The sequence below is a fragment of the Corynebacterium lipophilum genome, assembly GCF_024102595.1.
In the GTDB taxonomy this organism is placed as follows: domain Bacteria; phylum Actinomycetota; class Actinomycetes; order Mycobacteriales; family Mycobacteriaceae; genus Corynebacterium; species Corynebacterium pseudogenitalium.
The window spans coordinates 288358-380246 of sequence record NZ_JAEUWV010000001.1 but is presented as its reverse complement, the minus strand read 5'-3'; the positions used below and the strand labels follow the sequence as shown (position 1 = coordinate 380246).

The following is a 91889-nucleotide window of genomic DNA, read 5'->3' as shown; positions in this document are numbered from 1 at the left end:
TTTCTACGTTTATGCAATGGAATAGCCATCCGGCTATTCCACCGCCGTAACCGTCCAAAAAGCCACTAGACATCCCGTCCAAAAACATCCTGGACTCCGTGTCCAAAAAGTCCCTAGACATCACAGCACTAGTTCCCGATTGCTACTACACCGCGTCGAATAGCTTCTATCGCGCGGTTCGCATTGTTGCGAATCTCATCGCTGTAGCCGACCTTCTTCACCTGTTCTAGCAGGTCGATCACCTGCCGGCACCATCGGACAAAGTCGCCCGCGGTCAGTTCCGCGCCAGATTCTGCCGCGGCTGCAAGCGCGTACCCAAGCGGTGCGCCGGCGGTCCATTGGTGCAACGCGAGTGAGAAATGTGGGTCTGGCATTCTGGTGAGTGGAAGATTGTGGCGCTGTTCATCGGAAACGAGTTCGCCGTACACACGCATCGTTTCATTCATTGCGTGGGCCATTGGCTCTGTAGCGGCCTCCGGGGAGCCTCCCGTGGTACGGCGGTTCTCAAACACGACCATCGAGGCGACACCGGCGAGCTCGGCGGGGTCCAACTCGTCCCAGATCCCGCGTTTTAGGCACTGCGCAACGAGGAGGTCCGAAACATTGTGCAGCTTTGCTAAACGCTCGCCCTCATCAGTGACTTGGAATTCGCCTTCCACGAGCTCCACGTAGTCGAGTTCTTGCAGGAGCCCGATCAAGCGCTCGAATGTTCTGCCAAGTGTGTCGGTGGCGTTGTCTACTTGTCTGCTCATCCGGTCAAGTGCGCGCTGCTCCCGGGCAAGCTTCTCGCCTACTCGGGCCAGCATTTCGCGGTCCGTGGCCGGCCATGAGTGGACGGGGTGCGCATGAAGTTGCTCGCGAAGTTTGGTGACGGATTTTGGAGTGCGATACCGGGCTTTCTCACGCAGTCGCTTTGGTGCATGCACCGGGGCGTGGCGAAGCTGGCTTGCGATCTTTTTCGCAAATTTGCGTGGTTGGTCCCGCGTATGCCGCGGAACTTTCATTCGTCCTACGACGAGCGGAGTGTTCTTGAAAAAATCAGCGTTGATGCGGCTCGACCAGCCGCGCTCGGTGGTGACCCAGGGGCGCGGATCGTCGTGTCTGCCGGCGGGCTGAACCACGACCGCGAGCTCCGGTTGACGTTTACCAGGAAGCGCGATGATCTCGCCGACTTCCAGTCGGGCCAGCACGCGAGCGACCTCGGTGTGCCGGTTGTCGAGCGCGTCTCTCCGTGCTTTCTTCTCCTCCACGCTGAGAGCATGTCGGATGTCCAAGTACTCCAACAGGTCCTCAATCGCGTGATCTGATGGTGGCGCGTACGAAGAGATATCGCGGGATAATTGGGCGCGAAGTCGAGCAACTTTGCCTTCCAACCGCTCTAGGTCCCTCACCTCGCCAACCACGGATCGGTCGGTTTGGAACTGAGCAAATGACTGCTCGATAAGTCGAATGGAGTCGTCGAAACCATTCATGGCAAGCATGTTGATAGCCATGTTGTAGCCGGGAGCAAACGGTGAAATGAGTGGATACGTTCTTGTCGACGCCAATCCAGCTACATACTGCGGGTCCATCGCTGGCGCCCACTGCACAACAGCGTTGCCGAGCACATCGATCCCTCGCCGACCGGCGCGCCCCGTGAGCTGGGTGTACTGCCCTGGTGTGAGGTCTACGTGGCCCTCGCCGTTGAACTTGACCAACTTCTCCAGCACGACGGTTCGGGCCGGCATGTTGATGCCCAGGGCCAGCGTTTCCGTCGCAAACACCACCCGGACGAGCCCTTCCACAAATAACTGCTCGACGATGTGCTTGAACGCGGGCAATAGCCCTGCGTGGTGCGAAGCGAACCCCCTCAGCCACGCGCTGCGAAGCTGCCGGTAGTTCAGTACTTTGAGATCCTCTTCCGGGATGCCTTCAACACCCGCGTCGATGATCTCGGCGGCACGTGCACGTTCCTCTTCTGTCGTGAGTTCCTTCCGCGAACGGAGGCATTGGTAGAGAGCGCCATCGCATCCCGCTCGAGAGAAGATGAACACAATTGCCGGAAGCATCTCTAGCCCATCGAGCACCTCGACAATTTCCGGCCGCCCAACCGGGCGGTAGCGGTCTTGTTGGCGCGTCCTCCCATGGCGACGTCCACTCGAGCGGGCACGGAACCCGCGACCTTCATGAAAGTCATCCGCGCCTTCTTCCGTCGTTCGAGACTCGATACGGGCGATCTGATGCGCCAAAGCCCTGTTAAGTTCGGGCTCGGAGGATGGGTTGGCAGGCTCGAACAATGGAAGGACCTTCTTGCCAACCATCATGTACTGACTCAACGGAACCGGACGTTCTTCGGAAACAATCACGGTCGTATCGCCACGAACAGTGTTGAGCCATTCACCGAACTCTTCCGAGTTCGACACAGTCGCCGAAAGCCCAACGATCTGGACGGAGTCGTCCAAGTTGAGGATGATCTCCTCCCAAACAGGTCCACGTTCCGGGTCTGCGAGGAAGTGGATTTCATCCATTACCACGTGGGTTAGTCGGTCCAGGCGAGGAGCTTCCGCGTACACCATGTTTCGGAGTACCTCTGTCGTCATCACGACGATGTCCGCCGAACCGTTGATGCTCACGTCGCCTGTCAGCAGTCCAACGGATTCTTCGCCGTATGCAGCGACGAAGTCGTGGTACTTCTGATTGCTCAGCGCCTTAATTGGTGTGGTGTAAAAGCACTTTGTGCCTCGCGAGAGCGCCAGCGCAACGGCGAACTCACCGACTACGGTTTTCCCGGATCCCGTCGGGGCGCAGACGAGCACGCCCCGATCGTCTTCGAGTGCCTGGCAAGCTTCAATTTGGAATGGGTCGAGCGGAAAATCCTTCGAGGCTTGAAACTGTGCGAGAAACGAGTCAGAGGAAGCGGACATGCCCCTACAGTACGTCGTTGAATGGATCCTCGGTAAACGTGTGCACGGGCTTTGGCTTCTCGACGGCCGCTACGTCACCAATCGGTGCTGCCTTTTCGATTGGCGAAGCTGCGTCGATAGGTCCTGAGGACTCGTCGTCGTCGAGGTCGAGCCAGTCCGGTCTGTTCCTGGCGTGGCGCTTGTCATTGATCCTGCAGAACTGGAATGCGCACTCGACGAGGAGTGTGATGGAGAGTGCCAGCGCGACCATCGAGAACGGGTCCTGGCCGGGTGTCATAAACGCCGCAAAGATAAAGATCCCAACGATGATGATCCGGCGCTTATCTTTTACCTGTTCATAACGAATGATGCCCGCGACGTTGAGCATCACGATGATGAGGGGGACTTCGAAGCTCACACCAAAGACGACGATGAGCCCGAGCAAAAAGTTATAGTAGCTTCCACCAGACAGCGCGCCAATCTGCACCTCGCTGCCCATCGTCATCAGGAAGTACAGGCCTTTGTCCAAAACAAAGTACGCAAGCATCGCCCCGGCCACGAAGAGCAGTACCGCAAGCGTCACAAACGTGAATGTGTACTGTTTTTCGTTCTTGTGGAGCCCCGGCGTGATGAATCGCCAAATTTGGGTCAGCCACACTGGTGATGCCATGACGAGCCCAGCGAGCGCGCCTACCTTCAGCCGCAGCATGAACATTTCGAAGGGGCCCGTCGCTAAGAGACGACAATTGCCATCACCTGTGAAGTCTGCTCGAAGCTCAGTCGGGAGGTTGCAGTACGGACCTCGAATGATTTCGCCGAGTGGGTACCAGTGAAAAGGCGCAGACTGATACCAAATGAATCCCACAACGGTGCCGACGCACACTGCGACGAGCGAGACGATGACGCGGCGTCGTAGCTCTTTCAGGTGTTCAACGAGCGTCATCTCGCCGGTAGCATTCTTTGGCTTCCGACGAAATCGACGACCTGCCTTTTGTGCAGGCGGAACTTGCTGTTGCCCCACTGAACTACGACCTCCAAGAATTCCTTAACAACAAACGCTACTGGCGGTGCTGGTTCTCAGGCGCGTCCCAAAAGCTTTGCTGAGCGTTAGGGCCTGTTTGCTGCTGTGGATTCGATGGAGGAGCGATTTCTTTAGGTTCCTGGCTCTGCGCAGGCTGCTGCGGAGTAGCTTGCGTCTCGTCGTCGTTGCGCAGCTCCTTGACTTCAGACTTGAAGATACGGGCGGAGCGACCCATCGAACGTGCCAAGTCGGGAAGCTTGTTTGCCCCGAACAATAACAGCACGATGGCCAAAATAATGAGGATTTCCATCCAACCTAAATTCGGCATTGGATTCCTTTCACACTGCTTGGGTAGAGTCCTCCGCTATTCTAATGCCTCTAAGCCGGAAAACGCACGACGGCGTGCCTCATCAGCCAGCTCTGGCGGACCGATGAGTTCGATGCGGTCTCCTTGGCTAAGGCAGAAACGGATAAGCCAGTCCGCGGACCCGTAGACCATGGTTGCCTCAATCCGTCCGTCATCATAGGCATCACCGATTTCGATTTCCCAGTAGTCCGCAAGCCATGTCGCATCGGAAGATACGAGTAGGTTAGCGATGTTTTCGGAGTCGAAGCCAAACGGGTCGGAGCCGTCAAACGTCTTGCCCACCGCAGAACGGTCGGCTGGAACTTCGGTCAACCGAGCTTCACGAATTCGGTCAGTTCGGAAGCTCTTCTCCTCTCCTCTATCCAGCGCCGTGAAATAGGTGTGACCACCTTGGTGAAAGAACCGAATACCGGTCAACTGGCGCTCACGAAGCGTATCGGAGGAAGGCGAAAAGTATGTCACCTGCACTTGAACGCCTTGCTGCAAACCACTTTGAAGTATCCCCAGGATGGATTCTTGATCGCTTTGCTCCCCATCCGCGTCAAGCACGGAGGTACTGCCAACTACAGCTCGCAACTTCTCTGCTGCAGAACTCAGCGCCGCTTGGTCGAGCAGGCCTGGCATGGTCTCGAATGAGTCGAGCAGTAGTAACAATGTGTTTGCCTCGGTTGGTGTGAGACGCAAGGGCCGACTCAAACCTTGGTCGTCAATGACGGTCACCTCGGTCCACGAATGTTTGAGATCAATCATCTCCCCGGGGCCATTGCCAACTCCCGACAAATGGAGCATCGCCAAGTCGCTTTTCACCTGTTCCGCGTCAGTTCCGATGTCCCGCGCTATTTCCATTGGTGAACGATCTGGGTGCTGCGACAGGTATGACAACAGGTTTAAAAGCCGTGCCAGACGCACCTGGCGTTCGACAGCAGTGTCTTGCTTCATGCTTCAACTCGTTCCTGTCCTCGAAGCTGTTTGCGCAAGAGCGCAGATACCTCTTCGTGGATATCGGGCGGCGTAATTGAGCGCACATGCGGAGCAAGGCTCGCGAGAGTGCGCACGAGCCAGTCGCGTTCGACCCCACTGACAGCTATCCGGTCCAGACCCGCTGCAGAGCCTTCTGAGCGCTCTCCTTGCAGCGATAGCTCCTCGCCTACACCAGCTGAAATTTCCACCACGGCATCGGCAAGCGGGCCACGAAGTACGTTCTGAAGTACGTCACGCGGGTCCTTGGTGGCGTCGTGAAACGATGTCTGATTCTTCGACTTCCTGATGTTGCTCACCTTCATCAGTCTGAAGACGCGCTCTTGGCCGCGATCGCAGTCCCAACCAACAAGGTAAGTCTTGTTATTGAGAGGTACGACGCTCCACGGGTCGAGCGTTCGGCGCTGGAGCGACGTACCTGGAGCTGGCTGAAAATCGAACGTCATGCGGGTCTTGGTGCGTGCGCAAGCCAAGGCCGCCTTGAGTACATCAGGGTCGAGGTTGATGATGTCGTTGTCGACGAACGCAATGGTTGGGCTATCAAACATCCTGGTAACGCCAGATGCCGCGATCTTTGTCCAACCGGATCGCGCAAACGCGCCTAGGCGTCCCGCCTGGCTGAGATCAACTACGAGACCAAGCGCCGTTGCCTCCTCAACAGTGAGGTTGAGCGGCTCGAGTTCATATTTATCGTGTTCGATCCATGCCTCGCCTGCTCGAGTTTCTGCGGGCACGCCAACACGGCGAAGGTCGTCGACGTCGCGCTTAATCAGTTTCTCCAGGGCCTCTGGAGTTCGATCAGCGTATCCGTCGACGTGCTTGGCAATCCACTGCTGTGTCCTCGGACGCGGTGACCCCAGTAACGCGAACGCCAAGTTCAGCTGCCGGGAAGTCATTACATCACTACGTGTCATGATGCTCCTGCTGATGGTTGTCCACGATGTATTGGATCAAGGCGTCGACGTCAGCGTTCTCGGTTTCGAAGGGATCGAGAAGCTTGAGCGTTCGAGGCTCTGGACGGTTTACTTTCAGGTGCACCCAGTCGACGTTGTGCTCCGCGTTGTAGTCCCGAGCAGCTGAGAGGAACCTGCCCCGCAGCGCGGCGCGAGTCGTGGCAGGAGGCTGCTCAGCAGCTATTCGAATGTCCGCGTCGGTAGTCCAACGCGCCGCGAGGCCTTTGCGTTGCAGCAGGTAGAACAGACCACGCTCCGGGTTGATGTCGTGATAGGTCAAATCAATCTGTGCCAATTTCGGATGTGACCAGTCCGTGTCTAGTTTTTCACGAACTTGCTCTAAGAGCTTGTGTTTGATCACCCAGTCGATCTCTGTGTCAACCGCAGAGAAATCCTGCGTCTCGATTGCAGTCAGCACTCTTTGCCATAGCTCCACTACCCGACCGAGTTCCTCGTTTGAGGTTCCCTCGTCTGGCCGTTGTGTCAGCCATTTTGTGGCGGCGTCAAGAATCTGTTGCTGCACCGCGAGTGCTGTAACAGTTGAACCATCTTTACAAGTAAGGAGCGTTTGGCCAGTCGGGTCGAGCGCAATCGCTCGAATATGCTTGATCGGATCTTCGAGCTCCACGTTCGGCATCGGGAAGCCAGCCTCGAGCATCTCAATGACCAGCTGCGTCGCGCCTACCTTGAGCGCGAACGTAGTTTCCGACATGTTGGAGTCACCGACGATGACGTGCATTCGGCGGAATCGATGAGAATCTCCGTGTGGCTCATCTCGAGTGTTAATAATGGGACGCGTGCGCGTGGTGGCAGATGAAACCCCTTCCCACACCTGGTCGGCGCGCTGGGACAGCACAAACTTGCCCTTATTGATCATTCCTGCGCCGCATATTAGCTGTCTCGTAATCAAAAAAGGCAGGAGCTGCTTGCTGAATGACTTCAGGACGATTGCTCGACTCACTAGATAATTCTCGTGTGCACCGTAAGAGTTGCCCTGTGAGTCGACGTTGTTCTTAAACAGGTACACCTGGGCCGGAGTCCCCTCCTGTGCAAGGGCTTCCTCTGCATGCAGCGCAAGCTGGTGGTAGAGCATCTCGCCAGCCTTGTCGTATTGCAAGAGCTGCATCAGTGAGTCGCACTCTGGCGTCGCGATTTCAGGGTGCGCACCTACGTCGAGATAGAGCCGAGAGCCATTCTGGGTGAAGATATTCGACGACCGATAGCGCGAAACTACCGGCCGGAACAAGTAGCGCGAAAGCTCTTCCGGGCCAAGGATGGATTGCCCATGTGCGTAGGCGGCGAGCCCAAACTCCGTCTCTACCCCCATGATTCGGCGCGCATACAGCGCAGGGTGTTCGGAACTCATTGGCCACCTTTTTGAACGAATGAGCGCACAAACTCCTCAGCGTTCGTGTCAAGCAAGGCATCAATCTCATCGAGTAAATCGTCAGTGCCTGTCACCTCGACCTGGGCTTGGGCGTTGCTGCCTTCTTCATTCTGCGGTTCCGGGGTGTCTCCTCCACCGAACATTTGTTGCTGCTTAGACATGCTTATACCCTAGCGCGTTTAGCAGCTCCGATGCCGTTGTAGCGCGGTTGATGATTTGGGCAGTTTGCTCATACGTCCAGCCATTGACATCGTCGAGCGGCACGCGGACCATTCGATCCTCAATCCTGAAAACGATGGACTGCCAACTCGATGCCGCGATCTCTTCCCCAAACTTTTCGGTTACCTTGCCACGGAAGTATGCGCGGGAGTTTCTCGGCGGGTTCTTTGCTGCGTGAGCAATCTCCTCATCGCCTACTAGCGTCCGTATCGATCCTTTTCGGACGAGTGCGTGATACAGCGATTTCGCAGGATCTATGTCAGCGTACTGGATGTCGATCATTTTCAACTTTGGGTCGTCCGCGGCTACTCCTCGGTCCATGAACGAGCGCACAAGCGCCCACTTGGCCGTCCAATCAAGGCGATCCGCGGTGCGCAGTGGGTCGACTGCGAGATCATCGAGCACTTCAGCCCAAAGAGCGAGCACTCGCTTATCGACGTCCCCTTCGTTTGGCAGCCCCTGCACCCGATCTCGGATTTCCCGGAGCACCTCGATTGCTGTGCAGCGCCTACCGTTGGCAAGAAGTAGTTTGTGTGTGCACGTTGGGTCGTGGGAGATGCGTTGCAGCTCAGCAACCGGGTCCTGGATGGTGAGGTCCGAGAAGTCCACTCCAACTTCGATTGCGTCGAGCACGAGTTTGGTCATGCCCATCTTCAAGAAGTTGGAGTACTGGCTCATGTTGGCGTCACCGATGATGACGTGGAGGCGTCGAAACTGTGTAGCGTCAGCGTGTGGTTCGTCGCGCGTGTTGATGATGCCTCGGTTCAGTGTCGTTTCGAGTGAGATTTCCTGCTCGAAGTAGTCTGCGCGCTGTGAAATCTGGAAACCGGCATATTCACTTTCGCGCCCGATGCCGACTCGTCCGGCGCCAATGATGACCTGCCGAGTGACGAAGAACGGCATGAGCCCCTCTACCACCGCTGCGAAGTCAGTGTGGCGTGAGTACTGGTAGTTTTCGTGACTGCCGTACGACTGGCCCTTGCCATCGACGTTGTTCTTGTAGAACTTAATGGGTGGGCATGGTGCAGCGCCGTCAAGCACCGAAATACCTTCGTCCCAGAGATCGCGGATGTCGTCCATGGACTGCCGCAAGTAGAGATCACCAGCGGCGTCGTACAGCATGGCGTCCCAGGCGTTATCAACTTCCGGGGAGGAGTATTCAGGATGGCCGTGGTCGACGTAATACCGAGCGCCGTTAGTAGTCACCACATTAGCCACGCCAATCGCGTTTGGGTCGACAACAGGAACCGTCCGATAGCGTTGGAGGTCGTATCCGCGAGTATCCTTCAGCGGGTGTTCCTCCGCGTAGTCCCATCGGCTTCGAGCACTCGTATGCATCGCAGCGTACGCCACGACGGCATGCGTCGAGGTTATGAGCGGGCTGAGCGTCGGGTCGCTCGGAGTCGTGATGCCATACTCAGTTTCTGTTCCCATGAAACGTCCCATGGCTCACGACTGTACCGCGACGCTACCTCCCGTGCTGGCATTTACCAGCCACGCTCAGCCAAGCGATGCGGCGCAGGCAGATCGCTGACGTTAATGCCAACCATTGCCTCGCCAAGGCCGCGTGAAGCTGCTGTGACTTCGGCGATGTCTTGCCAGTTGCGGGTTGCACGAACGACAGCTTCCGCGCGCTTCTCTGGATGCTCGGACTTAAAGATGCCCGAGCCGACGAAGACGCCGTCAGCGCCAAGCTGCATCATCAGAGCTGCGTCAGCCGGTGTTGCAACGCCACCAGCGGTGAACAGGGCAACGGGAAGCTCGCCGTGTTCAGCAACGTACTTCACCAGATCATATGGGGCTTGCAGCTCTTTCGCCGCGACGTAGAGCTCATCTGGGTTAGACGCTACCGTAGCCTGCAGCTGTGCGATTTGGGCTTTGATAGTGCGGATATGTTTCGTGGCCTCGGAGACATCACCAGTACCAGCCTCGCCTTTGGAACGAATCATGGACGCGCCTTCATTGATGCGGCGAAGTGCTTCACCCAAGTTTGTCGCACCGCACACGAAGGGGGTGTTGAACGCGTTCTTATCGATGTGGTTGACATAGTCAGCTGGGCTGAGCACCTCGGACTCATCGATGTAATCGATTTTGAGATGCTCCAAGATCGCGGCCTCGACCGTGTGTCCGATGCGGGCCTTTGCCATGACTGGGATTTCCACCGCGTCGAGGATCTCTTCGATGAGGTCGGGGTCGGACATACGCGCCACCCCTCCCTGGGCACGGATGTCTGCCGGGACTCGCTCAAGTGCCATGACGGCAACGGCGCCGGCATTCTCCGCAATCTTCGCCTGCTCTGCGGTCACGACGTCCATGATGACGCCGCCGCGCAAGCTGTTGGTCAACTCTGCATGTTTCGAAAAATCAGTCATGGGTTCCATCATGCGGTACGATCTGGACGATTACGAGGTCCAGTTTTATGGCAATATTTTGTACCAGTTGGTGAATATGTTCTTTCCAGTCTCGCGTAACGCATCACTTTCACTTCCTGCTCAAATCGCAGCGCAAATCCGAACCGCGGTTGCCGAAGGCACACTGCGACCCGGAGACACCATCGCATCTACCCGCGAGCTTGCTACCCAACTCGGCGTATCGCGTGGGACCGTGGTCAGCGCGTTCGATCAGCTCATCAGCGAAGGCTATCTGGATACCACGCAGGGAGCACCAACAAGGATTCATCCTGAGCTCCGAGTACCGAAGCAGTCGATACAACAGAGGCAAAGAGCATCCAACGAGGCGTCAACACCTGCAGTACTTTCGCTGGTCCCAACATCAGGTATCGACGGCATGATCCGGCCAGCAGCCTGGCACCGTGCATGGCGCGAAGCCTCATATTGCGTGCCGAAACAGGCCGACCCACAAGGCGAGCCGAAACTACGGACTGCAATCGCCGAGCACCTGCGAGTAGCTCGTGGGCTTCACGTTGCTCCGGAGGAGGTCATCGTCACCGGGGGGACCCGCGAAGGACTGCTGCTCACGCTGATGTCTATTGGCAACAGCGTCCGAGTTGGTGTTGAAACTTCGGAGTCCAGCGGGCTTCGTTCCGTGATCGCTCTCGCAGGCCATGCGACGGTGCCCTGCCAATGTGACGACGAAGGCGTCTTAGTCTCGCAGCTTCCGTGCGACATCGACGCACTGCTCATCACGCCAGCCCACGTGCCGCCGTTTGGCGGTGTCATGACAGTACGCCGACGCGTTGAGTTACTCGAATGGGCATCGGCAACGGGTACGTTGCTCATCGAGGATGACTTCAACACAGAACTGCGCTACCGAACCGCTCCCCAACCGACACTGAGCGCTCTACCGAACTCAGGCAGCGTGCTCACGCTCGGTACTTTCACAACGCTGCTGCACAAGCAGCTTTCCGCCGGCTACATCGTCACCACACCGGATACGTTTTCCTCGGTGCAAGAGACCCGGGAAGTGCTAGGAATGCCGGTATCGACAGTTACCCAACACGCGATCGCGCACCTACTGACTGATGGCACCGTCCGGAAAAGCACCAAGGCGTTTCACACTCGGCTTGCGAAGCGGCGTCGACAGGTAACCCCACTCCTCGAGCGTATTGCCGAAGCCAGTGGTGCGAGCAACGCCACCATGAGCAACACGAGTAGCGCTGACATTATCGTTGAGTTTTCTCATCAACGCGATCTGCAGCGCTTCAGGGAGCAGCTGAAACGCGTCGGCTGCGTTTGCGCGACCGGTGATTCAACTGGCGCTGGCGAAGACTGTTTTGCACTGCTCAGTTTCTCAACGCTGAGCGACCAAGACTTTGATGCCGCAACGCGCTCCCTCGCTGAGTTTCTAGGATGCTGACCTAGCGACGACCTCCACAGCGACCACCTGCTTGCCATGTCGACCGGCTAGGCGCGACCAAGTATCTGGGTCGGCAGTATTTGGCAGGTCCTCATTTTCCTGCTGCTCCGCGCGAACCGCCGCACGCAGGTGCTCCGCAGTAACGCCGGTATCTGACTCGCCGGAAATAGCGTCCTTGATAGCAAGCTTTTTGGCGCGGCTGACAATGTTCGCGATCATCGCACCAGAGACAAAGTCAGAGTAGTGCAACGTCTCCTCAGAGCCATCAATCAACCGGAGACGGACGAAAGGCCGCGGCGCGAACAACTCCTCGACGGCGATCTGTGCAAGCTCCTCGATAGGAGCTGCGTGAGGGACTTCAGGGCGTAAGTACCGGCCGAAGATATCGAGGGCCTCAGCTCTAGTCGGGCGTGAAATCCGCACCTTGATATCGAGGCGTCCAGGTCGGAGAATCGCAGGGTCAATGAGCTCTTCCCTATTCGTCGCGCCGATGACGATGACGTTCGAAATATCTTCTACGCCGTCAATCTCTGTGAGCAGCTGCGGCACAACTGTCGTTTCCATATCGGAGGACACCCCCGAACCGCGGGTACGGAAGATCGACTCCATCTCATCGAAGAAAATGATCACGGGGCGACCTTCCGAGGCGAGCTCCCTCGCACGCTCGAAAATCAGCCGGATTCTACGCTCGGTCTCTCCCACGAACTTATTCAGCAGCTCGGGGCCCTTCACGTTGATGAAGTGCGCCGACGCACCATGACCAAGCCGGTGCGCCAACGAATTCGCGACCGCTTTCGCAATCAGCGTCTTACCGCACCCGGGCGGGCCGTACAGTAGCAGGCCCTTCGGGGGCTTCAAGTCATACTGCTGGTAAAGGTGAGGGTGCGCGAACGGCAGCTCAACCGCATCGTGGATGAGCTCAATCTGTTCTTGGAGCCCGCCGATGTCCTCATACGTCACATCGGGTACTTCTTCGAGTGAAAGCTGGTTCACCTCGGTCTTTGCAATGCGCTCAAACGCGAACTGTGCGCGCACATCAGTAAGCAACGTGTCACCGGCACGGCTTTCACGTTGTAGCTCGTCTGTAAGCCGTACGACGTGCTCCGTTCCCTGGATGTCTTGCACAATAGCGCGACCGGCGTCCAGCTTTTCAACGAGCGTAGCTAGCTGGCCCACAGCAGGATATTGGCAGACCTCGAGTACCACGCTGCCATCGCCAAGCCTCACCAGCGACCCCGGCTTCACTCGGTCGATCGCGATCGTTGGCGCGACCTTGACACGCATGTGCCGACCGCTTGTAAAGACTTCAGCGTCTGTTCCATTGCCAGTGGACGCAAGGAACAGGCCGTACGTCGAAGCTGGGTCGCCGAGGGACTCGACCTGTTCGTAGAGCTCTTGCAGCTTGTCCCGACTGGTTTTGAGCATGTCCGCAAGCTGTGCATTGCGCGCGCGGAGCTGCTGGTTGTCGCGTGTGAGTACCTGGACTTCGGGCAAGCGTTCAGTCATACAAGGAATCTTAGCGACGTGCGCGCCGTTGCGGACGAGGTGGTGTCACTCCGTCTGCGAGTCGGCGCGTCCACACGAGAAATGCAGTGTGCGCGTTCATGCGGTGTTCTGGTCGAGTTGCCAGACCTTCGACCTTCCATTCACGCAGCAGGGTTTCCCATGCGCGAGGTTCCGTAAAGCACTTTGCCTCGCGGATGCCCTCCATAATGTTCATCAGCTGCGGGACTGTTGCCACGTACGTCATGAAAACGCCACCGGGGATCAACACATTCTTAACGGTGTCGATGAAGTGCCACGGCTCAACCATGTCCAAGATCACGCGGTCAACTGGTCCGCCAAGGTCCTCTTGAGTGACCTCACCGAAATCTCCCAGACGTGGTGTCCACCAATCAGGGCGACCATTGAAGTAGTCCTCTACGTTGTCTTTCGCGAACTTCAGATGATCATCGCGAATCTCGTAGGAAAACACATGGCCATCGGGCCCGACAGCACGCAAGAGCGACATCGTGAGAGCACCGGAACCTGCGCCGGCCTCCAACACGCGCGCACCCATAAAAATGTCACCCTCGACGAGAATCTGAGCGGCATCCTTTGGATAAATGACCGCGGCGCCGCGCGGCATGGATAACACGTGATCAACGAGAAGGTGCCTGAAACAGAGATAGTCCGCACCCAAGGTGGACTTCACCACCGAGCCTTCGTGCGCGCCGATGATGTCGTCGTGGCTGACAATCCCCTTATGTGAGTGAAACTGCCCTCCTTCAACGAGTTGGATGGTGAAGTGGCGACGCTTTGCGTCCGTGAGTTGGACTTTATCGCCAACGCGAAATGGACCTGAATACATGTTGTTCAGTATGCCTTACACTCGTGCGTCCGTGTAAAAGGCGTGGATCGCCTGTACAAACCACTTCATATCCTCTACCCCACACATTTCACGGGCGGAGTGCATCGAGAGCAACGGAACACCAACATCCACGGTAGGGATGCCAAGGCGAGTCGCGGCGATAGGTCCGATCGTCGAACCGCAAGGGACGTCGTTGTTTCCGACGAACACCTGGTTCGGCACACACGCCGCCTCGCAAGCGCGAAGCCACGTTGCCTCAGTTTCCGCGTCGGAGGCGTAGCGCTGATTTGCGTTCACCTTCAGGACAGGCCCGGCGTTCAGCAAGGGGCGGTGCGAAGGATCGTGCTTTGTTGCATAGTTCGGGTGCACCGCGTGAGCCGCGTCGGCTGAGATCATCGAAGACCTAGCGCAGAGGCTCAGGAAGTCATTGACCCCCAGCCCGGACGCGATTCGTCGTAGGAATCGCTCGAGTAGTGGGCCTGCTGCGCCCGTCGGTGAGTTTGAACCGACCTCTTCGTGGTTGAACGCGACGAGAACCAATACATCGGAATGTGTTGCCTCACGTTGGGCTTCAATCAGCGCTTCTAGGCTCGCCCACACGCTCGAAAGGTTGTCTAGCCTGCCTGCCATCAGCATGTCACCGATGACTGCACCTTCTTGCGTATCCACCGAGATCAGTTCATGTGCAACTACCTGCTCACCGTCGAGCCCGATCTGCTCACCGATGACTTCCAAGAGCGGACGATCCACGCCGAGCACCGGCTGCGTGTGTTGTTGGCGCTCAACAGGAGGCGTATCCGCTCGGTACAAGTGAATTGCGAGGTTCGGGACCCGAGCAATCGGACCAGTATTTACTAAATGGGTCTTCCCACTCGAGTCAACCACACGCCCCGCAAAGGCAAGGTCACGGTCGAACCAACTCTGCAAAATCGGCCCGCCGTAGACCTCAACCGCTACCTGATGTACCCCCTCTCCCTCAACGTCAGGCCTCGGCTTCACCATAAGCCCCGGGGAATCCGTATGTGACCCAACAACCCGAAATCGGCTGGTCTCGGAGTCAAACTCTTCGGGTATCCACCACGCTACGACTGCCCCTCCTTCGACGGCCACATGGCCACCCGGAGTTGTGGGAGATGCAGTGGAGCTGGCGTCGTCAAGAAATCCTTTGCCTACGAGCAACGAGCGAACTTGGTTAGCTGCGTGGAACGCGCTCGGGCTCGCACTAAGAAATCGAAGAAACGAATCAATCGATGTAGTCATACGTGCGAGTCTAGCTCGAGAGAAACCACTAGGATAGGACGAATATGAAAGCGAAACCGTTAGCCCTGTCCCCCTCGCGCGCGTCCGACTACCAGCAGTGCCCACTGCTCTACAGGCTGCGAGCGATCGACAAAATCGAAGAACCCAAAACTGAGCCCCAGGTCAAAGGCACCCTCGTGCATGCCGTCCTCGAGGAACTGTTTGGGATGGAACGCGAACAACGCACCTACCCTGCGGCGGTCAAACTCATCGTTCCCGCATGGCAGAAGATGTGCGAACAGGACCCCAGCGTTGCAGACCCCATCGAGGACGAACAACTGCTTTTTATCGACGCCCGCACGCTCCTACGCGGATATTTCCAGATGGAAAACCCACTTGGCTTTGACTCACACAAGCAAGAAATGTACGTCAATACTGTGCTGCCTAACGGTGTGCCCGTGCGAGGCTTCATCGACCGCGTTGACGTCGCGCCAACTGGTGAAATCAGGGTCGTTGACTACAAGACCGGCAAGAAACCACAGCCAAGGTTCTCACACGACGCGAAGTTCCAGATGCGCTTCTACGCACTGGTGTACTGGCGGCTTTTCAACGAAATACCTGATCAACTGCGGCTCATGTATCTCAAGGTGGCAGACTCACTCTTCCTTACCCCTTCAAGTGAAGAACTCGAGTACTTCGAGCGCGACCTCGGTGAACTTTGGGCCAAAATTACCCGTGACGGTGAAACCGGACAGTTCCGACCAAAACGTTCCAGGCTCTGTGATTGGTGTGCGTTTCAGGCGTACTGCCCGGAGTTCGGCGGGACGCCACCGCAGTACCTTGGGTGGCCGGGGTCCGCGGCGGATGTGGAGTAAACACCGCTACGGACCACTGCAGGCTAAAACTAGAATAGCCCCTTGATGTTGCCACTCGAATCGACATCAATGTTGTTGGCTGCTGGATTTTTCGGCAGGCCAGGCATCGTCATTACAGCACCAGTGAGTGCTAGTACGAATCCGGCACCCGTACGCGGAATGAGCTGACGCACATGCAGTGTGTGCCCCTCAGGCGCTCCGAGGCGAGAGGGGTCGTCGCTAAACGAGTACTGCGTTTTCGAGATACATACCGGTAGGGCATCTGCACCACTCGCACGCAAGTTCTCGAGGTCTTTCCGTGCCGCATCCGAGTACTGAACATCTGCCGCGCGGTATACCTCGCGGGCAATCGTCTCGATTGACTGCTCGACACCTTCCTCCGGGTTGTACAGCGACGACGAAGCACCTTCGACCAGATTGTCGAGGACCGTCTTTGCCAGCTTCTCGGCGCCTTTACCGCCTTTCGCCCATACCTCGGCCTCTTCCAGTGCAACACCGAAATCCTTCGCCCACTTTGCCATCCAAGCGCGCTCACGATCCGTGTCAGAAGTGAACAGATTGAGCGCCACGACAGGGCGGACACCAAATTTACGAAGGTTTTCGACGTGCCGCTCAAGGTTCACAATGCCCTTCGCCAGCGCATCCAGGTTTTCAGACTTGAGATCGGAGCGGTCAACACCACCGTTGTACTTGATAGAACGGATAGTGGCGACCACTACCGCGCCAGCCACGTCGAGGTCACCGTAATGTGACTTGATATCGAAGAACTTTTCCGCGCCGAGATCAGCCCCGAATCCTGCTTCCGTAAAGACGTAGTCAGCACACTTCTGTGCTGTCTTCGTGGCAATCAAGGTGTTGCAACCATGGGCAATGTTTGCAAACGGACCGCCATGGATAAATGCAGGAGTGCCACCCATGGTCTGCACAAGGTTCGGCTTCAATGCGTCTTTTAGCAGCGCTGTCATAGCCCCGGCTGCATTAAGCTCACCCGCAGTCACCGGCTTGCGATCGTAGGTAAAACCGACAGTGATTTGTGCCAGGCGTTCGTGGAGGTCGTCAAGGTCGTTCGCAAGACCGAGGATTGCCATAATTTCCGAAGCCGCAGTAATCGTAAATCCAGTCTCCGTCGGTACTCCGTGGGCTGGTCCCCCCAGACCAGTTACTACGTTTCGCAGGGAACGATCGTTGACGTCCAAGCACCGCTGCCACGTAATACGCCGCGGGTCGATATTCAACTCGTTGCCCTGGTGAATGTGGTTGTCGATCATCGCAGCCAACGTATTGTTCGCACTGGTAATCGCGTGGAAGTCCCCAGTGAAGTGGAGGTTAATGTTCTCCATCGGAACCACCTGCGAGTAGCCACCACCTGCCGCGCCGCCCTTCAAACCCATCACAGGGCCGAGCGACGGTTCACGGAGTGCAACGATGGCGTCTTTGCCAAGATTCGTGAACGCATCGGTAAGGCCAATCAGGGTAGTCGACTTCCCCTCCCCCGCTGGGGTTGGGGAAACACCTGTGACAAGAATGATCTTGCCTTGCTTATCGTCCTGGACAAGCGAGGGGTCGACCTTGGCCATGTACTTGCCATATGGAATCAGCGCATCTTCGGAAATACCGGCCTTGAACGCAATAGTGGAGATCGGTTCAAGCGTATGCGCTTGAGCGATCTCCACATCAGTTAGAACTTCGGACTTGGGGCTGTCGTGATGTTGTGTAGACATGCCCCTAGTTTAGCTTTAAATCAGCACCGCCCCAATGAGATAGCCGAGAATTACCGAGACTGCGATGCAGACGATACCCGGCAGAATGAATGGGTGGTCGAAGACGTACTTGCCGATTCGGGTCGAGCCCGTGTCGTCCATCTCCACTGCTGCAAGCAGGGTTGGGTACGTCGGCAGCACGAACAGTGCGGACACTGCTGGGAATGCTGCAACAGCGGTGAGCGGGCTGACGCCAATAGCGAGAGCAGCTGGGATAAGTGCCTTCGCGGTAGCGGCCTGCGAGTACAGCAGCGACGCTGCGAAGAACAGGACGACAGCAAGCAGCCACGGCTGTGCCGTCAAGACGTCGCCAGCGATGTTCTGAATGTCCTCAATGTAATGGTTGATGAAGGTGGTACCCAGCCAAGCAACACCGAGCACACAAACTGACGCGGACATACCGGAGCGGAACACCTGGGTGTTCAAGACCTCAGCTGCGCGGGACTTCGTAATCAGCAGGATCGCAGCGGCAGCCGAAAGCATGATCGCCATGATTGCCTCGTTACGAGGGACGGTTGGGTTCTCGATGAGACCGATCTGATCGGAGATGATCGTCGCGTAGAACATAACGATGACAATTGCGACAAGGAAGATCCACACGGATGCCTTCGCGCCGTCCTTCGGCTGGTAGCTGCTCGAAGTAGTCGTGGACTTTGCAACCAATCCGTCTGCGAGGCGACGCTGGTACACCTCGTCGTCAACAAGGTCTTTACCAAGCTTGTTTGAAACCCAAGCGGTTGGGAAGATCGCGAGGAAGGTCGCAGGAATCATGACGCCGAGCAACTGCAGGTATCCGACGCCCAGTGGCTCAAGTACGGAGGCCATAAAGACGACTGCAGCAGAAATCGGCGAGGCAACAATTGCCATCTGTGATGCGATGACTGCGACCGAAAGCGGGCGGGACGGGCGAACTTCGCCCTCCTTAGCAACCTCAACGATAACTGGAAGAGTGGAAAAAGCGGTGTGGCCAGTGCCTGCCAGCACGGTCATCAACCAAGTAACGATTGGCGCGTACACTGTGACGCGCTTTGGATTGCGGCGTAGGAACTTCTCAGCGAGGTAAACGAGGTAGTCCATGCCCCCCGCCAGCTGCATTGCAGAAATAGCAGCGATCACACACATGATGATGCCGATGACATCAAAGGGGATGTCATCGGCAGTTACGGACATGCCAGTGAGTCCGAGAAGCAAAACGCCAAGGCCACCGGCAAAACCGATAGCAATGGAACCCATCCGGGCGCCGAGCACAATGGCGCCGAACAGAATGATGAGTTGTATCACAAGTAACACAGGAACTCCCCTGATTCGGTCGAATTAGTATTCGTTTCCATTATCGCACTAAGAGGCGATAACTACCGAATCAGGGGAGTGTGAGATTTACTACTTTTGGTTGATTAGTCCTCGTCGAAAAATTCGCCGCGGTACTCTGGGTGCATCAAGTTGTCCTTGCCCAGCACAACCTTCAGCTCCTCCTCCGTGAGCAGGCCACGCTCGAGAACAAGATCACGAACGCTCTTACCCGTAGCAGCAGCTTCCTTACCGATGACGTCACCATTGTGGTGGCCGATCACTGGGTTCAGGTATGTGATGATGCCGATGGAGTTGTTCACAAAGGCCTCACACACATCCTTGTTAGCGGTGATGCCAACGATGCACTTCTCACGTAGCGTACGAACGGCGTTGGTGAGGAGACGGATGGAATTGAACAGGGCCTCGGCAACTACCGGCTCCATGACATTGAGCTGGAGCTGGCCGGCCTCAGATGCGGTCAGGACGGCAACGTCGTTGCCGAAGACCTTGAAGCACACCTGGTTTACAACCTCAGGGATGACAGGGTTCACCTTCGCAGGCATGATCGAAGAGCCAGCCTGCATTTCCGGCAGGTTGATCTCGTTCAGGCCAGCACGTGGGCCGGAGGACAGCAGGCGAAGGTCGTTACATACCTTAGAGATCTTCATCGCGGCGCGCTTCAGTGCGGAGTGCATCCACACGTAGTCGCCGGTATCGGACGTTGCCTCAATCAGGTTCGGTGCGCCCTTGATATCCAGCTTGGTGACTTCCGCGAGAGCCTCAACGATCTTCTGACGGTAGCCGTCTGGAGTGTTGAGCTCGGTACCAATTGCGGTTGCACCGAGGTTGACGGTCAGCAGTGCTTGTGCTGCGGACTTGATGACGTCCAGTTCCTCCTCAAGCAGTGCACCGAAGCCAGTGAATTCCTGGCCGAGCGTCATCGGGACTGCGTCCTGGAGCTGGGTGCGCCCCATCTTGATGATGTCGTCGAACTCTTCACCCTTAGCGTTGAGCGCCTTGGTGAGCTCCTCAAGCTCGGTCAGCAGGCCCTGGACGGCGTAGTACACACCGAGGCGAAGGCCGGTCGGGTATGCGTCGTTGGTGGACTGGGACATGTTGACGTCATCATTCGGGTTGATGATGTCGTAGCTACCCTTTTCTTCACCGAGGATCTCAAGAGCGAGGTTTGCGACAACCTCGTTGGTGTTCATGTTCAGGGACGTGCCAGCGCCACCTTGGAACTGGTCGATTGGGAACTGGTCCATGCAGCGACCGTTGTCGAGGATCTCGTCGCAGGCCTTGACGATGGCGTCCGCCTTCTTCTTTGGCAGAACGTGGAGGCGGTTGTTGGCCAGTGCGGTGGCTTTCTTTACTTCCACCATGCCACGAATGAACTCTGGCAGGTCATTGATGGTCTGGCCGGAGATCGGGAAGTTGTGGACGGCACGCAGGGTGTGGATGCCGTAGTAGACGTCGGAGGGCACTTCGAGTGTGCCAAGCAGATCTTCTTCAATTCGATTACTCATGCCACTGATTGTACGCAAATTCGACGCTATACAACTTTTGGGCCACCTAGTCACCCCAATAATAGGGATAGGGGTGACTTATCGGTGATTAATTGAAAACCCTATAGGCGTGCAATGCGCAGCTGAGTGGCCAAAATGGCTTCCGCGCCAATTTCAGAGAGAGCGTCCATAACCGCATTCGCTTGGGTTCGCGGAACCATAGCGCGCACCGCGACCCAGTTGTCGCGCGACAGCGGCGAGACAGTCGGCCCCGTCATGCCTGGTGTAAGTTCGCTGGCTTTGTCGAGGTCATCTCTGCAAATGTTGTAATCGAGCATCAGGAAGTTCTCTGCGTTCAAGATGCCGCGGATACGCTGAAGTACTACCTCATGTTCGTTTGCTAGCGTTACGCCCTTACGCTTGATGACGACGGCTTCGCTGGCAAGAATGGGCTCCCCAAATGGTGCCAGCCCATGTTGTCGTAGCGTCGTACCAGTGGATACGACGTCAGCAATAACGTCCGCGACGCCCAACTTGATCGAAATCTCAACAGCGCCGTCAAGCTCAATGACTTCCTTCGGAGTGATGCCGAGCCCGTCAAGATAGTCAATCACGAGGTGCGGGTATGAAGTCGCTATCCGCTTACCCTCCAAATCAGGCACCGCCCACGTTTCAGACTGCGGGGCAGCAAACCGGAACGTTGATGCACCAAAGCTCAACGGAAGTACTTCTTCTACTTCGGCATGGGAATTGAGTGCCAAATCTCGCCCAGTGATACCCAGGTCAAGGTGGCCTTGAGCAACGTAGATAGCGATGTCGTTTGGACGCAGGAAGAAGAACTCAATGCCGTTTTCTTCATCCCAGATATTCAGGGCCTTTGATGTGCCCCTCCCCTTGTAGCCGGCTTCTTTGAGGATCTGGAGAGCCTTCTCTGACAAAGAGCCTTTATTTGGAACCGCAAACTTAATCATCAGGCGAAATCCTTAGAGGTATTTATAGATGTCATCAGGGGTAAGACCGCGTTGCAGCATCATTACCTGGGTCCAGTACATCAGCTGGCTCATCTCTTCCGCCAGCTCCTCGTCAGACTGATACTCGGCAGCGATCCACACTTCACCAGCTTCTTCGATGATTTTCTTGCCGATGAAATGGGCGCCCTTCTCTAGCGCTTGCACCGTGCTTGAGTCAGAGCGCTTGGAGTCGGCAGTTTCAGTGAGCTGAGCAAAAAGTTGATCGAAGTCCTTCACGCACAACACCTTAGCGGAAACAGAAGAGCTTTGAGCGCGGTTTATGGCGCGGAATACCACCTTGCAACATCATGAAGTGTCGCAGACTGTAAATCGCTGAAGGTGATTCTTGTGGCCGGCTTCGGGACATAGTCGGCCAAGCCGAGCACCCGTGCACCTGCCCTAATCGCTGCTTGCATTCCCGCCTGAGAGTCTTCAACTGCGATACAGCGCGACGGCTCAGCACCAACCAATTGCGCTGCTTTCAGATACATATCCGGAGCTGGTTTTGGGTTGGATACCTCATCTCCAGTCACGGTTGCTTGAAAGTAATCGTTTCCGATGAAGTCAATGCAGGTTTGAGCGAGCGCGCGTTCCGTGTTCGTCGCAATGGCCATCGGAATGCCATGGTCCCGCAGTATGTCAAGGACGTGGCGTATTCCCGGGTTCAGCTCAATACCTTGCCCTAGGAGTTGCTGCATCCGTTCTTGCATCCACCGCTTCAGCCGCTCTGTATCTCCGGGCTGCAAGGAATACCCGGTCCAAGTAGTGATGATGCTCAACGCTGTGGGGAAACTGACGCCCTCCGCTTTTCGACGCTCCTCCGCAGAAAGCCTCTTGCCCAAAAACTCAGACAGCTCAAAGGTTGCTTGCGCCCAAAGCGGCTCGGTATTGATGAGCGTCCCATCCATATCCCACAGCACAGCTTGGGGAGCGCGAACCCTACTCACGATTGAACAGCTCCTGGACGACGGATGGATCCGCGCCAATCTGTGCCGAGACCTTCGCGAAAATTCCCTCGATGTCCGACATCTCCTCTGGCTCGAGCACGGCATATTGATGCTTAGCGTTGAACTCTTCAAGATTGGCAATGAGGCCCGTGTAGAGGTCGCTGATGGTGGCGTCGTCAACCGGCTGCGCGACGAGCGACGCAGTGTCGAGAAAAATCTCGAGGATTTCACGGAGCTCAGGTAGTACGGCAGGGTCAAATGGGGCTTCCCAGAGTTCGAGGTCCTGCTCTTGCAAATATTCACCGGATGCAAACACCCTCAAATCCTCGATGAACTCGTCGACATCGGATTGGAATGTGGATCGGAGACTACTCATCGTTGCTGCCTACCTTTACACCGAGTAAGCCTTCGATAGCTTGTCGAAGTAACCCGTTGTAATCGCCTTTGGCGGCGTCGATAATTTGAATCGCAGTTGGTGTGTCGAGGTCGTCAGCAAGGGCCTGGCGCAAATCTTGAATTGTCTGCTCCACGCGAGACTGCTGATCTGTCTGAGAAAGAATTGTGTGCCACGACTTGAGCCGATGCTCTGCTTGATCGAGTGCCTCGTAGGAGAAATCGCGGTCTTGGCGATAGTGGCCGGAGAAGACGGCAAGGCGGATCGCGGACGCTGAGTGTCCCTGTTCCGTCAGCTTGTGTACAAAGACGAGATTGCCGAGAGATTTCGACATCTTCACTCCCTCAAGCGCGATCATTCCCGCGTGCACGTAGTGGTGCGCCATCCGTTGCTCTCCAGTCGCAGCCTCAGCATGCGCGGCAGAAAACTCGTGATGTGGAAACGCTAGGTCCGAGCCTCCGCCTTGGATTGCAAACGGTACGCCGAGACGGTTCGCAGCGATGGCAGAACACTCGACATGCCAACCTGGGCGGCCGGGGCCGAAGGCAGAATCCCACGCGGGCTCCCCTTCCCTGTGTCCACGCCACACCAGCGCATCGAGTGTGTCTCGTTTCCCCTCACGGTCAGGGTCTCCCCCGCGCTCGGCAAAGAAATGCTCCATCTGCTCGCGCGTCATGTTTGACTCGTATCCAAACTGTTTGGTTGCGGTGATATCAGCGTAAATATCACCGTGGTCTAAACGGTACGCTGCGCCGACGTCGAGCAAGCGCTGCACCATCTCAATGACCTCATCGACAGTCTCCATCGCGCCAACATAGTCCTGAGGCGGGATGACTGAGAGCACTTCCATGTCGCTGCGGAAAAGGTTGATCTGTTCGGTTCCCAGCTCGCGCCAATCGACGCCGTCTCGCTCCGCGCGCTCGAACAATGGATCGTCGACATCGGTGATGTTCTGCACGTAATGAACGTCGTGGCCGTTAGCAAGGAGCTGACGGTAGATGAGATCAAAGGAGAGGTACGTAGCTGCGTGTCCAAGGTGAGTGGAGTCGTATGGGGTGATGCCGCAGACGTACATCCCCACCTTCCCCGAGTGATGGGCAGCTGTGTTAACGGGCTTTACCACCCTATCTGCGGTGTCATACAGAGACAGCGGCACCGGAGTACCAGAGACAGCAGGGACTACAGGTTGTGGCCAAGAATGCATAGTGACCACCATACCGCGGCACGCTCATCATGCGCGGTTACCGGCGTTCAAAGGCAAGCGTTGCCTACACCGGTTGCATAACTCCGGTAGCCAGCAGCGCCATCACGATGATGCCAAGAGGTATGCGGTACGCAGCAAACCAGGAGAATGAGTGGTGCGAAACAAACTTCAGCAGCCAAGCAATGGAAATATATCCCAAAACAAATGCGATAGCGCTTCCGACGAGCAACTGCAGACCTGTTGCTGCTTGCCCTGCTTGCGGATCAAACGCATCCGGTAGTGAGAAGATGCCTGATGCGAGCACTGCCGGGATAGCTAAGAGGAACGAAAAACGAGTTGCTACTTCCCGCTCAAGGTTCAAAAAGAGACCGCCCGAAATAGTGCCGCCCGAACGCGAAACACCCGGAATGAGAGCTAGACACTGCCACAGGCCCATCACGATGGCATCTTTTACTGTCAGCTGCTCGAAGCTACGCTTTTTCGTCCCGCGCTTTTCCGCCAAGATGAACACGAACGAAAACAAAATGAGAACCGTTGCAGTAATCCAAAGGTTGCGGAAGTTCTCACGGATCAAGTCTTTCAGAGCAAAGCCAAGCACCCCGACTGGAATAGTGCCAGCGATGACCATCCACCCCATCCGGTAATCGAACCCGCGCTTCGTCTTATCAAACAGTCCGACACACCATCCAGAGAGGAACCTCCAAATGTCCTTCGCAAAGAAGACCAGCACAGCGAGTTCGGTGCCGAGCTGAATGACAGCGGTAAAACTCGCGCCAGCGTCCTCGCCCCACAAAAGCTCGGACACAATGCGGAGGTGTCCTGACGATGAGACTGGAAGGAACTCGGTTAAGCCTTGGACGACCGAGAGGACAATCACTTGAGCCCATGTCATTGACTCTGCTAACTGAGAGGCGGCAATCATGTTGGAAAACCTTACCCGTGCGGAGAAAAATCCCCACATGCGTACAGCATTGATAAGGTTGACCTCCGTGAGAACAAAACGAAAAGTCGCCTTAATGCTGCCCATTATGGCCGTAGCTTTGGCTGTTGCGGCGTGTACCCCCGATGTCGTTGACCCAAATGACGCCATAAGTATGGGTAGCGCTCAACCAGTTGCGTCACCCCCTTCGGCACATCCTGACGGCCAGTTGCTTCAATTTGACACCATCGTCGATGTGGATCAAACGAACGACTTGATTGGTGTGCGCACCCCGGATGCGCTTTACGTTGGGACCAGCGCACAATTCGAAGAAAACCGAGTTGAAGAGTTCAAGTTGGAGGATGCTTGCGGTGAGGTCTCGGCAAACGCTGGTCAGTTTGCGGTAGGGTGCGGAGATTTCATTGCCATCATTAACAGAGAGGGGCTTCAAAAAGTTGCTACCGACCACCCGGTGACTGTGGCAACTGTCGCCTCGGACGGCAGTGTTTTAGCCGGAAGCGACAGTGCGAAATCAGTGTGGTTGTACAGCAACGGTGAGCTCAAAAAGGAGTTTTCTGTCGCGCGCGAAACTGACCAGCTGCAGGCTGTTCCGGTAGATGGTGGTGCCGATTCCGTGGTGCGCGTGAACACATTTGACACCACCATTCAGGACCTTGATTGGGGCACTGGACGTCAGGGGGCAACGTTGCGCGCTGGGCTTGGCGTCGGCAAGGTTGCTGCCGGAGAGCACGGTCTGGTGCTCGCTGCGGATGCGACGGGTAACCAGCTACTCGTGTACACCACCAATGAAGTCATTCGTCTCCAGCAGAGTGTGCCGGTGCCCTCCGGAGCGTGGGACGTCGCGTGGGATAGCGCTAATAAGCTCGCGTGGGTGACTTCAACCGAAAGGAACCTGGCGACTGCCTATGACATTTCCCACGGCGTCCCCGTTGAACGTGCTCAGGTCAGTACAGTTCCAGATGCACAAAGTATTGCAGCGCTCTCTGACGGAACACTCATTATCGGATCTGCGTCAGGTAGTGGCCTGCAAATAGTTTCCACTGAAAGCATTGAGGCCAAATAGAAATGAATCAACGCAATTTATACGACACGGTATATGGGCTCGCACTTCGGGGAATGTTTACAATTCCGCCTGAGCGCATCCACGACATCATCATGGGCGGGCTGAAAACCCTACAACGCCTAACTCCCCTCACCCGAGCTATGACTCGTGTCGTACGTGTCGACGGCCCGCTTCTCGAGCAGACGTTGTTCGGCGTGCGTTTCCCCGCCCCGGTGGGTCTCGCTGCAGGATTCGATAAGAACGCGGAAGCTCCGGACACGTGGTCGGCGATCGGTTTCGGTTATGCGGAATTAGGAACTGTGACCCCGAAGGCGCAGCCCGGAAACGAACGTCCACGGCTCTATCGCTTGCCGAAGGACAAAGCGATCCTCAACCGAATGGGCTTCAACAACGATGGCGCGCTGAGCATTGCAGAGCGTCTCCGAGCCCGGAAGACTCCTGAGATCGTTGGAATCAACATCGGGAAAAATAAGCTCTCCGAGGACGCGGTTGGCGACTACCGAGCTACCGCGACTGTGCTCGGCCCTCTGGCGGACTACCTCGTGGTCAATGTTTCTTCCCCAAACACCCCTGGGCTTCGCAACCTTCAGTCAGTTGAATCGTTGAGGCCAATCCTTGACGTGGTTACTACGGCAACTACGACGCCTGTGCTGGTAAAAATTGCTCCTGATCTCAGCGACGAGGATATCGATGCAGTTGCAGATCTGGCCGTCGAAATGAACCTTGCCGGCATCGTGGCGACCAATACGACCATCTCCCGCGAAGGCCTTCGAACCGATGCTGCCGAAGTGGAAGCCATGGGGGCGGGTGGTATTTCCGGCGCGCCGCTCAACAGCCGCGCGCTGGAGGTTTTGCGGCGTCTCCATGCGCGAGTCAGCGACCAACTCGTACTGGTCAGTTCCGGTGGCATTTCGACACCAGAGCAGGCATGGGAGCGTATTACATCCGGCGCAAGCCTTCTCCAGGGGTATACGCCGTTTATTTACGGTGGTCCGGGGTGGATCTACCGAATTCACAAGGACTTACAGAAGCAACTTAAAGCCCATGGACTTTCCAATATTACAGATGCTGTTGGCTCCGAACTCCCCTGGATCGCCTTGAACTCCGACTAGCTTGGTGGCCTACGTTTGGGCACTTGTACTGGCGATTTGCATCTTGAATCAACGTCACTCTATAGTAGTGCAAGTGCCCAGCCGAGAGGTTGAAAGCAAAACACCCAGCCCGGGTGGCGGAATGGCAGACGCGCTAGCTTGAGGTGCTAGTGTCCTATTAACGGACGTGGGGGTTCAAGTCCCCCTCCGGGCACAATGACCGGCTTCCTCCAGGAAGCCGGTTTTTTGTTTAGGCCGCACTTAAAGACGAAGGGCAAACGGATGCGCCAACAGTCACCACTACGCGTGATGGTCATTTTGGTACTTCTCGCAATTGCACTGTGGGTGTGGCGCTTCTTTGAAATACCTTCGCTGTCGACGTTTCGCGAGTGGGCTGATAGTACGGGAGCCTGGTTCCCAGTCGTTTTTTGGCTGCTCTACGTACTCATCACGCAGTTCCCGATCCCCCGTACGTTGCTCACCATTTCCTCCGGTGTTCTGTTCGGCGGTTGGTTCGGGATTCTGCTCGCTATTACCGCAACGACGGCCTCAGCAGGTCTTTCGCTAACTGTTGTGCGGTTTCTTTTACGTGACTGGGTTGAGAGCAATATTTCTCACCCCAAGCTTCACATGATTAATGAGCGGTTGGAACAGCGCGGTTGGCTGGCTGTAATGAGCCTGCGACTCATCCCCGGTATCCCTTTCTCGGTCATGAACTACGCTTCAGCGCTAAGTCGAGTCCGGCTTTTGCCGTTCATGGGGGCAACGCTCATCGGCTCGGCTCCTAACACGATTCTCGTTGCATTGTTCGGAGACACGTTGAGCGGAGATGCAAACCCAGTGCTTCTCGGCGCCGTGTTTGCACTGTCTGTTCTTGGCGTGACAGGACTGATTATCGACGCGCGCCACCCGGCGAAGCCGCGTCGAATAGAAGAGTAAAGGCTCGAGCGTGTACTTTCTTGAAGCACGCTAGTATGTACGCATGATTGCTGTGCATGCACGTTACCGTGGTCGCGAAAAAGGTCGCGCCGCGTTCGTCGAGTCCTCGGCTCACGCGCTCTCGACGCTTCCGGGTGTTTCGCCGTTCGAAGTCATTGGCGTTGAGGATATCCGCGCAACAGTGGATGGGCCGGAGACAGCACTTAACCTCATTATGGCGCTGCTGTCAGATGGTAATTGGGCTGTCGGCCTGGGAATCACGCGCAGGCGACGAGCAGAGTTTGCCGCCACTGAGGCTGTCGGCACACGTGCAGCGCAAGTGAAAGTTATCACGGATGCTCATGCGCCTGATACCGAGGCAGAAGATATCTCAGCGACGTTTGCCCTGCTGGCGCACATTCTGCATAAGCGAACGTTTGAAGGCCGCGAAGCCACATCGCTCGTGCGCTCTGGGCTCAACCAAAATGAAGCCGCAGCGCAACTAGGCATTTCTAAACAGGCAATGAGCCAGCGCCTGCAGGCCGCCGGGTGGCAGGCCGAGCAGGCTGGCTGGAAACTCGCGCTACACCTTATGCGTCGGGCGAGTCATTAGATTCAATTGCCCGGTGTTCGCCCTTTTGGGCAACTTGCGGCGTTTCGGTCGGGGTAGAGCCTTCGTCGAATGCGCTTGTCGGATCCGGGTCGTCGACGTGCTTGTTCGCGACGGCACGCGCCTCTGCAAGTGCCCGAGCAAGTTCAGGATCAGTGGAGGTATCAAACCACTGGTCCGTGCTGTCGTCTTCGCCGGCCATAGCGCGCGTTTGTGAATCTGCACGCTGGGGTTCGTAGCGGAACACTCCGTCGCTGTCCTTGCCAGCAAACGCCTTGGCGAACTGCTCCAAAGAATCGCCAAAGCTGTTCGGAATCATCCACATCGTTGATGCTTCATTGGCCGCGATCTTAGGCAGCTTCTCCAGGTACTGGTACGCAAGCATCTCCGGCGTCACCTCTGAGGACTTGATCGCCGCGTTGACTTTCTGAATGGCTCGCGCTTCACCTTGCGACTCAAGATATTTCGCCGCACGCTCGCCTTCCGCGCGTAGAATCATCGCCTGGCGCTCAGCTTCAGCCGCGAGAATAGCGGCGTGCTTCTCGCCTTCAGCAGAGAGGATTCGCGCCTGCTTCTCACCTTCGGCAGTTTTGATGTCCGACTCGCGCTTACCTTCAGCGGTAAGAATCATGGCGCGCTTTTCGCGGTCGGCTTTCATCTGCATTTCCATCGATTGCTGAATCGATGGTGGCGGATCAATCGCTTTCAGCTCAACGCGGCTAATACGCAGTCCCCACTTGGCGGTAGCAGCGTCAAGCTCACCCCTCAGGCGCCTGTTAATAGTTTCTCTCGAGGTCAGCGTTTCCTCAAGTGTCATCCCGCCGACGACATCACGCAACGTCGCGACGGATATTTGCTCAACACCTACCAAATAATTATCGACGCCGTAAATAGCCTTTGCCGGATCGTTAATCTGAAACGTCACCACAATATCAATTGCGACGGTGAGGTTGTCCTGCGTAATTACTGCCTGCGGAGGAAACGAAACGACCCTCTCGCGCGTATCAACGCGCGCTCTAACACGATCAATAAACGGCACCAGTAGTGTTAGCCCACCGGAAACGGTCCGTGTATAGGACCCCAGACGTTCAATAACTGCTGACTCACCTTGCGGGATTAGCTTCACAGATGCGAGCAGCACCGCGATTACCAAGATGAGCAGCAGCCCCAGTATTACCAAGGCCATTATGGCGACTCCTTCCATACGACAGCGATTGGACCGTCAATATCTGAAACGATGACTGTGGAACCAGACTTAATGGTGTGGCTTGGATCAATTGCTCTCGCGGACCAAAGCGATCCGTCCAGTTGAATCTGACCGCTGCTCGGCGTGATCTCCTCAACCACTTGTGCACTCGCGCCAATGAGTGATTGGCCAAGCTCCCCCACCGCAGATGGGCGGCGCAAGCGCCTGTGCAAGTAAGGCCGGAGGAGGAACCAGAAACCGGCCGAAGCAACTACAAACGCCCCGATTTCAACCCCCAAAGGCACCCCGGCAAGCGCAATAGCAGACGTAGTAAGCGCCCCTGCTGCAATCATGAGGAACGTGAACTCCCCTACGGCGAGTTCAGCAACTGCGAATGCTACGGCAATGCCTAGCCAAATAAGACTACCCACGGCTTCACTATACAAAAACGATTCGGTCAGCAGTCGGATTTCTTAAGCTGCGGATTGGTGACAAAATCCACGAGTCGCTCAACTGCGCCGATAAGGGTGGAATCAAGATCTCGGTATGTCTCGACAGCATCGTAGACACGCCGCCAGCCATCCTTCGGGCTGCCCCACCCGGCACGTTGGCAAACCCCTGTCTTCCAATCCTCTCCGTAAGGCACCTTTGGCCAGTTCTTCAACCCAACTCGTTCCGGCTTTACGGCTTCCCAAATGTCGATGTATGGGTGGCCTGTGACAAGTACGTGTGGGCCTACCCCCTCGACGAGGCGGGACTCTTTTGTGCCGTCGATGAGGTGGTCAGCAAGCACACCGATGCGTCGCCCCGGTCCCGGGTGGAACTCCTCCAGCCTGTCGCTCAAGTTGTCAAGCCCCTCAAGATACTCAACGACGACACCTTCGACTTTGAGGTCGTGCCCCCATACCTTCTGTACGATAGCGGCGTCGTGAATACCTTCCACCCAAATTCGGCTTGGCTGCGCAACTTTCGCTTTCGCGTTAACTACTTTTCGTGAACCGGAGTTTGAGCGGGTGCTCGATTCCTGCTGCGGAGCGACATAGCGGTGTAAGGAGACTCGCTGTCCCTCTACTTCGAAGGCTCCGGGAAGCATCTTAAAAAGGCGTTGTTGTCCGTGCCTGTCCTCGAGACGAACGAAATCACCGTCGTATGTACGCTCAAAACCAACTACGGCTCCCACGAATTCGTCGCCCACAATCTCGACGATGATGCCTGGCTCTGCGGGGATGCTGGGATACTTGGGCTTCTTGTTGCGCGAATGCCCTTGGAAAATATCTCCGCTGTAACGATTATCCGGTGTCATAGTGGCACTAGTCTATCGGTTACCATCAGACGAATGAATCTTCGCGCGCATGTTTACTCGCCACTGCAAAACACTGCGGTGTGGATCGCAGCGTGGTTGTATCACGTGACGTCGACAGACGAAACGCTCGCAGCACTTGACGAGCTCGGTGGAGGCCACCATTATGGCACCGGTGGGGGCGTAGAATTGCTCACCGAAATTCGCAGGGTAGCTAATCTTGAGTCCCGCGAGCCGGTCGTGCGGCTAGTCCTAGGTGGAGCGGGCGACACTCCTGCTCTGTGGGCTCATACAGCAGCGGCGGAAGCAATGACGGATGCAGGAGCCTTGATCATCATCGGGGCAGAAGGGCTCTATCACATTCTCATTCCGAGCTTCGAAACAGACGGCGTGCACTGGCGTTGGTTCGAGGATTATCGACGCCCACCCGAACCAGACTGGCTATCTCCTGGTGAGGCCGACCAAATGCTGAGAAGCGCAACAGATCAAGCTGCGATGATGATTGAGGCCGTCGCCCAGCCCAACGAAACGCTGTCCTCACCCCGACTGACGGTCGGCCATATCACCGATTTCTATGACACCCCAGGATTGCCAATTGCCACCACGCCAAGGGCAGCTCAGATTTTTGCGCGCGCGGATAGAGTCTCGGCGATCGTTGAGACGGTGACAGATCGGCTGGGAGATCACTCTTTTGATCAGCACTTGCTCGTATTGGGAAGGAGCATCCGAAGAGCGCGAACAGCAGGCGTTGCGGAAGCCGTTCGCGATTTTCGGGCTACTCGGTAACGCGCGGACGAATCGGAGCGCAGCAATCAGTGTGGCAAGGAACACCATTTTCGGTGCAGCCCTGCACCGAAATCGTGGACAGCGTAGGAGGCGTCGTGCCGCGGCTAATGCATTCTGCAATGTCAACGATCATCGATGCGAACCGCGGCTCGAGACCGATAGTCGGGACCCTGGTGAATTCAACGCCGAGCTTGTCGCACTCAGCCTTCAATTCGGTATCGAGATCCCACACAACCTCCATATGGTCAGTCAAGAACCCGATCGGCACGCAAACGATGTGAGTGACTCCCTGTTGATGGAGCTCCTTGACGCGGTCGATAATATCGGGCTCTAGCCACGGAGTCTGCGGGTTGCCGGAACGCGATTGCCAAACGTTTTCGTAAGTCTCTACTCCTGCATGCTCTGCGACGAGGCGCGAAGCCTCAAGGACCTGTCGCGAGTAAAGATGTGCGTCCTCGTGGCCGCCAGCGGCGGCATCTGCAGCTGTGGGAATTGAGTGCGCCGAGAAGAGGGTCCGGGTCGTTCGCAAAGCCTTGTCATCAAGTGACTCCATTGCTTGCTTCAACGAATCACCCATGAGCCGGACAAACGTTGGGTGCCCGTAGAACTGCCACAGTTTTGTGAAATGCAGCTCAGGGTGTGCCTGGTGCAACCGAGCAATATCCTCATCATACTGACGGCAAGCGGAGTAACCGCCCCAAGCGCTCGTAGCGAAAACGAGGATGTTCCGATGCCCAGCTTCTGAGATTTCGCGTGCGGTATCTTCTGCGAAAGGATGCCAATTCCGATTTCCGAAATAGACCGGAAGATTATGCCCCCGCCTACTCAGCTCGGCACGAAGCTGCTCGATGATTTCTAGATTTTGGCCATTAATTGGGCTCACTCCACCGAAGTGGAAATAGTGCTCACCAACTACTTTCAACCGCTCTTTCGGGATGCCCCTGCCGCGTGTGACATTTTCGAGGAATGGAATTACTTCGTCCTCCCCTTCTGGTCCACCGAAAGAGAGCACGAGCAACGCATCGAAATTTTTGAATGCCATGGGGAATGATTCTAATGAACTAAAGCAGACGGACTGCATTCGCTGACATACCAGACCAACGAACTGGAGCAATCTGAACATTCTGGCCAGCTTGGGGAGCCTCGATCATCATGCCGTCGCCGAGGTAAATTGCCACGTGCTGACTGCCGCCAGGGCCCCAGAACAAGAGATCGCCACGTTGTGCTTCACTCGGCGCAACTGGAGTTCCTCGCTGGTACTGGTAGCCCGTGTAGTGCGGCAGCGAAATTCCTACGCCAGCAAAGGCGTAGAGTACAAGCCCAGAGCAATCGAATCCAGACATGCTCCCGCCATTCACACCCACGGTTGGACCATTCGCGTCACCACCGCCCCAAACATACGGCGTACCGATCATCGCTTCGGCACGTGCGATTACTGTCTCTACAGACGAGGAATTTGCCGACGGTGCTAAGGCAGACCGAACTTCATTCGTAATCGACTCGAAAGTGCCAACTGCAGGAACGACCTGCGACAGATCGGAAGTAGCAGAGTCAGGCTGACCAGCGGAGGAATCAGCAGCCAGAACACTATTTAGCCCCTGTGCGAAAGCAGCAATGACGTCACTTGTGCTCGAGCCTCCATAGGGGTTCGCTGTTTCGCTGTGATCAGGCTGAGAGGAACCAACGAGGGCTTCAGAAGCGACGATGGTTGCCGCTTGGGTCAGCAAGTCAGTGACATCGCTCCCCTCGGAGTACTCGAGCCGCGGCGTATCTGCCTGGTTGGAGACCTCCACATATCCACCCGTACGCTGCGCCGTATTCACGGCTTGTACTAGTGCTTGTTCATTTGGAACCTCAGCTCCGGGGGCAATTTCGTTCATTCGTTCTTCGACGGCGTCAAGAAGCTCAGGCGAAACCTCATACGTTTCAGCTGGAGTCTCCTGAACCTCAGCTGACTGCGGCGCAGGGCTATTTGAGATGCCACGTTCCTGCGCGACGTCGCTCTCGATGCTGTTCAACTCCGCAGATGCAGCCTCGCGCTGCTCAATGACATCGTCTAGTTGTGAAGACAGAGAGGCAAGCTCATCACGCGTAGCGGATTCTGCGGCCGCAGCTTCGTCCGCAGCCTGCTGCGCAACTTCACTGGCCTGGCGCTGCAGAGATTCATCGTTCGCAGCCTCGAGGCGTGCTTGCTCAACTTCGGCGAGCTTTTGCTGTTTTTCCTCGCTTCGTTGACGGAGAAAGAGTGAACGGTCAAGTACATCCTTTTGCGATTGCTCTCCACCGAGTGCCTGAATCGGGCTTCCACCAGCGGAGTTGCGATACTGCGACCGAGTCACTGCGGATAGCTCAGCACGAGCTTTCTCAACTGCCGCCTGCGATTCCTCCAGACGACGCTTCGCCTCCTCAGCACCGCGGCGTGCCTGCTCAGAACGAGACTGAGCATCATGGAGGTCTACAAAAGCACGATTTGCCGCTTCCCGTAGTTGACCAATTTTCAGGTCTAGTTCGGCGATCTCAGCTTGCGATGCTGAAAGCTTGGCTACTAGAGCAGACGCAGTTGACTGCGCTGCGGGAGCAGCAACAGCAGGGCCCACAGGAGAGCTCAATGAAAAAGCCAACGCGAAACTGGTTGAACAAGCAAGGGTGCTGGACCAAACCTGGCGAGCACGCGTTCGCGTGCTCTTCGACGGGGTAACCACGAAGGTGCTCCTCACGCCGCACCCAACATCAACTCATGCAAAGTCTCACGCCGGGAAAGCAAGCGAGTGACTAGCTCGCTGTCAGGCAAACCCGACCTGTGAAGACTCCGCGTGCTGAGACGAGTACGGCTCTGTTAAATCGACTACTGAAAACAGCCTCACGGTTGTGTACGACGCAAACATAGACGTGGTTTGACTGGACCACACGTGTCAAAAGTCAGTGCAACTTCCTTGACTAGAGGAAAGCTCTGGCACGTTTGCAACACACCTCAGCTCATGAGGCAACAAACAAACCATACGACACTTAACTGATTTGTTACACAAACTTTATCTTCAGTAACAGAAGTTAAGGATTTTCACTTGACGACGAGAGCTCTAACCTCGGATTATGTGGGCACAAAAGTAGCAGTGTGATTATTGTCACTTAAAAGTCGCCAATCGAAACGTCAAGGCTCTACGCCTGACGCCAATTCTGGATAGCGGTGGCTCCACACGTGACGATGAGGACTACTGCAACCGCAATCAATACCGAAATCCAATCAAGCTGCCTAGAGGATGCCTCTTGCAGAAACTGCGCCACCCCATCTTCGTAGCTTGAGGCCCGTACAGAGGCGAGCTGGCCAGCCTCGATTGAGGAACGTGGAAACTTTTCTGATGTAGCAATGGCGACATCGGGCGTTCGGATATAGATAGTTTCGATTCCGGTGGCAAGATTGAGGTCTTGCGCCAGATCTCTTAACTCAGGAATGCGGGGAGGCGTCGAGTCGAGAAAAACGAGCCCCACATTAAGGCCAGAATGATCATGCGCGCTCGACAAGGTGGAAGATAGTGACTGTTCCAGGCTGCCGGTGCCTTCATTGGCAGTCTCGAATGCGATACCGTCAATATTGAGCTGATCTACAAGGCTATCGAATCGTGGATCTGGATTTTGGTATTGCATGTCGCGGCTACATTCCTCTGTGGTCGATGGGCCCCTCATTCTATCCTGTATGGCGATAATCACCTTGTACTCCCCCGTACAGTTCGCCTTAACTGCGGAGATTGTTGGGTTGTGCCCCAAATGGGGGGTTTAGCTCCATTTTTTCTCAAATCTTCCCTGTTGGACAACAAACATTACATCCGTACTGTTATCATTGCTACGCATAGGCGGTTAATCGCATATCTTTGAGGTTGACCGTTTGGACCTTGTTCCAATTTATCTGGTTTACGACGAGAAACGGAGCTTACTGTGACCGAAAGCAAGAACTCCTTTAACGCCAAGAAGTCGCTTCAGGTCGGCGAGAAGTCTTATGACTACTTCGCACTTGATGCGGTTGAAGGCATGGAGAAACTTCCATACTCCCTCAAGGTTCTTGGTGAAAACCTCCTCCGCACTGAGGACGGCAAGAACGTGACCAAGAAACACATCGAGGCTATCGCGAACTGGGATCCAGATGCCGAGCCATCTGTAGAAATTCAGTTCACCCCTGCCCGCGTCCTTATGCAGGACTTTACTGGTGTTCCTTGTGTCGTGGACCTGGCCACCATGCGTGAGGCAGTTTCCACACTCGGCGGTGATCCTGATCAGGTCAACCCGCTGAACCCAGCCGAGATGGTCATCGACCACTCTGTGATCATCGAGGCGTTCGGTTCCACCAACGCTCTCGACAAGAACGTCGCAATCGAGTACCAACGCAACGAGGAGCGCTACCAGTTCCTGCGTTGGGGCGCTGAGAACTTCTCGAACTTCCGCGTTGTGCCACCGGGGACCGGTATCGTTCACCAGGTCAACATTGAGTACCTCTCCCGTGTTGTATTCGATAACGATGGCGTTGCATACCCAGACACCTGTATTGGTACCGACTCCCACACCACCATGGAAAATGGCCTTGGCATCCTGGGCTGGGGCGTTGGCGGTATTGAGGCTGAGGCTGCAATGCTTGGCCAGCCAGTTTCGATGTTGATCCCACGCGTTGTCGGATTCAAGCTCACCGGTGAGATTCCTGCCGGCGTCACCGCTACCGATGTTGTGTTGACGATTACCGAGATGCTGCGCGAGCACGGCGTGGTTCAGAAGTTCGTCGAGTTCTACGGCAATGGTGTAAAGCAGATCCCGCTTGCAAACCGTGCGACGATCGGCAACATGTCGCCTGAGTTCGGCTCCACCTGTGCGATCTTCCCAATCGATGAAGAGACCATCAACTACCTGCACCTTACCGGTCGTTCCCAGGAGGACATCGACCGTGTGGAGGCATACGCGAAGGCTCAGGGCATGTGGCTTGAGCAGGACGCTCCAGAGGCGAAGTACTCCGAATACTTGGAGCTTGATCTCTCAACGGTCGTTCCGTCAATCGCTGGCCCGAAGCGTCCGCAGGACCGCATCCTCCTGTCCGAATCCAAGGACACCTTCCGTAAGCAGCTGCCGGACTACAACGATGCTGGCAACGAGACCTTTGAGCCAGTTCGTGCGGCGAAGGTTGAGACAGTTGACTTCAATCAGTCCTGGCCTGCAAATGGAGAATCTGCAGCAGTCGGCACAGAGGGTCGTGCTTCGAAGCCCGTTATCGTTGAGTCGCCGCAGGGTGGCGAGTACACCCTGGATCACGGCATGGTTGCGATTGCAGCTATTACTTCCTGCACCAACACTTCCAACCCATCGGTCATGGTTGGCGCTGCTCTGCTCGCACGCAAGGCTGCGGAAAAGGGTCTGAAGGCGAAGCCATGGGTTAAGACAATCATGGCACCGGGTTCCCAGGTTGTCGACGGCTACTACGAACGCGCCGATCTCTGGAAGGACCTCGAGGCTGTGGGCTTCTACCTCACCGGCTTCGGCTGTGCATCCTGCATCGGTAACTCTGGTCCTCTGCCAACAGAGGTCTCCGACGCTATCAACGAATACGACCTGACCGCGACCGCAGTCCTGTCTGGTAACCGTAACTTCGAGGGCCGCATTTCTCCTGACGTCAAGATGAACTACTTGGCTTCGCCTCTGCTCGTCATCGCCTACTCCATCGCTGGCACGATGGACTTCGATTTCGAGACTCAGCCACTTGGCCAGGACCAGGATGGCAACGACGTCTTCCTGAAGGATGTATGGCCATCAACTGAGGAGATTGAATCCACCATTGCTGGCACAATTTCCCGTGAGATGTACGAGGCTGACTACGCCGACGTCTTCAAGGGCGACAAGCAGTGGCAGGATCTGGATATCCCAACTGGCAAGACATTCGAGTGGAACGACGATTCCACGTACATCCGCAAGGCCCCGTACTTTGACGGAATGCCGGCTGAGCCAAACGATGTTTCGGACATCGATGGTGCTCGCGTCCTTGCTAAGTTGGGTGACTCTGTAACGACGGACCACATCTCCCCTGCTTCGTCCATCAAGCCAGGTACGCCGGCAGCAAACTACCTCGATGCAAACGGCGTCAAGCGCCAGGACTACAACTCCTTCGGCTCACGTCGTGGTAACCACGAGGTCATGGTTCGCGGTACCTTTGCCAACATCCGTCTCCGCAACGAGCTTGTTGAAGACGCTGGTGGCTACACTCGCGACTTCACCCAGGAAGGTGCACCGCAGGCATTCATCTACGATGCTGCACAGAACTACCAGGCCGCTGGTATTCCGCTTGTCGTCCTGGCAGGCAAGGAATACGGCACTGGTTCTTCCCGCGACTGGGCTGCAAAGGGCACGAAGCTGCTCGGCGTCCGCGCTGTCATCGCTGAGTCCTTCGAGCGTATTCACCGTTCGAACCTCATCGGCATGGGCGTGCTTCCACTGCAGTTCCCAGAAGGAAAGTCTCACGCATCGCTCGGGCTCGACGGCACAGAGACGATCTCCATTAGCGGCATCACAGCGTTCAATGAGAACGGAACGATCCCTGAGACCGTCCGTGTATCCGCAACGAAGGATTCCGGCGAGACCGTAGAATTCGACGCTGTAGTCCGCGTAGATACACCAGGTGAGGCTGAGTACTACCGTCACGGCGGTATTTTGCAGTACGTTCTTCGCCAGATGGTCAAGAACTAACACCGTAGTTACGTAACACGCTTGAGGGGTCTCCGCGGTATGTGGTGACCCCTTAAGTCTTTCTTTTTCTCCAATGCAATTATTAAGTAGCTCGAAAGGTTGGGCGCCTGACTATGCCGATCATTAGTGATGCAGAGCTCGCGCGGCGTCGCAAAGAAATCTTGGATGCGTCGAGAGCATGCTTCGCCAAGTATGGGTTTGAAGGAGCTACCGTAGCTCGTTTGGAAAAGGCCACTGGCAAAACGCGTGGTGCTATTTTTCATCACTTCGTAGACAAGGAAACGTTGTTTCTCGCCATCGCCAGCGAGGACGCTGAACGCCAAGCTGAGGTAGTTAGCCGACAGGGGCTCGTAGAAGTTATGCACGACCTCTTGCAACATCCGGAAGAAAATGACTGGTTCGTGACGCGTTCTGAGATTGTTCGAAAGCTCCGCACAGATCCTGCATTTGAAGCTCGGTGGAGGAAGCACCAGGAAGTACTTGATGAGGCTGTGCGGAAACGGCTGGAATCGAATACGGCGATGCGGCAAGATGTGCCAATTGAAGTAATGCAGACCTATCTAGAGACAGTTCTGGAAGGGTTCATAATCAAATTGGCCGCAGGTGAGCCACCAGAGCAGCTGGAAGCAATGCTAGACGTTGTCGAGCAGTCTGTTCGATCTTCGGTTTCTAGCTAGCTACCGGGCGATATAGACTGTTCGTCATGTCTAAGTTGCTTATGGTGTCGCTGCGAAATGGTGAGATCGGTGCTGACGTTGCTCACGCCGAGTACAACGACGTACTCAAAGCGACGAAGATGGATCAGACAGCTATAGAGCTCTGTCATATCTCTGACGAGCACGCCCAGCTGAAGTCACTGGATTCAGTTGAAGGCGTGATCGTTGGAGGTTGTTCTTTAAACGTTTCAGATGCACATACCTCAGCGTGGGCGCAGCATGTAGATGCTGTGCTCACTGAGGTTGTGGAATCTGGAAAACCCGTGTTCTTCGTTTGTTTCGGAACGAGCTGGCTGGTGCACTACCTCGGAGGAAACATCGTTCACACGCATCCAGAGGACTCTGGCCCGACACAGGTTTCGCTTTCAGACGCCGGTAAACGTGACGTACTGCTTCAGGGGTTCCCAGGGAACTTCACAGCGCTGACCGGACATACCGAGAATCCTGACGAGTCCACCCTCCCGCCCTCACTTGAGATATTGGCAGTTGGGAATAGTTGTCCGGTTCAGATGATTCGGTACGGTGATCATGTTTGGGCGACGCAATTTCATGCGGAGATGGATGCCAAAGCAATGCAGACTCGTATGGACTTCTTCGCTAACTATGGGTACTTCTCTCCGGAAGACTACGACAAGATCGTAAAGGGGCTGCCTCTTCACGATGTTTCGTGGGCAAACAGAATCTTACAATCATTTACGCAATACTGCGTGGGTTGAGTAGAAACAACTTGTTTCTGGTAGCTAGAATTCCTACTTATGCATGCAATCATCACAACCACAGGTAAAGACCGTGTAGGCATCATCGCAGGAGTTGCGATCGCCGCGGCTGAGGTAAACCTCAATATCGTAGATGTTTCCCAAACTCTCATGGATGACTTCTTCACCATGATCATGCGTGTGGAACTTCCCGAAGGCGATGTAAACATGGAATTACTGCAAACTCACCTTTCAGCAGCTGGTGAATCTTTGGGGGTCATTGTTCGGATCCAGTCCGAGGACCTTTTCACCGCCATGAACGAAATCTAGGGAGGGGTTGCTGTGGCTGTTGATTTTGATTTCAAGTCCCAACACATTCTTGACGTCATCAAGATGATTGAGGACTACCGGCTGGACATTCGTACTGTAACAATGGGAATCTCACTCATCGGTTGTACACGTCCCACTATGGATGCAACGTGCCAGGCGGTCTACGACAGAGTGACGACGAAGGCAGCCCGTCTGGTAGAAGTTTGCCAGGACATTGAACGCGAGCTCGGTATTCCCATTGTGAACAAGCGAGTCTCCGTTTCTCCCATTGCTTTGGTCGCAGCTGGGGTGGACGGCAATCCGGTCGACATTGCAAAAGCGCTTGACAAAGCGGCGGGTGAGCTGGGAGTCAACTTCGTAGGTGGTTACTCGGCGCTCGTTGAAAAGGGGGCAACCACCTCTGATATGCGTCTCATCGAGTCCATTCCGGAGGCATTGACCGTCACGGAGAACGTGTGTGGCTCGGTGAACATCGCTACTTCCCGTGCTGGTATCAACATGGATGCTGTCGCGAAGATGGGGCGCGTCGTGAAAGAGGCAGCGGAGCTGACCAAAGACCGTTCTTCGATTGCGTGCGCAAAGCTTGTTGTGTTCGCAAATGCTGTGGGTGATAACCCATTTATGGCCGGAGCGTTCCATGGCATTGAGGAGCCTGACGCGGTTGTTTCAGTTGGTGTATCAGGCCCTGGTGTCGTCGACAATGCGATCCAGCGGCTCGGAAAAGCCAGCTTGAACGAGGTAGCTGAAGAGATCAAGAAGGCTGCGTTCAAGATCACCCGCGCAGGCCAGCTGGTTGGCAACCTTGCTTCAGAACGTCTCGGAGTGCCATTTGGCATCGTCGATCTCTCCTTGGCGCCGACTGCTGAGGTTGGTGACTCCGTTGCGCATATCCTCGAGCACATGGGGCTAGAGCAGGTCGGCACGCACGGCACGACGGCTGCGCTCGCGCTTCTTAACGACGCCGTCAAAAAGGGCGGCATGATGGCATGCTCCCGTGTCGGAGGGCTTTCTGGATCCTTTATTCCGGTTTCGGAAGATAAGGGCATGATTGATGCGGTCCGCGCTGGATCCATCAGTATGGACAAGCTCGAAGCGATGACGTCGATCTGCTCTGTCGGGTTTGACATGATCGCCATTCCTGGCGACACCTCCGCGGAGACCATCGCGGGGATGATCGCTGATGAGGCTGCAATCGGCGTCATGAACCATAAGACCACCGCAGCGCGCCTCATCCCCGTCCCCGACACCAAGCCAGGTGACGAGGTAAACTTCGGCGGCCTGCTCGGCTACGCGCCGGTCATCCCGGTCAATACGAAGAGCAGCGCGGAGATGATCCAGCGCGGCGGCTTCATTCCGGCACCTGTGCACGGGTTTAGGAACTAGGCGTGCTTTCCTTGACCCTCACATTGTGTGAGGGTTTAGGTTTGAAGGCGTGAAGATTTCAGATGTTGCCGTGGCCGCAGGTTGCTCCGTACGTTCAGTGCGCCACCTGCACCAAAGCGGAGCCGTAGCAGAGCCCGCTCGCACGAGTAGCAACTACCGGGAGTACACGATCAGCGACCTCGCTGCTGTGGTCCGGGCTCGTGCGCTTATCGACGCCGGCGTGCCCATCGCCGACGTCGCAGCAAAAGACACAGCGCTTGTGGTCGAGCATGCTCTAGACCAGCTGGATAGCCGCATTGCCCACCTGCAGCAGCAGCGAAAAAGGCTGGCCAGGCTTGCGTCCAATCCTTCTGGCGCGCCGGAGGATATCCGCCAAGCACTGGGTGGAGTATTCACCGACCCGCAGGCGCTCCAGCGCGAGCTGGACGCGTGGGATCTCATGGCGCTGACCGGGGTTACCACTGCCGCCACGTGGGACCAGCTACGTACAAACCTCAACGATCCGGAGTGCGTCAAGGCAGCCCGCGCCGCCGAGAAACTCTGGGACGACCTGGGGGAAATGCGGCCGCGGGACAGCAACGTAGCCGAAACCGCCGCGCGCTTTCGCGAGCTCCTCCCCCACGGGCTGCTCCGGGGCGTTCTCTCTACCCTCCAGCCTGGTGACGTACCACTCGGTGTACACGATGTGCCGACCCGTGGCGCGCAACGAGTCGTGCTGCAGGCGTTGGCGGAGGGCTTCGATGGATAAGGTCCTCTCACTGTGGAAGAGGCATCCAGGCTTCCGTCTTGCACGCTACGAGCTCGAACTGTACCTCGATTTACTGCGGTGGATTCGCGGCCACCGGCTCGTGCCAGAGGATGCGGAGGTCCTCCCCCACCCGCCAGGGCGATTGCAGATGCTCGTGAGCGTGGTTTCGGTCTTGTGCATTGAGATGGTGGTGGTTCACCTGCTCCTACCCGAAAGCACGGTGCGGTTAATTGCGCTGCTGCTGTCCATCTGGGGCGTTGTGTACGTCGCCTCGCTGATCGGCAGCGAACGCATTCGGCCGAGCTACGTTGCCGATGACGTAACAGTACTGCGCCGCGGCAAGCTAGTGTTTGCCGAAATCCCGTCCTCGCTCATCAAGCAAAAACACCACCAACGAACGTTTGCGTCCGAGGTGTCTATTGACGGCGAGACGCTCACTGTAGGCGGGGCAGGTGGCACCGACACGCTTCTAGATCTCAGCGAGGCGATCGACGTCGCCGGTGATCGCTACCCCTGGCAGCGACCCCGGATGCAACCAGTGACTCAAATCCGTTACTACGCCGGGGGTGCACGTGAATCTAGCGCTTCTTCCCGATAAGGAAGTAAGACACCCAGCCAAAGGTGTTTACCACGCCGATGATCGGCGTCCACAGCCACTTGGGGCCACGCAATTTGCTGTCTTCGGCCCTTGCGAGGTCGCGCAGCGCAACTGCTTTGCCGACTGTATCCATCGCCGCAAGCACTCCTACGATAGTTTTTTGGTCTGTTGACATGCTATTCCATGCGTCACGCAGGAACTTCAGGTTTTCGTTGTTGGCCATGTGGTCAGTCTACGCGTCGGTTAGAACAGTACGTTATTGCGCGGTGTGCCGATCACCACACCGTTGAGTCACACGCTAGTCAGGACAAGCGTAACCACAGTGCTTTCGGAGTCAGGCGGCGCCTCAATAAGCGAGCTGCCTGGTGTTATCACGTGCTCCAGCAGCCTCACTGATTGATTGTCGGCGATTCTTCGTCCATAAATATTTTGCGGCCGATCGAGGGCGCATTAGCGGTAATCTGGTAACTCGAATCTCCGTTTTAGTCCTCGATCTCGTAGCTGGTGGACAACAAGACCACTAACATTTTGCAGGTAGTTTTAAGCCAATTCGACGATCTCCATATACTCGTCGCTCCATAGATCTTCATCGCCTTCAGGCATGATAATCACTCGCTCAGGCTCAAGCGCTTCGACGGCTCCAGGGTCATGCGTGACAAGGACGACAGCGCCGGAATAGGTTTTCAGTGCATCCAACACCTGTTGTCGGGACTGCGGGTCCAAGTTGTTCGTCGGCTCGTCAAGAAGAAGGACATTCGCCCGTGAGGAAACAAGCGTTGCCAATGCCAGCCTCGTTTTCTCACCACCCGATAGCGTTCCGGCCGGTTGGTCTAGCTTGTCGCCCGAGAACATGAACGCGCCAAGCAGCCCGCGTAAATCTTGCTGCCCGGCATCAGGGCATGCCTCGATCGTGTTTTCCCACACCGTTTTGGCACCGTCGATGGTGTCATGCTCCTGCGCGAAGTAGCCGATGCGAAGTCCGTGACCGGTGACCAAACCGCCTTCCCCATCAGTACGTTCGACGCCAGCGAGTAGCTTCAACAGCGTAGTTTTGCCAGCACCGTTGGTGCCGAGTACTACGACGCGGGAGCCTTTGTCTACAGCCAGGTCAACGCCGGCAAACACCTCAAGAGAACCGTACATCTTGGTTAGTCCCTTGCCGTAGAGCGGGGTCTTCCCACAGGGGGCGGGCTCTGGGAACTTAATGGAGGCGAACTTATCCGCCACACGGATATCATCAAGTTCACCCATCATGCGCTCAGCGCGAGCAAGCATCTGTTTAGCAGCTGCAGCCTTCGTCGCCTTCGCTCCGAGTTTGGCCGCCTGTTTTTGCAGTGCGGAAGCTTTCTTTTCCGCATTAGCGCGTTCACGGCGGCGTCGTGCTTCATCGAGTGCCCTGGCATCCTGGTACTTCTTGAAGCCCATGTTGTAGACATCAGCCTCAGCGCGCACTGCATCAAGGAACCAAATCTTATTGCATACTGCCTCAAGCAACTCAACATCGTGCGAAATCATGATCAAGCCACCATCGTGCTTGCTCAAGAACGAACGCAGCCATGTAATAGAGTCCGCGTCGAGGTGGTTAGTGGGCTCGTCGAGAAGCAGTGTGGTTTGGGACTTTCCAGAACCCGCCCGAGAGGCGAAAAGGATCTGTGCCAACTCCACGCGACGGCGTTGACCACCGCTGAGGGTACTGAGCTGTTGGTCGAGCACTCGTGCTGGAAGCCCGAGGTTGTCACAAATCTGCGCAGCCTCTGCGTTCGCCTCGTAACCGCCTAGCGCGTGGTACTGCTCTTCGAGCCGGGAAAACTTCTCGATTGCTTTATCACGGGTCGCACCATCTGACTCTTCCATGATGGAACGCTGCCGATCCATCGAGCGTTGGATCTGATCAAGGCCTCGCGCCGAAAGAACGCGATCTCGGGCACTCTGCTCGATATTGCCTTCTTTGGAGTCTTGTGGCAGGTATCCGATCTCGCCAGTACGAGTAACCGTGCCCGCGTAGGGTTCTGTTTCTCCTGCGAGGATTCGCATCGTAGTGGTCTTCCCGGCACCATTTCGGCCGACGAGACCGATTCTGTCACCAGGTTGAACACGGAGATGCTGCCCAGGCGCTTCGAGAAGCGTCCGGGCTCCTACACGGACTTCGAGATCATTAGTAACAATCACAAAGGGTTACTCTACAAGGCCGCGTGAGTAGACGAAAACGTGGTCTAAACAGCGAAACCTAGTGCACGCAACTGCTCGCGCCCTTCTTCCGTAATCATCTGCGGTCCCCATGGTGGCATCCACACCCAATTGATGACGACTTCATCACACACAGTATTCGTCGTGATAGCGTGATCAGCTTGTTCTTCGATGACATCGGTAAGCGGGCAAGCCGGCGAAGTCAACGTCATGTTGACGACTGCTCGGTGGACATTATCGTTAGTTTCTACCCACACGTCATAGACAAGTCCAAGGTCAACAACATTGATACCCAACTCGGGGTCAATGACGTCGTGTAGGTACTCCTCTACTTCACCACAGATTTTGAGCTGTTCCTCGGTCTGTGCTGGCCGCTCGTCGCCATCGCCAAGGTTCGAAGTGTGATCGTTATCCACCATATTTTCGCCTTTCTATTTGTCTATCGCCTCGGACGTGGCGGCTTCAAATGCTTTCCAGCCCAACAACGCACACTTGACGCGAGCTGGGAACTTAGAAACACCTGCGAACGCAATGCCATCGCCGATGGCTTCCGGATCCCCTTCTTTGGTCCCGCGAGAGGTGATCATTTCCTCAAACGAGTGCAACTTTTCCATCGCATCCGCAACAGGTAGCCCCACCAGTTCTTCTGTCATCACACTGGTTGAGGCTTGGGAGATCGAGCAACCTTGAGCATCGTAAGAGACGTCTTCAACCGTCTTTCCGTCGGCAGACAGGTGCACACGCAGCGTCAGCTCATCACCGCAAGATGGGTTGACGTGGTGCACCTCCGCTTCGTACGGTTCGCGCAACCCCTTATGCCGTGGGTTCTTGTAATGGTCCAAGATTACTTCTTGGTACATCGACTCTAGGTTCATCGTCTAGGAATCCTCCTCGACTCCGAAGAAGCGGCGCGCTTCGCGAATGGCTTCAACCAAGGCGTCTACTTCCTCTTTGGTGTTGTACAGGTAGAAACTTGCTCGAGAGGTTGCCTGCACCTCGAGTTCTCTGTGAGCGGGCCACGCGCAGTGGTGGCCGGTGCGGATAGCGACACCGTGAGCATCAAGCACCTGTCCTAAATCATGCGGATGCACGCCATCGACGGTAAAAGCGATCGCACCGCCGCGCTGTTCAGCCACCGCAGGACCAGCGATAACTAATCCTGGAATCTCTTGCATTCTTTCCAGGGCATACTCCGTCAACATATGCTCGTGGCGTTGGACATTTTCCATTCCGATGGATTCCAAGAACTCGACGGCAGCACCAAGGCCAACGACCTGGCTTGTCATCTGCGTGCCAGCTTCGAACCGTTGGGGCGTCGGCGCATACGTCGAAGAGTCCATCTTGACGATCTCGATCATGGATCCACCTGTCAAAAATGGTGGAAGTTCCCTGAAGATCGACTTTCTCGCGTATACGGCGCCCACACCAGAAGGTCCACACATCTTATGCCCTGAGAACGCTGCAAAGTCGACGTCAAGCTCGTGAAAGTTAACAGGCATATGCGGAACAGATTGGCACGCATCAAGGACCGTGAGTGCTCCTACTGCGCGAGCACGCCTCACGATTTCATCGACGTCCGCTACTGCACCAGTTACGTTTGATTGGTGCGTGAACGCAACAACTTTTACAGTATCGTCGAGTTCCAAGCTGTCAAGGTCGATGCGTCCATCAGCAGTCATCGAGTACCACTTGAGCGTTGCTCCAGTGCGGCGGGCCAGTTCTTGCCAAGGCACGAGGTTCGCGTGGTGCTCCAGTTCAGTGACAACAATCGTGTCTCCGCGTTTGATCTGGTGCTTACCGGCACGATCATCACCAAGAACATATGCGACGAGGTTCAGAGCCTCAGTAGCGTTCTTCGTGAATGCAATCTCCTCCCCGTCAGCACCAACAAAGTTAGCGATACGCTCACGGGCAGTTTCATAAGCGTCTGTCGCCTCCTCAGCCAGTTGGTAGGAGCCACGATGGACTGGTGCAAATGTGTTCAGGACGAATTCTTGCTCAGCGTTCCACACAGACTGCGGACGCTGGGACGTAGCCCCGGAGTCCAAATAGACGAGGGGCTTCCCATCGCGCACGGTCCGACTCAGGATCGGGAACTCTGCGCGAATCGCGTCTGTGTTCAGTGTTCCATCGGAATGTAAGTATCCCATTAGATGAACTTTTCGTATCCCTCTGCCTCGAGAACATCAGCCAACGAGGCGTCGCCAGTCTGGATGACCTTGCCATCCGAGAAGATGTGAATGAAGTCAGGCTTCACATACTCCAGGATCCGCTTGTAGTGGGTGATCATTAGGACACCGCCGTTGGTTTCTTCCTGGTAGCGGTTGATCCCCTCGGATACGATTCGCAGCGCATCGACGTCAAGGCCGGAGTCTGTTTCGTCCATCACAGCAAACTTCGGCTTGAGCAACGACAACTGCATGACCTCATGTCGCTTCTTCTCACCGCCAGAAAAGCCTTCGTTGACCGAACGCTCAGTGAAGGAAGAGTCCATCTTCAACAAGTCGCGAGCATCATTGAGTTCACGAACCCAATCGCGAAGCTTCGGCGCTTCCCCACGAACAGCAGTCACAGCAGAGCGCATAAAGTTCGAAGAAGAGACGCCCGGCACCTCAACTGGGTACTGCATTGCCAGGAAGAGTCCGGCGCGAGCGCGCTCGTCGATATCCATCTCGAGGATGTTCTCACCATCGAGGAGTACTTCGCCTTCAGTAACTTCGTAGCGTGGATGACCAGCGAGTGTGTAGGCCAGCGTGGACTTACCGGAACCATTCGGCCCCATGATGGCGTGAGTCTCTCCGCCCTTAATAGTGAGGTTTACGCCCTTGAGAATCGGCGTTGGCTCTTGACCTTCCTCGGTCGGCAGGACGTTTGCGTGGAGGTTCTTGATTTCCAGGGTAGACATTGTTTTACTGATTCCTTTTCGTTTTACTGGTTCGTTTGCTCGAGCTCTCCGGCCACACGTGCAACGAGTTCTTCACGGAGGTCTTCGAGCGGGACCTGATTGAGGACCTCGTTAAAGAATCCGCGAATGATCAAGCGCGTGGCTTCGTCCTCAGGGATGCCCCTGGACCGGAGATAAAACACTTGCTCGTCATCGAACCGACCAACGGTTGCGGCATGGCCGGCTCCAGCGATTTCACCAGTCTCGATCTCGAGGTTTGGAATTGCGTCAGCGCGAGCACCATCCGTCAAGACCAGGTTCCGGTTCGTTTCATATGTATCTGTGCCGTGCGCGCCTGCGCGAATCAGCACATCACCGACCCAGCAGGTTCGTGCTTCTGGCAGATCCGACGCCTTGTCGCCTTGCAACGCACCCTTGTACAGCACGTTCGACCGGCAGTTCGGAACGCTGTGGTCGACCAGCATACGGTTTTCGATGTACTGACCCGCGTCCGCAAAGTAAACGCCGTTGAGCTCGACGTCTGCCCCCGGAGCTTGGAACTTTACGCGTGGGGTGATGCGCACGATCTCGCCACCGAAAGCTGCGACGTTGTGGCGCAGTACCGAATCGCGCTCCATCAAGATGGACTGTTGACCAATGTGTACTGCGTCCAAGTCCCAGTCCGTATCTACGACTGCGCGTACGTGCGCGCCTGCGCCGATATGCCAATTGACGTTGTCTGCATGCACACCTGTGCCGGTGTACTTGACAACGATGTCAGCCTCTGCATGGGTCCCAACTTCGAAAAGGATCGTTGCAAAGGATGTCACGTCGGCGCCGGCACCAGTGATGGTGACGGTGATGGGCTTGGACAACTTGCTGTTACCAGGCACGGTAATCAAGGTGCCGGTTTTCGCGCTCGACCATGCTTGTGCAGCAACGCGGTCTACGGGCGCGCCGGCTACTTTGAGCTGATCGTCAGCTGCGTCAAGCTCCGTGACGACGACCTCATCTGGCGCATCAATCGTGATCTGGGCGTCAGCCTGTTGCGGGAACTCCCCGTTGTGCAGACCTCGGATGCGGCGAAGTGGAATGAACCGCCAGACTTCGTCACGTCCACGTGGAACGGGAAAATCCTCAACATTGAACGACGAAAACAGATCTCCCTTGTTGTTGTGAGGAGTTGCATTCGATACGGGATTAATCGTTGAAGTCATGGTGATTAGCCCACTGATCCTTCCATTTGCAATTCAATCAGACGGTTGAGCTCCAGGGCGTACTCCATCGGGAGCTCCTTGGCAATAGGCTCGACGAAGCCACGGACAATCATCGCCATAGCTTCTTCTTCGGCAATACCGCGGGACATCAGGTAGAACAGCTGCTCTTCAGAGACCTTGGAGACTTTCGCCTCGTGTCCGAGCTTAACCCGATCGTTCCTAATGTCGTTGTACGGGTAAGTGTCAGAACGAGAAATGTCATCGACAAGCAACGCGTCGCACTCAACGTTCGAGGCGGAATCATGCGCGTTTGCGTTGATCTGTACCAGGCCACGGTAGGCCGCGCGTCCGCCACTGCGCGCAACTGACTTTGAAACGATTGAACTCGAGGTGTGCGGAGCCATGTGTGTCATCTTGGCACCGGTGTCCTGGAACTGTCCTTCACCAGCAAATGCGACGGAAAGCACTTCGCCACGGGCATACTCGCCAGTCATCCAGACTGCTGGGTACTTCATCGTCACCTTTGAACCGATATTGCCGTCGACCCACTCCATCACTGCGCCCTCTTCGGCCTTAGCGCGCTTGGTGACGAGGTTGTAAACGTTGTTCGACCAGTTCTGGATCGTGGTGTACCGGCAGCGGCCACCTTTCTTCACGATGATTTCAACGACCGCGGAGTGAAGCGAGTCGGACTTGTAAATCGGGGCGGTGCATCCTTCTACGTAGTGGACGTAGGCGTCCTCATCAACGATGATGAGCGTGCGCTCGAACTGGCCCATGTTCTCGGTATTAATACGGAAGTATGCCTGGAGCGGGATATCGACGTGGACGCCCGGTGGAACATAGATAAACGAACCGCCTGACCATACTGCCGTATTCAGAGCTGAGAACTTGTTATCGCCAGCGGGGATGACCGAGCCGAAGTACTCTTTAAAGATGTCCTCGTGCTCGCGAAGCGCGGTGTCAGTGTCTACGAAGATGACACCCTTCTTTTCGAGATCCTCACGAATCTGGTGGTAGACAACCTCAGATTCGTACTGCGCGGCAACACCAGCAACTAGGCGCTGCTTTTCTGCCTCAGGAATGCCAAGCTTGTCGTACGTATTCTTAATGTCTTCAGGAAGGTCATCCCAGCTCGTAGCTGGTTGCTCCGTAGAGCGGACATAGTACTTAATGTTGTCAAAGTCGATGCCACTCAGGTCTGCACCCCAAGTCGGCAGTGGCTTCTTTTCAAAAATGTCCAAAGCCTTGAGGCGCTGTTCCAGCATCCATTCTGGCTCTTCCTTAATGCCAGAAATGTCCTTGACTACCCCAGCGTTAAGACCACGCTTTGCTGCCTGCCCGGCAGCATCTGGGTCGTGCCACCCGTAGTTGTAGCTACCGATTGACTCGATAATCTCTTCGTCGTTCATTGGTTTCTCTAAACCGGGTGCGGGATTAGCTTTCGTCATTATTTTCCGCTCCTTTCAGATACGTTATTTTTCGGCCCGTGAACAGCAGCGAGTGGAATGTTTGTTGTGCAGACACCATTGCCCTCTGTAATGGAGGCAAGTGGTTGGATATGTCGGCCTACGATCTTAGCGATCATTTCTTGCTCTGCTTCGCAAATTTCGGGATGCGCAGACGCCACTTGTGACACCGGGCAGTGATGCTGACAAATTTGAATTCCAGTTCCTGCCTGAGTCACCGAGGCAACATAGCCGTGACGCTCTAAAACGGACACGACTTCGAGCACGACTGATTCAAGGTCGTCACTGCTTGATCGCTCCGAAATCGGCTCCACTTCTTCAAGGATGCGTTCAATCCTAGTTTTGGCGAACTCTTTGACTGCTTCATGGCCGCCAAGTTCTTCAAGAGCTTCGATTGCATCAAGCGCCATATTCTCATAGTTGCTACCGAAGCTTTCTCGGCCTTCTTCCGTCAAGCAGTAGTGCTTCGCGGGACGGCCTCGCGGTGGCTCTTCTCCAGCAACCGGCAGTGGCTCACACGTCTCAATGAGTCCAGCCTCAGTGAGCTTATCCAGGTGCCGACGGATACCGGCAGCTGAAATTCCAGTTTGCTCACCAAGCGTTGATGCAGTCACCGGTCCGCTTTTCAGCAAGAGCGCCATCACTCGCTTGCGAGTGCCACCGTCAACTGACCGCGCTTGGTTCAACACTGGCTCACCTCGCTTCGATCTGCTTTGATCTCTGACTTTCCAACCGATTGGCTGTACACCGACCGGCCTTTACACAACACTACTGTGTCCTAATTCAATGTGCACGTTTAACCCGGTCGTTCGGCTACAATCTTGCCTGTGTTGTTCCAGGATTCACCGATAAAGTCTTTGCTTGATGCGTTTCCTCGCATCGGCAAGCCTGGATCACGGTCGGCTGGGCTGCACCGAGTCTCTAAAGAGGTTTGGCGAGGACAAGACTTTCGTTCAACCAACTACGCTGAGCAGAACCGGTTCGCCGTACTTCGATGGCTGGGTTTGGTCGGCACACTTCTCATTGGCTTGGGAGGCCTCGGGGGCGGGGCCTTGCCGGTCGTCGATAATCCTTGGTTCTCTCTGCCTGGCGGGGCCTTGCTTGGCCGAATGATGCAAGCGTCGTCTTCCATAGTTCTGTTCGGAGTAGGACTCTTGGTCTCCGCTTGGTTGTGTATGGGCCCCTTCGTTGGCGTAAGTGGCCAGAGGCCCCGCGTTTCGACGCCGCTTCTTATGCGAACATTCGTTGCATGGGTTGCTCCTCTGGTGATTACCGCTCCCCTCTTTACCCAAGACATCTATTCATACTTAGCTAATGGTGCAATTGTCCGGTTTGGTCTTGACCCGTACTCCGCTGGACCAGTCGAGCTTCTCGGGCCAGAACACCATCTAGCGCGCTCGGTCCCGTTTATTTGGGCGCATTCTCCAAGCCCCTACGGGCCTGTCGCGTTAGGTATTGCAGCGGCAATTTCTCGTATTACTGCCGACTCTATTGTGCTCGGGGTGATTGCGCACCGCGTCGTATCACTCGTCGGAGTGCTCGCCGCAGCGTGGGGGATCCGAAAGATTGCCGGCCGCTGTGGTGTACCAGAGACTGCCGCGCTGTGGCTCGGGGTGCTCAATCCGCTAACGATTCTGCATCTCATTGGTGGCATCCATAATGAAGCAATCATGCTCGGATTGGTGTTAGTCGGGTTTGAACTGGGACTTCGCGGGGCCGACAGGTTGAGGACCATCAGTTCAGCGCAAGCGTGGGGTTACCTGGCTCTCTCCGCGATCACCATTACCTGTGGAGGACTAGTCAAAGTGACAGGCTTTCTCGGTCTCGGTTTTATAGGCATGGCAATCGCTCGTGTGCTTGGGCAACGCCAGCGAAAAGCTACAGCTCTTAGCATCGCGGTGCTTTTTCAGACATTTATGCTCATTGTCACTACTGCCACCGTTTCACTTATGACAGGCATTGGGCTCGGATGGGTCACTGGTCAAGGCGGAGCAGCGTCGATTCGTAGCTGGCTTTCGATTTCAACAGACGTGGGCGTAATCAGCGGCTTTCTAGGAATGCTCCTAGGTCTCGGCGACCACATTGACGCAGTTCTCATTGTCACCCGCGGGATTGGAGTGGTCATCGCGGTGGCGTTTCTGGTTCGCCTGCTGTGGGCTACGTTGCGGGGAGCCATTCACCCTGCAGGTGGACTTGGCGTCGCAACGCTCGTGCTTGTTATATTCTTCCCAGTCGTACACCCTTGGTACCCTCTGTGGGCTATTTATCCCCTTGCTGCATGGGCAAATAGGTTCTTTTTCCGCGCCGGGGTGGCTGTGTACTCTGCTGTATTTAGTTTTCTGGTACTACCGCGTGGTCTCGGCCTGCAAGCAAAGACAGTTTTCACTATTTACGGTGTCGCAGCCTGTTGTTTTGTCGTATTTGTTGGGCTCAGTTTCCTGTTGTATCGGCGCTTTGGTGCCGGCAGGCTACACTAGCTATCCATGAACGCGCCTGTTCTTTCAGTTGACAATGTGAAGAAAACTTTTGGGGACGTTACTGCTGTAGATGGAGCATCGTTTGCCGCAAAAGAAGGAACCGTGCTGGCTTTGCTCGGTCCGAATGGAGCCGGCAAGACAACGACCATCGAGATGTGTGAAGGATTCACCCGGCCAACCTCAGGGACAATCACGGTACTAGGCGAAAACCCTGCAACCCACCCTCAGCGTGTGCGCGACCGAATTGGGATCATGCTGCAGGGTGGCGGATCATATTCGGGCGTCAAAGTCAGAGAAATGCTGAAGCTTTCGGCTTCATACAACGCAAATCCTCACGACCCTGAGTGGCTCATGGCCCTCCTAGGGCTCGAGGGAGTCGCCAATACCACGTATCGACGCCTCTCCGGAGGGCAAAAGCAACGCTTGTCCCTGGCGCTTGCACTTATAGGTCGTCCGGAGCTGGTTTTTCTTGATGAGCCAACCGCTGGCATGGACGCACAGTCACGCAACGCTGTGTGGGATATTGTTTCTGCACTAAAACGTGACGGAACCACGATCGTCCTGACTACGCACCTGATGGACGAGGCGGAGTCGCTCGCCGATGACATTGTGATCATGGATCATGGAAAGGTTGTCGCCGAAGGTTCACCGGCGGACCTGACCAGCGGATCATTTGAGCAGCAAATCACGTTTGGTACGGCGCAACCACTCGACCTCGAGAAGCTGAAGCAGCACGTGGCTTTGTGTCAGATCGATACAGCTGTGACCCAAGTTCGCCCAATGCGCTACGTAGTCAACGGTTCGGTTTCTCCTGAACTCGTCGCCTGTATTACCGAAGAAGCACTTCGCCAATCCGTGCTGATTCGGGATATGCAAGTAAGCCACATGGCGTTGGAAGAAGTGTTTTTGAACATCACCGGTAAGGAATTAAGGAGCTAGCGGTGCACATCAAGGAAGGAACCTTTACGCCCGCCCCGCAACGGTCTTCGAAGTTTGCGATGGCCAGCGCTCAGGGACTCATCGAAAGCAAGCTGATGCTCCGTCACGGCGAACAGTTGGTGCTCAGCATCTTCATCCCGGCAGCGTTGCTCATCGCATCAGTATATTTGCCTGTTTTTGGGGATGACTACAGCCTCGACACCCTGGTGCCGATGGTGTTTGCCGTCGCGGCGACCAGCTCTGGATTTACGGGCCAGGCGATTTCGCTCGCCTTTGACCGCCGATACGGTGCGCTGAAGCGGACCGGTGCTTCCGGAGTCCCACCGTGGACGATCATCGTCGGAAAAATCCTTGGCGTGGTCGCGATGGTCTGCGTCCAGATTGCGGTGCTAGGAGCCGTTGCAGGTTTCCTTGGCTGGCGCCCCTCAGTCGTTGGCGCGGTGCTTGGTGCCTGCGTCTTGTTCCTGGGGGTTGCGTGCTTTACTTCCTTGGGCTTGCTCATGGGCGGCTCGCTAAGTTCCGAGATGGTCCTTGCCATTTCGAATTTAATGTGGGTAATCATGATGGGAATCGTGGGTTGGGTCGTCTATTCTGGCGACCTTAGCCACGCTGGTTGGTGGAACCTAGTACCCACGGTTTCGCTGGCAGCTGGTATTTCTGATGCACTCGCGTTGACTGCGAATGGTCCTGCGTTGCTTAGCTTGCTAGCGTGGCTCATCGTCGGCGTTGGCTCAAGCGTTCGCTTCTTCCGCTTCGATGATTAAGGCCATGCGCTCATCGACTAAGATTCGAGCCTGAATAGTCGAACGTGTCTTATACGTCCAAGGAAAGTGCATGACTTTACAACAGACCGGTGCGCCGATGACGCATCAGGATAAAAAGCAAGCCCCCAGTCTGAAGTTGCAACGAACTCTAGCCATGATTCTCTTGCTCTGCCAAGGCGGAATCACCGTAACAGGGTCGTTGGTGCGAGTGACCGGTTCGGGGCTTGGTTGCAATACGTGGCCACTTTGCCATGAAGGTTCGCTTGTCCCCGTCGCTGGTGCCGCGCCTTGGATTCACCAAACCATTGAGTTTGGTAACCGTCTGCTTACTTTCGTGGTCGCGGCTGCCGCGATCGCCGTTCTTTGGGCTGTCTACCGCGCATCTCGCGGTCGAGATGCCCAATTCTTGGCATGGTTCTCCCTCGTCGGCGTGGTTGTCCAGGCGATTATCGGCGGTATTTCTGTTCGCCTTGATTTGCAGTGGTGGGCGGTCGCCGTGCACTTCTTGCCTTCGATGGTGCTCGTGTGGGTCGCTGCATTGCTGTACATGCGTTTGGCAGAAGACGAGTCCACGGTTGCTCAAGACCGCTACCCCGGGCACATCCGAGTGATCGCCGTGATCGCTGCCGTTGCGTTGAGCTGTGTACTTGTGACAGGAACGATGGTGACAGGGTCCGGCCCGCACTCGGGTGACGCAAGCGTCGGTATGGAAGGTCGACTTGCGATTGACACAGCGTTGTTGGCATATATTCACGCAGGGTGCATGTACGCGTATCTACTTCTTACAGTGATCACATTTTTCCTGCTACGTAGAGCGAAGGCCCCGCATGCGGCGCAGAAAACTTCCTGGATTCTTCTTGGACTCATCGTGGTTCAGTGGGCAGTAGGTTTAAGCCAGTACTACATGGGCGTGCCGCGTTGGACGATTCCGATCCATATTGGGCTGTCTTCTCTAGTTGTAGCGTTCACGGCGTTCTTGTACGCGCACGCTGTGCGTCGTGAGTTGCTGTATCGCTAGACGCAAACACCATGTAGCCTGAGAAAGTATGAAAGCGATTGAGTTCGACGCGCAGCAGGTGCGTTGCATTGATATCGCTTCACCGTTCCCCAGCGATAGAGAACTTCTAGTCGAAGTCCTCTACGCTGGGTTTTTTCTTCACGACACCTCCTTCGGCAACCAAGGATGCGGTCGTGTCCTGAAAGACCCCCTCGACGAGGTTGCGCCAGGAACTGTGGTTGCGTGGAGCGATGCCACCGGCCCCATCGCCGAGCAGGTTGTCGTTGACCGAAGCCGGGTAGTCGCTGTATCGGACCTGATCGCCCCACACATTGGTGCTTCAATGTTGAGGCCGGGAATGGCCGCAAGTTATTCGCTATTCGAAGTTTTGAAGCTTGTGCAAGGTGAAGCTGTCGTCGTCACGAATGCAGGTTCCGCAATTGGGTTGTACATGATTGCAATCGCTCGAGAGAAGGACATCATCGTGTATGCCGTTTCGGAAAGCGAGGAAGGCCGAGTAGCAGCAGATGAGGCTGGAGCCACAGCCGTATTCAGTGGCCAGCCAGGTACTGCTGCACAGATCAAAGCGCTCAATGATGGGATCGGGGTGGATGCAGTTGTGCTGGCACGCTCTGACTTCAAAAATGGCTTTGCGCACGAAGTTGGGCGCAGCTCTGCGCGTACGTGTTGCTATGAGGACTTGGCGTCGATACGAATGGATGCCAACGGCTTCCGTAAGCATGCACAGACCGTTACCAGAGTGCTCGAGGAAACACGATGGGAACCGCCAGTTCACGTGTGTGAATCGATAGATGACGCCAGCTCGCTACTGGGTTCCGAAACTTCGGAGGTTTGTGACACTGACCTTGGAGCCATCAAGCTCCAAGGATCCACGAGCTAGAAGAAGGTAGCGAATAGTGGAGTCCAACCGAGCACCGCATCAACGGAAAGCCCCAAGAACAACGCCGCAAGATAGTTGTTGGAGAGAATAAACAGCTTGAGCGGTTTCACCTTCTCCCCGCGCTTTACCCCAGCATGCAGCTGTGTGGCAACGGCGAGGAACAATGCACCCGAAATCACCGCGGTTGCAAGATAGATCCACGAGGTGGCGGGAACCAGGAGCAGGGACACCCCGACGGTCCACCATGAGTAAATGAGAATCTGGCGGGTTGTCTCCGCAGGGGAGGCTACCACCGGCAGCATCGGGACATTAGCGCGGGCGTAATCCGCTCGGTACTTCATTGCCAGCGCCCAGGTGTGCGGTGGCGTCCAGAAGAAGATGATCATGAACATCACGATCGCCTGCCACCACGCGTCCTTGGAGCCGTCGGTGACATTGTCTCTAATTGCCGCCCAACCGACCATCACGGGCATGCAACCTGCTGCGCCGCCCCAGATGACGTTCTGCCAAGTTCGCCTCTTCAGCCACTTTGTATACACGTAGATATAGAAGAAGTTGGTCAGAATGATAAAGAACGCCGCGAGCCACGACTTACACAGGAATCCAAGCCAAAGCACACTCGCGACGAGAAGCGCCCAAGCAAATACGGCGGCTTTCTGTTTGGTGACCTTTGCCCGGACAAGTGGCCGTGCACGCGTTCGCCCCATTTTCTGGTCAATGTCGTAGTCGGCGACCATGTTAAATGCATTTGCCGCACCGGCCCCCATCCAACCACCGAACAGCGTTGCAAGAATGAGCCACACGTGCACAGTGCCACGGTCTGCTTGCAACATTGCGGGGATAGCTGCTACTAGAAGAAGTTCAATGACCCTGGGCTTCGTAAGCGCGAAGTATGCCTTGATGGTCTCCAATACTTCTCCTCCACATCAAACTTCAACCGTTCGGCTAGAACTCTTACGCAACATAGGTTCGCGTTCAGGTGTCGAGCATTTCGGCTGATATGGTACCGCAACGCATTACACGATGATCTTTTCAGCCCTCTTAATACTTTGACCCTCCCGGTGATGTTAGCCTCCGCTCACCAATTTGTCAGAATTAACGTGGCGGCTACACCCGCGAGTTTTCTTCGCACAACACCGTTGGGTGTCACCACCACAAAGCGAGTTTTACACTAGGCTGGGTCCTGTTCTGTTTCCATAGCATGAATCGAGGATTCTGTGACGCTTTCAGCTGAACTTCAAGCAAAAACTGTACGTAACTATCCCGAAGACTGGACCGACGTGGATACGCGGGCAGTTGATACGGCCCGAATCCTCGCGGCTGACGCCGTGGAAAACTGCGGCTCTGGGCACCCAGGCACCGCGATGTCGCTCGCCCCTCTTGCATATACGCTCTACCAGCGGGTGATGAATGTAGACCCCGCTGACCCACATTGGGCAGGGCGCGATCGCTTCGTATTGTCAAACGGCCACTCTTCCCTGACGCAGTATGTTCAGCTCTACCTGGGGGGCATGGGACTTGAGCTTAAAGACCTCCAGCAGCTTCGTACCTGGGGTGCTAAGACTCCCGGTCACCCTGAGTACAACCACACGGACCACGTAGAGATTACAACTGGCCCACTCGGCCAGGGGTTGGCATCAGCAGTTGGTATGGCGATGGCTTCGCGCCGGGAACGTGGCCTGTTTGACCCTGAGGCTCCGGCTGGCGAATCGCCGTTCGATCATTTCATCTACGTCGTGGCTGGAGACGGTTGCCTTCAAGAAGGTGTCACATCGGAGGCTTCATCTCTCGCAGGGACGCAGCAGCTCGGAAACCTGATTGTATTCTGGGATGACAACAGGATTTCGATCGAGGATGATACCCAGATCGCGTTCACTGAAGACGTTATGAAGCGCTACGAGGCCTACGGCTGGCAAACACTAACGGTTGAGTCCGGCGAGGACGTCGTCGCGATTGAGAAAGCGATCAAGGAAGCACAGTCCGACACCAATCGCCCAACGATCATTCAGGTAAAGACGGTCATCGGCTTCCCTGCTCCTACGCTGCAAAACACGGGTGCAGTACACGGCGCAGCTCTCGGTGCGAAAGAAATCGCAGCTGTCAAAAAGATTCTCGGCTTTGATCCGGAGATTCACTTCCCGGAGGAAGAGTCCGTTATCACCCATACTCGAAAGCTCCGGGACCGTGGTGCTGCGAAGCGTAAACAGTGGGACGAGACGTTTGCTGTTTGGGCTGAGGCCAACCCAGAGAAGAAGGCCCTGTTTGACCGATTGACGGCTCGAGAGCTCCCATCCAACTGGTCGCAGGACTTCCCAACTTGGGACGCTGACGAAAAGGGCCTTGCTACCCGTAAGGCTTCTGAAGCAGTAATCCAGGCTGCGGCTGCGGCCCTTCCAGAGCTTTGGGGTGGCTCCGCAGACCTTGCAGGCTCCAATAACACCCTTATCAAGGGGGCTGCATCGTTCGGGCCTCAGGCGATTTCTACCGATATGTTCAGCGCTGAGCCGTACGGTCGCAATTTGCACTTCGGCATCCGCGAACATGCCATGGGCGCGATCATGAACGGCATTGCACTGCACGGCAACACACGAGTTTACGGCGGTACGTTCCTGATCTTCTCCGAGTATCTCTACCCGGCAATTCGCGTCGCAGCACTTTCAGGTATCGACGGCTACTACGTCTTCACGCACGACTCGATCGGCCTGGGCGAAGACGGTCCGACCCACCAGCCGGTTGAAACGCTCACTGCGCTTCGAGCCATCCCGGATATGGCGGTGATCCGACCGGCCGACGCGAATGAAACGTCTGCTGCGTGGAAGTCTGCGCTGGAGGCTAAGCCGATGCCGAAGGCACTGGCGCTTTCCCGTCAGAACCTCCCTGTGCTTGAGGGCACAAAGGAAAAGGCATTCGAAGGTGTTGCTCGCGGTGCGTACGTACTCGTGGACTCCTCTACCCCGACGCCTGATTTGATTCTGATGGCTTCTGGCTCGGAAGTGCAGCTTGCTGTTGAGGCTGCGAAGTCCTTGGAAGCCGAAGGTATCGGAACTCGAGTTGTCTCGGTGCCTTGCATGGAGTGGTTTACGCAGCAATCGCCGGAGTACATTGAATCGGTACTTCCTGCAGAGGTTCGAGCAAGGGTCTCTGTCGAGGCCGGTCTGTCCATGCCATGGCATCGTTTTGTAGGCGACGCCGGTCAGTGTGTTTCCTTGGAGCACTTTGGTGCCTCCGCACCAGGTCCAGAGCTCTTCGAGCGGTTCGGCTTTACAGCAGACAACGTTGCAGCAGCCGGACGCGCGTCTGTAGCAGCGGTGCAGCGATAGTTGAGAGTTGCCCTGGTCAAGCCCTCCCCTAGCTTGGCCAGGCCCATTTTTTAGAAAGGAATCTGAGCATGAACACAGTTGAAAGGCTTCGGGAGCTCGGCACGTCCACTTGGCTGGATGATCTCTCTCGCCAGCGCATCGCCACTGGCAATCTAGAAGCAGTCAAACGTGAGAAGTCGGTCGTTGGCGTGACAACCAACCCTGCAATTTTTGCTTCAGCAATGTCGACTGGAAGCGCGTACGACGAGCAAATCCAACAGTTGAGAGCGTCAGGTGCCAGCCCCGACGAGGCGGTTTACGCGATGAGCATTGACGACGTCCGCGACGCGTGCGACATCTTCCAGGACATCTACGATGCGACCGACGGCCTTGATGGTCGCGTTTCCATCGAGGTTGACCCCCGCTATGCTCACGACGAAGCGAAGACGATCGCTCAAGCGAAAGAGCTGTGGGCACGCGTGGGTAAACCGAATGCAATGATCAAGATTCCAGCCACAGACGCCTCGTTGCCAGCAGTCACAGCAGCACTGGCAGCTGGTATTTCAGTGAATGTCACGCTGATCTTCTCTGTGGAGCGCTACCGCGAGGTCATTCGCGCGTACAAGGAAGGTATTCGGCAGGCTGCAGCCAACGGCCACGATGTCTCAACCATTCATTCTGTTGCCTCATTCTTCGTGTCTCGCATGGACACCGAAGTCGATGCTCGCCTTGAGCAGATTGCTACTTCTGAAGCACTTGCGTTGCGAGGCAAAGCAGGCGTGGCAAACGCTCAACTGGCATACCGCTTGTTCCTTGAGGAATTTTCTTCGTTGGATGACCTTCCAGCTGGTGCCAACGTTCAACGCCCGCTGTGGGCCTCGACTGGTGTAAAGAACCCTGAGTACCCTGCCACGTTGTATGTGTCTGAGCTGGCTGGCCCAAACACGGTCAACACCATGCCGGAATCAACTATCGACGCCACCCTGGCTAGCGACAGTCTTCACGGCGATACTTTGTCTGCCAGTGCTGACGACGCGCAGAAGACGTTTGACGCTATCACCGCTGCAGGGATCGACTTGTCTGATGTCGTGCGAGTCCTCGAGCAGGAGGGCGTCGATAAGTTTGTTGATGCGTGGCAAGAATTGCTAAATTCCATGTCGGAAAAGCTGCAATAAAAAGGAGTACATGTGAGTGACGAGAGCACGCATTGGGTGAACCCGCTTCGGTCCCCCGAGGATAAGCGGCTTCCCCGCATTGCGGGTCCGTCTGGGATGGTGATCTTCGGTGTAACTGGAGATCTAGCTCGGAAAAAGCTCCTGCCGGCAATTTACGACCTCGCGAACCGGGGTCTCCTCCCACCAGGCTTTGCTCTCGTCGGGTTTGGGCGTCGAAACTGGTCTAAACAAGATTTTGAGGACTATGTGCGTGAAGCAGTTGAAGCTTCTTCCCGCACCGCGTTTAATACGAACGTTTGGGACCGGCTCGCAGAAGGTATGCAGTTCGTATCGGGCTCGTTTAATGACGACGCCGCGTTCGACGCCCTAGCCAATACACTGCGCTCGACCGATGAAACACGGGGGACGAACGGAAACTGGGCCTTTTACCTTTCTGTGCCGCCCGAGCACTTTTCGAGCGTTGTCCACCAGCTGGACCGCAGTGGAATGGCACAGCCTCAAGACCACGGCTGGCGCCGAGTGATCATCGAGAAGCCATTCGGGCATGATCTGGAATCCGCCAAAGAGCTAAACCGAGTAGTGAATTCAGTGTTCCCTGAGCGATCCGTATTCCGAATCGATCACTATCTCGGCAAAGAAACCGTACAGAACATTATGGCGCTGCGTTTCGCAAACCAGATGTTTGAACCAGTGTGGAATTCGCACTACATCGACCACGTACAAATCACGATGGCTGAAGATATTGGGCTCGGTGGCCGCGCGGGCTATTACGACGGTATTGGTGCAGCGCGAGACGTCATCCAAAACCACCTGATTCAGCTGCTCGCCTTGATCGCTATGGAGGAGCCGACGTCGTTCTCCCCGGGGCGTCTTCGTGCGGAGAAACTCAAGGTCCTCCGCGCTACGACTCCCGTCGAGCCGTTCGATGAGACGACCGCACGCGGCCAATACGTAGCGGGCTGGCAAGGTTCTGAACGCGTAATCGGGCTCCGGGAGGAGTCCGGGTTTGACCCCAACTCTGCAACCGAAACCTATGCGGCCTGTACGTTAGAGATAAACTCGCGTCGCTGGGCAGGCGTTCCTTTCTACCTTCGCACTGGTAAGCGCCTCGGGCGTCGAGTGACTGAGATTGCCCTGGTCTTTAAGCGTCCTCCGTACCAGCCGTTCGAAGACGACCAGACAAAACTGCTTACGAACAATGCAGTCGTTATCCGCGTACAGCCGGACGAAGGCGTGCTGATGCGCTTTGGTTCCAAGGTGCCTGGAACTGCATTTGAAGTTAGGGATGTCAACATGGATTTCTCGTACGCGGAGGCATTTACGGAACAGTCTCCCGAAGCATACGAGCGGCTCATCCTCGATGCACTACTCGACGAATCTAGCTTGTTTCCAACCAATGCGGAAGTCGAGCGGAGCTGGGAAATCCTCGATCCAATTCTCAACTACTGGGAGTCGCACGGACATCCAGATGAATATCGTGCGGGCACTTGGGGGCCCGCATCAGCAGACGCGATGCTGGCCAAGGACGGCCGCCAATGGCGTCGTCCATAATGTGTGCAAACAACGAACGTGAGGCTTAATCCTTGATTGTCACTCTTCCCGACACGACCACCCGCGATGTGTCCACAGCGCTCCTAGAGGCTCGTGAAAATTACTCGTTGGCGACTGGGCGCGTGCTCACACTCTTGGTCGCTGCACATGCCGAGGATGATGTCGATTCTATTCTGGAGACGGTCCGGAACGCGACCATGGAGCACCCGGCTCGAGTTCTCGTCTTGTTGCTCGACTGCCAGAGCGAGCAAACCTGGATGGATGCAGAGGTAATCGTCGCGGCGGACGCTGGCGCCTCTGAGATGGTTGTCATGACTCTCCACGGTGAACTTACCCAGCATCTTGACGCGGTGGTCACTCCGTTGTTGCTGCCCGATACCCCTATCGTTGCTTGGTGGCCCACAACTGTGCCAGATGTTCCTGCAGAAGCAGAGCTTGGTAATATCGCGCACCGCAGAATCACGAACGCGTGGCGCACTATGGGGGCAGAATGCATAGAGCAGCTGGCAAAGGCGTACGTCCCAGGTGATTCGGACATGATGTGGTCTAAAATCACGCCATGGCGCGGCGTTGTCGCCTCAGCATTCGACCGCTATAAACAGCAACCACGCGGGATCTTGCTCAGCGGTATTACCGAGCATCCAAGCGTACAAATCGCAGCCTCTTGGCTCGATGCCTGCTTTGGCGTTGAGGTAACCGTGCAAAACGTAGCAGGCGCCGACGCCATTCCTGGCTCCCCAATCCAACACCTATCGCTGGACTGCGAACAAGGCTCTGTGCAGGTACAAATTGTTGATGAGCACACCGTGCGAGTTTCCGTACCGGGATACCCTGATGCGTTTGTTGCACTCAGTGCTCGCTCGGACGCAGAATGCCTCGCTGAGGAGCTACGCCACCTCGATCCTGATGCCATGTATGCGCGAGCATTGTTACATAACCTCCCTTAACTTCGCACCGAAAGAGGGTCAACGGATGTCCAACACAGTCAAGACCAAAACCTTTGCAGACCTCGAACAGCTTATCGACGTCTCCACCTCCGCATTCCAAACGTTGATTTCAGAGATCCACAGCTCCCCTACCGGTGGTGTAAACGGCGACGGAACCGCACGTGTTGTGCTTACTGGCGGAACAGCCGGAATCCGATTCCTTGCAGCCCTAGTTTCATCAGATATCGACTGGTCCAGGGTGAAGCTATTCTTTGGCGACGAGCGCAACGTAGCCGTCAGCCATCCTGATTCGAATGAAGGCCAGGCCCGGGCAGCGTTGCTCGATCATATAGATATCCCAGAAGGAAACATTTTCGGGTATGGGTTGGACGGAGGGACGATGGAGCCCGCTGTCACTCGTTATGAAGCGCACCTGAAAGTTGAGGCGCCTGAGGGGTTCGACCTCCATCTACTGGGAATGGGCGGTGAAGGCCACATTAATTCGCTATTCCCACATACGCCTGCTGTGAGAGAGGACGCGGCTCTGGTTGTTGCTGTAACGGATTCACCAAAACCACCTCCGGAACGTGTTTCGTTGACACTACCTGCTGTTCGGAAAGCACAAAAGGTCTGGCTTCTTGTTTCTGGTGCAGAGAAGGCAGAAGCTGCGTCCGCAGTTGCAAACCGGGCAGAGTATCTTGACTGGCCAGCGGCCGGTGCTGTCGGCAAGGAAGAAACGATCTTGTGGGTCACCGAGGACGCGGCACCACGTTAGATTCCCGCAGATTCGGATTTCTGACAAACGAAAAGGCCCGCCGGAAGCTTATTGCTCCAGGCGGGCCTTTTGCTAGCGGCTAAGCAGCAAAAGTCTGAATAAGATTCAGGCCCACGATGCATACAAGCCAGATGAGCGTAATGATAACCGTGTAACGGTCGAGGTTCTTCTCCACGATAGTGGAGCCGGACAGGTTAGCCTGCACGCCACCACCGAACAGGCTCGAAAGCCCGCCTCCCTTGCCTTTGTGAAGCAGCACGAACACTGTCATCAAGACCGCAGCGATTACGAGCACGATCTCAAGAGCCAACGTCATGGTGGTAAATCCTCACTATAAAACCTACATTGATGTAACTCGGACCAGACTACACGAAGTCACCGAATGGTGTTATTCGACGCGCTCTGGTCCGAGCGACATATCTTGCAAATCTACTGTACTGCCTGGGCAGCCGCAGCAGCCAATTTCGCGAAATCCTGGCCGTCAAGAGACGCACCGCCGACAAGACCACCGTCAACATCAGGCTGAGCGATGATCTCACCGACAGTTTCCGTCTTTACGGATCCGCCGTACAAAATACGGATGCCATCAGCAACCGCATCACCGGCCAAGTCACGGATAAGGCCGCGAATAGCCTGGCACACTTCCTGCGCATCGGATGCAGAGGCAACCTTGCCAGTGCCGATAGCCCATACCGGCTCATATGCAATGACGGTCTTCTCCAACTCCTCGTTGCTCAAACCGTCCAGGGATTTCTTCGTCTGCTCTACGACGTAGTCGACATGGGTGCCTTGTTCGCGAATGTCTAGCGGCTCACCGACACACACGATTGGGTTCATGCCGTGCTCAAGTGCCTTCTTTGCCTTGCGGGAAACTAGCTCATCATCCTCACCGTGGTACTCACGGCGCTCGGAGTGGCCGACAACTACCCACGTGCAGCCAAGCTTCTCCAGCATTGTGGCCGAAACTTCGCCGGTGTAGGCACCAGCATCGTGCGCTGACACGTCCTGTGCACCATATGTGATCTGCAGCTTGTCGCCTTCAACGAGAGTCTGGATAGAACGAAGGTCGGTAAACGGCACGGTCAATGCAACGTCCACGAACTCATAGCCGTCCTTCGGGAAGGCGAACGCCAGTTTCTGGGCCGAAGCGATTGCTTCGAGATGGTCGTGGTTCATCTTCCAGTTACCAGCAATCAGTGGTTTGCGAGACATATTCATACTCCTTTTCAACAACGACTACTGTCCAAGTACAGCAACGCCGGGCAGCTCTTTGCCCTCGATCAGCTCGAGCGATGCGCCACCGCCCGTAGAGATGTGGGAGAACCCAGCCTCATCGAGGCCCAGAATGCGAACAGATGCTGCGGAATCGCCGCCACCGACCACCGTGAAGGACCCGTTGTCCTTCGTAGCAGCGATCATTGCTTCAGCAACGGCTTTTGTGCCAGAGGCGAACGCTGGAAACTCGAAGACGCCCATTGGCCCGTTCCAGAACACGGTCTTCGAGCTCTTCAGCGCCTCACCATAACGCGCGGCAGTCTTCGGGCCAATGTCGAGAGACATCCAGCCTTCCGGAATAGCGTCGGCCGCGACGGTCTGCTTCTCTGCATCCTTTGCAAACTCAGACGCTGCGATCAGGTCCTCAGGCAATAGCAGCTTGTCGCCGAAACGGCCGATGAGGTCCTTGCAGGTCTCAATCATGTCTTCCTGCAACAAAGAGTTTTGAACGTTGTAGCCCTGTGCAGCCAGGAAGGTGTAGCACATGCCGCCACCGATAATTACCTTGTCGGCCTTCGCCGCAAGTGCCTCGATGACTCCCAACTTGTCGGAAACCTTCGAACCGCCAAGCACAACAACGTATGGATGATCTGGAGCATCCTTCACCTTGCTCAGAGTCTTGACTTCCTTCTCGACGAGGTAACCAGCGTAGGCAGGAAGCTTCTTAGCAACGTCGTAGACGGAGGTTTGTGCGCGGTGTACTACACCGAAACCGTCAGAAACAAACGCGCCGTTGTCCGCAGCTAGTGCTACAAGCTCAGCTGCGAACTCAGTGCGCTCAGCCTCGTCCTTCGAGGTCTCGCGTGGGTCAAAGCGTACATTCTCGAGAAGCAGAATCTCGCCACCGGTAAGCCCATTTGCCCGCTCATGTGCATCCTCACCAGAAACATCACCGGCGAGCGCTACGAACTGACCTAGGCGCTCACTTAGGGCTTCAGCCACTGGCTTCAAGGAGAACTTAGGGTTCACTTCCCCCTTTGGGCGGCCGAGGTGAGCCATGACAATGACTTTCGCGCCACCTTCCAAGAGCGCCTTCAAAGTTGGCAGTGATGCGTCGATACGACCAGCATCGGTAATATTGCCGTCCTCATCAAGCGGAACGTTGAAGTCAGAACGGACCAGGATGTGGCGATCTTCGACGCCTTCATCCAGAAGCTGTTGCAGCGTTTTCATTGTCATGGGACTCTCCTCAGTTGACTGTTGTTTGCAGTAGTTTTCTTTTCAAACAGTAGCGAAAGAAATGGCCCGAAGTGTGCGTACTGCACACCCGGGCCGTTCTAGGTCTTATGCCAAGTTATCCGCGACGTGCTTCGTCATGCGGACGAACTGAGAGGTGTAGGACCACTCGTTGTCGTACCAAGCAATCAGCTTGACCAGGTTGCCGTCGATGACGCGGGTCATCCCAGCATCGAAGATGGAACCATGGGTGTTGCCGATGATGTCGGAGGAAACGATTGGATCCTCGGTGTACTCAAGCGCCTTGCCAAACTCTGGGTCCTGAGCAGCCTTCTTGATTGCTGCGTTCACCTCATCAACGGTGACGTCCTTGTTCAGCTCGACGGTCAGGTCGGTTGCGGAACCGGTGATCGTTGGCACGCGCATTGCGAAGCCATCCAGCTTGCCCTCAAGTGCAGGCAGAACCAGGGCAACTGCCTTAGCAGCACCCGTCGTGGTTGGGACGATGTTCTGAGCTGCTGCACGGGCACGACGCAGGTCCTTGTGAGGTGCGTCCTGAATGCGCTGGTCGCCAGTGTAAGCGTGAATGGTGGTCATCAGACCGGACTTGATGCCGAACTGCTCTTCCAGAATCTTCGCGACTGGTGCAAGGGAGTTCGTGGTGCAAGATGCAGCGGAGATAATCTGCTGATCATTGCTGTAGTCGGTGTGGTTGACGCCCCAGACGTAGGTGCCATCGACGTTCTTACCCGGTGCGGAGATGATGACCTTCTTAGCGCCAGCCTCGATGTGAGCCTTTGCGTCATTGCCATCGGTGAAGCGGCCGGTGCAGTCAAGGACGATGTCGACGTTTGCATCGCCCCATGCGAGCTTGGATGGGTCCTTCTCTTCGGTAACCTCGATGCGGTGACCATCAACGGTGATGGAGGACTCGTCGTACTCAACGTCGCGGCCGAGCTGGCCATACGCTGTGTCGTACTTGACAAGGTGGGCCAAAGTCTTGTTGTCGGTCAGGTCATTAATCTTCACGACCTCAAGGTCGCTCGAGTACTGATCCAGGATGATGCGGAATGCCGAGCGGCCGATACGACCAAAGCCATTAATGCCAATACGAATAGTCACAGTCTTTACTCCTCTATGTCGGAAATTGTTGAGACTTGCTGATGGGCCGGTACCAATCTCTTTCCGTTCTCGGTGAGCTCCTTGGTTCAGCCCGTTGCTCATCAGTTTAGCGAGAGATTTCAACATGTGCATGGCCACGATGCCGCAAGAGACGCCCTAAAGGTGCATCACCAAAGAGACGGCGAAACCGGGGGTATCGTCTCATAATTTCACCAAGCATGAATGTCTGTTTACCGCCAAAGCCACACCTAATGCGACTCAAACAACGACAAAGGTAATCTCTTTTACCCCCGCGGGGCGTATCTGGCGAAACTGCTTGTGCGCTATCCCCCGGAATTGTGATGTTGCACACAGGGCGGTCTGGGAGCGCCCCAGAACGCTCTATGTTGCCTTCGTGTCTTTACCGCGAGTGTTCGCTATACCGAGCTCAGCAGCCCGCTTGTCAGCAAGGGACAACAGCCGACGAATTCGCCCAGCGACCGCATCCTTCGTCATCTGTGGGTCAGCCAACCGGCCAAGTTCTTCAAGCGAGGCTTGCCGGTGCTCAACACGCAGGTATCCGGCTTCGGCGAGATGCTCAGGCACATCGTCGCCGAGGATCTCCATCGCACGTTCCACACGCTGAGCGGCTACCGTCGCAGCATGTACGCTTCTGCGGGTGTTGGCGTCGTCAAAAGTTGCCAACCGTTGACCGCCACGCATCTGCGCTTGCTTCTCCCGAAGTTTTGCGTCCCACTCCAGGCGAGCAAGAGGCGCACCCATTCGACTGAGAAGCACCCCTATCGTCTCCGCATCACGGACATGTACACGCTCAACACCGCGAGTCTCCCGCATTCTGATGTGGCACCCAAGACGACGCGCTAACCCCACTAGGGCAAGCCCAGCTTCCTCGCATGGGCACTCGACCTCTAAAGCGGCAGTTCGGCCCGGCTCTGTGAGCGCTCCCCTAGCGAGGAACGCACCCCGCCACGCGGCTTCAACTTCAGCAATTTCTCCCGAAACGATTTGCGGGGGCATACCTACCACGAGATGACCAGACTGCGTCCGAAGATTTAGACGCCGATACAGCGCTTCAACACCAGTATCTAGACGTACTTCGTATTTCGTTTCCTTTGTCGCCGAGCCAGGTGAAACCACGGCGAACTTTGGTGAGCTCATGAAAAGAGTTTCAAGAATCAGGATTAAGCGACGTGCCACCGCCTCTTCCGCGAAATCCGCAATCATAGTTACCCCGTGGATTGAGGCGTCAAGTTTTCCTGCAAACCGAACTAACGCGGATGCCTCGGCGGCCGCAGCAGACTTCGCTCCTATTGGAGTTCGAAGCAGCTCTTCTTTGGTTTTGGCGGTCAGCGACACCGAGTGATCCTTTCTACAAAAACATCGGTGGATTAGTGTAGCGCACGTTATGCGTGAAAATCACGAACGAGAGATAGCAGCTCATGTGCAAGCTTGCGTGGATCATGCCGGTTTGTGTTGCGGTGCTGATCATCAACTTCATGAATATCTCGGAACAGTACAGTTGCACCAACTCGATCCGCGGCGCGCCCAAGATGAACGCGTTCGCCCTCCGTCGGGCTAATTGAGTTATCAGCCAGGAACACATCAACATGCAGGTTCGGAGCGTGCTGCTCGAAGACATGAATATGGCGTTCCGTGCTAAATCCCGGTGTCTCTCCTGCCTCCGGAGAAAGATTCAGCACTACAACTACCAACGCGGACGTCTCATTCAACGCGCGGACAATGTCCGGAACGAGTAGATGCGGAATCACCGACGAAAACCACGATCCAGGCCCGATTGTCACCACTTCTGCGTCCATGATCGCCTGCACTGCTTCGTCGGTTGCGGGAGGATTGTGGGGCAAAAGGCGGACGCGTCGCACAGTTCCGGGTGTGGTGGCAACGGCAACTTGACCGCGAACAGAACGCAAAACACGGGGGTCGTCGTCTAACCCCGCGACATCGGCCTCAATGTCGAGAGGCATAGGACTCATAGGAACAACCCTGCCCTGTGCGCCTGTCCATGAGCCGATGACGTCCAACGCTTGCTGAATATCGCCGAGTTCCTCGCTTAGTCCGGCAAGGAGCAGATTGCCAACTGCGTGCCCTGCCATCGCTCCATTTCCGCCAAATCGGTGTTGTAATGTATCTCTCCACAGAGCGCCATCTTCGTCATCCGCGGTCAGGGCTGAGAGCGCCATCCGCAGGTCACCAGGCGGAATGATATCCATCTCACGGCGTAGCCGACCGGATGAGCCTCCGTCGTCAGCAACTGTTACCACGGCGTGGATGGCTCGAGCCTCAGCCGCCCGCGCCGCCAATAGTGTTTGATATAAACCGTGCCCTCCCCCAAGGCAAGTAAATGCAGGTCCCATAATTTAATCAGTGCTTCTTTCCAACGATAAAGAGCAGCTAGTTGCGTTCCAAGTCACGGTGCAAGACGTTGACGTCCACGTCATCGGACTCCCGAAGCCTGCGTACAATCTCCTCCGAAATTGCGACTGACCGGTGGTGCCCGCCAGTACAGCCGATCCCAACAGTGATAAAGTCCTTACCTTCATGACGGTAGCCCTTGAGCATATCCTTCAGCATTGTCAAGAAGTTATCGACGAATGCCTTCGCTCCAGGCTGCGACAGAACATAGTCTGCGACTGGTGCATCGATACCTCGAAACTCCCGAAGCTCGGGGATCCAAAACGGATTTGGCAAAAACCGTACGTCCAACACTAAATCCGCATCACGAGGGGTCCCGTGTTTAAACCCAAACGACTCCACGGTGACGTGCTGTTTCGGTGCAGAGAGGTCGCCAACAGAGGCCTCAATCGACCGACGCAGGTCGTGAACTGAGAGGTGTGTCGTATCAATAATGAGATCTGCACGCTCCCGAACCGGGGCGATCTCCTTTCGCTCCCGTTCGATCCCCTCTTTCAACGTGTCATTGCCCTGCAACGGGTGCGTACGTCGCACACTGTCGAATCGGCGGATAAGGACTTCATCGCGGGCGTCGAGAAATAAGATGAACGGAGATAGGCCTTTTGCCTCAATCGCCTCAATCGTCTCCATTAACGAGCCATTGAACATCCTGGCACGTACATCAGTGACTACAGCGAGATGGTCAACAGGGGAATCGTCCGCAGTTGACATCTCGACAAGATCGAGAATGAGTTGCGGAGGCAGATTCTGGGAAACGAAGTATCCCTTATCTTCAAAAACTTTCGCGGCAGTCGACAAACCACCACCAGAAAGCCCGGTGATTATCACAGGGCGACGAGATTCGGATGCAGGTAATAAAGGCGAAGTCATAGGCCCATACTAGCTAGGCTTCGACGTCCTTGTGTAGGTGCTCGAAAATCGTCTCTGCCAACTTCGGCCCGACCCCCGCTACCTCCTGCAATTGCTCAAGCGAAGCCTTGCGAATCTGTTTGACACTGCCGAAATGCTTCACCAGTTCTTTTCTCCGAGCAGGCCCCAGCCCCGGTACGTTGTCCAGTACTGATGCTCTCATCCGTTTCGAACGCTGCTGTCTGTGATAGGTGATCGCGAAGCGGTGAGCCTCGTCTCGTATCTGTTGCAGCAGGTACATACCCTCGCAGTTTCTGGGCAAAATGATTGGTTCATCGTCATCGGCAACCCAGATTTCTTCTAGTCGCTTTGCCAGCCCGATGAGCTGTACATCCACGATACCAAGCTCATCGAATACCGCCTGTGCTGCGTTTACCTGTGGTTTTCCGCCGTCGACGATAAACAATTGTGGTGGATAGGCAAATCGTTGATTGCCGGTGGAAGCAACCTCACTCGCCTCCTCCGCAAACATCATCGTGCTTACTTCTTCGTCGGGATTGGCGAGTTTGTCCTCGTGGTAGCGCTTAAACCTCCGTCGAGTGACCTCAGCTATCGATCCAACATCATCGGAGCGCCCATCGCCGGCTGCTTCTTTAATTTGGTATCGCCGGTAATCGTTCTTCTTCGGCAGACCATCTTCAAACACAACCAGCGACGCCACAACGTCTGTGCCCTGAATATGAGAAATGTCGGTGCACTCAATTCGTAACGGAGCTTCATCCATGCCAAGCGCCGACTGAATATCCTGCAATGCCTGTGAACGGGCAGTGAGATCGCCTACGCGTTTCAGCTTGTGCTGATGGAGTGCTTCAGCGGCATTGCGGTGGACTGTCTCCAGCAACGCTGCTTTGTCGCCACGTTGCGGCACGCGGATGTCAACCTGCGCACCTCGAAGCTGTGTCAATAGCGTAGAGACGTCGGCCAACTCTTCTGGAAGTTCCGCAACAAGGATTTCACGCGGCACCGGAATACTCGGCACCGCTTCGCGATGCGATTGCTTATCGACGCCCCTTCGTCGGAATTGCTCTGTAATCTGTAGGTCTTCTTTTCGCTCCTGGGCGTCACGCTCAACGGCATCTGAGTAGTACTGAACCAGAAAGTCCTGCATCAGTGTGGGAACTGCAGGGTCCTTTTCCCCCTCTTCTAACCGGTCCAAACTGCCGGGTTCGTCGCCGGTCTTCTCAACGACCCAGCCTCGCTGGGCACGAATGCGACCACCACGAACGTTAAAGATTTGCACAGCTACTTCCAGCTCATCGCTGTCGATAGCAATGATGTCAGCATCCGTATCGCTGCTGAGCACTACGGCTTGGCGCTCCATCACTTTGTCCAGTGCGCCAAGGTCATCGCGAAGACGCGCTGCCTTTTCAAACTCGAGTTGTTCTGCCGCAGTAGCCATTTGCTGCTTGAGGGATCTGACAACGTGCTCTGTTCGTCCGCCCATAAACGAGAGGAACCCGGCGACAATCTCGTCATATTCCTGTTGATCAACACGTTGTACGCACGGTGCCGAACACTTATCGATGTAGCCCAACAGGCATGGTCTCCCGAGCGACTCATGTCGATTAAACACACCGTTCGAACAGGTACGAATCGGAAACACTCTCGTCAATAGATCAAGCGTTTCGCGTACGGCCCACGCGTGCGAGAACGGCCCAAAGTAGCGGACACCTTTTCGTTTCGGCCCCCGGTAGAAGAATGCCCGGGGGTAGCGCTCTTTCACGCTCACAGCGAGCATGGGATACGTCTTGTCATCCCGGTACATGACGTTGAACCAGGGATCGAATTTCTTGATCCACGTGTACTCAAGCTGCAGCGCCTCAACTTCGCTCGCTACAACCGTCCACTCCACGGAGCTGGCGGTAAATACCATCTGGCGCGTTCGCGGATGGAGCTGCGCCGGTGGCTGGAAATAGTTGCTGAGTCGAGCTCGCAGGTTCTTCGCCTTACCGACGTAGACGACGCGACCATGAGGGTCGCGAAACTTATAAACACCTGGGTCGGTGGGGATCGTCCCTGGAGCCGGACGGTAGGAAGTGGGATCAGCCAAGACGCTCCGCGCTCCCTATTCTGACGGCATGTACTTAGCTTCGAGCTCGCGGAACTCCGCAACTGCCTGCAACGCTAACTCTTTATCTGCAGCCTGAATCGCCCACAGCGGAACGTATTCAAAGTCCGGAAGCTCTAGCCGGGCCATTCGGGCGCCCTTTGGGAACGAAAGCCCGTAGATAACTAGCCAGGGGTAAAATCGCGTCCCGATAATGTTGGCTACCTCGACGCCGTCCTCATTGACCTGGACGCACGGCCGCGTCAACACCAGCCAGGTCAGAATCGAGAGGATGATACCGACTCCAACGAAAGCAAACTTGTCGAGCCACGTAATTGTGAGGCCCGAAAATTCCACGTCAACGACAGCGGCCATGAAGATGTGCACGGCCATCAGCACAAGAATGCATACAGCTGCGACTTTCTTCAGAAATGGGGACCGAATCGTCAGCTCCCACGGCTTAGTCGAGATCGAAGCATGTGGGTCTAGTGCGTTGAGGTATGCAAGCTCCGCTTCATCAATCTTGCGTGCAACCGACTGTTCTTCGCTCACTACTCTTTACTCCTCGCTGCCGTAGCACACGCTACGTTCTTTCAGTTATGAATCTTTCTTCGGGGTCGCTCGGACTTTTTCAAGCTCGATGAGGGCACCGATTGCTGCCTGCACGGCTTCCGCGCCCTTGTCTTCCTTCGCGTCCTCTCCACCAGCACGCTCGTAGGCCTGGTCTTCTTCTTCGACGGTGAGTACTCCGTTTCCGACCGGCGTTGATTCGTCGAGTGCGATGCGGGTCAACCCTGCGGTCACCGAGTCACAAACATACTCAAAGTGCGCCGTCTCACCTCGAATTACGCACCCTAGCGCTACGACAGCGTCGTAACGCTGAGCGCACGCCTGCACCACAACCGGCAATTCTAACGCGCCGGCGACGGTAAATTCCGCATACTTAGCGCCCATTTCTCGGGCAGTCGAGATCGCCCGGTCCCGGAGACGCTCCACGATTTTCTGGTTCCACAGTGTCGAAACAATGGCGACTGTATAGCCCTCACCACTTATCGTCTGCGCATCAGGTGCACCGACACTTGCCATCTAATCGTCCTCCTGCTCAGTCCACGAAGCAGCCAACGGGAGATCATGCCCCATGCGCAACTGCTTGGTTCGTAAATACCGGATGTTCTCGTGAGTAGGCACAATTTCGATTCGAGCCCGCTCTTTCACGATCGGACCGAAGCCGCTGAGCGCTTCCACCTTTTCCGGATTATTGGATAACAGTGTAAACGAAATGATACCAAGGTCTTTCAAAATCTGTCCGGCAACCGAATACTCGCGGGCATCGACGGGCAGCCCCTGCTCAAGGTTGGCATCAACGGTGTCAAGGCCCTGGTCTTGCAGGCGATAGGCCTCGAGCTTGGCGAGGAGACCAATACCGCGACCTTCGTGCCCGCGAACATACACGAGCACACCACAACCCTTTTCTTGAATCCGACGCATCGACTCGTGGAGCTGCGGACCACAGTCGCACCGCTTCGACGCAAAGGCATCCCCCGTCAAGCACTCGGAGTGAACCCGCACAAGTACATCGTCACAGTTCGCGACGTCCCCGACTACCAATGCGATGTGCTCGGAACCATCGATGCGATTGCGATAACCGTACGCGGCAAACGTACCGAACTCGGTCGGCAACTTGGTTTCGACAGTGCGCTCGACTGTCATCTCATGGCGGCGTCGATACGCAATAAGCTGCTCGATGGAGATCATCTTGAGACCGTGCCGGTCGCTGAACTTGCGCAGTTCATCAAACCGCGCCATATCCGTCGGATCCTCCTCGGACACGATTTCACACAACACACCGCACGGAGTAAGTCCTGCCAAGCGCGCGAGATCGATTGAGGCCTCGGTATGTCCATCCCGCGTGAGCACCCCTCCCTTGCGTGCGCGCAGAGGCACGATATGGCCCGGACGAGTGAAGTCATGCGGCCCATACTTCGTATCGACGAGGCGTCGAATAGTCTCAGCTCTCGATGTTGCGGAAATACCTGTCGATCCTGTCGCTGCATCGACAGTGACCGTGTACGCGGTGCCGCGGGCGTCCTCATTATGAGCAACCATGGGCGGCAGTTGGAGCTCATCCGCACGCTCGTCCTCGAGCGGGACGCAAATGTATCCGGAGGTGTAGCGCACCATAAACGCTACGAGTTCCGGGGTGGCGAACTCGGCGGCAAAAATAAGATCCCCCTCGTTCTCCCTATCCTCGTTGTCAACAACAACGACTGCTTCACCGCGAGCAATAGCTGCTACTGCATCTTCGACGGTGTCTAGCTGCGAATTACGTCCAACGGAGTCCTGAGGAGCATTCATGGAACCCAATGTTAGTGCCTCACCATGTTCTCAACGTATTTGGCAATGATATCGACTTCGATGTTGACCGAATCGCCTGATTTCCATGAGCCTGCGGTCGTCGCCTGTAGGGTCGCAGGGATGAGCGAGACTTCAAACCAACCATCTCCTACTGCAGAGACGGTCAACGAGATCCCGCTGATCGTGATAGAGCCCTTTTCCACCACGTACTTTCGTACTTTTTCAGGGAGCGAAAACCGCAGTACGTCCCAATGCTCACCAGGCGAGCGATGTTGAAGTGTCGCCACTGCATCGACGTGCCCCTGAACAATGTGACCACCAAGACGGTCTCCCACTGCTAGTGCGCGCTCAAGATTGACCAGGGTTGCTTCCTTGTATTCACCGATACGGGAACGACGCAAAGTTTCAAGCATGACGTCTGCAGTAAAAGAATTTTCTGTGGCTTCAACTACTGTGAGACACACCCCGTCGACGGCAATCGAGTCTCCAAATTCCACTCCTGCAAGTACGGTTTCTGCGCCGATACGGATCCGAACTGCGTCGTCGAGTGGCTCGATTGACGCCACCGAACCAACTTCCTCAACCAGTCCTGTAAACACTATGCAGTCTCCATTTCTATCAATACGTCCTCGCCAAGTTGGTGCACGTCGCAGATCTTAAATTCGAATGCGTCGCCTATCGTACGCGCCAGTGCAGCGTCCAGCACCGAGCGACCTTGGCCTAGCAGTTTTGGCGCAATATATGCTTGCACCCGGTCGACAACACCGCGGGTAAAGAAGCTGCTGAGGAGATTCGCTCCACCCTCAACAAGTACGTCACGGCAGCCAAGTTCCCAAAGTTCTGCGCATGCTGCCTCAGGGGTCGGATACTGCAAAAAGCCTAGCTCGCGTAAGTTTCCTTCGGGCACTTCTCTCGTGCCGATTACAACGCGGCGAGGCTGGTGCGGATACAGGCTTCCATCCGGTCTACGCGCGGTGAGCGAAGGATTGTCAGTGATCGCGGTTCCGGTCCCAACGATGATGGCGTCGCGTTGAGCGCGGTCACGGTGCACGAACTGGCGCGCCTCAGGTCCGGTAATCCACTTGCTGGAGCCGTCAATCGCTGCGGTGAACCCATCCAACGTCATCGCAAACTTCGCGGTCACGCTGACCCGATTGTGGCGTATGGAGGAAATCCAAGGCTGAAGGGCTTCAACGCGGTAAGGCTCGAAGCGGACGTCGATACCCGCGGCTTCAAGCCGCTGAGCACCGCCTGTAGCGAGAGGATTCGGGTCAGCCGTGAGATACACAACCTTGGCAACACCCGCAGAAATCAGTGCCTCTGTGCACGGGCCAGTTCGTCCAGTGTGGTTACACGGCTCCAACGTGACAACGGCTGTAGCGCCTTCTGCACGAGCTCCTGCCTTACGAAGTGCTTGAACCTCCGCATGTGGCCCGCCGACGGGGGCCGTCGCGCCGGTGGCGACTAGAACTCCGTCTGGGCTATACAACGCACATCCAACTGGTGGATTGGGACTCGTAGTCCCGCGGACTGCATCCCCTGCTGCGATAGCTGCTTCGATCACGCGACGCCAGCCGCTTCCTTTGCCATCCGACGCAGCGTATCTACTGCTTCAGCGGGATTATCTGCGCCGAATACTGCGGATCCAGCCACGAAGGCGTCCACACCGGCCTCGGCCGCCTGAGCAATTGTGGAGTTGGCGATGCCACCATCGATCCCAATTACCGTGGACAAGCCAGCAGCGCGAATGTGGTCACGCAGGGTAAACACCTTCGAGAGCACTTCCGGCATGAACTTCTGTCCGCCAAAACCGGGCTCCACACTCATCACGAGCACTTCCTCGAAATGCTCAAGATCGTCGAGGTATGGCTCGATTGGTGTGCCCGGTTTAATAGCAAATCCCGCCTGCACGCCTAATTCACGGCACTGCTTCGCAGCAGCGACGTGGTCATTCGTTGCCTCGACGTGGAAAATCATTCGATCACCACCAGCGTTGGCATAGGTCTCGAACCACTGCTCAGGTTCCTCGATCATGAGGTGCATGTCGAGAAACTGGTCGGTCACCCCGTTGACTGCTTTGGTCACATCCGGACCAAAAGAAAGGTTCGGCACAAAATGACCGTCCATGATGTCTACGTGGAGCATGTCGGCGTTCGGAACTTTCTCAACATCTTCGCCGAGAGCTGCATAGTTCGCGGCGAGGATGGACGGCGCAATATAAATCATGCCTCTACCCTAGTGTTTTCTTGCGAAGAACTGCGAAGAACATTGCGTCAGTTCCGTGGCGGTGTGGCCACATCTGCACACTACGATGTGGACCGACGTTTTCCATTGGCGCAACAAGTTGCTGTGCGTCGCACTCCTCGACTTTGCCAGTGGCCAGCACAGCGTCAACGATGCCTCTGGTCTCCCGAACATCTGGCGAACATGTCGAGTACACGATTACGCCACCAGGCTTTGTCGCAGTAATGGCTGTGTTGAGCAGCTTGAGCTGTAGCTGGGTGAGCGAAGCGATATCTGACTCGTGCTTCGTCCAGCGTGCTTCAGGCCGACGCCTCAACGATCCGAGGCCGGAACAGGGGGCGTCGACAAGCACTCGGTCGTATCCAGACTCGAGCTCAATGGTTGTCGCGTCCCCTGTGCGAACACTGACCGGCAAACCTTTCGTCGCCTTCTGCACAAGCTCCGCACGGTGAGGCGCAACCTCGACTGCATCAACGCGTGCACCATCAATTGCCGCCAAGGAACCGATGAATGCAGCCTTGCCCCCCGGGCCTGCGCAGAGGTCCAATCAGCGTCCCTGGTCGTCAGCGACGGTCGCTTGGACAAGCGCCCGCGCAATCAACTGAGAGCCTTCGTCTTGTACCGCGGCGAAACCATCGCGTACCGGTTGCAGCTCACCTGGGTTCCCCTCAGGCAAATACACGGCATACGGGGAGTACTTGCCAATGTCGCCACCAGTGATGAGTGCCAACTCCTCCGCGGAGATCTCGCCGGGTCGTGCGACAAGATGCACGATGGGACGCTCCGAGTCAGCTTCGAGGGCCTCGGCCAGCTCCGGATCATCTGCTTCAACCCCTAACGCCGTTGCAAAAGAACGAGCAATCCAAGCAGGGTGCGCGTGCTCGAACGCGATGCGCTCCAGTGGCTCATTGGGCTTGCAGGTGTCAATCCAGTGCTTCGAGGGTTGCCGGCTCATCGTTCGCAGCACCGCATTAACAAAACCTTTCGCGCCCTGTTTCCCAGCGCCGATAACCAAGCGCACCGAAGTATCAACCGCGGCATGCTGCCCGACTCTGGTGTACAGCAACTGGTAAGCGCCTAATCGCAGAGCTGCGCGTACCTCAGCATCGAGATCAGCAATAGCGCGGCTCGAGCACTCCTGAAGAACCGCATCAATCACACCGAGCGATCGCAGTGCTCCATACGTCAGCTCCGTAGCAAATGCAGCATCCTTGCCACGCACCTGGTGTTCACGGAGTATTCCCGGCAAGACCAAGTTCGCGAACGCCCCGTCTATGTCGACGCGCATCAGCGTCGACCACGCTGCCTCACGAGCAGGGTCACCAATATCAACCTTTGGCGCTTGCTGGTTGGTTCGCTTTTGTGCAACCTTCGCCGTCTTCTTGCTTACTGTCGCAGGCTTACGACGCCCCGCAGACCGGGATCGGAACCCTCCGCTCATACAAATTTCACCCCTGCCTCAATAGTCTCGGTTGCGAGCCCGCGCCCCCACGCATCTGCAGCCATACGCTTCTTCCCAGGCGGTTGTATCTCTTGCAAGATCACATCGACTGTCCCAGTTCCAACTCGCACCCGATTCTTTTCGACGGCCACTTCGCCCGCGCCAAGCGTATCCGAGTCACCAATCGACACCGGCCCGATTTTGACACGCTGCTCACCGAGCATTGTCCACGCACCAGGTCCTGGCGTGTATGCGCGGATCGTACGATCAACTACTTCGGCGTCACAATCCCACTGAATCCGAGCATCCTTGCTCTGAATTTTCGGGGCATATGTGCCATCCACGGGCTGTGGTTCCGGTACTATGCTGCCACTGGCGAGACCATCCATCGTGGCAACAAGCAAGTCAGCACCCTCGTACGCAAGCCTGGTCAAGAGATCGTCCGCGGTATCGGTAGGCAAAATCGCTTCCTCAAACGTAGCCAGAACTGGACCTGTATCGAGTCCCTCATCGATGCGGAATGTCGTGGCACCGGTCGTCGTCAATCCCGACAAGATTGCAGCCTGGACTGGAGCCGCTCCCCGGAGCTCAGGCAAAAGCGAGAAGTGGAGGTTCACCCACCCGTGCTGAGGCAAGTCGAGCAGCTCAGGTGGAACAAGGTTGCCGTACGCTACTACGGGAATCGCATCTGGAGCAATCGCACGTAGACGTTCGACGATTTCTGCATTACCACGCAATGTCTTCGGCTCAAGTACTTCAATGCCATGCTCAAGCGCAACTTTCTTAACCGGCGACGGGTGAAGCGTCCGCCCTCTCCCCTTCGGCGCGTCAGGGCGCGTGAGCACCGCAACTACTTCATGCTCTGAATGAAGCAACGCCTCCAGCGCCACGACTGCAGGTTCTGGCGTCCCAGCAAACACAATACGCATTACCGTTCCTTCCACCACGTTGATGTTCGAACTTGTGACATAGCTTGTTTCTTTTCTTCCGCAGACAGACGCTCCAAGAACACAACGCCGTCAAGGTGGTCAGTCTCGTGCTGAATGCACCGCGCGAGGAGTCCTGTTCCCAGGATCGACAACGGATGTCCCTCTGCGTCGACACCGTTGCAGACTACGGAGCGATATCGCTCCACATCGGCCCTAACACCGGGAATGGACAGACACCCTTCAGTACCCAGCTGACTATCCCCAGAAAGCGGCGACCACGACGGGTTCACAATGTGTCCCCGAAGCCCCTGACAATCGAAGACGAACACCCTCAGGCTGTGGCCAATCTGATTTGCAGCCAAGCCAACACCACCTGCGTTATCCATTGTGTCGAACATGTCATTGACCAGCGTGCGAATCCCAGCGCCAAACTCAGTAACCTCTTGAGCTACTTCATTGAGCACAGGATCCCCGAGCAATCGAAGCCTGCGAACTGTCATGGATCGATAGTCTACCCACCTCTCGGCTCCACGGGCGCAACACTATCCAATATGCAGAGGGTCAACCTGCACCCGCAGCGGTAAATCCTGCTTGCGCGTCGCTCTACTGATCACTCCAGCCCGTAAAGCACGACCTAGCTCATTCCGTTCTTGCACTGCGCACCTCACCAGCATGCGCTGCGCAGGGCCGAACTGCTGCTCGTCCCAAGTGCCAGGTAATGAGACCCCGCTCGGTAAGTCGACTGGCCCCAACAACTCAGCAGCTAAGGGAAGCGTCGTATGTGCGAAAAAATCTTCCAAAGCGACACGTGGTGCGTCCACCACTGCTACGTGAGCAGCTGGCGGAAACGAAACCTCTCGTCGATGTCCAAGCTCAAGCGCCGCATAGCCGGACGGATCCCAGCGCAGGAAGAACTGCACAACGGCAATTCCCGGATCAGCGGTCACGACGACCTCCCCACCGCGTTCATGGGGCTCAACCAGCGCTGCAGCCGCTATCCATCTCGAATAAGTCTCTTCAGCCGCTCGCAAGTCTGGACGTTGCAGCAGCGCCCACGCATCCATCAGCACCGCTGCTCCGTACCCGCCTTCCACTACGGGTTCCGCGCCGGGCGTGGCTACAACAAGCTGTGCCTGAGACTCAACCTCAGCGAGTACCTTTTCGCCTGAGGAATTCCGCACACGCACTTGAGGAAATGCTCGGCCAAGCTCCTCTGCCGTCCGGTCTGTGCCCAATACCACTGCGCGCAGCTTTCGCGAACCGCATGCAGCACAACGATAAGAGGGATCTATGCGGCCACACCACCGGCAGGTTGGTGCGGATGCATCCCCACTTTGTGGCAACTCGAGCGGTCCATTGCACGCACGACACCGAGACGGGGTGCGGCAGTCACCGCAAGCCAGCGCACGAATGTATCCAGCACGAGGCACCTGAAACAACACCGGGCGATTACGCTGAAGTGCCCGCTTTGCTGCTTGGAACGCCGCAGAAGGAAGCCTTGCTTGCCTTGCACGTGGGTCACGTTCTAGTGCGATGTCGGAATCCCCCGCTGCATAGATCCGCGGCATCCGCTCTCGAATCGTGCCTTTCGACGCCTCCAACCCATGCATCCAACCCGATTCGACCAGCATTTGGGTTTCTGCAGTTCTTGCGACACCGCCGATGATTAACGGGACGTGCTCAAGCGCGGAGCGCGTCGTCAAGACCTCGCGAGCATGCACATACGGCTCACGCGGGTCAACAAGATTGTCGTTGCCGTCATCCATGAGCACAAGCAGTCGAAGATCCTGTACCGGCGCGAACGCAGCGGAGCGAGTCCCCACCACGATTCGGGCCTGCCCATGCAATGCCGACAGATATCGTGAATACCTTGCCTGCGGACCCTGTGCAGAAGTGAGCGTGCTGATCTGCCGAGGCCCGACCACCTTCTTCAACTGTGCTTCGAGGCTATCTACATCTCGCTGATCCGGTACGACGATGAGTGCTCCGCCACCGTCAAGCGCGACTTTTGCAGCCAAAGCAGCAACGGGACCTGCCCACGGAGCACCTGGTGCAACCTGCCACGCTGCTCGCACTAGCTTTCTGGCGAGCACAGCATCGACGAATGATTCACCGTATTGATATGTACTCCATCCCGAAAGATCTGGCTCGGTGGCCTCACCAAGCTCCGCCCAAGGTGTAGAAGTGTCTGTCTCTTCAGCTTTCTTATGCCGAGGAGGGATCGCTGAGCGATAGATATCAGATCTGACGCCGGCATAGCGCTCAGCGAGTGCGTCGACAAGCTGGCGTAACTGGATTGGAGCGACGACCTCCGATGAAATCACGCGCTCGAGGAACCGCAAGTTACCTACATGCTCAGGGGCCTCCGTCCGGCCAAGAATCAACCCGTCAACAAGTCGACCAGCGAACCGCACCCGCACCCGCGTTCCCGGCTGCGCATCTTCTGACTGCTCCTCAGCTACGTAGTAGTCAAAGGTGCGGTCTAGATGTGCCAACCCAAGCTGGGGTAGCACCTTGGCGACAGGAAGGAAGGTTGCGGGCTGCTTCGACATTCAGCCGTGCCTTATACCCCTGCTGCAGCGCGCAGGTCATCTACCTTGTCCAAACGCTCCCACGGCAAGTCGACATCCGTGCGCCCAAAGTGACCGTACGCAGCCGTTTGGGCATAAATTGGGCGAAGCAAGTCAAGTTCTTTGATGATTGCGGCCGGACGAAGGTCAAAGACCTTCTCCACAGCCTGCTGAATTGACTCGTTCGTCTGTCCTTCAGCTGCGGTGCCAAACGTCTCAACGTAGAGGCCAACCGGGGTTGCTCGCCCAATCGCGTACGCTACCTGCACCTCGACGCGGTCTGCTAAACCAGCTGCACAAATATTCTTGGCAACCCAACGAGTTGCGTACGCAGCAGAGCGGTCAACCTTTGATGGATCCTTGCCGGAAAACGCACCACCGCCGTGCCGTGCCATGCCACCATATGTGTCTACGATGATCTTTCGCCCAGTCAACCCGGCGTCTCCCATCGGGCCCCCAAGCACAAACGAACCCGAGGGATTAATCAGCAGCTTGGTGTCATCCGTGTAGAACTCCTCTAACCCAGCGTCAGCGATTACCCACTCGAGCACATGGGTACGGAGCGCGTTCTCGAGTTCCTCTCCGACGAAGTCCGGGTCGTGTTGCGTGGAAATAACCACGGTATCCAGTGCCACTGGGGTCTCGCCGTCGTAAGCGAACGTCACCTGAGTCTTACCGTCCGGGCGCAAGCCCACGACGGTGCCCATCTTTCTCACCTCGGTCAAGCGTCGCGCAAGTCGGTGCGCAAGCGCAATTGGTAGCGGCATGTACTCTTCGGTTTCATTCGTAGCGTAACCAAACATCAGCCCCTGATCACCAGCACCTGTCTGGTTGAGCGCTTCGATGGTGTCGTTCTCGCGCGACTCCTGAGAAAAACTAACGCCGTCCGAAATTTCAGCAGACTGATCGCCGATGGCGATGTTCACTCCACATGTACGGCCATCAAAGCCCACCTCCGACGAAGAAAACCCGATTCCGACCAACTTGTCGCGGACAATCTTGGCGATGTTTGAGTAAGCCTCGGTTTGTACCTCACCCACCACGTGCACCTGACCGGTCGTCACTAAGGTTTCTACAGCGACACGCGAGGACGGATCCTGCTTGAGCATGTCGTCCAAAATCGCGTCCGAAATTGCGTCGCAGATTTTGTCGGGGTGACCTTCAGTCACCGATTCACTGGTGAATAAACGGTAGTACGTACCAGTATCACGTGTAGACAAAGCGGTCTTCCTTTTGCTCTTTCGTTCCTACAGAGAATGGCCAGCGAAGACGTACCATCGCCAACCGTTGATGCAATGCACCTTAGAGTAGACCACTCGGTCTAATAATTCAAACGTCGTTTCTACATGTGGAGTGACTCAACCTTATCCAGCAGGTGCACTGCAACTTCCAGCTTTGTACCATGCGGAATCGCCTGTTCCCGACCCGAACTATCAAGGAACCACCCCTGATTGTGTGCCTGCCCGAAGACAGCTCCCTGCGCCACCGAATTCACCATCAGACCGTCCACTCCCTTGCGCTGCAGCTTGCGCCGGGCGTTCTCAAGTTCGTTATCGGTCTCCGCAGCGAACCCAACAATCGTCGCAGAGGTAAGCCCCTTTTTCCTCATCTCACCAAGTCCCTGCAAAATATCGGGGTTTGCAACCAGGTCCACCTGAGAAAGCTCTTGACTGTTATCATCTTTCTTCAGTTTCTTCTGCGCCGCATGCCGTGGCCTCATATCAGCTACAGCAGCAGCCATAACGATGATGTCGGCTTGTGGAGCAAGGCTGCGCATCGCCTCATTCATCTGGAGAGCAGTAGTGACACGATGTATCTCAGCACCAGCGGGGATGCTCAAGTGGTCAATGGCACCCGCGACGATATCAACATGGGCACCTCTTTGTGCTGCAATTTCTGCCAGAGCAAAACCTTGCTTGCCGGAGGAATGATTCCCCAAGAATCGGACAGGATCAAGTGGCTCCCGAGTGCCTCCGGCACTGATCAACACTCTTTTGCCCTTGAGCGTTTGCTCAATTGGCCCGGTAGCAGCCACGGTCTCTGTCAGCTTGACAATCTGCGAGGGGTCGAGAAGCCGACCTGCCCCACTGTCCTTGCCCGTCAGCCGCCCATGCGCTGGCTCCAGTACGGTGTACCCCCGAGAGCGAAGGACCGACACGTTGTGTTGCGTAGCGCGATTGTTCCACATCTCAGTATGCATTGCCGGAGCAAGCACGACGGGACACGTTGCCATGAGCAGTGTGGAAGTTAAGAGATCATCAGCGCGCCCACCAGCCACGCGCGCCAGAAAGTCTGCAGTAGCAGGAGCCACCACAATGACGTCCGCATCCTGCCCGATTCGTACGTGCTGCACCTCATCAACGCGCGAAAAAACATCAGTGTCTACCGGAGCGCCAGACAGCGCCTCAAAAGTGGCCGCACCTACAAACTTCAAGGCGTTTTCTGTCGGAATAACCCGTACGTCAACCCCCTGCTCGCGAAATCCGCGAACAATCTGACAGGCTTTGTACGCTGCGATACCGCCCGAAACGCCAACGACTACCTTGCTCACTTCGTTCATAGCAACAGAGTGTACGCAAAACCCCGCAGCCGCTTCCATTAGGGAGCCACTGCGGGGCAAGTGTGTGATATGAGGGTGCGGGGAGTTACATGCCCTCTTCGTGCTCGAGCAAACTCGAGTTGATCTCACGAAGCGCGATCGAAAGCGGCTTCTCACCCGGCTCTGGCGTCACCAATGGCCCGATGAACTCAAAAACGCCCTCGTCTGAGTTCTGGTAGTAGCTATTGATTTGGCGGGCGCGCTTGGCCGCAAAGATTACCAAGGCGTACTTCGACGAAACCTTCGTCAGTAGCTCATCAATCGGGGGTGCGGTAATACCATCAGGGGTGTCGTATGCTTTTTCTTCCGCGTCGCCCGCAGAGCCATCTTGCAACAGATCGCTGTTGATCGTGCTCAATTCAACCTACTTCTCGTTGTACTTCAATTAATTGTCAGTGTCTCGGCCGTCAGACCCCACAAGAAGGTCCACTATAGCAGCGACAGCGTCATCGATGTTGTCATTGACCACGACGTTGTCGAATTCGTCCTGTGCCGCAATCTCGTTGCGGGCAGTTTCCAGACGACGCTCGATCACCTCTTGCGTCTCCGTGCCCCTGCCAGTGAGTCGCTCTACAAGAATCTCCCACGACGGCGGGGCCAAGAACACGGTGGCCGCCTCTGGCATCAAGCCTTTGATGTTTCGAGCTCCAACCAAGTCGACTTCGACGAGGACTGGCCGACCAGCCTCCAACGCCTCGCGCACTGGAGAAGCTGGAGTACCGGAGCGCTGGAGCCCTCCATGGATATCTGCCCACTCAAGCATCTCGCCCGAATCAATCTTCTGTTGGAACTCATCGGGCGTAACAAAGAAGTAATCCTTGCCGTCCTGTTCGCCCGGCCGAGGTGCGCGCGTTGTCATTGAGACAGAGAAGTACAGTTCAGGAACTTCTGTGCGCAAGCGCTGCACAACGGTTGACTTCCCTACCGCCGAGGGACCGGCCAGAACTACGAGATTACCGCGTGAAGTGGGAGTCGACACTGGATTAGTCCTCGGAGAAACCAAAGCGCTCAAGCAGGGCACGGCGCTGACGGTCACCCAGACCGCGCAGACGACGCGTCTGTGCAATCTCAAGCTCTTCCATGATCTCGCGAGCCTTCACCTTGCCAACCTTTGGCAGAGCCTCCAGGAGCGCAGAGACCTTGGTCTTACCGATAATTTCATCGGTAGCTGCCTTCTCCAAAACCTCAGCGAGGTTCGTGTCGCCGCGCTTCAGCGAAGCCTTCAGCTCTGCACGCTGCTTACGCGCTTCTGCTGCCTTCTCAAGTGCTGCCTTACGCTGCTCATCGGTCAACTGTGGAAGTGCCACGGTTTCCTCCATGTAAATAGTAGTTCTATTGCTCCAGTGCTTTGGCACCGGACCGCGATTTACCAGCCCCGATAGTACCGGACTAAGCAAGCGGCTCCGAGCCAGTGTAGCACTAGGAAGTTTTCTTCATGATGTATTGCATGGCGTTTAGCCACGTCAACGCATCGACGCAACTAAACTACCAGCAATTATGCAATCTGGTAAATACGAGCTGTCCCTATTGCCAATTCGCCTGGTCAACAGCACGTTTTCGCAGTTCATCTGGGTCCGGACCAGCAGTAAGAATCCCACGTGACATATTGGGATAAAACTGCCCAACTCTCTTCCCCGCGATCTCACGAACGTCGTTAAAGCTAGCCCCTTGTGCGCCAACGCCTGGCATAAGGACTGGCCCAGTAAACCTCGAAAGATCAAGCGCGTATGAGAGCGTCGCCCCCACCACAATCCCCACATCTGAACGGTGCGTGCTATTCAGCGCCTCACAGGCATCAACCATCTGCTGCGCGATTGTTACACCGTCTATCTGTTGAGATTGGAACTCCTGCGCCTCCGGGTTCGAGTTAGCAGCCATAACAAATACTCCTTTCCCATACTCGAAGGCAGTGTTGATTGCAGGGGCAAGGGAACCAACGCCAAGAAACGGAGTCAGCGTGAGGGCATCCACTTCTAGGGGCGATCCCGGTCGAAGCCAAGCGTCGGCATACCCTTGCATTGTCGAACCGATATCCCCTCGCTTCGCATCTGCTATCACAAGCGTTCGTGACTCCCGGAAGCGTTGAATGAGTCGCTCTAGGACGCGGAAGCCTGCGGATCCAAATCGTTCATAGAACGCGACCTGTGGCTTGACCACAGCTGCATGGCCGGCAAACGCCTCAACACAGGCATCGGAAAACGCGGCAAGGCCATCTACGGTATCTGGGAGACCCCACTGCTCAAGGATCTGTGCATGCGGGTCGATGCCCACACACAGCTGCCCGTGTTCACGGGCAGCACTGTGTAAGTCGAGCGCAAAGGACACGGCTACTTATCTCCGTTCTCAGTCCGAGTTTCGGACTCAAGTTCCTGAAGGCTCATGACAGCGATTTCATTGTCACGAAGCGCTTCGATGCCTTGGACTGCGGCGGTAACGCCCTGAACTGTCGTCATGAGTGGTACGCCGTGTGCAACGGCTGCGGCGCGGATATCGTATCCGTCGTGGCGTGCACCTGAAGATCCTGCGGGCGTGTTCAGAATCAGGTCAATCTCACCATCGTTAATGCAGTCGACGATCGATTTGCCTTCCGCCCCGTTTCGGACGTCTGAGGCCTTCAATACGATCTCGCAAGGGATCCCATTCCTTCGCAGCATTTGGGCTGTGCCGCCTGTAGCCAGAATCTTGAATCCCATTGTGGAAAGGCGCTGAATTGGGAAAATCAGGGTTCTCTTGTCACGGTTGGCGACAGAAACGAATACTGTGCCTTCCGTCGGAAGTGCGCCAAAGGCTGCTGCCTCAGCCTTCGCGTAGGCAACTCCGAACGACGGCGCTAAGCCCATCACTTCGCCAGTCGACTTCATCTCTGGACCAAGGATGGTGTCGAGCATCGCTCCGTCCGGCCGACGGAAGCGGTTGAACGGCAACACGGCCTCTTTCACTGCGATTGGGTGATCAAGTGGCAGCGAGCCACCGTCGTAGTCACTCGGGATCATCTCTTCGGCCTTCAGCTCTGCGATGGTCGCACCCATCATCACACGAGCAGCCGCCTTGGCTAGGTGTACGCCGGTCGCCTTCGACACGAAAGGAACGGTTCGCGACGCACGCGGGTTGGCTTCAATGACGTAGAGGATGTCGTCTTTCAACGCGAACTGTACGTTCATCAGACCAGTAACACCGATACCGTGCGCCAACGCCTCTGCAGAACGACGCACCTTTTCAATGTCCTCTGGCCCAATGGTCATCGGAGGCAGTGCACAAGCCGAATCGCCGGAGTGGATGCCGGCTTCCTCGATGTGTTCCATGACGCCACCGAGGTAGACGTCCTTACCATCCGACAGCACGTCGACGTCGATCTCAATTGCGGAATCTAGGAAGCGGTCAACAAGCACAGGGTGATCCGGCGAGAGTTCGGTTGCGCGATTGATGTAGTCTTCAAGGCTTTGCTCGTCGTAGACAATCTCCATGCCTCGGCCGCCCAGCACGTAGGAAGGACGAACAAGGACGGGGTATCCAATCTCATTTGCTACTCGACGTGCCTCTTCGAAAGAAACGGCGGTACCGTACGCTGGCGCAGGCAGTTTGGCAGCGTCGAGCACCTTGCCAAACTCGCCGCGGTCTTCCGCGGAATCGATGGCCTCGGAGGTAGTTCCGACTACCGGTACCCCGGCGTCAGCGAGTCGCTGCGCGAGCCCGAGTGGCGTCTGACCACCCAACTGCACGATAACCCCTGCAACCGTGCCAGACAGAGACTCAGCGCGATAGATCTCCATGACATCTTCGAAGGTCAGAGGCTCGAAGTAGAGCCTGTCAGCCGTGTCGTAGTCAGTGGAAACGGTCTCCGGGTTGCAGTTGATCATCACTGTCTCGTAGCCAACCCGCGAGAGCTCCAGCGCGGCGTGGACGCACGAGTAGTCAAACTCGATGCCTTGACCGATGCGATTCGGGCCTGAGCCCAGGATCAGCACCTTCTCCTTATCGGAGGAGGCGACCTCAGACTCTGCCTCCGGATCCCATTCGTACGCGGAGTAATGATACGGCGTCTGCGCTTCGAACTCACCCGCGCAAGTATCAACGGTCTTGTATACAGGGTGGACACCAAGAGACCACCGGAGCGAACGTACGCCATCTTCGCCGGCTAGCTCAGGGCGAAGCGCGGCAATCTGTGCATCAGAGAGCCCGAAAACTTTCGCTTCGCGGAGCAGCTCAGCGTCGAGAACGGGGGCGTCGATAAGCGCCTGGCGGAACTCAACGAGCGCTGCCAACTCAGCGAGGAACCACGGGTCAATCCCACTGGCTTCGTAGACCTGCTCGATGCTCGCGCCCAAGCGCAGCGCGAGTTCAACATCGTACATGCGCTTATCGGTCGGGATGCGCAGATCCTGGAGGACAGCATCCACATCATTCTCACGGCCTTCAGCAAAGTAGCTATCCGGCTTCGTCCAGAAACCGTTCGGCTTCTCTTCCATTGACCGCATGACCTTATTCAAGCCTTGGATGTAGTTGCGCCCAATGCCCATTGCTTCGCCAACAGCCTTCATCGAGGTGCCCAACGTCTCGTCTGATCCAGGGAACTTCTCGAACGTAAAGCGAGGCATCTTGACGATGACGTAGTCGAGCGTCGGCTCAAACGCGGCTGGGGTCACCCCGGTGATGTCGTTTTGAATCTCATCCAGCGTGTAGCCAATAGCCAGCTTGGAGGCGATCTTTGCAATCGGGAAGCCCGTCGCCTTCGACGCAAGAGCCGAAGAGCGAGAGACACGTGGGTTCATCTCAATTGTGATGATGCGCCCGTCAGTTGGGTTCACCGCGAACTGAATATTGCAGCCACCCGTATCGACGCCCACTTCGCGGATAATGGCGATACCCTGATCACGCATGGTCTGAAACTCCCTATCCGTCAGCGTCATAGCCGGCGCGACGGTGACAGAGTCACCTGTGTGGACACCAAGCGCATCAACGTTCTCGATTGAGGCGACCACTATGACGTTGTCATTGCGGTCGCGGACAAGCTCAAGCTCGAACTCTTTCCAGCCGAGAATAGACTCCTCGATCAGCACATTTGCCTCCGGGGAGGCGTCAAGTCCTCCACCTGCGATGCGGTCAAGGTCCTCCATAGTGAACGCGAGACCAGAGCCAAGACCGCCCATGGTGAAGGAAGGACGGACAACGACCGGAAGCCCAAGCTCCTGGACAGTCTCGTGGACTTCATCCATCGAGTAGCACACGCGGGAGCGGGCAGATTCACCGCCGATCTTCTCGACGATGTCCTTGAACTTCTGCCGATCCTCACCGCGCTCAATTGCATCGATGTTTGCGCCAATAAGCTCCACGTTATGCTTTGCCAGGATACCCTGGCGCTCAAGTTGGATCGCTGCGTTCAAGGCAGTTTGACCGCCGAGCGTTGGCAGAATCGCATCGACTGGATGCCCCTGCTCTGCTTCACGGGCCAAGATCATGTCGATGTAGCTTGGGTCAATCGGCTCAACATAGGTGTGATCCGCAAACTCCGGGTCCGTCATGATCGTTGCCGGGTTCGAGTTAATGAGCGTGACTCGTAGACCTTCTTCCTTCAGGACGCGGCACGCCTGCGTCCCCGAGTAGTCAAACTCGCACGCCTGGCCAATAACGATTGGCCCGGAGCCAATAACCATCACATGGTTGATATCTTCGCGCTTCATTGTGTGAATCTCCTCTAATGCTGGTTACTGGTTGTTCGGGCTCTTCGAGTCCATCAACGAGATGAACTGGTCAAACAGCGGGTTCGCATCGTGCGGTCCGGCGGCTGATTCGGGGTGATACTGCACGGAGTACGCCATGTTGTTGTCCAATGCCACGCCTTCGACGGTGCCATCGTTCAGGCAGACATGTGTGATGGACGCCGGGCCGAAATCTGTCTCGAATGTGTCGCCTTCCTTGCCGCGGAGGGCAAAACCGTGATTTTGGCTCGTGATATCAATCT

At 56.1% G+C, this 91889-nt stretch carries 86 protein-coding genes, 1 tRNA gene and 1 pseudogene (1 of these 88 running past the window's edge); 25 read left to right on the top strand and 63 right to left on the bottom strand.

Going from position 1 to position 91889, the window contains the following annotated elements:
• Positions 1-128: 128 nt before the first annotated feature.
• The 9 genes from JMN37_RS01830 to pdxS all read right to left on the bottom strand — a co-directional run bounded on the left by JMN37_RS01830 (position 129) and on the right by pdxS (position 10179).
• The gene (locus JMN37_RS01830; protein WP_252930892.1) at positions 129-2903 is read right to left on the bottom strand and encodes a DEAD/DEAH box helicase; all 2775 of its coding nucleotides are present in this window, start codon (positions 2901-2903) and stop codon (positions 129-131) included.
• A gap of 4 nt (positions 2904-2907) precedes the next feature.
• Complete coding sequence (gene tatC, locus JMN37_RS01825; RefSeq protein WP_252930891.1) at positions 2908-3825, bottom strand: twin-arginine translocase subunit TatC; 918 nt, start codon at positions 3823-3825, stop codon at positions 2908-2910.
• Positions 3826-3940: 115 nt separating this feature from the next.
• On the bottom strand, positions 3941-4231 hold the full coding sequence (gene tatA, locus JMN37_RS01820; protein ID WP_070362472.1) for a Sec-independent protein translocase subunit TatA: 291 nt from the start codon (positions 4229-4231) through the stop codon (positions 3941-3943).
• A 36-nt stretch (positions 4232-4267) separates the two neighbouring features.
• Positions 4268-5209, bottom strand: a complete 942-nt coding sequence (locus JMN37_RS01815) for a helix-turn-helix transcriptional regulator (protein ID WP_252930890.1) — start codon at positions 5207-5209, stop codon at positions 4268-4270.
• Positions 5206-6162, bottom strand: coding sequence for a helix-turn-helix transcriptional regulator (locus JMN37_RS01810; protein WP_070477132.1), 957 nt, complete (start codon positions 6160-6162; stop codon positions 5206-5208). Before JMN37_RS01810 ends, JMN37_RS01815 begins: the two co-directional genes overlap by 4 nt.
• Positions 6152-7567, bottom strand: coding sequence for a Pup--protein ligase (pafA, locus tag JMN37_RS01805; protein ID WP_252930889.1), 1416 nt, complete (start codon positions 7565-7567; stop codon positions 6152-6154). Before pafA ends, JMN37_RS01810 begins: the two co-directional genes overlap by 11 nt.
• A complete protein-coding gene (locus JMN37_RS01800) occupies positions 7564-7749 on the bottom strand; it encodes a ubiquitin-like protein Pup (protein ID WP_252930888.1) in 186 nt (61 codons plus the stop codon). Before JMN37_RS01800 ends, pafA begins: the two co-directional genes overlap by 4 nt.
• Positions 7742-9253 (bottom strand): depupylase/deamidase Dop, encoded by a 1512-nt coding sequence (gene dop / locus JMN37_RS01795; RefSeq protein ID WP_252930887.1) that lies wholly within the window; start codon positions 9251-9253, stop codon positions 7742-7744. The genes JMN37_RS01800 and dop overlap by 8 nt, the downstream gene beginning before the upstream one ends.
• A 41-nt stretch (positions 9254-9294) precedes the next feature.
• Positions 9295-10179 (bottom strand): pyridoxal 5'-phosphate synthase lyase subunit PdxS, encoded by an 885-nt coding sequence (gene pdxS / locus JMN37_RS01790; protein WP_369822168.1) that lies wholly within the window; start codon positions 10177-10179, stop codon positions 9295-9297.
• Between the two features lie 10 nt (positions 10180-10189).
• Here pdxS and pdxR point away from each other — a divergent pair, with 10 nt between their 5' ends.
• Positions 10190-11623 (top strand): MocR-like pyridoxine biosynthesis transcription factor PdxR, encoded by a 1434-nt coding sequence (pdxR, locus tag JMN37_RS01785; protein WP_252930886.1) that lies wholly within the window; start codon positions 10190-10192, stop codon positions 11621-11623.
• Here pdxR and arc read toward each other — a convergent pair.
• Genes arc through JMN37_RS01770 form a run of 3 tightly spaced genes read right to left on the bottom strand, consistent with a single transcriptional unit; the run spans position 11612 to position 15233 of the window.
• The gene (gene arc, locus JMN37_RS01780; protein WP_071572623.1) at positions 11612-13129 is read right to left on the bottom strand and encodes a proteasome ATPase; all 1518 of its coding nucleotides are present in this window, start codon (positions 13127-13129) and stop codon (positions 11612-11614) included. The two genes, pdxR and arc, sit on opposite strands and share 12 nt — an antisense overlap.
• Positions 13130-13139: 10 nt before the next feature.
• Positions 13140-13973 (bottom strand): tRNA (adenine-N1)-methyltransferase, encoded by an 834-nt coding sequence (locus JMN37_RS01775; RefSeq protein ID WP_070477125.1) that lies wholly within the window; start codon positions 13971-13973, stop codon positions 13140-13142.
• 15 nt (positions 13974-13988) lie between these two features.
• Entirely contained in the window at positions 13989-15233 is a 1245-nt protein-coding gene (locus JMN37_RS01770; protein ID WP_252930885.1) for a M18 family aminopeptidase, read from the bottom strand.
• Between the two features lie 44 nt (positions 15234-15277).
• Here JMN37_RS01770 and JMN37_RS01765 point away from each other — a divergent pair, with 44 nt between their 5' ends.
• Entirely contained in the window at positions 15278-16087 is an 810-nt protein-coding gene (locus tag JMN37_RS01765) for a RecB family exonuclease (RefSeq protein ID WP_252930884.1), read from the top strand.
• Positions 16088-16116: 29 nt separating this feature from the next.
• Here the strand turns inward: JMN37_RS01765 and JMN37_RS01760 are convergent, their stop codons facing one another.
• From JMN37_RS01760 to JMN37_RS01720, 9 genes are all read right to left on the bottom strand, one after another.
• The gene (locus JMN37_RS01760) at positions 16117-17808 is read right to left on the bottom strand and encodes a formate--tetrahydrofolate ligase (RefSeq protein WP_252930883.1); all 1692 of its coding nucleotides are present in this window, start codon (positions 17806-17808) and stop codon (positions 16117-16119) included.
• A gap of 15 nt (positions 17809-17823) precedes the next feature.
• A complete protein-coding gene (locus JMN37_RS01755) occupies positions 17824-19137 on the bottom strand; it encodes an anaerobic C4-dicarboxylate transporter (protein WP_070976914.1) in 1314 nt (437 codons plus the stop codon).
• A gap of 104 nt (positions 19138-19241) precedes the next feature.
• Positions 19242-20663 carry an aspartate ammonia-lyase gene (gene aspA, locus JMN37_RS01750; RefSeq protein WP_070362459.1) on the bottom strand — a complete coding sequence of 474 codons (1422 nt, stop codon included), beginning with the start codon at positions 20661-20663 and terminating at the stop codon, positions 19242-19244.
• A 101-nt stretch (positions 20664-20764) separates the two neighbouring features.
• Positions 20765-21613, bottom strand: a complete 849-nt coding sequence (hisG, locus tag JMN37_RS01745) for an ATP phosphoribosyltransferase (RefSeq protein WP_070362458.1) — start codon at positions 21611-21613, stop codon at positions 20765-20767.
• A gap of 12 nt (positions 21614-21625) precedes the next feature.
• Positions 21626-21889 carry a phosphoribosyl-ATP diphosphatase gene (locus JMN37_RS01740; protein WP_252930882.1) on the bottom strand — a complete coding sequence of 88 codons (264 nt, stop codon included), beginning with the start codon at positions 21887-21889 and terminating at the stop codon, positions 21626-21628.
• Between the two features lie 41 nt (positions 21890-21930).
• A complete protein-coding gene (locus JMN37_RS01735; protein ID WP_246814877.1) occupies positions 21931-22599 on the bottom strand; it encodes an HAD family hydrolase in 669 nt (222 codons plus the stop codon).
• Positions 22592-22975: a hypothetical protein gene (locus JMN37_RS01730; protein WP_070477117.1), complete on the bottom strand. Its 384-nt coding sequence runs from the start codon at positions 22973-22975 to the stop codon at positions 22592-22594. Before JMN37_RS01730 ends, JMN37_RS01735 begins: the two co-directional genes overlap by 8 nt.
• Positions 22968-24197 carry a cysteine--1-D-myo-inosityl 2-amino-2-deoxy-alpha-D-glucopyranoside ligase gene (mshC, locus tag JMN37_RS01725; RefSeq protein WP_252930881.1) on the bottom strand — a complete coding sequence of 410 codons (1230 nt, stop codon included), beginning with the start codon at positions 24195-24197 and terminating at the stop codon, positions 22968-22970. Before mshC ends, JMN37_RS01730 begins: the two co-directional genes overlap by 8 nt.
• 64 nt (positions 24198-24261) lie before the next feature.
• Positions 24262-25119 (bottom strand): undecaprenyl-diphosphate phosphatase, encoded by an 858-nt coding sequence (locus JMN37_RS01720; protein ID WP_252930880.1) that lies wholly within the window; start codon positions 25117-25119, stop codon positions 24262-24264.
• Between JMN37_RS01720 and JMN37_RS01715 the strand changes: the two genes are divergently transcribed.
• The 5 genes from JMN37_RS01715 to JMN37_RS01695 all read left to right on the top strand — a co-directional run bounded on the left by JMN37_RS01715 (position 25118) and on the right by JMN37_RS01695 (position 28822).
• On the top strand, positions 25118-26200 hold the full coding sequence (locus tag JMN37_RS01715) for a YncE family protein (protein WP_252930879.1): 1083 nt from the start codon (positions 25118-25120) through the stop codon (positions 26198-26200). The genes JMN37_RS01720 and JMN37_RS01715 overlap by 2 nt on opposite strands.
• A gap of 2 nt (positions 26201-26202) precedes the next feature.
• A complete protein-coding gene (locus tag JMN37_RS01710; RefSeq protein ID WP_252930878.1) occupies positions 26203-27312 on the top strand; it encodes a quinone-dependent dihydroorotate dehydrogenase in 1110 nt (369 codons plus the stop codon).
• 107 nt (positions 27313-27419) lie between these two features.
• Positions 27420-27505, top strand: a tRNA-Leu gene (locus JMN37_RS01705).
• A 68-nt stretch (positions 27506-27573) separates the two neighbouring features.
• Complete coding sequence (locus JMN37_RS01700; RefSeq protein ID WP_252930877.1) at positions 27574-28230, top strand: TVP38/TMEM64 family protein; 657 nt, start codon at positions 27574-27576, stop codon at positions 28228-28230.
• A gap of 43 nt (positions 28231-28273) precedes the next feature.
• Positions 28274-28822, top strand: coding sequence for a MarR family transcriptional regulator (locus JMN37_RS01695; RefSeq protein WP_252930876.1), 549 nt, complete (start codon positions 28274-28276; stop codon positions 28820-28822).
• Here the strand turns inward: JMN37_RS01695 and JMN37_RS01690 are convergent.
• Genes JMN37_RS01690 through JMN37_RS01680 form a run of 3 tightly spaced genes read right to left on the bottom strand, consistent with a single transcriptional unit; the run spans position 28800 to position 31308 of the window.
• Positions 28800-30005 (bottom strand): SPFH domain-containing protein, encoded by a 1206-nt coding sequence (locus JMN37_RS01690; protein WP_252930875.1) that lies wholly within the window; start codon positions 30003-30005, stop codon positions 28800-28802. The two genes, JMN37_RS01695 and JMN37_RS01690, sit on opposite strands and share 23 nt — an antisense overlap.
• Positions 30005-30436: an NfeD family protein gene (locus tag JMN37_RS01685; protein ID WP_070977209.1), complete on the bottom strand. Its 432-nt coding sequence runs from the start codon at positions 30434-30436 to the stop codon at positions 30005-30007. The genes JMN37_RS01690 and JMN37_RS01685 overlap by 1 nt, the downstream gene beginning before the upstream one ends.
• 26 nt (positions 30437-30462) lie before the next feature.
• The gene (locus JMN37_RS01680; protein ID WP_252930874.1) at positions 30463-31308 is read right to left on the bottom strand and encodes a DUF3097 domain-containing protein; all 846 of its coding nucleotides are present in this window, start codon (positions 31306-31308) and stop codon (positions 30463-30465) included.
• Between the two features lie 33 nt (positions 31309-31341).
• Between JMN37_RS01680 and JMN37_RS01675 the strand changes: the two genes are divergently transcribed.
• Positions 31342-32091 carry an Rv1486c family protein gene (locus JMN37_RS01675; protein WP_070362450.1) on the top strand — a complete coding sequence of 250 codons (750 nt, stop codon included), beginning with the start codon at positions 31342-31344 and terminating at the stop codon, positions 32089-32091.
• On the opposite strand, the gene JMN37_RS01670 is transcribed toward JMN37_RS01675, so the two are convergent.
• The 3 genes from JMN37_RS01670 to JMN37_RS01660 all read right to left on the bottom strand — a co-directional run bounded on the left by JMN37_RS01670 (position 32081) and on the right by JMN37_RS01660 (position 35733).
• Positions 32081-33133 (bottom strand): ferrochelatase, encoded by a 1053-nt coding sequence (locus tag JMN37_RS01670; RefSeq protein ID WP_252930873.1) that lies wholly within the window; start codon positions 33131-33133, stop codon positions 32081-32083. The two genes, JMN37_RS01675 and JMN37_RS01670, sit on opposite strands and share 11 nt — an antisense overlap.
• A gap of 19 nt (positions 33134-33152) precedes the next feature.
• Positions 33153-34700, bottom strand: a complete 1548-nt coding sequence (locus JMN37_RS01665; protein WP_070977206.1) for an NlpC/P60 family protein — start codon at positions 34698-34700, stop codon at positions 33153-33155.
• A 547-nt stretch (positions 34701-35247) separates the two neighbouring features.
• Complete coding sequence (locus JMN37_RS01660) at positions 35248-35733, bottom strand: Rv1476 family membrane protein (protein ID WP_252930872.1); 486 nt, start codon at positions 35731-35733, stop codon at positions 35248-35250.
• Positions 35734-36021: 288 nt separating this feature from the next.
• Between JMN37_RS01660 and acnA the strand changes: the two genes are divergently transcribed.
• From acnA to JMN37_RS01625, 7 genes are all read left to right on the top strand, one after another.
• Positions 36022-38802, top strand: a complete 2781-nt coding sequence (acnA, locus tag JMN37_RS01655; RefSeq protein ID WP_252930871.1) for an aconitate hydratase AcnA — start codon at positions 36022-36024, stop codon at positions 38800-38802.
• A gap of 113 nt (positions 38803-38915) precedes the next feature.
• Positions 38916-39479, top strand: a complete 564-nt coding sequence (locus JMN37_RS01650) for a TetR/AcrR family transcriptional regulator (RefSeq protein ID WP_070362446.1) — start codon at positions 38916-38918, stop codon at positions 39477-39479.
• 26 nt (positions 39480-39505) lie between these two features.
• Positions 39506-40234 (top strand): glutamine amidotransferase-related protein, encoded by a 729-nt coding sequence (locus JMN37_RS01645; protein ID WP_070362445.1) that lies wholly within the window; start codon positions 39506-39508, stop codon positions 40232-40234.
• Between the two features lie 39 nt (positions 40235-40273).
• The gene (locus tag JMN37_RS01640) at positions 40274-40543 is read left to right on the top strand and encodes an ACT domain-containing protein (RefSeq protein ID WP_070477096.1); all 270 of its coding nucleotides are present in this window, start codon (positions 40274-40276) and stop codon (positions 40541-40543) included.
• A gap of 12 nt (positions 40544-40555) precedes the next feature.
• Entirely contained in the window at positions 40556-41926 is a 1371-nt protein-coding gene (locus tag JMN37_RS01635) for a PFL family protein (RefSeq protein WP_071572615.1), read from the top strand.
• Positions 41927-41975: 49 nt separating this feature from the next.
• Positions 41976-42674 carry a MerR family transcriptional regulator gene (locus tag JMN37_RS01630; RefSeq protein WP_071572614.1) on the top strand — a complete coding sequence of 233 codons (699 nt, stop codon included), beginning with the start codon at positions 41976-41978 and terminating at the stop codon, positions 42672-42674.
• Positions 42667-43272: a hypothetical protein gene (locus JMN37_RS01625; RefSeq protein ID WP_070477092.1), complete on the top strand. Its 606-nt coding sequence runs from the start codon at positions 42667-42669 to the stop codon at positions 43270-43272. Before JMN37_RS01630 ends, JMN37_RS01625 begins: the two co-directional genes overlap by 8 nt.
• On the opposite strand, the gene JMN37_RS01620 is transcribed toward JMN37_RS01625, so the two are convergent.
• The 9 genes from JMN37_RS01620 to JMN37_RS01580 form a co-directional block, all read right to left on the bottom strand.
• Positions 43253-43495: a PLDc N-terminal domain-containing protein gene (locus tag JMN37_RS01620; protein WP_070477090.1), complete on the bottom strand. Its 243-nt coding sequence runs from the start codon at positions 43493-43495 to the stop codon at positions 43253-43255. The genes JMN37_RS01625 and JMN37_RS01620 overlap by 20 nt on opposite strands.
• Before the next feature lie 317 nt (positions 43496-43812).
• Positions 43813-45441 (bottom strand): ABC-F family ATP-binding cassette domain-containing protein, encoded by a 1629-nt coding sequence (locus JMN37_RS01615; RefSeq protein WP_070477088.1) that lies wholly within the window; start codon positions 45439-45441, stop codon positions 43813-43815.
• A gap of 44 nt (positions 45442-45485) precedes the next feature.
• Positions 45486-45878 (bottom strand): metal-sulfur cluster assembly factor, encoded by a 393-nt coding sequence (locus JMN37_RS01610; RefSeq protein WP_070362441.1) that lies wholly within the window; start codon positions 45876-45878, stop codon positions 45486-45488.
• Positions 45879-45890: 12 nt separating this feature from the next.
• Positions 45891-46334, bottom strand: coding sequence for a Fe-S cluster assembly sulfur transfer protein SufU (gene sufU / locus JMN37_RS01605; RefSeq protein ID WP_071572613.1), 444 nt, complete (start codon positions 46332-46334; stop codon positions 45891-45893).
• Between the two features lie 3 nt (positions 46335-46337).
• Positions 46338-47609 (bottom strand): cysteine desulfurase, encoded by a 1272-nt coding sequence (locus JMN37_RS01600; protein ID WP_252930870.1) that lies wholly within the window; start codon positions 47607-47609, stop codon positions 46338-46340.
• A complete protein-coding gene (gene sufC / locus JMN37_RS01595) occupies positions 47609-48364 on the bottom strand; it encodes a Fe-S cluster assembly ATPase SufC (RefSeq protein ID WP_070362438.1) in 756 nt (251 codons plus the stop codon). Before sufC ends, JMN37_RS01600 begins: the two co-directional genes overlap by 1 nt.
• Positions 48365-48387: 23 nt before the next feature.
• Positions 48388-49560, bottom strand: coding sequence for a Fe-S cluster assembly protein SufD (gene sufD, locus JMN37_RS01590; RefSeq protein ID WP_070362437.1), 1173 nt, complete (start codon positions 49558-49560; stop codon positions 48388-48390).
• Positions 49561-49565: 5 nt separating this feature from the next.
• Entirely contained in the window at positions 49566-50972 is a 1407-nt protein-coding gene (sufB, locus tag JMN37_RS01585; RefSeq protein ID WP_413774088.1) for a Fe-S cluster assembly protein SufB, read from the bottom strand.
• 38 nt (positions 50973-51010) lie between these two features.
• On the bottom strand, positions 51011-51718 hold the full coding sequence (locus tag JMN37_RS01580) for a helix-turn-helix transcriptional regulator (RefSeq protein WP_269010960.1): 708 nt from the start codon (positions 51716-51718) through the stop codon (positions 51011-51013).
• 138 nt (positions 51719-51856) lie between these two features.
• Here JMN37_RS01580 and mptB point away from each other — a divergent pair, with 138 nt between their 5' ends.
• The 5 genes from mptB to JMN37_RS01555 all read left to right on the top strand — a co-directional run bounded on the left by mptB (position 51857) and on the right by JMN37_RS01555 (position 57107).
• Entirely contained in the window at positions 51857-53506 is a 1650-nt protein-coding gene (gene mptB / locus JMN37_RS01575) for a polyprenol phosphomannose-dependent alpha 1,6 mannosyltransferase MptB (RefSeq protein WP_370295836.1), read from the top strand.
• Positions 53507-53512: 6 nt separating this feature from the next.
• Entirely contained in the window at positions 53513-54445 is a 933-nt protein-coding gene (locus tag JMN37_RS01570; protein ID WP_252930867.1) for an ABC transporter ATP-binding protein, read from the top strand.
• A gap of 2 nt (positions 54446-54447) precedes the next feature.
• Entirely contained in the window at positions 54448-55209 is a 762-nt protein-coding gene (locus tag JMN37_RS01565; protein WP_369822163.1) for an ABC transporter permease, read from the top strand.
• Positions 55210-55279: 70 nt separating this feature from the next.
• A complete protein-coding gene (locus JMN37_RS01560; protein ID WP_252930866.1) occupies positions 55280-56227 on the top strand; it encodes a COX15/CtaA family protein in 948 nt (315 codons plus the stop codon).
• A 28-nt stretch (positions 56228-56255) separates the two neighbouring features.
• Positions 56256-57107 (top strand): MDR/zinc-dependent alcohol dehydrogenase-like family protein, encoded by an 852-nt coding sequence (locus tag JMN37_RS01555; RefSeq protein ID WP_252930865.1) that lies wholly within the window; start codon positions 56256-56258, stop codon positions 57105-57107.
• On the opposite strand, the gene JMN37_RS01550 is transcribed toward JMN37_RS01555, so the two are convergent.
• The gene (locus tag JMN37_RS01550; protein WP_071572606.1) at positions 57104-58018 is read right to left on the bottom strand and encodes a heme o synthase; all 915 of its coding nucleotides are present in this window, start codon (positions 58016-58018) and stop codon (positions 57104-57106) included. The genes JMN37_RS01555 and JMN37_RS01550 overlap by 4 nt on opposite strands.
• Before the next feature lie 306 nt (positions 58019-58324).
• On the opposite strand from JMN37_RS01550, the gene tkt reads away from it, so the two are divergent.
• The 5 genes from tkt (at position 58325) to pgl (ending at position 64833) form a co-directional block, all read left to right on the top strand.
• The gene (gene tkt / locus JMN37_RS01545) at positions 58325-60427 is read left to right on the top strand and encodes a transketolase (protein WP_083329547.1); all 2103 of its coding nucleotides are present in this window, start codon (positions 58325-58327) and stop codon (positions 60425-60427) included.
• A gap of 68 nt (positions 60428-60495) precedes the next feature.
• A complete protein-coding gene (gene tal / locus JMN37_RS01540; protein WP_070362429.1) occupies positions 60496-61581 on the top strand; it encodes a transaldolase in 1086 nt (361 codons plus the stop codon).
• 12 nt (positions 61582-61593) lie between these two features.
• Complete coding sequence (gene zwf / locus JMN37_RS01535) at positions 61594-63132, top strand: glucose-6-phosphate dehydrogenase (RefSeq protein WP_070362428.1); 1539 nt, start codon at positions 61594-61596, stop codon at positions 63130-63132.
• Between the two features lie 32 nt (positions 63133-63164).
• A complete protein-coding gene (locus JMN37_RS01530; RefSeq protein ID WP_252930864.1) occupies positions 63165-64079 on the top strand; it encodes a glucose-6-phosphate dehydrogenase assembly protein OpcA in 915 nt (304 codons plus the stop codon).
• A gap of 25 nt (positions 64080-64104) precedes the next feature.
• The gene (gene pgl, locus JMN37_RS01525; RefSeq protein ID WP_252930863.1) at positions 64105-64833 is read left to right on the top strand and encodes a 6-phosphogluconolactonase; all 729 of its coding nucleotides are present in this window, start codon (positions 64105-64107) and stop codon (positions 64831-64833) included.
• Between the two features lie 79 nt (positions 64834-64912).
• On the opposite strand, the gene secG is transcribed toward pgl, so the two are convergent.
• From secG to carA, 26 genes and pseudogenes are all read right to left on the bottom strand, one after another.
• The gene (gene secG / locus JMN37_RS01520; RefSeq protein WP_070362425.1) at positions 64913-65149 is read right to left on the bottom strand and encodes a preprotein translocase subunit SecG; all 237 of its coding nucleotides are present in this window, start codon (positions 65147-65149) and stop codon (positions 64913-64915) included.
• Positions 65150-65262: 113 nt separating this feature from the next.
• Positions 65263-66045, bottom strand: coding sequence for a triose-phosphate isomerase (tpiA, locus tag JMN37_RS01515; protein WP_070976872.1), 783 nt, complete (start codon positions 66043-66045; stop codon positions 65263-65265).
• Positions 66046-66069: 24 nt separating this feature from the next.
• On the bottom strand, positions 66070-67287 hold the full coding sequence (locus JMN37_RS01510) for a phosphoglycerate kinase (protein ID WP_070362423.1): 1218 nt from the start codon (positions 67285-67287) through the stop codon (positions 66070-66072).
• A 105-nt stretch (positions 67288-67392) separates the two neighbouring features.
• Positions 67393-68406 carry a type I glyceraldehyde-3-phosphate dehydrogenase gene (gene gap / locus JMN37_RS01505; RefSeq protein ID WP_070976869.1) on the bottom strand — a complete coding sequence of 338 codons (1014 nt, stop codon included), beginning with the start codon at positions 68404-68406 and terminating at the stop codon, positions 67393-67395.
• A 381-nt stretch (positions 68407-68787) separates the two neighbouring features.
• Entirely contained in the window at positions 68788-69762 is a 975-nt protein-coding gene (whiA, locus tag JMN37_RS01500; RefSeq protein ID WP_070362421.1) for a DNA-binding protein WhiA, read from the bottom strand.
• A gap of 47 nt (positions 69763-69809) precedes the next feature.
• Positions 69810-70778, bottom strand: coding sequence for a gluconeogenesis factor YvcK family protein (locus tag JMN37_RS01495; RefSeq protein ID WP_070477072.1), 969 nt, complete (start codon positions 70776-70778; stop codon positions 69810-69812).
• A 37-nt stretch (positions 70779-70815) separates the two neighbouring features.
• Positions 70816-71706, bottom strand: a complete 891-nt coding sequence (gene rapZ, locus JMN37_RS01490; RefSeq protein WP_070477070.1) for an RNase adapter RapZ — start codon at positions 71704-71706, stop codon at positions 70816-70818.
• 13 nt (positions 71707-71719) lie between these two features.
• Entirely contained in the window at positions 71720-73795 is a 2076-nt protein-coding gene (uvrC, locus tag JMN37_RS01485) for an excinuclease ABC subunit UvrC (protein WP_252930862.1), read from the bottom strand.
• A 15-nt stretch (positions 73796-73810) separates the two neighbouring features.
• On the bottom strand, positions 73811-74344 hold the full coding sequence (locus JMN37_RS01480; protein WP_252930861.1) for a PH domain-containing protein: 534 nt from the start codon (positions 74342-74344) through the stop codon (positions 73811-73813).
• Positions 74345-74389: 45 nt separating this feature from the next.
• Positions 74390-74878, bottom strand: coding sequence for a 6,7-dimethyl-8-ribityllumazine synthase (ribH, locus tag JMN37_RS01475; protein WP_071572598.1), 489 nt, complete (start codon positions 74876-74878; stop codon positions 74390-74392).
• Positions 74879-76147 (bottom strand): bifunctional 3,4-dihydroxy-2-butanone-4-phosphate synthase/GTP cyclohydrolase II, encoded by a 1269-nt coding sequence (locus tag JMN37_RS01470; protein WP_070977199.1) that lies wholly within the window; start codon positions 76145-76147, stop codon positions 74879-74881.
• 11 nt (positions 76148-76158) lie between these two features.
• Entirely contained in the window at positions 76159-76746 is a 588-nt protein-coding gene (locus JMN37_RS01465; protein ID WP_252930860.1) for a riboflavin synthase, read from the bottom strand.
• On the bottom strand, positions 76746-77708 hold the full coding sequence (gene ribD, locus JMN37_RS01460) for a bifunctional diaminohydroxyphosphoribosylaminopyrimidine deaminase/5-amino-6-(5-phosphoribosylamino)uracil reductase RibD (protein ID WP_143000882.1): 963 nt from the start codon (positions 77706-77708) through the stop codon (positions 76746-76748). Before ribD ends, JMN37_RS01465 begins: the two co-directional genes overlap by 1 nt.
• Positions 77708-78373, bottom strand: a complete 666-nt coding sequence (gene rpe, locus JMN37_RS01455) for a ribulose-phosphate 3-epimerase (RefSeq protein ID WP_070362413.1) — start codon at positions 78371-78373, stop codon at positions 77708-77710. Before rpe ends, ribD begins: the two co-directional genes overlap by 1 nt.
• A 4-nt stretch (positions 78374-78377) precedes the next feature.
• Positions 78378-79832: pseudogene (locus JMN37_RS01450) on the bottom strand (RsmB/NOP family class I SAM-dependent RNA methyltransferase).
• Positions 79829-80761: a methionyl-tRNA formyltransferase gene (gene fmt / locus JMN37_RS01445; RefSeq protein ID WP_070477064.1), complete on the bottom strand. Its 933-nt coding sequence runs from the start codon at positions 80759-80761 to the stop codon at positions 79829-79831. Before fmt ends, JMN37_RS01450 begins: the two are co-directional and overlap by 4 nt.
• The gene (gene def / locus JMN37_RS01440; protein WP_070362410.1) at positions 80761-81261 is read right to left on the bottom strand and encodes a peptide deformylase; all 501 of its coding nucleotides are present in this window, start codon (positions 81259-81261) and stop codon (positions 80761-80763) included. The genes fmt and def overlap by 1 nt, the downstream gene beginning before the upstream one ends.
• Positions 81262-81303: 42 nt before the next feature.
• Positions 81304-83313, bottom strand: a complete 2010-nt coding sequence (locus tag JMN37_RS01435; RefSeq protein ID WP_252930859.1) for a primosomal protein N' — start codon at positions 83311-83313, stop codon at positions 81304-81306.
• Positions 83314-83324: 11 nt separating this feature from the next.
• Positions 83325-84551, bottom strand: a complete 1227-nt coding sequence (gene metK / locus JMN37_RS01430) for a methionine adenosyltransferase (protein WP_252930858.1) — start codon at positions 84549-84551, stop codon at positions 83325-83327.
• A gap of 122 nt (positions 84552-84673) precedes the next feature.
• Positions 84674-85891: a bifunctional phosphopantothenoylcysteine decarboxylase/phosphopantothenate--cysteine ligase CoaBC gene (coaBC, locus tag JMN37_RS01425; RefSeq protein WP_083433152.1), complete on the bottom strand. Its 1218-nt coding sequence runs from the start codon at positions 85889-85891 to the stop codon at positions 84674-84676.
• 85 nt (positions 85892-85976) lie between these two features.
• Positions 85977-86279, bottom strand: a complete 303-nt coding sequence (gene rpoZ, locus JMN37_RS01420) for a DNA-directed RNA polymerase subunit omega (protein ID WP_240492815.1) — start codon at positions 86277-86279, stop codon at positions 85977-85979.
• 36 nt (positions 86280-86315) lie between these two features.
• Positions 86316-86909 carry a guanylate kinase gene (gene gmk, locus JMN37_RS01415; protein WP_070362405.1) on the bottom strand — a complete coding sequence of 198 codons (594 nt, stop codon included), beginning with the start codon at positions 86907-86909 and terminating at the stop codon, positions 86316-86318.
• 4 nt (positions 86910-86913) lie between these two features.
• On the bottom strand, positions 86914-87237 hold the full coding sequence (gene mihF, locus JMN37_RS01410; RefSeq protein WP_070363511.1) for an integration host factor, actinobacterial type: 324 nt from the start codon (positions 87235-87237) through the stop codon (positions 86914-86916).
• Between the two features lie 217 nt (positions 87238-87454).
• Positions 87455-88255, bottom strand: a complete 801-nt coding sequence (gene pyrF, locus JMN37_RS01405) for an orotidine-5'-phosphate decarboxylase (RefSeq protein ID WP_070477054.1) — start codon at positions 88253-88255, stop codon at positions 87455-87457.
• A 2-nt stretch (positions 88256-88257) separates the two neighbouring features.
• Entirely contained in the window at positions 88258-91608 is a 3351-nt protein-coding gene (gene carB, locus JMN37_RS01400; RefSeq protein ID WP_071572592.1) for a carbamoyl-phosphate synthase large subunit, read from the bottom strand.
• A gap of 24 nt (positions 91609-91632) precedes the next feature.
• Positions 91633-91889 carry the 3' portion of a glutamine-hydrolyzing carbamoyl-phosphate synthase small subunit gene (gene carA / locus JMN37_RS01395; protein ID WP_071572591.1) on the bottom strand. The gene runs 889 nt beyond the window's last position, so the window shows 257 of its 1146 coding nt (coding positions 890-1146); its start codon lies off the right edge, out of view; it ends in the stop codon at positions 91633-91635.

Excerpts from the sequence above, each read along its gene's own strand:
- JMN37_RS01830 (WP_252930892.1), bottom strand. The coding sequence starts at position 2,903 with ATGTCCGCTTCCTCTGACTCGTTTCTCGCACAGTTTCAAGCCTCGAAG.
- tatC (WP_252930891.1), bottom strand. The coding sequence starts at position 3,825 with ATGACGCTCGTTGAACACCTGAAAGAGCTACGACGCCGCGTCATCGTC.
- tatA (WP_070362472.1), bottom strand. The coding sequence starts at position 4,231 with ATGCCGAATTTAGGTTGGATGGAAATCCTCATTATTTTGGCCATCGTG.
- JMN37_RS01815 (WP_252930890.1), bottom strand. The coding sequence starts at position 5,209 with ATGAAGCAAGACACTGCTGTCGAACGCCAGGTGCGTCTGGCACGGCTT.
- JMN37_RS01810 (WP_070477132.1), bottom strand. The coding sequence starts at position 6,162 with ATGACACGTAGTGATGTAATGACTTCCCGGCAGCTGAACTTGGCGTTC.
- pafA (WP_252930889.1), bottom strand. The coding sequence starts at position 7,567 with ATGAGTTCCGAACACCCTGCGCTGTATGCGCGCCGAATCATGGGGGTA.
- JMN37_RS01800 (WP_252930888.1), bottom strand. The coding sequence starts at position 7,749 with ATGTCTAAGCAGCAACAAATGTTCGGTGGAGGAGACACCCCGGAACCG.
- dop (WP_252930887.1), bottom strand. The coding sequence starts at position 9,253 with ATGGGACGTTTCATGGGAACAGAAACTGAGTATGGCATCACGACTCCG.
- pdxS (WP_369822168.1), bottom strand. The coding sequence starts at position 10,179 with ATGACTGATTTTTCGAAACATGCAGAGTTGACCAACAGCTTGCGCGGC.
- pdxR (WP_252930886.1), top strand. The coding sequence starts at position 10,190 with ATGCGGTACGATCTGGACGATTACGAGGTCCAGTTTTATGGCAATATT.
- arc (WP_071572623.1), bottom strand. The coding sequence starts at position 13,129 with ATGACTGAACGCTTGCCCGAAGTCCAGGTACTCACACGCGACAACCAG.
- JMN37_RS01775 (WP_070477125.1), bottom strand. The coding sequence starts at position 13,973 with ATGTATTCAGGTCCATTTCGCGTTGGCGATAAAGTCCAACTCACGGAC.
- JMN37_RS01770 (WP_252930885.1), bottom strand. The coding sequence starts at position 15,233 with ATGACTACATCGATTGATTCGTTTCTTCGATTTCTTAGTGCGAGCCCG.
- JMN37_RS01765 (WP_252930884.1), top strand. The coding sequence starts at position 15,278 with ATGAAAGCGAAACCGTTAGCCCTGTCCCCCTCGCGCGCGTCCGACTAC.
- JMN37_RS01760 (WP_252930883.1), bottom strand. The coding sequence starts at position 17,808 with ATGTCTACACAACATCACGACAGCCCCAAGTCCGAAGTTCTAACTGAT.
- aspA (WP_070362459.1), bottom strand. The coding sequence starts at position 20,663 with ATGAGTAATCGAATTGAAGAAGATCTGCTTGGCACACTCGAAGTGCCC.
- hisG (WP_070362458.1), bottom strand. The coding sequence starts at position 21,613 with ATGATTAAGTTTGCGGTTCCAAATAAAGGCTCTTTGTCAGAGAAGGCT.
- JMN37_RS01730 (WP_070477117.1), bottom strand. The coding sequence starts at position 22,975 with ATGAGTAGTCTCCGATCCACATTCCAATCCGATGTCGACGAGTTCATC.
- mshC (WP_252930881.1), bottom strand. The coding sequence starts at position 24,197 with ATGCATTCTTGGCCACAACCTGTAGTCCCTGCTGTCTCTGGTACTCCG.
- JMN37_RS01715 (WP_252930879.1), top strand. The coding sequence starts at position 25,118 with ATGTTGGAAAACCTTACCCGTGCGGAGAAAAATCCCCACATGCGTACA.
- JMN37_RS01720 (WP_252930880.1), bottom strand. The coding sequence starts at position 25,119 with ATGATTGCCGCCTCTCAGTTAGCAGAGTCAATGACATGGGCTCAAGTG.
- JMN37_RS01710 (WP_252930878.1), top strand. The coding sequence starts at position 26,203 with ATGAATCAACGCAATTTATACGACACGGTATATGGGCTCGCACTTCGG.
- JMN37_RS01700 (WP_252930877.1), top strand. The coding sequence starts at position 27,574 with ATGCGCCAACAGTCACCACTACGCGTGATGGTCATTTTGGTACTTCTC.
- JMN37_RS01695 (WP_252930876.1), top strand. The coding sequence starts at position 28,274 with ATGATTGCTGTGCATGCACGTTACCGTGGTCGCGAAAAAGGTCGCGCC.
- JMN37_RS01690 (WP_252930875.1), bottom strand. The coding sequence starts at position 30,005 with ATGGCCTTGGTAATACTGGGGCTGCTGCTCATCTTGGTAATCGCGGTG.
- JMN37_RS01680 (WP_252930874.1), bottom strand. The coding sequence starts at position 31,308 with ATGACACCGGATAATCGTTACAGCGGAGATATTTTCCAAGGGCATTCG.
- JMN37_RS01675 (WP_070362450.1), top strand. The coding sequence starts at position 31,342 with ATGAATCTTCGCGCGCATGTTTACTCGCCACTGCAAAACACTGCGGTG.
- JMN37_RS01670 (WP_252930873.1), bottom strand. The coding sequence starts at position 33,133 with ATGGCATTCAAAAATTTCGATGCGTTGCTCGTGCTCTCTTTCGGTGGA.
- JMN37_RS01660 (WP_252930872.1), bottom strand. The coding sequence starts at position 35,733 with ATGCAATACCAAAATCCAGATCCACGATTCGATAGCCTTGTAGATCAG.
- JMN37_RS01650 (WP_070362446.1), top strand. The coding sequence starts at position 38,916 with ATGCCGATCATTAGTGATGCAGAGCTCGCGCGGCGTCGCAAAGAAATC.
- JMN37_RS01645 (WP_070362445.1), top strand. The coding sequence starts at position 39,506 with ATGTCTAAGTTGCTTATGGTGTCGCTGCGAAATGGTGAGATCGGTGCT.
- JMN37_RS01640 (WP_070477096.1), top strand. The coding sequence starts at position 40,274 with ATGCATGCAATCATCACAACCACAGGTAAAGACCGTGTAGGCATCATC.
- JMN37_RS01625 (WP_070477092.1), top strand. The coding sequence starts at position 42,667 with ATGGATAAGGTCCTCTCACTGTGGAAGAGGCATCCAGGCTTCCGTCTT.
- JMN37_RS01620 (WP_070477090.1), bottom strand. The coding sequence starts at position 43,495 with ATGGCCAACAACGAAAACCTGAAGTTCCTGCGTGACGCATGGAATAGC.
- JMN37_RS01610 (WP_070362441.1), bottom strand. The coding sequence starts at position 45,878 with ATGGTGGATAACGATCACACTTCGAACCTTGGCGATGGCGACGAGCGG.
- sufU (WP_071572613.1), bottom strand. The coding sequence starts at position 46,334 with ATGAACCTAGAGTCGATGTACCAAGAAGTAATCTTGGACCATTACAAG.
- JMN37_RS01600 (WP_252930870.1), bottom strand. The coding sequence starts at position 47,609 with ATGGGATACTTACATTCCGATGGAACACTGAACACAGACGCGATTCGC.
- sufC (WP_070362438.1), bottom strand. The coding sequence starts at position 48,364 with ATGTCTACCCTGGAAATCAAGAACCTCCACGCAAACGTCCTGCCGACC.
- sufD (WP_070362437.1), bottom strand. The coding sequence starts at position 49,560 with ATGACTTCAACGATTAATCCCGTATCGAATGCAACTCCTCACAACAAC.
- sufB (WP_413774088.1), bottom strand. The coding sequence starts at position 50,972 with ATGAACGACGAAGAGATTATCGAGTCAATCGGTAGCTACAACTACGGG.
- JMN37_RS01570 (WP_252930867.1), top strand. The coding sequence starts at position 53,513 with ATGAACGCGCCTGTTCTTTCAGTTGACAATGTGAAGAAAACTTTTGGG.
- JMN37_RS01560 (WP_252930866.1), top strand. The coding sequence starts at position 55,280 with ATGACTTTACAACAGACCGGTGCGCCGATGACGCATCAGGATAAAAAG.
- JMN37_RS01555 (WP_252930865.1), top strand. The coding sequence starts at position 56,256 with ATGAAAGCGATTGAGTTCGACGCGCAGCAGGTGCGTTGCATTGATATC.
- tal (WP_070362429.1), top strand. The coding sequence starts at position 60,496 with ATGAACACAGTTGAAAGGCTTCGGGAGCTCGGCACGTCCACTTGGCTG.
- pgl (WP_252930863.1), top strand. The coding sequence starts at position 64,105 with ATGTCCAACACAGTCAAGACCAAAACCTTTGCAGACCTCGAACAGCTT.
- secG (WP_070362425.1), bottom strand. The coding sequence starts at position 65,149 with ATGACGTTGGCTCTTGAGATCGTGCTCGTAATCGCTGCGGTCTTGATG.
- tpiA (WP_070976872.1), bottom strand. The coding sequence starts at position 66,045 with ATGTCTCGCAAACCACTGATTGCTGGTAACTGGAAGATGAACCACGAC.
- JMN37_RS01510 (WP_070362423.1), bottom strand. The coding sequence starts at position 67,287 with ATGACAATGAAAACGCTGCAACAGCTTCTGGATGAAGGCGTCGAAGAT.
- JMN37_RS01495 (WP_070477072.1), bottom strand. The coding sequence starts at position 70,778 with ATGGGACCTGCATTTACTTGCCTTGGGGGAGGGCACGGTTTATATCAA.
- rapZ (WP_070477070.1), bottom strand. The coding sequence starts at position 71,706 with ATGACTTCGCCTTTATTACCTGCATCCGAATCTCGTCGCCCTGTGATA.
- ribH (WP_071572598.1), bottom strand. The coding sequence starts at position 74,878 with ATGGCAAGTGTCGGTGCACCTGATGCGCAGACGATAAGTGGTGAGGGC.
- JMN37_RS01470 (WP_070977199.1), bottom strand. The coding sequence starts at position 76,147 with ATGAATGCTCCTCAGGACTCCGTTGGACGTAATTCGCAGCTAGACACC.
- rpe (WP_070362413.1), bottom strand. The coding sequence starts at position 78,373 with ATGATTTATATTGCGCCGTCCATCCTCGCCGCGAACTATGCAGCTCTC.
- fmt (WP_070477064.1), bottom strand. The coding sequence starts at position 80,761 with ATGCGTATTGTGTTTGCTGGGACGCCAGAACCTGCAGTCGTGGCGCTG.
- def (WP_070362410.1), bottom strand. The coding sequence starts at position 81,261 with ATGACAGTTCGCAGGCTTCGATTGCTCGGGGATCCTGTGCTCAATGAA.
- JMN37_RS01435 (WP_252930859.1), bottom strand. The coding sequence starts at position 83,313 with ATGTCGAAGCAGCCCGCAACCTTCCTTCCTGTCGCCAAGGTGCTACCC.
- coaBC (WP_083433152.1), bottom strand. The coding sequence starts at position 85,891 with ATGAACGAAGTGAGCAAGGTAGTCGTTGGCGTTTCGGGCGGTATCGCA.
- carB (WP_071572592.1), bottom strand. The coding sequence starts at position 91,608 with ATGAAGCGCGAAGATATCAACCATGTGATGGTTATTGGCTCCGGGCCA.